100 protein-coding genes, 6 tRNA genes, 1 other RNA gene and 1 pseudogene (2 of these 108 only partly in view) are annotated in these 115,052 nt (G+C 58.4%); 45 read left to right on the top strand and 63 right to left on the bottom strand.

Annotated elements, in window-relative coordinates; translation table 11 throughout:
- On the top strand, positions 1 to 1,518 hold the 3' portion of the coding sequence (locus ACLEXF_RS09255) for a sensor histidine kinase (RefSeq protein ID WP_017899496.1). Its footprint begins 180 nt before the window's first position; only the last 1,518 of its 1,698 coding nucleotides appear in the window; its start codon lies beyond the left edge, outside the window; it ends in the stop codon at positions 1,516 to 1,518.
- Positions 1,519 to 1,529: 11 nt separating this feature from the next.
- Entirely contained in the window at positions 1,530 to 2,267 is a 738-nt protein-coding gene (locus ACLEXF_RS09260) for a LytR/AlgR family response regulator transcription factor (protein WP_004202028.1), read from the top strand.
- A gap of 54 nt (positions 2,268 to 2,321) precedes the next feature.
- Here the strand turns inward: ACLEXF_RS09260 and glk are convergent, their stop codons facing one another.
- Positions 2,322 to 3,287, bottom strand: coding sequence for a glucokinase (gene glk / locus ACLEXF_RS09265; RefSeq protein ID WP_004202027.1), 966 nt, complete (start codon positions 3,285 to 3,287; stop codon positions 2,322 to 2,324).
- A 263-nt stretch (positions 3,288 to 3,550) separates the two neighbouring features.
- Here glk and ACLEXF_RS09270 point away from each other — a divergent pair, with 263 nt between their 5' ends.
- Positions 3,551 to 4,786 carry an ion channel protein gene (locus tag ACLEXF_RS09270; RefSeq protein WP_023318842.1) on the top strand — a complete coding sequence of 412 codons (1,236 nt, stop codon included), beginning with the start codon at positions 3,551 to 3,553 and terminating at the stop codon, positions 4,784 to 4,786.
- Here ACLEXF_RS09270 and ACLEXF_RS09275 read toward each other — a convergent pair.
- Complete coding sequence (locus ACLEXF_RS09275) at positions 4,783 to 6,444, bottom strand: alpha-keto acid decarboxylase family protein (RefSeq protein ID WP_004202025.1); 1,662 nt, start codon at positions 6,442 to 6,444, stop codon at positions 4,783 to 4,785. The two genes, ACLEXF_RS09270 and ACLEXF_RS09275, sit on opposite strands and share 4 nt — an antisense overlap.
- Positions 6,445 to 6,624: 180 nt before the next feature.
- On the opposite strand from ACLEXF_RS09275, the gene ACLEXF_RS09280 reads away from it, so the two are divergent.
- A complete protein-coding gene (locus tag ACLEXF_RS09280) occupies positions 6,625 to 7,617 on the top strand; it encodes an aldo/keto reductase (protein ID WP_004202023.1) in 993 nt (330 codons plus the stop codon).
- Positions 7,618 to 7,747: 130 nt separating this feature from the next.
- Positions 7,748 to 8,107, top strand: a complete 360-nt coding sequence (locus tag ACLEXF_RS09285) for a DUF2502 domain-containing protein (RefSeq protein ID WP_065903341.1) — start codon at positions 7,748 to 7,750, stop codon at positions 8,105 to 8,107.
- 56 nt (positions 8,108 to 8,163) lie between these two features.
- Here ACLEXF_RS09285 and ACLEXF_RS09290 read toward each other — a convergent pair whose 3' ends face one another.
- The gene (locus ACLEXF_RS09290) at positions 8,164 to 9,405 is read right to left on the bottom strand and encodes an Nramp family divalent metal transporter (protein ID WP_423265759.1); all 1,242 of its coding nucleotides are present in this window, start codon (positions 9,403 to 9,405) and stop codon (positions 8,164 to 8,166) included.
- A 345-nt stretch (positions 9,406 to 9,750) separates the two neighbouring features.
- Here ACLEXF_RS09290 and nupC point away from each other — a divergent pair, with 345 nt between their 5' ends.
- Positions 9,751 to 10,953: a nucleoside permease NupC gene (gene nupC, locus ACLEXF_RS09295; RefSeq protein ID WP_012540950.1), complete on the top strand. Its 1,203-nt coding sequence runs from the start codon at positions 9,751 to 9,753 to the stop codon at positions 10,951 to 10,953.
- Positions 10,954 to 11,001: 48 nt separating this feature from the next.
- On the opposite strand, the gene ACLEXF_RS09300 is transcribed toward nupC, so the two are convergent.
- The 3 genes from ACLEXF_RS09300 to ACLEXF_RS09310 form a co-directional block, all read right to left on the bottom strand.
- Positions 11,002 to 13,173 (bottom strand): EAL domain-containing protein, encoded by a 2,172-nt coding sequence (locus ACLEXF_RS09300; protein ID WP_017899489.1) that lies wholly within the window; start codon positions 13,171 to 13,173, stop codon positions 11,002 to 11,004.
- Positions 13,174 to 13,382: 209 nt separating this feature from the next.
- A tRNA-Ala gene (locus tag ACLEXF_RS09305) sits at positions 13,383 to 13,458 on the bottom strand.
- 41 nt (positions 13,459 to 13,499) lie between these two features.
- Positions 13,500 to 13,575, bottom strand: a tRNA-Ala gene (locus tag ACLEXF_RS09310).
- A gap of 219 nt (positions 13,576 to 13,794) precedes the next feature.
- Between ACLEXF_RS09310 and ACLEXF_RS09315 the strand changes: the two genes are divergently transcribed.
- The gene (locus tag ACLEXF_RS09315; RefSeq protein WP_004202017.1) at positions 13,795 to 14,148 is read left to right on the top strand and encodes a YfeC-like transcriptional regulator; all 354 of its coding nucleotides are present in this window, start codon (positions 13,795 to 13,797) and stop codon (positions 14,146 to 14,148) included.
- A gap of 3 nt (positions 14,149 to 14,151) precedes the next feature.
- Complete coding sequence (locus ACLEXF_RS09320; protein WP_004202015.1) at positions 14,152 to 14,544, top strand: MerR family transcriptional regulator; 393 nt, start codon at positions 14,152 to 14,154, stop codon at positions 14,542 to 14,544.
- Positions 14,545 to 14,598: 54 nt separating this feature from the next.
- Here the strand turns inward: ACLEXF_RS09320 and gltX are convergent, their stop codons facing one another.
- Positions 14,599 to 16,017 (bottom strand): glutamate--tRNA ligase, encoded by a 1,419-nt coding sequence (gene gltX, locus ACLEXF_RS09325; protein ID WP_004202014.1) that lies wholly within the window; start codon positions 16,015 to 16,017, stop codon positions 14,599 to 14,601.
- 259 nt (positions 16,018 to 16,276) lie between these two features.
- On the opposite strand from gltX, the gene ACLEXF_RS09330 reads away from it, so the two are divergent.
- The 5 genes from ACLEXF_RS09330 (at position 16,277) to ACLEXF_RS09350 (ending at position 16,833) form a co-directional block, all read left to right on the top strand.
- Positions 16,277 to 16,352: transfer RNA gene (locus tag ACLEXF_RS09330), tRNA-Val, on the top strand.
- Between the two features lie 45 nt (positions 16,353 to 16,397).
- Positions 16,398 to 16,473 (top strand) — tRNA-Val (locus ACLEXF_RS09335).
- 46 nt (positions 16,474 to 16,519) lie between these two features.
- Positions 16,520 to 16,595: transfer RNA gene (locus tag ACLEXF_RS09340), tRNA-Val, on the top strand.
- 4 nt (positions 16,596 to 16,599) lie between these two features.
- A tRNA-Lys gene (locus tag ACLEXF_RS09345) sits at positions 16,600 to 16,675 on the top strand.
- A 22-nt stretch (positions 16,676 to 16,697) separates the two neighbouring features.
- Positions 16,698 to 16,833, top strand: a non-coding RNA gene (locus ACLEXF_RS09350) — RtT sRNA.
- Between the two features lie 86 nt (positions 16,834 to 16,919).
- Here the strand turns inward: ACLEXF_RS09350 and ACLEXF_RS09355 are convergent.
- Positions 16,920 to 17,846, bottom strand: a complete 927-nt coding sequence (locus tag ACLEXF_RS09355) for a LysR family transcriptional regulator (protein WP_004202013.1) — start codon at positions 17,844 to 17,846, stop codon at positions 16,920 to 16,922.
- An 88-nt stretch (positions 17,847 to 17,934) separates the two neighbouring features.
- On the opposite strand from ACLEXF_RS09355, the gene ACLEXF_RS09360 reads away from it, so the two are divergent.
- Entirely contained in the window at positions 17,935 to 18,933 is a 999-nt protein-coding gene (locus ACLEXF_RS09360) for a bile acid:sodium symporter family protein (protein WP_108450920.1), read from the top strand.
- Here ACLEXF_RS09360 and ACLEXF_RS09365 read toward each other — a convergent pair.
- The 3 genes from ACLEXF_RS09365 to zipA all read right to left on the bottom strand — a co-directional run bounded on the left by ACLEXF_RS09365 (position 18,930) and on the right by zipA (position 22,296).
- Positions 18,930 to 19,148, bottom strand: a complete 219-nt coding sequence (locus ACLEXF_RS09365; protein WP_004202007.1) for a DUF3820 family protein — start codon at positions 19,146 to 19,148, stop codon at positions 18,930 to 18,932. The two genes, ACLEXF_RS09360 and ACLEXF_RS09365, sit on opposite strands and share 4 nt — an antisense overlap.
- Position 19,149: 1 nt before the next feature.
- The gene (ligA, locus tag ACLEXF_RS09370) at positions 19,150 to 21,165 is read right to left on the bottom strand and encodes an NAD-dependent DNA ligase LigA (protein ID WP_004202005.1); all 2,016 of its coding nucleotides are present in this window, start codon (positions 21,163 to 21,165) and stop codon (positions 19,150 to 19,152) included.
- 69 nt (positions 21,166 to 21,234) lie between these two features.
- Complete coding sequence (gene zipA / locus ACLEXF_RS09375) at positions 21,235 to 22,296, bottom strand: cell division protein ZipA (protein ID WP_407259645.1); 1,062 nt, start codon at positions 22,294 to 22,296, stop codon at positions 21,235 to 21,237.
- Between the two features lie 230 nt (positions 22,297 to 22,526).
- Between zipA and cysZ the strand changes: the two genes are divergently transcribed.
- From cysZ to crr, 5 genes are all read left to right on the top strand, one after another.
- Positions 22,527 to 23,288: a sulfate transporter CysZ gene (gene cysZ, locus ACLEXF_RS09380; protein WP_407259644.1), complete on the top strand. Its 762-nt coding sequence runs from the start codon at positions 22,527 to 22,529 to the stop codon at positions 23,286 to 23,288.
- A gap of 176 nt (positions 23,289 to 23,464) precedes the next feature.
- Positions 23,465 to 24,436, top strand: coding sequence for a cysteine synthase A (gene cysK, locus ACLEXF_RS09385; RefSeq protein ID WP_004202001.1), 972 nt, complete (start codon positions 23,465 to 23,467; stop codon positions 24,434 to 24,436).
- Between the two features lie 380 nt (positions 24,437 to 24,816).
- Positions 24,817 to 25,074 (top strand): phosphocarrier protein Hpr, encoded by a 258-nt coding sequence (gene ptsH, locus ACLEXF_RS09390; protein ID WP_002913505.1) that lies wholly within the window; start codon positions 24,817 to 24,819, stop codon positions 25,072 to 25,074.
- Between the two features lie 44 nt (positions 25,075 to 25,118).
- A complete protein-coding gene (ptsI, locus tag ACLEXF_RS09395; protein WP_004201998.1) occupies positions 25,119 to 26,846 on the top strand; it encodes a phosphoenolpyruvate-protein phosphotransferase PtsI in 1,728 nt (575 codons plus the stop codon).
- A 42-nt stretch (positions 26,847 to 26,888) separates the two neighbouring features.
- On the top strand, positions 26,889 to 27,398 hold the full coding sequence (gene crr, locus ACLEXF_RS09400) for a PTS glucose transporter subunit IIA (RefSeq protein WP_000522253.1): 510 nt from the start codon (positions 26,889 to 26,891) through the stop codon (positions 27,396 to 27,398).
- A gap of 40 nt (positions 27,399 to 27,438) precedes the next feature.
- Here the strand turns inward: crr and ACLEXF_RS09405 are convergent, their stop codons facing one another.
- Complete coding sequence (locus ACLEXF_RS09405) at positions 27,439 to 27,678, bottom strand: cytoplasmic protein (protein WP_231787020.1); 240 nt, start codon at positions 27,676 to 27,678, stop codon at positions 27,439 to 27,441.
- Positions 27,675 to 28,541, bottom strand: a complete 867-nt coding sequence (gene pdxK / locus ACLEXF_RS09410) for a pyridoxine/pyridoxal/pyridoxamine kinase (RefSeq protein ID WP_004201995.1) — start codon at positions 28,539 to 28,541, stop codon at positions 27,675 to 27,677. The genes ACLEXF_RS09405 and pdxK overlap by 4 nt, the downstream gene beginning before the upstream one ends.
- Before the next feature lie 82 nt (positions 28,542 to 28,623).
- Here pdxK and ptsJ point away from each other — a divergent pair, with 82 nt between their 5' ends.
- Both ptsJ and ACLEXF_RS09420 read left to right on the top strand, forming a co-directional pair.
- On the top strand, positions 28,624 to 29,922 hold the full coding sequence (gene ptsJ, locus ACLEXF_RS09415; RefSeq protein WP_231787021.1) for a transcriptional regulator PtsJ: 1,299 nt from the start codon (positions 28,624 to 28,626) through the stop codon (positions 29,920 to 29,922).
- Between the two features lie 163 nt (positions 29,923 to 30,085).
- A complete protein-coding gene (locus tag ACLEXF_RS09420) occupies positions 30,086 to 30,481 on the top strand; it encodes a YybH family protein (RefSeq protein ID WP_064178311.1) in 396 nt (131 codons plus the stop codon).
- On the opposite strand, the gene cysM is transcribed toward ACLEXF_RS09420, so the two are convergent.
- From cysM to cysP, 5 genes are all read right to left on the bottom strand, one after another.
- Positions 30,478 to 31,389: a cysteine synthase CysM gene (gene cysM / locus ACLEXF_RS09425; protein ID WP_407259643.1), complete on the bottom strand. Its 912-nt coding sequence runs from the start codon at positions 31,387 to 31,389 to the stop codon at positions 30,478 to 30,480. The two genes, ACLEXF_RS09420 and cysM, sit on opposite strands and share 4 nt — an antisense overlap.
- Before the next feature lie 118 nt (positions 31,390 to 31,507).
- Positions 31,508 to 32,602 (bottom strand): sulfate/thiosulfate ABC transporter ATP-binding protein CysA, encoded by a 1,095-nt coding sequence (gene cysA, locus ACLEXF_RS09430; RefSeq protein WP_004201991.1) that lies wholly within the window; start codon positions 32,600 to 32,602, stop codon positions 31,508 to 31,510.
- Complete coding sequence (gene cysW / locus ACLEXF_RS09435; protein ID WP_407259642.1) at positions 32,592 to 33,467, bottom strand: sulfate/thiosulfate ABC transporter permease CysW; 876 nt, start codon at positions 33,465 to 33,467, stop codon at positions 32,592 to 32,594. Before cysW ends, cysA begins: the two co-directional genes overlap by 11 nt.
- Positions 33,467 to 34,300: a sulfate/thiosulfate ABC transporter permease CysT gene (gene cysT / locus ACLEXF_RS09440; RefSeq protein WP_002913626.1), complete on the bottom strand. Its 834-nt coding sequence runs from the start codon at positions 34,298 to 34,300 to the stop codon at positions 33,467 to 33,469. The genes cysW and cysT overlap by 1 nt, the downstream gene beginning before the upstream one ends.
- Positions 34,300 to 35,316 (bottom strand): thiosulfate/sulfate ABC transporter substrate-binding protein CysP, encoded by a 1,017-nt coding sequence (gene cysP, locus ACLEXF_RS09445; RefSeq protein ID WP_017900457.1) that lies wholly within the window; start codon positions 35,314 to 35,316, stop codon positions 34,300 to 34,302. The genes cysT and cysP overlap by 1 nt, the downstream gene beginning before the upstream one ends.
- 200 nt (positions 35,317 to 35,516) lie before the next feature.
- On the opposite strand from cysP, the gene ACLEXF_RS09450 reads away from it, so the two are divergent.
- Positions 35,517 to 35,879, top strand: coding sequence for an endonuclease domain-containing protein (locus ACLEXF_RS09450; protein WP_072071552.1), 363 nt, complete (start codon positions 35,517 to 35,519; stop codon positions 35,877 to 35,879).
- 227 nt (positions 35,880 to 36,106) lie between these two features.
- Here the strand turns inward: ACLEXF_RS09450 and ACLEXF_RS09455 are convergent, their stop codons facing one another.
- From ACLEXF_RS09455 to ACLEXF_RS09470, 4 genes are all read right to left on the bottom strand, one after another.
- On the bottom strand, positions 36,107 to 37,006 hold the full coding sequence (locus tag ACLEXF_RS09455) for a Dyp-type peroxidase (RefSeq protein WP_160124985.1): 900 nt from the start codon (positions 37,004 to 37,006) through the stop codon (positions 36,107 to 36,109).
- A 94-nt stretch (positions 37,007 to 37,100) separates the two neighbouring features.
- Positions 37,101 to 37,676: an RpoE-regulated lipoprotein gene (locus ACLEXF_RS09460; protein ID WP_017900454.1), complete on the bottom strand. Its 576-nt coding sequence runs from the start codon at positions 37,674 to 37,676 to the stop codon at positions 37,101 to 37,103.
- 61 nt (positions 37,677 to 37,737) lie between these two features.
- Positions 37,738 to 38,187, bottom strand: a complete 450-nt coding sequence (locus ACLEXF_RS09465; RefSeq protein ID WP_114506368.1) for a DUF2919 domain-containing protein — start codon at positions 38,185 to 38,187, stop codon at positions 37,738 to 37,740.
- A complete protein-coding gene (locus ACLEXF_RS09470) occupies positions 38,174 to 38,599 on the bottom strand; it encodes a GNAT family acetyltransferase (protein WP_002913637.1) in 426 nt (141 codons plus the stop codon). Before ACLEXF_RS09470 ends, ACLEXF_RS09465 begins: the two co-directional genes overlap by 14 nt.
- Positions 38,600 to 38,810: 211 nt before the next feature.
- Here ACLEXF_RS09470 and amiA point away from each other — a divergent pair, with 211 nt between their 5' ends.
- Entirely contained in the window at positions 38,811 to 39,683 is an 873-nt protein-coding gene (amiA, locus tag ACLEXF_RS09475; protein ID WP_004201984.1) for an N-acetylmuramoyl-L-alanine amidase AmiA, read from the top strand.
- Positions 39,683 to 40,582, top strand: a complete 900-nt coding sequence (gene hemF / locus ACLEXF_RS09480) for an oxygen-dependent coproporphyrinogen oxidase (protein ID WP_023318852.1) — start codon at positions 39,683 to 39,685, stop codon at positions 40,580 to 40,582. The genes amiA and hemF overlap by 1 nt, the downstream gene beginning before the upstream one ends.
- A 53-nt stretch (positions 40,583 to 40,635) precedes the next feature.
- On the opposite strand, the gene maeB is transcribed toward hemF, so the two are convergent.
- The gene (gene maeB, locus ACLEXF_RS09485) at positions 40,636 to 42,915 is read right to left on the bottom strand and encodes an NADP-dependent oxaloacetate-decarboxylating malate dehydrogenase (protein WP_004201966.1); all 2,280 of its coding nucleotides are present in this window, start codon (positions 42,913 to 42,915) and stop codon (positions 40,636 to 40,638) included.
- Positions 42,916 to 43,209: 294 nt separating this feature from the next.
- Between maeB and tal the strand changes: the two genes are divergently transcribed.
- Positions 43,210 to 44,166, top strand: a complete 957-nt coding sequence (gene tal / locus ACLEXF_RS09490; protein ID WP_004201965.1) for a transaldolase — start codon at positions 43,210 to 43,212, stop codon at positions 44,164 to 44,166.
- A gap of 16 nt (positions 44,167 to 44,182) precedes the next feature.
- Positions 44,183 to 46,177 carry a transketolase gene (gene tkt, locus ACLEXF_RS09495; protein WP_407259641.1) on the top strand — a complete coding sequence of 665 codons (1,995 nt, stop codon included), beginning with the start codon at positions 44,183 to 44,185 and terminating at the stop codon, positions 46,175 to 46,177.
- On the opposite strand, the gene ACLEXF_RS09500 is transcribed toward tkt, so the two are convergent.
- The 3 genes from ACLEXF_RS09500 to aegA all read right to left on the bottom strand — a co-directional run bounded on the left by ACLEXF_RS09500 (position 46,167) and on the right by aegA (position 49,914).
- Positions 46,167 to 47,213, bottom strand: coding sequence for a DUF1176 domain-containing protein (locus ACLEXF_RS09500; RefSeq protein WP_108433465.1), 1,047 nt, complete (start codon positions 47,211 to 47,213; stop codon positions 46,167 to 46,169). The two genes, tkt and ACLEXF_RS09500, sit on opposite strands and share 11 nt — an antisense overlap.
- 63 nt (positions 47,214 to 47,276) lie before the next feature.
- Positions 47,277 to 47,873 (bottom strand): GDP-mannose pyrophosphatase NudK, encoded by a 597-nt coding sequence (gene nudK, locus ACLEXF_RS09505; protein ID WP_002913754.1) that lies wholly within the window; start codon positions 47,871 to 47,873, stop codon positions 47,277 to 47,279.
- 58 nt (positions 47,874 to 47,931) lie between these two features.
- Positions 47,932 to 49,914: a formate-dependent uric acid utilization protein AegA gene (gene aegA, locus ACLEXF_RS09510; protein ID WP_407259640.1), complete on the bottom strand. Its 1,983-nt coding sequence runs from the start codon at positions 49,912 to 49,914 to the stop codon at positions 47,932 to 47,934.
- A 376-nt stretch (positions 49,915 to 50,290) separates the two neighbouring features.
- Between aegA and acrD the strand changes: the two genes are divergently transcribed.
- The gene (gene acrD / locus ACLEXF_RS09515; protein ID WP_017900450.1) at positions 50,291 to 53,404 is read left to right on the top strand and encodes a multidrug efflux RND transporter permease AcrD; all 3,114 of its coding nucleotides are present in this window, start codon (positions 50,291 to 50,293) and stop codon (positions 53,402 to 53,404) included.
- Positions 53,405 to 53,531: 127 nt separating this feature from the next.
- Here the strand turns inward: acrD and ypfM are convergent, their stop codons facing one another.
- Positions 53,532 to 53,591, bottom strand: coding sequence for a protein YpfM (gene ypfM / locus ACLEXF_RS09520; RefSeq protein WP_100181659.1), 60 nt, complete (start codon positions 53,589 to 53,591; stop codon positions 53,532 to 53,534).
- Positions 53,592 to 53,957: 366 nt separating this feature from the next.
- Between ypfM and ACLEXF_RS09525 the strand changes: the two genes are divergently transcribed.
- The 3 genes from ACLEXF_RS09525 to ACLEXF_RS09535 are packed head-to-tail and all read left to right on the top strand — an operon-like array spanning position 53,958 to position 55,672.
- Positions 53,958 to 54,311 (top strand): ArsC family reductase, encoded by a 354-nt coding sequence (locus ACLEXF_RS09525; RefSeq protein ID WP_407259639.1) that lies wholly within the window; start codon positions 53,958 to 53,960, stop codon positions 54,309 to 54,311.
- A 3-nt stretch (positions 54,312 to 54,314) separates the two neighbouring features.
- Positions 54,315 to 55,442, top strand: coding sequence for a succinyl-diaminopimelate desuccinylase (gene dapE / locus ACLEXF_RS09530; RefSeq protein WP_004201953.1), 1,128 nt, complete (start codon positions 54,315 to 54,317; stop codon positions 55,440 to 55,442).
- Positions 55,443 to 55,468: 26 nt separating this feature from the next.
- Complete coding sequence (locus ACLEXF_RS09535; RefSeq protein WP_002913768.1) at positions 55,469 to 55,672, top strand: YpfN family protein; 204 nt, start codon at positions 55,469 to 55,471, stop codon at positions 55,670 to 55,672.
- A 48-nt stretch (positions 55,673 to 55,720) separates the two neighbouring features.
- On the opposite strand, the gene ypfH is transcribed toward ACLEXF_RS09535, so the two are convergent.
- The 6 genes from ypfH to dapA all read right to left on the bottom strand — a co-directional run bounded on the left by ypfH (position 55,721) and on the right by dapA (position 62,372).
- Positions 55,721 to 56,416: an esterase gene (ypfH, locus tag ACLEXF_RS09540; RefSeq protein WP_004201952.1), complete on the bottom strand. Its 696-nt coding sequence runs from the start codon at positions 56,414 to 56,416 to the stop codon at positions 55,721 to 55,723.
- Between the two features lie 76 nt (positions 56,417 to 56,492).
- Positions 56,493 to 58,496 (bottom strand): tRNA(Met) cytidine acetyltransferase TmcA, encoded by a 2,004-nt coding sequence (locus ACLEXF_RS09545; protein WP_065802928.1) that lies wholly within the window; start codon positions 58,494 to 58,496, stop codon positions 56,493 to 56,495.
- A gap of 9 nt (positions 58,497 to 58,505) precedes the next feature.
- Entirely contained in the window at positions 58,506 to 59,381 is an 876-nt protein-coding gene (ypfJ, locus tag ACLEXF_RS09550) for a KPN_02809 family neutral zinc metallopeptidase (RefSeq protein ID WP_004201945.1), read from the bottom strand.
- Between the two features lie 119 nt (positions 59,382 to 59,500).
- Positions 59,501 to 60,214: a phosphoribosylaminoimidazolesuccinocarboxamide synthase gene (purC, locus tag ACLEXF_RS09555; RefSeq protein WP_002913801.1), complete on the bottom strand. Its 714-nt coding sequence runs from the start codon at positions 60,212 to 60,214 to the stop codon at positions 59,501 to 59,503.
- A 228-nt stretch (positions 60,215 to 60,442) separates the two neighbouring features.
- Entirely contained in the window at positions 60,443 to 61,477 is a 1,035-nt protein-coding gene (gene bamC / locus ACLEXF_RS09560) for an outer membrane protein assembly factor BamC (RefSeq protein ID WP_004201942.1), read from the bottom strand.
- A gap of 16 nt (positions 61,478 to 61,493) precedes the next feature.
- On the bottom strand, positions 61,494 to 62,372 hold the full coding sequence (dapA, locus tag ACLEXF_RS09565) for a 4-hydroxy-tetrahydrodipicolinate synthase (RefSeq protein WP_017900447.1): 879 nt from the start codon (positions 62,370 to 62,372) through the stop codon (positions 61,494 to 61,496).
- Between the two features lie 153 nt (positions 62,373 to 62,525).
- Here dapA and ACLEXF_RS09570 point away from each other — a divergent pair, with 153 nt between their 5' ends.
- Together ACLEXF_RS09570 and bcp are read left to right on the top strand one after the other, a co-directional pair.
- Complete coding sequence (locus ACLEXF_RS09570) at positions 62,526 to 63,092, top strand: glycine cleavage system transcriptional repressor (protein WP_002913804.1); 567 nt, start codon at positions 62,526 to 62,528, stop codon at positions 63,090 to 63,092.
- 3 nt (positions 63,093 to 63,095) lie between these two features.
- Positions 63,096 to 63,566, top strand: a complete 471-nt coding sequence (gene bcp, locus ACLEXF_RS09575) for a thioredoxin-dependent thiol peroxidase (RefSeq protein ID WP_004201935.1) — start codon at positions 63,096 to 63,098, stop codon at positions 63,564 to 63,566.
- Between the two features lie 60 nt (positions 63,567 to 63,626).
- On the opposite strand, the gene ACLEXF_RS09580 is transcribed toward bcp, so the two are convergent.
- Both ACLEXF_RS09580 and ACLEXF_RS09585 read right to left on the bottom strand, forming a co-directional pair.
- Entirely contained in the window at positions 63,627 to 64,691 is a 1,065-nt protein-coding gene (locus ACLEXF_RS09580; protein WP_004201933.1) for an AI-2E family transporter, read from the bottom strand.
- 54 nt (positions 64,692 to 64,745) lie between these two features.
- Positions 64,746 to 64,862, bottom strand: coding sequence for a hypothetical protein (locus ACLEXF_RS09585; RefSeq protein WP_032425793.1), 117 nt, complete (start codon positions 64,860 to 64,862; stop codon positions 64,746 to 64,748).
- A gap of 51 nt (positions 64,863 to 64,913) precedes the next feature.
- Between ACLEXF_RS09585 and bepA the strand changes: the two genes are divergently transcribed.
- From bepA to ACLEXF_RS09600, 3 genes are all read left to right on the top strand, one after another.
- Positions 64,914 to 66,377, top strand: coding sequence for a beta-barrel assembly-enhancing protease (bepA, locus tag ACLEXF_RS09590; protein ID WP_004201932.1), 1,464 nt, complete (start codon positions 64,914 to 64,916; stop codon positions 66,375 to 66,377).
- A gap of 9 nt (positions 66,378 to 66,386) precedes the next feature.
- Complete coding sequence (gene arsC / locus ACLEXF_RS09595; protein WP_048297992.1) at positions 66,387 to 66,746, top strand: arsenate reductase (glutaredoxin); 360 nt, start codon at positions 66,387 to 66,389, stop codon at positions 66,744 to 66,746.
- A 127-nt stretch (positions 66,747 to 66,873) separates the two neighbouring features.
- Positions 66,874 to 67,785 carry an Rpn family recombination-promoting nuclease/putative transposase gene (locus tag ACLEXF_RS09600; RefSeq protein WP_064178304.1) on the top strand — a complete coding sequence of 304 codons (912 nt, stop codon included), beginning with the start codon at positions 66,874 to 66,876 and terminating at the stop codon, positions 67,783 to 67,785.
- Here ACLEXF_RS09600 and ACLEXF_RS09605 read toward each other — a convergent pair.
- The 5 genes from ACLEXF_RS09605 to bglK form a co-directional block, all read right to left on the bottom strand.
- Positions 67,782 to 68,483, bottom strand: coding sequence for a DnaA inactivator Hda (locus ACLEXF_RS09605; RefSeq protein WP_020947395.1), 702 nt, complete (start codon positions 68,481 to 68,483; stop codon positions 67,782 to 67,784). The genes ACLEXF_RS09600 and ACLEXF_RS09605 overlap by 4 nt on opposite strands.
- Before the next feature lie 98 nt (positions 68,484 to 68,581).
- Entirely contained in the window at positions 68,582 to 69,868 is a 1,287-nt protein-coding gene (gene uraA, locus ACLEXF_RS09610) for a uracil permease (protein ID WP_017900445.1), read from the bottom strand.
- 86 nt (positions 69,869 to 69,954) lie between these two features.
- The gene (upp, locus tag ACLEXF_RS09615) at positions 69,955 to 70,581 is read right to left on the bottom strand and encodes a uracil phosphoribosyltransferase (protein WP_004201927.1); all 627 of its coding nucleotides are present in this window, start codon (positions 70,579 to 70,581) and stop codon (positions 69,955 to 69,957) included.
- 226 nt (positions 70,582 to 70,807) lie between these two features.
- Entirely contained in the window at positions 70,808 to 72,238 is a 1,431-nt protein-coding gene (locus ACLEXF_RS09620; protein WP_064189598.1) for a 6-phospho-beta-glucosidase, read from the bottom strand.
- A 9-nt stretch (positions 72,239 to 72,247) separates the two neighbouring features.
- Positions 72,248 to 73,141, bottom strand: coding sequence for a beta-glucoside kinase BglK (bglK, locus tag ACLEXF_RS09625; protein ID WP_048295279.1), 894 nt, complete (start codon positions 73,139 to 73,141; stop codon positions 72,248 to 72,250).
- A gap of 263 nt (positions 73,142 to 73,404) precedes the next feature.
- Here bglK and purM point away from each other — a divergent pair, with 263 nt between their 5' ends.
- From purM to ppx, 4 genes are all read left to right on the top strand, one after another.
- The gene (purM, locus tag ACLEXF_RS09630; protein ID WP_004201922.1) at positions 73,405 to 74,442 is read left to right on the top strand and encodes a phosphoribosylformylglycinamidine cyclo-ligase; all 1,038 of its coding nucleotides are present in this window, start codon (positions 73,405 to 73,407) and stop codon (positions 74,440 to 74,442) included.
- The gene (gene purN, locus ACLEXF_RS09635; RefSeq protein WP_004201920.1) at positions 74,439 to 75,080 is read left to right on the top strand and encodes a phosphoribosylglycinamide formyltransferase; all 642 of its coding nucleotides are present in this window, start codon (positions 74,439 to 74,441) and stop codon (positions 75,078 to 75,080) included. The genes purM and purN overlap by 4 nt, the downstream gene beginning before the upstream one ends.
- Positions 75,081 to 75,259: 179 nt before the next feature.
- On the top strand, positions 75,260 to 77,320 hold the full coding sequence (ppk1, locus tag ACLEXF_RS09640; protein ID WP_002913838.1) for a polyphosphate kinase 1: 2,061 nt from the start codon (positions 75,260 to 75,262) through the stop codon (positions 77,318 to 77,320).
- A gap of 3 nt (positions 77,321 to 77,323) precedes the next feature.
- On the top strand, positions 77,324 to 78,856 hold the full coding sequence (gene ppx / locus ACLEXF_RS09645; RefSeq protein ID WP_004201914.1) for an exopolyphosphatase: 1,533 nt from the start codon (positions 77,324 to 77,326) through the stop codon (positions 78,854 to 78,856).
- Positions 78,857 to 78,911: 55 nt separating this feature from the next.
- Here ppx and ACLEXF_RS09650 read toward each other — a convergent pair whose 3' ends face one another.
- Positions 78,912 to 81,140 carry a sensor domain-containing phosphodiesterase gene (locus ACLEXF_RS09650; protein ID WP_043520153.1) on the bottom strand — a complete coding sequence of 743 codons (2,229 nt, stop codon included), beginning with the start codon at positions 81,138 to 81,140 and terminating at the stop codon, positions 78,912 to 78,914.
- Between the two features lie 370 nt (positions 81,141 to 81,510).
- Between ACLEXF_RS09650 and ACLEXF_RS09655 the strand changes: the two genes are divergently transcribed.
- Positions 81,511 to 81,684 (top strand): YfgG family protein, encoded by a 174-nt coding sequence (locus ACLEXF_RS09655; RefSeq protein ID WP_017900441.1) that lies wholly within the window; start codon positions 81,511 to 81,513, stop codon positions 81,682 to 81,684.
- 97 nt (positions 81,685 to 81,781) lie between these two features.
- Here the strand turns inward: ACLEXF_RS09655 and ACLEXF_RS09660 are convergent.
- A pseudogene (locus ACLEXF_RS09660) lies at positions 81,782 to 82,694 on the bottom strand (LysR family transcriptional regulator).
- A 73-nt stretch (positions 82,695 to 82,767) separates the two neighbouring features.
- Between ACLEXF_RS09660 and ACLEXF_RS09665 the strand changes: the two are divergent.
- A complete protein-coding gene (locus ACLEXF_RS09665) occupies positions 82,768 to 83,988 on the top strand; it encodes an MFS transporter (protein ID WP_004201907.1) in 1,221 nt (406 codons plus the stop codon).
- A 138-nt stretch (positions 83,989 to 84,126) separates the two neighbouring features.
- Here the strand turns inward: ACLEXF_RS09665 and guaA are convergent, their stop codons facing one another.
- Together guaA and guaB are read right to left on the bottom strand one after the other, a co-directional pair.
- Complete coding sequence (gene guaA / locus ACLEXF_RS09670) at positions 84,127 to 85,704, bottom strand: glutamine-hydrolyzing GMP synthase (RefSeq protein ID WP_004201905.1); 1,578 nt, start codon at positions 85,702 to 85,704, stop codon at positions 84,127 to 84,129.
- A gap of 67 nt (positions 85,705 to 85,771) precedes the next feature.
- Positions 85,772 to 87,238 carry an IMP dehydrogenase gene (gene guaB, locus ACLEXF_RS09675; RefSeq protein ID WP_004151980.1) on the bottom strand — a complete coding sequence of 489 codons (1,467 nt, stop codon included), beginning with the start codon at positions 87,236 to 87,238 and terminating at the stop codon, positions 85,772 to 85,774.
- A 158-nt stretch (positions 87,239 to 87,396) separates the two neighbouring features.
- Here guaB and xseA point away from each other — a divergent pair, with 158 nt between their 5' ends.
- The gene (gene xseA / locus ACLEXF_RS09680; RefSeq protein WP_108433458.1) at positions 87,397 to 88,788 is read left to right on the top strand and encodes an exodeoxyribonuclease VII large subunit; all 1,392 of its coding nucleotides are present in this window, start codon (positions 87,397 to 87,399) and stop codon (positions 88,786 to 88,788) included.
- Here the strand turns inward: xseA and ACLEXF_RS09685 are convergent.
- The 12 genes from ACLEXF_RS09685 to ACLEXF_RS09740 all read right to left on the bottom strand — a co-directional run bounded on the left by ACLEXF_RS09685 (position 88,772) and on the right by ACLEXF_RS09740 (position 106,847).
- The gene (locus ACLEXF_RS09685) at positions 88,772 to 88,990 is read right to left on the bottom strand and encodes a zinc ribbon domain-containing protein (RefSeq protein WP_004201901.1); all 219 of its coding nucleotides are present in this window, start codon (positions 88,988 to 88,990) and stop codon (positions 88,772 to 88,774) included. The genes xseA and ACLEXF_RS09685 overlap by 17 nt on opposite strands.
- Before the next feature lie 49 nt (positions 88,991 to 89,039).
- Positions 89,040 to 90,119, bottom strand: a complete 1,080-nt coding sequence (locus tag ACLEXF_RS09690; RefSeq protein WP_423265760.1) for a Gfo/Idh/MocA family oxidoreductase — start codon at positions 90,117 to 90,119, stop codon at positions 89,040 to 89,042.
- A gap of 117 nt (positions 90,120 to 90,236) precedes the next feature.
- Positions 90,237 to 91,715 carry a ribosome biogenesis GTPase Der gene (gene der / locus ACLEXF_RS09695; RefSeq protein WP_004144309.1) on the bottom strand — a complete coding sequence of 493 codons (1,479 nt, stop codon included), beginning with the start codon at positions 91,713 to 91,715 and terminating at the stop codon, positions 90,237 to 90,239.
- 113 nt (positions 91,716 to 91,828) lie between these two features.
- Positions 91,829 to 93,007, bottom strand: coding sequence for an outer membrane protein assembly factor BamB (bamB, locus tag ACLEXF_RS09700; protein ID WP_004201895.1), 1,179 nt, complete (start codon positions 93,005 to 93,007; stop codon positions 91,829 to 91,831).
- 10 nt (positions 93,008 to 93,017) lie between these two features.
- Complete coding sequence (locus ACLEXF_RS09705) at positions 93,018 to 93,638, bottom strand: YfgM family protein (protein ID WP_004201892.1); 621 nt, start codon at positions 93,636 to 93,638, stop codon at positions 93,018 to 93,020.
- Positions 93,639 to 93,672: 34 nt separating this feature from the next.
- On the bottom strand, positions 93,673 to 94,947 hold the full coding sequence (gene hisS, locus ACLEXF_RS09710) for a histidine--tRNA ligase (RefSeq protein ID WP_004201891.1): 1,275 nt from the start codon (positions 94,945 to 94,947) through the stop codon (positions 93,673 to 93,675).
- Positions 94,948 to 95,038: 91 nt separating this feature from the next.
- A complete protein-coding gene (ispG, locus tag ACLEXF_RS09715; protein WP_004201890.1) occupies positions 95,039 to 96,160 on the bottom strand; it encodes a flavodoxin-dependent (E)-4-hydroxy-3-methylbut-2-enyl-diphosphate synthase in 1,122 nt (373 codons plus the stop codon).
- 26 nt (positions 96,161 to 96,186) lie between these two features.
- Entirely contained in the window at positions 96,187 to 97,179 is a 993-nt protein-coding gene (gene rodZ, locus ACLEXF_RS09720; protein WP_004201889.1) for a cytoskeleton protein RodZ, read from the bottom strand.
- Between the two features lie 276 nt (positions 97,180 to 97,455).
- Positions 97,456 to 98,622 carry a bifunctional tRNA (adenosine(37)-C2)-methyltransferase TrmG/ribosomal RNA large subunit methyltransferase RlmN gene (locus ACLEXF_RS09725; protein WP_002913894.1) on the bottom strand — a complete coding sequence of 389 codons (1,167 nt, stop codon included), beginning with the start codon at positions 98,620 to 98,622 and terminating at the stop codon, positions 97,456 to 97,458.
- A gap of 358 nt (positions 98,623 to 98,980) precedes the next feature.
- Positions 98,981 to 99,412: a nucleoside-diphosphate kinase gene (ndk, locus tag ACLEXF_RS09730; protein WP_004144312.1), complete on the bottom strand. Its 432-nt coding sequence runs from the start codon at positions 99,410 to 99,412 to the stop codon at positions 98,981 to 98,983.
- A 160-nt stretch (positions 99,413 to 99,572) separates the two neighbouring features.
- Complete coding sequence (gene pbpC, locus ACLEXF_RS09735; protein WP_065903375.1) at positions 99,573 to 101,897, bottom strand: peptidoglycan glycosyltransferase PbpC; 2,325 nt, start codon at positions 101,895 to 101,897, stop codon at positions 99,573 to 99,575.
- Entirely contained in the window at positions 101,898 to 106,847 is a 4,950-nt protein-coding gene (locus tag ACLEXF_RS09740) for an alpha-2-macroglobulin family protein (RefSeq protein ID WP_407259638.1), read from the bottom strand. It abuts the gene before it with no gap.
- A 206-nt stretch (positions 106,848 to 107,053) separates the two neighbouring features.
- Between ACLEXF_RS09740 and sseA the strand changes: the two genes are divergently transcribed.
- The 3 genes from sseA (at position 107,054) to ACLEXF_RS09755 (ending at position 109,669) form a co-directional block, all read left to right on the top strand.
- Positions 107,054 to 107,911 (top strand): 3-mercaptopyruvate sulfurtransferase, encoded by an 858-nt coding sequence (gene sseA / locus ACLEXF_RS09745; protein WP_004201882.1) that lies wholly within the window; start codon positions 107,054 to 107,056, stop codon positions 107,909 to 107,911.
- Positions 107,912 to 108,074: 163 nt separating this feature from the next.
- Positions 108,075 to 108,725, top strand: coding sequence for a DUF5066 family protein (locus ACLEXF_RS09750; protein ID WP_043520429.1), 651 nt, complete (start codon positions 108,075 to 108,077; stop codon positions 108,723 to 108,725).
- Between the two features lie 101 nt (positions 108,726 to 108,826).
- On the top strand, positions 108,827 to 109,669 hold the full coding sequence (locus ACLEXF_RS09755; protein ID WP_053810088.1) for a hypothetical protein: 843 nt from the start codon (positions 108,827 to 108,829) through the stop codon (positions 109,667 to 109,669).
- 66 nt (positions 109,670 to 109,735) lie between these two features.
- On the opposite strand, the gene sseB is transcribed toward ACLEXF_RS09755, so the two are convergent.
- The 7 genes from sseB to iscA all read right to left on the bottom strand — a co-directional run.
- On the bottom strand, positions 109,736 to 110,512 hold the full coding sequence (gene sseB, locus ACLEXF_RS09760; RefSeq protein ID WP_004201877.1) for an enhanced serine sensitivity protein SseB: 777 nt from the start codon (positions 110,510 to 110,512) through the stop codon (positions 109,736 to 109,738).
- Positions 110,513 to 110,608: 96 nt separating this feature from the next.
- Positions 110,609 to 111,895, bottom strand: a complete 1,287-nt coding sequence (pepB, locus tag ACLEXF_RS09765) for an aminopeptidase PepB (RefSeq protein WP_004201874.1) — start codon at positions 111,893 to 111,895, stop codon at positions 110,609 to 110,611.
- Between the two features lie 107 nt (positions 111,896 to 112,002).
- The gene (gene iscX, locus ACLEXF_RS09770) at positions 112,003 to 112,203 is read right to left on the bottom strand and encodes a Fe-S cluster assembly protein IscX (protein ID WP_002913954.1); all 201 of its coding nucleotides are present in this window, start codon (positions 112,201 to 112,203) and stop codon (positions 112,003 to 112,005) included.
- A 1-nt stretch (position 112,204) separates the two neighbouring features.
- Complete coding sequence (fdx, locus tag ACLEXF_RS09775; RefSeq protein WP_004201872.1) at positions 112,205 to 112,540, bottom strand: ISC system 2Fe-2S type ferredoxin; 336 nt, start codon at positions 112,538 to 112,540, stop codon at positions 112,205 to 112,207.
- Between the two features lies 1 nt (position 112,541).
- Positions 112,542 to 114,392: a Fe-S protein assembly chaperone HscA gene (gene hscA / locus ACLEXF_RS09780; protein WP_407259637.1), complete on the bottom strand. Its 1,851-nt coding sequence runs from the start codon at positions 114,390 to 114,392 to the stop codon at positions 112,542 to 112,544.
- Positions 114,393 to 114,407: 15 nt separating this feature from the next.
- The gene (gene hscB, locus ACLEXF_RS09785; protein WP_004201868.1) at positions 114,408 to 114,923 is read right to left on the bottom strand and encodes a co-chaperone HscB; all 516 of its coding nucleotides are present in this window, start codon (positions 114,921 to 114,923) and stop codon (positions 114,408 to 114,410) included.
- Between the two features lie 74 nt (positions 114,924 to 114,997).
- Positions 114,998 to 115,052 carry the 3' end of an iron-sulfur cluster assembly protein IscA gene (iscA, locus tag ACLEXF_RS09790; protein WP_002913979.1) on the bottom strand. 269 nt of this gene lie beyond the right edge of the window, so only the last 55 of its 324 coding nucleotides appear in the window; its start codon lies off the right edge, out of view; it ends in the stop codon at positions 114,998 to 115,000.

Raw genomic sequence — 115,052 nt, forward strand, 5'->3', positions numbered from 1 at the left:
TGGTCCGGTGTGCCGGTGGAAGGATCGCTGGTAAACGTGCGCATCATCGCCGTGATGTCCGGCGGGATCCTGTTTGGCCCATGGGTGGGAGCCATTGTCGGGGTGATTGCCGGTGTGCACCGCTATCTGATTGATATTGACGGCGTGACCGCCGTACCCTGCTTTATCACCAGCATCATCGCCGGTCTGCTGTCGGGGTTGATTAACCGCAAGGTGGCCCGCGATCAACGCTGGAAAATCGGCATTCTGGCCGGCATGGTCTGCGAGACCCTGACCATGATCCTGGTGATAGTCTGGGCGCCCTCTCTGAGCCTCGGCCTGGATATCGTCTCGAAAATTGGTATCCCGATGATCCTTGGCAGCGTCTGCATCGGCTTTATCGTGCTGCTGGTGCAGAGCGTGGAAGGGGAAAAGGAGGCCAGCGCCGCGCGGCAGGCGAAACTGGCGCTCGACATTGCCAACAAAACCCTGCCGCTGTTCCGTCAGGTCAACAGCGATTCTCTGCGCCAGGTTTGCGACATCATCCGCCGCGACATTACCGCCGACGCGGTGGCAATCACCAATACGGAACACGTGCTGGCCTACGTGGGCGTCGGTGAAGCCAACTATCAACACCATGACGATGTCATCAGCCCCACTACCCGACAGGCCATTCGTTATGGAAAGATCATTATAAAAAACAATGATGAAGCCCACCGCACACCGGAGATCCACTCCTTGATGGTCATCCCGCTGTGGGAAAAAGGGGTGGTCACCGGCACGCTAAAAATCTATTACTGCCACGCCCATCGCATCACCTCGACGCTGCAGGAGATGGCGATTGGCCTGTCACAAATCATCTCCACCCAGCTGGAGGTTTCCCGCGCCGAACAGCTGCGGGAGATGGCCAACAAAGCGGAGCTGCGCGCTCTGCAAAGCAAGATTAACCCGCACTTTTTATTCAATGCCCTGAACGCGATTTCCTCCTCGATTCGCCTTAATCCGGACACCGCGCGCCAGCTCATTTTTAATCTGTCGCGCTATCTGCGCTATAACATCGAATTAAAAGACGATGAGCAGATCGATATCAAACGAGAGCTGTATCAGATCAAAGATTACATCGCCATTGAACAGGCGCGATTCGGCGACAAACTGACGGTCATCTATGATATTGACGACGACGTCAGCTGCGTGATCCCGAGCCTGCTTATCCAGCCCCTGGTGGAAAATGCCATTGTGCACGGCATTCAGCCGTGTAAAGGGAAAGGGGTGGTGACGATCGGCATCAATGAGTGCGGCAATCGGGTTCGCATCAGCGTTCGCGACACCGGCAACGGCATCGATCCCGCCGTGGTCGCCCGCGTGGAAGCCGATGAAATGCCAGGTAACAAAATCGGCCTGCTCAACGTTCATCATCGGGTGAAACTGCTCTACGGCGAGGGGCTGCATATCCGCACCCTGACGCCAGGAACGGAAATCGCCTTTTATGTCCCCAATCACTCTACGCCGCAGGCGCTGACGGAGTCTCTGTTGTCATGAGCGGAGAAAAGATGAAAGTTATCATTGTGGAGGATGAGTTTCTGGCCCAACAGGAGCTCTCCTGGCTTATCAACACCCACAGCCAGATGGAGATCGTCGGCAGCTTTGACGACGGTCTGGACGTGCTGAAATTTCTCCAGCACAACAAGGTCGACGCCATCTTTCTCGATATCAATATTCCGTCGCTGGACGGCGTTCTGCTGGCGCAAAACATCAGCCAGTTCGCCCATAAGCCTTTTATCGTTTTTATCACCGCGTGGAAAGAACACGCCGTGGAAGCCTTTGAGCTGGAGGCGTTTGACTACATCCTCAAGCCCTACCAGGAGTCGCGCATCATCAATATGCTGCAGAAGCTGACCGCCGCCTGGCAGCAGCAAAATAACGCCGCCTCCGGGCTAGCCAGCGCGGCGCCTCGGGAAAACGACACCATCAATCTGATAAAAGATGAGCGGATCATCGTCACCAGTATCCATGATATCTATTATGCAGAGGCGCACGAGAAGATGACCTTCGTCTACACTCGCCGGGAGTCTTTCGTCATGCCGATGAACATTACCGAATTCTGCAGCAAACTGCCCACCGCACATTTCTTTCGCTGTCACCGCTCGTACTGTGTGAATCTCAGCAAAATTCGTGAAATTGAGCCATGGTTTAACAATACCTACGTGCTACGTCTGCGCGACCTGGAGTTTCAGGTTCCGGTCAGTCGCAGTAAAGTGAAAGAGTTTCGCCAGCTGATGAATCTGTAGACGACGGGGAGCCCCGCCTTGCCGGGCTACGGCGGTAGCCCGGGAGGAATGCGCTTACAGCACCTGACCCAGCGTCTGACGCAGATGCGCGCCGGAGCCCAGCAGGCCTGGGTTGTCATGCACGATCAGGTAAACCGGGATATCCTGGACATAGGCTTTAAATCGGCCTTTGTCCTCAAAACCGCCGCGGAAGCCGGAGGCTTTAAAGAACTCCAGGAAGCGCGGCACGATGCCGCCGGCGATATACACGCCGCCAAACGTCCCCAGGGTCAGCGCCAGGTTTCCACCGAAGCGCCCCATAATGACGCAGAACAGCGACAGCGCCCGGCGACAGTCGGTGCAGCTATCCGCCAGCGCCCGCTCGGTGACCTCACGCGGCTGCAGGTTCTCCGGCAGTCGACCATCCGATTTGACTATCGCGCGATAGAGGTTGACCAGACCAGGCCCCGAGAGCACGCGTTCTGCGGAGACGTGCCCCAGTTCAGCGCGCAGCTCTTCCAGAATAATGCCCTCTTCTTCACTGTTCGGCGCAAAATCGACATGGCCGCCTTCGCCAGGCAGGCTGACCCAGCGCTTATCAACGTGCACCAGATGGGCTACGCCCAGCCCGGTTCCGGCGCCATAAACGGCGATCGGTTTGCCGGCTACCGGCGCGCTGCCGCCGAACTGAATCAGGTGCTCAGCTTTCAGCATCGGGATGGCCATTGAAACGGCGGTGAAATCGTTAATAATCTCCAGGTGCGCAAAGCCAAGGTTGCGCTTCATCTCAGCGATGGAGAAGGCCCAGGTATGGTTGGTCATCGCCACCCAGTCGCCGGTGATCGGGCAAGCGATGGCGATACAGCCTTCGCTGACGGTCACCTGATGCTCCTCGAGATAGACGCGCACCACAGCCTCCAGACTGGGGTAATCGAGCCCGGAATAGGTCTTTGCACGAGAGATCTCTCCGCTCGCCAGATCACACAGCGCCAGGCGGGCGTTGGTCCCCCCGACATCTCCTACTAAAGCAAATTTTGTCATTCCGTTACGGCTCCGCTAAAGTCAAAATAAATCTTTTGGCACACTGTAAATTCATGGCGGCTTAACAACAACGTCCAACTCGCGGACGCCCCTTGTTTAGCGACACAGGTCACATTTAGTTTGTAATCAATGCAAAGTAGCCTATTAACGAGGCCACGGGTATCAGACGCCGCCTTAACTTTATCGTTTCAGCACCATTTGCATCGACGATCCCCGTCGACAAAGGCAAAGTAGTGCTCCTGAACTTTAACAAGGACATTTTCATGCTCCATCCTCGCGCCAGAACAATGCTGATCCTGTCGGTGCCAGCTATCCTGATTGGCATCGCCTCCAGTTTGATCCTGATCGGCGCGATGAAAGTTGCCGCGTTGCTGCAGCGCTTCCTGTGGAGCAATCTGCCTGTGCAGTTTGGGGTGAGCGCCGACAACCCGCTGTGGATCATCGCCATTCTCACGGCGACGGGGATCGCGGTGGGCCTGGTCGTCCGTTACAGCCCGGGGCACGCCGGGCCGGACCCGGCGACCGAGTCGTTAATCGGCGCGCCTATTGCCACCGGCGCGCTGCCCGGGCTGCTGGCGGCGCTGATCCTTGGCCTCGCCGGCGGCGTCAGCCTGGGCCCGGAGCATCCAATTATGGTGGTGAATATTGCGCTGGCCGTCGCCGTCGGCTCCCGACTGTTCCCCCGGGTCAGCTCTCTGGACTGGACCATTCTCGCGGCCTCAGGCACCATCGGCGCCCTCTTCGGCACCCCGGTGGCCGCCGCGCTGATTTTTTCGCAAACCCTGAACAGCAGCAACGAGTCGCCGCTGTGGGATCGTCTGTTTGCCCCGATGCTTGCCGCCGCCGCGGGCGCGCTGACGACCGGGCTGTTTTTCCACCCCCACTTCACGCTGCCGATCGCGCACTATAGCCAGATGCACTTCGTCGATATCGTCAGCGGCATGATCGTCGCCCTGATCGCTATCGCTGTCGGTATGGTCGCCGTCTGGTGTCTGCCGCGCCTGCACACGCTGATGCATCGCCTGAAAAACCCAATCCTGACGCTGGGCCTCGGCGGCTTGCTGTTAGGGATCCTTGGAACCATTGGCGGACATTTAACGCTGTTTAAGGGGCTGGATGAGATGCAGCAGTTGGCCTTCAGCCAGACGCTGACCGCCTCGGATTATCTGCTCATTGCGCTGGTCAAACTGGCTGCGCTGGTTCTCGCCTCGGCCTGCGGCTTTCGCGGCGGGCGGATTTTCCCCGCGGTCTTCGTCGGCGTGGCGCTGGGGCTGATGCTGCATGCCCACGTGGACGCCGTGCCGGCGGCAATTACCGTCTCCTGCGCGATCCTCGGCATGGTGCTGGTCGTCACCCGCGACGGCTGGCTGAGCCTGTTTATGGCCGCTGTGGTGGTTCCGGACACCACGCTGCTGCCGCTGCTGTGCATTGTGATGCTCCCGGCCTGGCTGCTGCTGGCCGGGAGGCCCTTAATGATTGCCAGACACCATACCGACTAAACGCGGCTGTTTCGTTCCTCCAGCGCCTGCGTCACCGCGCGCAGGAAATCGGGGATATCCATTTTCGGCAGCATCACTTCCACCAGGGTGAGAGTATCGGAGGTGATACTCTCCGCCATCGCCTCCCGTAGCTCAGCAGTGTGCGTAACCCGCCAGCAGCGCGAGGCAACGTCCGGGGCGAAGGCTTCCGGCAGGCGCCGCCAGTCCCACAGGGCAATATCATTGTAGCGCTGCTCCGGACCGTGAATCGCCCGTTCTACGGTATACCCTTCGTTATTAAGCAGCAGAATAAGCGGCTTTTGTTTATCGCGCAGCATAGAGCCCATTTCCTGAATCGTCAGCTGGGCGGCGCCATCGCCGACGATCAGCACCACCCGCCGCTCTGCCGCCGCGGTTTGCGCGCCATAGGCGGCCGGGAGGGTAAAACCAATCGATCCCCACAGCGGCTGGACGATCAGCGATGCCTCAGAGGGGAGCTTAAGCGCCGCGATGCCAAATGCCGCCGTCCCCTGATCGGCGAGGATAATATCGCCGGGGCGCAGCGCATCCTGCACTGTCGACCAGAAATTCTTCTGGGTTAACTCGCCTTCGCCCTCCTCTTCCACTTCCGGCGCCACGACCTGAGGCGCCGCCCACTCCGCCGCCAGCGGTGCGGAAAGGGACATCAGCGCAGCCAGGGCTTGATCCATCGGCACGCCGCTGAACCAGTGATCGCCCACCCTGACCGCGAAAGGCTGGATCTCAATGGTCTTCTCCCGCGCCAGATGCTGGGTGAATCCTGCGGTGATAGTGTCGGTGAAGCGCGTCCCAATGCAGATGATGGTGTCGGCGTTTTCGATAGCCTCCCGGGTCTGCGGCGCGCTGGCGATGCCGCTGTAGGTGCCGACAAAACCTCTCTGCTGCTCATCGAACAGCCCCTTGCCCATGAGCATGGTGGCGTGGGCGACGGGGGTTTTCGCTACCCACTCCCGGAGCGTGTTCTGCAGGCCATAGCGTTGCGCGAGGAAGTCCGCCAGCAGGGAAATGCGTCGACTGCCCCGCAGCAGGCGGCTGGCATGTTCGCAGAATCCGGCGAGCTGGTTTTGATCCGCCGGAGCGGCCTCCACCAGCAAGCGCTGCGCTGGGGCAATCGCTGCCGCTCTGGCGACATCGGCCGGCAACATCAGATAGCCAGGTCGATGATGCGTCAGCATATCGCGCAGAACACGGTCGATCTCATGGCAGGCGTTGCCAGCGGTCAGCAGCGCCTGGCTACAGGTGATCTGCTCGCTCATTCGCGCAAAATGGCGGAAATCGCCGTCACCCAGGGTGTGATGCAGCAGTTCGCCGCGCTGCTGAGCGCCAGTGGAGGGCGCACCGACGATATGTAATACCGGAATATGCTCCGCATAGCTTCCCGCCACGCCGTTCAGGGCGCTTAGTTCGCCGACGCCGTAGGTTGTTAGTAACGCGCCGGCCCCCTTAATGCGTGCATAACCGTCAGCAGCATAGGCCGCATTCAGCTCGTTGGCGCAGCCGACCCACCCCAAGGCGCTGTGCGCGATGACGCGATCGAGAAACTGTAAGTTGTAATCTCCTGGTACGCCGAACAAGCGGTCAATACCGCAGTCAACAAGGCGATCCAGCAGATAATCCCCAATAGTGTAGGTCGGTTGCATGTCCATTATCCTCATTTTGGTGCAGGTGTAATTTGAGTATTGAATAAGCGATCCGCCTGTCCAGAAGGGGGACGATAAAGCCGGTGTAAAGCAATAGTTACGCCTAAAAAGCGGTGTACTCCACGCAAAACATTGATTAGTGTAAACGTATACACACCTTGTTTTATCTGTGGAGGAAGAATGGTTTACCAGGCAAGCACCACGCGATATCAAACGATGGCCTATCGTCGCTGCGGGAGCAGCGGCCTTCAGCTCCCGGCTATTTCTCTCGGTCTGTGGCATAACTTTGGCGATGAAACGCGGGTGGAAACCAGCCGGCAGATGCTCCTGCACGCGTTTGACCTCGGCATTACCCATTTCGACCTGGCCAATAATTATGGGCCGCCGCCGGGCTCGGCGGAGAGCAATTTTGGCCGCATCCTTAAAGAGGCCCTCCTGCCCTATCGCGATGAGTTGATCATCTCCACCAAAGCGGGTTACACCATGTGGGACGGCCCTTACGGCGACTGGGGTTCACGCAAATACCTGGTGGCCAGTCTGAACCAGAGCCTGCGGCGCATGGGGCTGGAGTATGTCGATATTTTTTATCATCACCGCCCGGACCCGGAGACACCGCTGACGGAAACGATGCGCGCGCTCGATCATCTTGTCCGCCAGGGTAAAGCGTTGTACGTCGGCCTCTCTAACTATCCGCTCGCCCAGGCGCGAGAAGCGGTGAAAATCCTTAACGACCTCGGCACCCCCTGCGTCATTCACCAGCCTCGCTACTCCATGTTTGAACGCGGTGTGGAAGAGGGATTACTGGATTTTTTGCAGACCGAAGGGGTGGGAAGTATAGCGTTTTCACCGCTGTCCGGCGGCCAGCTAACCGACCGCTATCTTAACGGCATTCCGGCAGACTCACGCGCCGCCAGCAGCAGTCGTTTTCTGCAGCCGGAGCAACTGACCAGCGCCAAATTAGAAAAAATTCGTCAGCTGAATACGCTGGCGGAAGCCCGCGGGCAGAAGCTGTCGCAGATGGCGCTGGCCTGGGTGCTGCGCGAGGAGAAAGTCACCTCCGTGCTGATCGGTGCCAGCAAAACCGCCCAGCTGGATGATGCGGTAGGGATGCTGAAAAACCGTCATTTCAGCGCCGGGGAGTGCGCGGCGATTGATGCCATCCTGGCGCTGTAAAGCAAATGTTACTTTAGCAAAAAGTGCTCTTTTCTGCGCTTTCGGAGTTCGTCCGATGCGATAGGTCTTTACCGGCCCGTAATATCACGTTAACAGGCCGCTTAGGGCCCCGATCGTGAAGGAGAAGAGTATGTTCAGGTCACTGATTCTGGCAGCAGTACTGCTGGCCGCAGCGCCATTAGTCGCTAACGCTGGTGAAATCACCCTGTTGCCATCGATAAAATTACAAATTGGCGATCGTGACAATTACGGTAACTACTGGGACGGTGGCAGCTGGCGCGACCGTGATTACTGGCGTCGTCACTATGAATGGCGTGATAACCGTTGGCATCGTCATGACAACGGCTGGCACAAAGGCTGGTACAAAGGCAGAGATAAAGCCTGGGAGCGCGGCTATCGCGCGGGCTGGAGCGACCGCGACGACCATCGCGGCGGCTGGGGACGAGGTCCCGGCGGACGCGGTCACGGTCATGGACATGGCCATCACTAACAGACGAAAAGGGGAGCCCATCGGCTCCCTTTGCTTTATTCCGCTGCAGGAAGTCATCAATCCACCCCGAGCAGCGATCCCACAATTAACCAGCCGTTCAGGCTCACCACAATGGCGACTATCGCCCAGCCGATGCCTCTCACCCAACGGGTATTCACCAGGTCTCCCATTAGCTTTGCATTGCTGGTAAATATCAGCAGCGGCACCAGGGCAAGCGCAATACCAAAGCTGAGCAACACCTGACTCATCACCAGAATACGCGTTGGATCCAGTCCCAGCAGAATGACGACAAACGACGGCAGCATGGTGACCGCCCGGCGAAACCACAGCGGAATATGAAAGCGGATGAAGCCCTGCATGACCACCTGACCTGCGAGAGTTCCCACCACCGTCGAGGATAAACCTGCAGCGACCAGGCTGAGGCCAAAGATGGTCGCCGCCGCGTGGCTCAGCAGTGGCTCCAGCGTTCTGTAAGCCTGATCGAGATCGGCGACGCCGGTATGGCCGTTGAAGTGGAATGCCGCCGCGGCGGTCGCCATCATCGCCAGGTTAACGAACCCCGCAATGGTCATGGCGATCGCCACATCCCAGCGGGTTGCGTTATAGCGTTCTTTTCGCGTCCCGCCGTGCAGATGCTGGGTAAGCGAGGAGTGTAAGTAGATCACGTGCGGCATAATAGTGGCCCCCAGCACCCCGGCGGCTAAGAATACCGCCTCGCCGTTGGGCAGCGTAGGGATCGCCAGCCCTTTGGTCAGGGGAGCCAGCGCGGGCTGGGAAAAGATCAATTCAACGACATAGGCGACGGCAACAAACAGCAGCAAGCCGCCAATCACCTTCTCCAGCGGTTTTTGCCCGCGCCGCTGCAGCATCAGGATCAGGAAGGTCGCCGCCCCGGTCAGCACCGCCCCTTGCAGAAGCGATACGCCCAGCACCAGCTTAAAGCCAATCGCAGCGCCGATAAATTCGGCCAGATCGGTGGCCATGGCGATGATTTCCGCCTGTACCCAGTAAAACCACACGACCGGGCGCGGGTAATGGTCGCGGATCTGCTCGGCCAGGTTTTTACCGGTGGCAATGCCCAGTTTGGCAGAGAGCACCTGGATCAGCATCGCCATCAGGTTGGCCCATACTACGACCCACAGCAGCTGATAGCCAAAGCTGGCGCCAGCCTGAATATTCGTGGCGAAATTACCCGGATCGATATAGCCAATGGCAGCGACGAAAGCGGGCCCCATTAAGGCGAGCTTCACCTTGCGCGCGGCGCGACTACTGCTATTCTCAACGCGACTGCTAGTCATCTTCTGCCTCTGGAAATATAGCCTTTGCTATGTTTCATCCTATCAAAATGCGAATGATTATCAAGTTCATTTAGAATGGAGATAATAATTGCTGTGATAGGAGGGAACAATTGCTGGCCGGATATGGAAAAGGGCGTCAGAAAACCCGATCGCGCCAAATATTAAGAGTAGTACAAGAATGCAACTTTTAAAACCTTTACGTAACATAACAAAAGTGGATGTTTGATCACTATTTTTGCCATTGGTCACAGTTCCTTGCAATAGTGTGCAATTGATCTCGTTTTCTTTAAAGCCGTTGCATAGAATGTGCACGGAAATTTAACCTGCCTCATATTTGGAGCAACTATGGACCGCGTCTTGCATTTTGTCCTCGCGATCGTTGTGGTGGCTATACTGGCCCTGTTGGTCAGTCATGACCGTAAAAAGATCCGTATTCGTTATGTTGTTCAACTGCTTGTCATTGAAGTCCTGCTGGCCTGGTTCTTCCTCAACTCCGATATTGGTCTGGGTTTTGTGAAAGGCTTCTCCGAGATGTTTGAAAAACTTCTCGGCTTTGCCAACGAAGGGACAAACTTCGTGTTCGGCAGCATGAACGACAAAGGTCTGGCCTTCTTCTTCCTTAAGGTTCTGTGCCCTATCGTCTTCATTTCCGCTTTGATCGGTATTTTGCAGCATATTCGCATCCTGCCGATTGTTATCCGCGCCATCGGTACCGTGCTGTCGAAAATCAACGGCATGGGCAAACTGGAGTCCTTCAACGCCGTCAGCTCGCTGATCCTCGGCCAGTCGGAAAACTTTATTGCCTATAAAGATATTCTCGGCAAAATGTCGCGCAACCGTATGTACACCATGGCGGCGACCGCGATGTCCACCGTATCGATGTCCATCGTCGGCGCGTATATGACCATGCTGCAGCCGAAGTACGTCGTCGCGGCGCTGGTGCTCAACATGTTCAGCACCTTTATCGTGCTGTCGTTGATTAACCCGTACCGCGTGGAAGAGAGTGAAGAAAATCTGCAGATGTCGAATCTGCACGAAGGTCAAAGCTTCTTCGAGATGCTGGGCGAATACATTCTGGCGGGCTTTAAAGTTGCGATTATCGTGGCGGCGATGCTGATCGGCTTCATCGCGCTGATCTCCGCGCTGAACGCCCTGTTCGCTACCGTGACCGGCTGGTTCGGCTACAGCATCTCCTTCCAGGGGATCCTTGGCTATATCTTCTACCCGGTCGCCTGGGTGATGGGTGTGCCGGCAAGCGAAGCGCTGCAGGTGGGTAGTATTATGGCCACCAAGCTGGTCTCCAATGAATTCGTCGCCATGATGGATCTGCAGAAAATCGCCTCGACGCTCTCCCCGCGTGCGGAAGGCATTATCTCTATATTCCTGGTCTCCTTCGCCAACTTCTCGTCTATCGGCATCATCGCCGGGGCGATTAAAGGTCTGAACGAAGAACAGGGCAACGTGGTTTCACGCTTCGGTCTGAAGCTGGTTTACGGCTCCACGCTGGTCAGCGTACTGTCTGCTTCAATTGCGGCTCTGGTTCTGTAACAGGCGCCAGTCCTCTGAGCCGGGCAATGCCCGGCTTTTTTTTACCCGTCATTCGCCCAGCGGCCGGGGCTTGCCCACCAGGTAGCCCTGCAGATAATTCACCCCCAGCTCCAGCAAGCGCGCTTTTTGCGGTTCGCTTTCGACATATTCCGCCACCACGCTCATCTGTTTCGCCCGCGCCATCTCGACAATCGATTTCACCATAATGGCATCCAGCGGGTCAGTGAGGATGTCGCGAACGAAGCAGCCGTCAATCTTGATGATATCGGCCTGCAGATGCTTCAGTCGTTCATAGTTCGCATACCCGGTGCCAAAGTCATCAATGGCGATGGCACAGCCAAACGCGCGCAGCGCTTCAAGATTTTGCTGGCTGATGTCGGCATTGGAAAAGGCCTGCTCTTCAGTGACTTCAATAGTGATAAGGCCTGGTGAGACCGCATAGCGTTGAAACAGCGCGATAATCTGCGCGGCGCTGTCCTTTTGCATTAGAGTTGCAGGCAGCAGATTGACCGAGAATCGCTGGCCAGGGTGCTGATGAAGCACGCTGAACAAGGTCTCCAGCACCAGCATGTCGAAACGTTGGCTGAGGTTAAACTGCACAATCAACGGGATAAACTGATCGGGCATAATGACGCTATCGCCACAGCGCATGCGGGTGAGGATCTCATGATATCCCTCCCCTTCCCTGTTCTGAATCGGCTGCGCATAGAGCATCAGCGCCCGCTCTTTGAGCACCTGCTTGACGCGCATGAGGAGGCGCACCTGCTCGGTGGTTTGATCCACCACCAGCTCCTGCTCCTCATCCAGGGCCAGCACCCGACGTTCGCTACCCGCCTGTTCGGAAAGCCAGCTTAGCTGACCCAGCATCTGGTGAAGTCCCTCGCGCTGACCGTCGTCGCGGCCCCAGGCCGCGCCAAACTCCAGATCCAGCGGCTGATTGTGCCAGCTGAATTTTTTGTGATTGAGAACCGCGACCATATGATGCAAACGGGACGAAGGCTCCGGTCCGTCAAGCACGAGGATTAGTTCGCTGCCCGGCACCTGGAAAACTTTATCCGTCGCCCCCAGCAGCGGTTGCAACGCCCGAATAATCTGCCGTTTACAGTCCACCCCCATCATCAGGCCATAATGCCTGCTGAGAAAGTCGAGATTATGAATACGCAGGCTGCAGATAACCTGCTGCGGACAGCTCTGTAAATGGCTCTCCAGCGCGCGCAGGTTAGGCAAGCCAGTCAGCGGATCTTCTTCCGCCTGACTACGCCAGCGGCGTTTATTGCGGTCGCTACGGGCATAGGTGTCTGCCATATAAAACAAACAGATAGTAAAGGAGATCAGCACTGAGAGCACAAAGGATAATGAATACTCGCTTTGGACGCCCTGGAGAAAGTTTTTGTTATACACCACCAGTAAAAAAGCCGAGACCGACCATGAAATACGCAGCAGCGCATGACCAATTCGGCTAATCCCGATAAAGTAGACGATAAAAATCACCGGAACTAAATAACCGGCAATAAATTCAGACTGATACGGCGCACACAATAGCGTTAATATCACCGCCAGCGCAATAAACCAATATAGCGTAAAGGAACGATATTTTGCTGCCAGCCACGGTAAACATTCCTGCCGCCAGAAACGTCGGGCGTAGCGTGGATTGATAATCATCCGCATTGGATAATATAAAAAAGTGGTAAAAATTAATGCCGCGCTGATTAAACTTTGAATATCTATTACGGTATAAATCAATGGCATACTGCCAAAATAGCTGGTAATAGATAAGGGAAAAGCAAAATATTGCCCGGCAAGGTACATGGTGAGTTTCAGCAGCACCGGCGCGAAGAAGCCGCCCCAGAAGATCCGCGCTCCCATATGTTTTGCCGTCGGGCCACAGCGCCAGCGCTTACCCACCATCAGTCTTAGAATAGCGCAGGAGAAGAACACCGCAAACAGCTGACAAAAGAGTAAGATAAGCGCCTGCGGTAGCGTTAATTTAATAAGAAAGCAATTGGTGATGGCAAATGCGAGGATTAATGGCGCAATCGCATAGCGGCCAAAGATAAAAATAACAGAAAACATCACGCTAATGGGCAGCCAGGCAATATAAATAAGATTGCCATCAATAACCGTTTGCGGTGAAATAAAACGAGCCAGCGGAATAGCGACTAAACAGACGATAAAGGCCAACAGAGTTTTTTTGATATTAATGTTAATTTTATCAACCATTATTGTTAATTAAAACTCCGGCAACCTCATTACGTTTAATGGGGGAAATGTTATGTTGCTTATTTAGGGCAGGCAAGGTGATTTATCAGGAAAAAGTCTGAAATTACTTTCGATTTTAATTGCTGGAGATTAACTGACTTAAGCAGAAAATGCTTTACATGAAAATAGATAAAAACAAAAACCCCCGCCGAAGCGAGGGTTCTGAATTTTGGTGGAGCTAAGCGGGATCGAACCGCTGACCTCTTGCATGCCATGCAAGCGCTCTCCCAGCTGAGCTATAGCCCCACAGGACCTCTTTACGAACCAAATCCGCTGGGTGCAGAATTTGGTGGAGCTAAGCGGGATCGAACCGCTGACCTCTTGCATGCCATGCAAGCGCTCTCCCAGCTGAGCTATAGCCCCGTAACGTAAAGCGTGTCGTGTTGACGGGCGGCATAATATGAATTCCTCGCTCAGGTGTCAACGGCAAAATTATCCTTCTCGATTCAATCGCTGAAAAAGCAGGCAACCTGCTGACATTGCGAGCCTTATCGCAGCCAGAAGTTAAACAGGTCACCTTTTCCAGTAAAAGGATGCTATAACATGGGCAGCTAATTCCCATACATTTACTCAGGAAATAGTATGCTCAAGGAACGAATGACACCTGAAGAAATCGCCCATCTGACCGGCTACAGTCGGCAAACTATCAATAAGTGGGTGCGGAAAGAAGGCTGGCAGACCTCTCCGCGGCCTGGCGTCCAGGGCGGCAAGGCGCGCCTGGTCCATGTCAATGAGCAAGTCAGGGAGTTTATCCGCAGCGCCCAGCGCGTGGCGGAGACGCCCGGCACCTATTCTCCCCACGACAGCGATCTGGAATCGCTGCTGCTGACCCTCTGTAAAGAACTCACCCCCAGCGAGCAGAAGCAGCTTATGTCGCTGTTGCTGCGCGAGGGGATCACCGGGTTACTGCTTCGGTTAGGGATCCGCGATCGGTAAACCATGATGAAACTAAAAGATAAAATGACGCCCGCAGAGCTTGCCGACTGCCTGGGGCTGGCCAGACAAACGATCAATCGCTGGGTTCGGGAGAAGAAATGGCGCACAGAAGCGATACCCGGCGTTAAAGGGGGACGAGCGCGACTGGTGGTCATCGACCAACCGGTGCGTGAGTTTTTGACTAACATTCCCGCCAGACGCCATCTGTTTAGCGACAATCATCTCGCGGAATCGCCAGGCGCTTACCTGGTCAATGAGGCGGACGCGATCTGGCGGCAAATCACAGAAACCCTGCAACTGATGACTCCGGCAGAACAGCTGCAGCTCCGCGACTTGCTGGCCCGGGAAGGGATTAGCGGTTTTCTTGCCCGCCTCGGCATCGCCAGCCCGGCGTAACAGACAAAAAAAACGGCAGGAGTATATCCTGCCGTTATATCATCTACGTCCCCGTCAGGACGCCTGGCCTTCGCGCTCAGCGATAAAAGCCAGCGCTTTATTGATACGCTCTACGCTACGGGACTTGCCGATTGCATGGACGGTTACGTCAAGCGCAGGAGACTGCCCAGCACCGGTAACGGCCACGCGCAGCGGCATACCGACTTTACCCATGCCCACTTCCAGCTCATCAGCGGTCGCCTGAATCGCGTGGTGGACGTTTTCCGCCGTCCAGTCGCTAATCGCCGCCAGCTTGTCGCGGACGACTTCCAGCGGCTGACGCGCTACCGGACGCAGATGTTTCTTCGCCGCGTCGGCGTCGAACTCAGCGAACTCTTCATAGAAGTAGCGGCAGCTCTGGGCAATCTCTTTCAGCGTTTTGCAACGCTCGCCCAGCAGCTTCACCAACTCGGCCAGCTGCGGACCGTTGCGGGTATCGATATTTTCCTGCTCGATATGCCACTGCAGATGGGTCGCCACATACTCCGCCGGCAGAGTATTGATGTAATGATGGTTCAGCCACAGCAGCTTGTCGGTGTTGAACGCACTGGCGGATTTGCTGACCGCCCCCAGCGAGAAGAACTCGATCATCTCTTCGCGGGTGAAGATCTCCTGATCGCCATGGGACCAGCCCAGACGCACCAGATAGTTAAGCAACGCTTCCGGCAGGTAGCCATCGTCGCGATACTGCATCACGCTGACCGCCCCGTGGCGCTTGGAGAGTTTCTTGCCATCGTCGCCGTTAATCATCGATACGTGCGCGTATACCGGCACCGGCGCGTTCAGCGCTTTAAGGATGTTGATCTGGCGCGGCGTGTTATTGATATGATCTTCACCACGGATCACGTGGGTGATCGCCATGTCCCAGTCATCCACGACGACGCAGAAGTTGTAGGTCGGGGAACCATCGGTACGGCGAATGATCAGATCGTCCAGCTCCTGGTTGCTGAACTCGATAGGTCCGCGGATCTGATCGTCAAAAATAACTGACCCTTCCTGCGGGTTGGCGAAACGCACCACGCACGGCTCATCGTCGGCATGATGCTCGTGGCTATGGCGGCAGCGGCCATCGTAACGCGGCTTCTCACCGTTCGCCATCTGCTCTTCGCGCAACGCTTCCAGACGCTCTTTCGAGCAATAGCATTTATAAGCGGTACCGGCTTCCAGCATCTCATCGATCACGTTGTTATAACGATCGAAACGTTTGGTCTGGTAATAGGGACCTTCGTCCCATTGCAGATTCAGCCAGTTCATGCCATCCATGATGGCTTCAATTGCTTCCGGGGTGGAGCGTTCGAGATCGGTGTCTTCAATACGCAGTACAAACTCACCGCCGTGGTTACGGGCAAAAAGCCAGGAATAGAGAGCAGTACGCGCACCGCCAACGTGCAGATAGCCGGTTGGGCTTGGCGCGAAGCGAGTTTTGATTTTCATGAATTGGCCTTACGTTTAATAAAGATGCCGATAGACGGCAATGTCCGGTGGAAATTATGGGTCAATATTCTAACACCGTGGGCTGATTCCTCAATGTTGTTCCCGTCGGAACGTCGCGGTTTACCATTTTTGTTTATAAATCATGCTATGACGCCGGTTTTACGATCGCTTTGTTTAATTTTACGACGAACGAACGAATTCTTTAGAAAAGGCGTTGACTCATTTTCAACTCTCCCTATAATGCGACTCCACACAGCGGGGGTGATTAGCTCAGCTGGGAGAGCACCTCCCTTACAAGGAGGGGGTCGGCGGTTCGATCCCGTCATCACCCACCACTACTTAACGTAGTCTCCGCCGTGTAGAACAGAAAATTGAGAAGTGGGTGATTAGCTCAGCTGGGAGAGCACCTCCCTTACAAGGAGGGGGTCGGCGGTTCGATCCCGTCATCACCCACCAATTTCTCGCCAGCTGGATTTTCTGTCAAAATGTGAAGTACCGAAGTGGGTGATTAGCTCAGCTGGGAGAGCACCTCCCTTACAAGGAGGGGGTCGGCGGTTCGATCCCGTCATCACCCACCACTTCGGGTCGTTAGCTCAGTTGGTAGAGCAGTTGACTTTTAATCAATTGGTCGCAGGTTCGAATCCTGCACGACCCACCAATGTAAAAAGGCGCCCTAAAGGCGCCTTTTTGCTATGCGCCGAACTCAACGATTCGAACCTGCAGCAGGTTCGGGTCGAACGCAGTGAGACAACGGAGCCGCTTGCGGCGACGGCCCGAAGGGCGAGGCGAAGTCGAGTCATCCTGCACGACCCACCAGTGTAAAAAGGCGCCCTAAAGGCGCCTTTTTGCTATGCGTGGAACACAGCCCCGGCCACGAGCTTCCCCGTGGCGATAAACCGCGATCAACGCTGATACAGCGGATCTTCAACCCTGGCGGCGGTGAGATTGCCCCCTTCTTCTCGCACGATTTCCCATAACGCCTGGGCGGCGGTCGACAGCGAGCGGTTTTTCCGGCATGCCAGCATCAGCTGCCGCTCCATTACCGGAGTCAGTCGCTTCACCGCCAGATGGCTTCCCTGCGGTAACGGCAGCGCCAGCGCCGGCAGTACGCTGATGCCAATTCCCGACTCCACCATCGGAAACAACGTTGCCGGATGGCCAATCTCCTGCACAATGTTCGCCCGGACAGCCAGCCTGCTGAGCGCCGCATCAATCAGCGGACGGCTGCCGGAAGCATAGTCCTGCAGGATCAGTCTCTCATTCTGTAGCGCCTGCCACGGCACTTCAGTCAGGCTGGCAAAAGGATGATCCTCCCGGCAGAGCAGCAAAAAAGGTTCCGCCAGGACTACCTCGCACTGCAGATCGGCCGCCGGGCCTGGATCAATCACGATGCCAAAATCCACTTCTCCCTGGCGAATACTCTCCAGGACCCACTGCTGGGGCCGGTCGTGCAGCACAAAATCGATATCAGGATAACGTCGATTACTGTGAGCAATACACTGCGGAATAAGGTGGGCGGAAATCGTCTGACTGGCGGCGACCTTAACGGTGCCACTCAGCTGCTGGCCTACCCGACCGGCATCGCGCAGCGTCACCGCAAGCTCATCGAGCAAACGCTCCAGCCTGCCTGCCAGCTGCTGACCCGCCTCGGTGAGGACCACCTCCCGGGTGGTACGGTCAAGGAGACGGACTCCGGTCTGATGCTCCAGCTCCTTGACGCTGTGGCTGACGGCCGACTGGCTTAAGCCAATCATCTCCCCCGCCCGGCTAAAGCTCCTGGCGCGGGCAACGGTAACGAATACTTTTAACTGACGCAGAGAGTAATTCATCTTTTTAATTCATGAATAGATGCAATAAATCAATTTTATTTCTCAAATCAAAAAAAGCACAATAGCGCATCTCTTTTCAGGAGCGTTTATGAAACTTTTCCGCATTCTCGATCCGTTTACGGCAACCCTGGTCACCGTTGTCCTGTTGGCCTCATTCTTCCCGGCCCGTGGCGCTTTCGTCCCCTTCTTTGAACATCTCACCACCGCCGCCATCGCCCTGCTGTTCTTTATGCATGGCGCCAAACTCTCCCGGGAGGCAATTATCGCCGGCGGCAGCCACTGGCGTTTGCATCTGTGGGTGATGTGCAGCACCTTTATCCTCTTCCCGGTGCTGGGGGTTCTGTTTGCCTGGTGGGCGCCGGTGAAGGTCGATCCAATGCTCTACAGCGGCTTTATTTATTTGTGCATTCTGCCGGCCACCGTGCAATCCGCCATCGCCTTCACCTCGCTGGCCGGAGGCAACGTCGCGGCGGCGGTCTGCTCAGCTTCGGCCTCCAGCCTGTTGGGCATCTTTGTTTCACCACTGCTGGTGGGGGTCCTGATGAACCTTCACGGCGCAGGCGGTAGCCTCGAGCAGGTCGGAAAGATCATGCTGCAGCTGCTGTTGCCTTTCGTGCTCGGCCATTTATCGCGGCCGTGGATCGGCAACTGGGTGGCGAAGCATAAGAAGTGGATTGGTAAGACCGACCAGACCTCGATTCTGCTGGTGGTCTACTCCGCCTTTAGCGAGGCGGTGGTGAACGGGATCTGGCATAAAGTGGGCCTGGGATCGCTGCTGTTTATCGTGGTAATCAGCCTGGTGCTGCTGGCCATCGTCATCGCGGTCAACGTGTTCGTCGCCCGCCGCTGCGGCTTTAACAAAGCTGATGAAATTACCATCGTCTTCTGCGGTTCGAAAAAGAGCCTGGCCAACGGCATCCCGATGGCCAATATTCTCTTCCCGACCTCCATCCTCGGCATCATGGTGCTGCCGCTGATGATCTTCCATCAAATCCAGCTGATGGTCTGCGCGGTGCTGGCGCGGCGCTATAAACGGCAAACCGATGCGCGTCTCGCTCAGGAAAAAACTAACGCCGCCAAAGCCTAACGCGCTTTCTTCAGGGGCTGGACCAGATCGCTCAGCCCCTCGCTTTTAATCAGCAGGGTCAGCGCCATCAGCTCGCCGAGATGGCCGGCAGGGAATTGATCCTTGCGCGCGAACCACAATAAATACTCCTCCGGGACATCGATTAAACGACGCCCCTTGTATTTACCGAACGGCATCTCGGTATTGGCGATCTCGACCAGCTGCGCTTTATCCACGTTATTCTCCCAACAGGCGCATCATTTCGGCTTCGTCAATCACCTCGATGCCGAGCTCCTGCGCTTTCGCCAGCTTAGAACCCGCCGCTTCGCCTGCAATCACCAGATCGGTTTTCTTCGACACGCTGCCCGCCACCTTCGCCCCCAGCGCCACCAGACGCGCTTTGGCATCATCCCGCGACAACTGACTGAGGCTGCCGGTCAGGACGACGGTTTTGCCTGCAAACGGGCTGTCAATCTCTTCCGCCTTCACCACCACCGGCGCCGGCCAGTGAACCCCTTCCGCCAGCAGCTGCGCGATGACATCGCGGTTGCTCTCTTCGGCAAAGAAGTTGAAAGTATGGGTGGCGACGACGATGCCGACATCAGGGACCTTCTGCAGCTCCTCAATGGAAGCCTGCTCCAGGGCTTCGAGGGTGCCAAAATGCGCCGCCAGGCCTGCCGCCGTGGCTTCTCCTACCTCGCGAATGCCCAAGGCGTAGAGGAAACGCGCGAAGGTTGTCTCTTTGGCTTTCTCGAGAGCGTTGACCACGTTTTGCGCGGACTTCGGCCCCATCCGATCCAGCCCGGTCAGTTTCCCTGCGGTCAGCCGGAACAGATCCGCCGGGGTATGGACGTACTCTTTCTCCACCAGCTGGTCGATGATCTTATCGCCCATGCCGTCAACGTCCAGCGCGCGACGGGAGACAAAGTGCTTGAGCGACTCTTTGCGCTGCGCGCCGCAGATCAGGCCGCCGGTACAGCGGGCTACCGCCTCGCCTTCCACTCGCTCAACGTCGGACTGACAAACCGGGCAGTGGGTCGGGAATTCAACATCCCGGGCATCTGCCGGACGTTCGGAAAGCACCACGTTGACCACCTGAGGGATCACGTCGCCTGCCCGGCGAATCACCACCTTGTCGCCGATTTTCAAGCCTAAGCGTTCAATCTCATCGGCGTTATGCAAAGTGGCATTACTCACCAGCACGCCGGCGACATGGACCGGCTCCAGGCGCGCCACCGGCGTAATCGCCCCGGTGCGACCCACCTGGAACTCCACGTCCCGGACGAAAGTCATCTGCTCCTGGGCCGGGAACTTAAAGGCCACGGCCCAGCGCGGCGCGCGGGCGACGAAACCCAGCTGTTCCTGCAGCGCCAGCGAATCGACTTTGATCACCACGCCATCAATGTCAAAGCCCAGATGGGGACGATCTTCCTCGACTTTACGATAGTAAGTGAGCACTTCCTCGGGGGTATGGCAAAGAGTGACGCGATCGCTCACCGGTAATCCCCATGCTTTGAACTGCTGTAAACGGGCCGAGTGGCTGGCCGGCAGCTCACCGCCCTCCAGCACCCCAACGCCGTAGCAGAAGAAAGTAAGCGGTCGCTTCGCGGTGATGCGCGGGTCCAGCTGGCGCAACGAGCCCGCCGCCGCATTGCGCGGGTTAGCAAACACTTTTCCGCCGGTGCGGCGAGCTTCTTCATTGATTTTTTCGAACCCGGCCTGTGGGAGGAACACTTCCCCGCGCACCTCCAGGCGTGCGGGGATATTATCGCCATGCAGCCTGAGCGGGATGGTGCGGATGGTTCGCACGTTAGAGGTAATATCCTCGCCGGTGGTGCCGTCGCCGCGGGTCGCCGCCTGCACCAGCACGCCGTTTTCGTAGAGAATGCTCACCGCGAGACCGTCGAGCTTCAGCTCGCAGCAGTAGATGAGCGGGTCTGTGCTTTTCAGGCGATCCAGCACCCGCTTGTTGAAGGCCAGAAAGCTCTCTTCGTCAAACACGTTGTCCAGCGACAGCATCGGCACTTCATGGCGGATCTGGCTGAAGGCGGTCAGTGGCGCCGCCCCCACGCGCTGAGTCGGCGAATCCGGGGTAATCAGCTCCGGATGCTGGCTCTCCAGCTCGCGCAGCTCGCGCATCAGCCGGTCATACTCCGCATCGGGCACTTCCGGCGCGTCCATAACGTGGTACAGGTATTCATGATGGCGAAGCGTGGTTCGCAGTTCAGTCAGTTGTTGTTCGATCGGTTCCATATCACACCATCAATGATAAAAAACCCCCGACAGGCGGGGGTTGAGAAGGAGTTGAGATAACGCGGGACGTCAGGCGTTCGCGTCTTTCACTTCGCGAATACGATCCTGGTATTCACGCAGTTTTTGCGGCGTCATCATGCGACGCTGATCGTCAAGCACCACGCCGCCCACTTCATCGGCGATATACTGCGCAGACTGCAGCATCAGCTTGAAGTTCTGCAGTTCATCACCGTAGGAAGGGACCTGCATAAAGATAGTCACCCCAGGGGTCATCATATCCGCCATGCTGTCCGGATTGAAGGTCCCCGGCTTCACCATGTTGGCCAGGCTGAATAGCACCGGGCCGCTGCCGTCCGGGCTCAGATGGCGGTGGAAAATATTCATTTCACCAAACTTGAAGCCGGCCTGCTGGATGCTATTGATAAGCACCTCGCCGTTAAGCTGCGCGCCATGGTGCGCGGCGACGTTCATCACGATGACCGTCTCTTTACGCTCTTTCGGCTGCGGCGCTGCAGGCTGCTGCGGCTCTGTCGGCTGCGGTTCAGCCACCGCGGGCTGCGGCGCGGCAACAGGCTGTGGCGCAGGCTGCTGCGGAGCGGCCGGCTGCGGCTGGGCGACGGTCGGGGTCACCGGCTGCGGCGCGGCAGGCTGTTGCACAACAGGCTGCGGCTGGTGTTGCGGTTGCACGGGCGGCTGCGCGGGTTGCGGCTGTTGCCAGCCCGGCTGTGGAGCCGCATGCGGCGCAGACGGTTGTCCCTGCGGTTGTACCGGGGCCTGGCGCGGCGGCGGCGCCTGACGAACCGGTTCCTCAGGACGCACAGGCTGCTGCATCTGGCGCTCGTAAGGCGGCTGGTACTGGTGCTGCGGCGCCTGACGAGGGGCTTCATGCTCCCCATGCGCGCCGTGCGGAGCGTGAGTCACCGGATGAACGCGGACTTCACCTACGCCTTCAACATTATCATCAAAGTCGTCGTTTTCCGACTCATCGTCGCGCGACTTCATACGTTTCAGTGGGCGATCGCGAAACATCGAAGAACGTTCTTTACGGCTGGTCCAGAAACCATGTACCAGTAAAGCGATTATGGCGATCGCGCCAACAATGATTAATATCAGACGCAAATCCTGCATCATTATATTCTCTGTTGTTCTAACACCTTGCCACCACGGCAAACATTTACTCACTAAGAGTATTTGCCGATTACCTCAAGTGCAAGTGCGTCGGTCGCTTTCACCACATAAAGATGAACTAAATCGTGCTTTTTGCTGTTTTTTCGAACATTTCCTAACTGGTTATTGTCTGACGACCCGATAAAATAAGCGAGCATTCACACTGGATGTTAAAAAAGGAGCAATGCCTGGCTATGGTTTCATCATCCGCACCGACCCCGCGTAGCGGCGTACACTATTTTTCGCAGGGCTGGAAACTCATCGGGCTGCCGGGCATACGTCGTTATGTCTTCCTGCCTTTACTGGTTAACGTGCTGCTGATGGGCGGTGCTTTCTGGTGGCTGTTTACCCGTCTCAACAGCTGGATCCCTTCGCTGATGAGCCATGTACCTGACTGGCTGCAGTGGCTGAACTACCTGCTGTGGCCGGTGGTGGTGCTGTCGATCCTGCTGGTGTTTGGCTACTTCTTTTCTACTATTGCCAACTGGATTGCCGCACCGTTCAGCGGCCTGCTGGCGGAACAGCTGGAAGCGCGTCTGACTGGCGCCACCCCGCCGGACGTCGGCGTCTTTGGCATCATGAAGGATATTCCACGCATCATGAAGCGTGAGTGGCAGAAGCTGGCATGGTACCTGCCCCGCGCCATCGTGCTGTTGCTGCTCTACTTTATACCCGGCGTTGGCCAGACGGTGGCTCCGGTACTCTGGTTCCTGTTCAGCGCATGGATGCTGGCGATTCAATACTGCGATTACCCCTTCGATAACCACAAGGTCCCCTTCAGGACCATGCGCGAAGCGCTGCGCAGCCGCAAGGTGATGAATATTCAGTTTGGCGCGCTCACCAGCCTGTTCACCATGATCCCGGTGTTAAACCTGGTGATCCTCCCGGTGGCTATCTGCGGCGCCACCGCCATGTGGGTCGATTGCTATCGCGACAGACACGCCAGCTGGAAGTAGTCGTCACACCTCCCCCCGGGAGCGGCGAGCGCCGCTCCTTATATCTCCGCTTATTCCTTCTTGCACATCATTATTTCCCTTACGCATATAGATATGCTAAATCCTTACTTCCGCATATTCTTTAAGCGGGTATGCTGATGCCGTACCCCCAAATTTCATACAGTTAAGGACGGGCCATGAGTAAGATTTTTGAAGACAACTCCCTGACTATCGGTCATACGCCGCTGGTACGACTGAACCGAATTGGTAACGGTCGTATCCTGGCAAAGGTAGAATCTCGTAACCCGAGCTTTAGCGTAAAATGCCGTATCGGCGCCAATATGATCTGGGATGCTGAAAAGCGCGGCGTGCTGAAACCTGGCGTGGAACTGGTCGAACCGACCAGCGGCAACACCGGTATCGCCCTCGCCTACGTGGCGGCGGCACGCGGCTACAAGCTAACGCTAACCATGCCGGAAACCATGAGCATTGAGCGTCGTAAGCTTCTGAAAGCGCTGGGCGCCAACCTGGTGCTGACCGAAGGTGCCAAAGGCATGAAAGGCGCCATTCAGAAAGCGGAAGAGATTGTCGCCAGCAACCCGGAAAAATTCCTGCTGCTGCAGCAGTTCAGCAACCCGGCTAACCCGGAAATCCACGAAAAGACCACCGGTCCGGAAATCTGGGAAGACACCGACGGTCAGGTGGATGTCTTCATCTCCGGCGTCGGTACCGGCGGTACGCTGACCGGCGTCAGCCGCTACATTAAAAACACCAAGGGCAAAAAAGATCTGATCACCGTCGCGGTTGAACCGACCGATTCGCCGGTCATCTCCCAGGCACTGGCGGGTGAAGAGCTCAAGCCGGGCCCGCACAAAATTCAGGGCATCGGCGCCGGCTTCATTCCTGGCAACCTGGATCTGAAGCTGGTGGACAAAGTAATCGGCATCACCAATGATGAAGCGATCTCCACCGCACGCCGCCTGATGGAAGAAGAAGGCATCCTGGCGGGTATCTCTTCCGGGGCCGCCGTTGCCGCGGCGCTGAAGCTGCAGGAAGATGAGGCCTTTACCAATAAGAATATTGTGGTTATCCTGCCTTCCTCGGGTGAGCGTTATTTAAGCACCGCGCTGTTTGCCGATCTCTTCACCGAGAAAGAACTGCAACAGTAGTGCCAGCTTGTAAATAATGTGTAAAAAAGCACCTTTTCAGGTGCTTTTTTGTGGCATACGTCAAAGTTTTACCCCTCCTGGCATTGATTCACCTCGTAGGGTCTGGTATTTAACCAGCACATTTATTTTGATGCGCGAAATTATTCAGAAGAGGATTTCCGCCAGCTGAATCGATTTTATGATTTGGTTCAAGTCTTCCTTTCGCGGCATAATGTTTAATGACGTGCTAGACGTCAATGGCCCGCAGGTCTTCGCAGCGCCAGGCGCTGCCGACGCCAAGGCCGGAAACGTAACGCCGGCGCTAACAATACAGGCTAAAGTCGAGTCGTTAGACTAGACTTTAGGTCCACAACACTAAACCTATAAGTTGGGGAAATATAATGTTCCAGCAAGAAGTTACCATTACCGCTCCGAACGGTCTGCACACCCGCCCTGCTGCTCAGTTTGTTAAAGAAGCTAAAGGCTTCACTTCTGAGATCACTGTAACCTCCAACGGCAAAAGCGCCAGCGCCAAAAGCCTGTTCAAACTGCAGACTCTGGGCCTGACCCAGGGCACCGTAGTGACCCTCTCCGCGGAAGGCGAAGATGAGCAGAAAGCTGTTGAGCATCTGGTTAAACTGATGGCTGAACTCGAGTAAGTTCACGGGTTCTTTTTCATATCAGTCACAAGTAAGGTAGGGTTATGATTTCAGGCATTTTAGCATCCCCGGGTATCGCCTTCGGCAAAGCACTGCTGCTGAAGGAAGATGAAATTGTCATCGACCGGAAGAAAATTTCTGCCGATAAGGTTGATCAGGAAGTCGAACGTTTCCTGAGCGGCCGCGCCAAGGCCTCCGCCCAGCTGGAGGTCATCAAAACCAAAGCTGGTGAAACTTTCGGTGAAGAAAAAGAAGCCATCTTCGAAGGGCATATTATGCTGCTGGAAGATGAGGAGCTTGAGCAGGAAATCATAGCCCTGATTAAAGATAAGCACATGACTGCCGACGCGGCAGCCAATGAAGTTATCGACGGTCAGGCCACTGCCCTGGAAGAGCTGGACGATGAATACCTGAAAGAACGTGCGGCTGACGTACGTGATATCGGTAAGCGCCTGCTGCGCAACATCCTTGGTCTGGCTATCATCGATCTGAGCGCGATTCAGGATGAAGTCATCCTCGTCGCCGCCGATCTGACCCCGTCTGAAACCGCACAGCTGAACCTGAAAAAAGTGCTGGGTTTCATCACCGACGCGGGCGGCCGTACCTCCCACACCTCCATCATGGCGCGTTCCCTGGAACTGCCGGCCATCGTGGGCACCGGCAGCATCACGGCGCAGGTGAAAAACGGCGACTATCTGATTCTCGACGCGGTGAACAACCAGGTTCTGATCAACCCGTCTAACGAGCAAATTGAAGCGCTGCGTAATCTGCAGGCTCAGGTTGCGGAAGAAAAAGCCGAACTGGCGAAACTGAAAGATCTGCCGGCGATTACTCTCGACGGCCATCAGGTTGAAGTGTGCGCCAACATCGGTACCGTTCGCGACGTCGAAGGTGCTGAGCGCAACGGCGCCGAAGGCGTAGGCCTGTATCGTACTGAATTCCTGTTCATGGATCGCGACGCGCTGCCAACCGAAGAAGAGCAGTTTGCGGCTTATAAAGCGGTGGCTGAAGCCTGTGGCTCTCAGGCCGTTATCGTGCGTACCATGGACATCGGCGGCGACAAAGAGCTGCCGTACATGAACTTCCCGAAAGAAGAGAACCCGTTCCTCGGCTGGCGTGCCGTGCGTATCGCCATGGATCGTAAAGAGATCCTCCGCGATCAGGTTCGCGCCATCCTGCGTGCCTCCGCTTTCGGTAAGCTGCGCATTATGTTCCCGATGATCATCTCTGTTGAAGAAGTGCGTGCGCTGAAGAAAGAGATCGAAATCTACAAACAGGAACTGCGTGACGAAGGTAAAGCATTTGACGAATCCATTGAGATCGGCGTGATGGTGGAAACACCGGCTGCGGCGACCATTGCTCGTCATCTGGCCAAAGAAGTTGATTTCTTTAGTATCGGCACCAATGATTTAACGCAATATACTCTGGCAGTTGACCGTGGTAATGATATGATTTCACATCTTTACCAGCCGATGTCACCGTCTGTACTGAATCTGATTAAGCAAGTTATTGATGCTTCTCACGCTGAAGGTAAATGGACTGGCATGTGCGGTGAGCTTGCGGGCGATGAACGTGCTACACTTCTGTTGCTGGGTATGGGGCTGGACGAATTCTCTATGAGCGCCATTTCCATCCCGCGCATCAAGAAGATTATTCGTAACACGAACTTCGAAGATGCGAAAGTATTAGCAGAGCAGGCTCTTGCTCAACCGACAACGGACGAGTTAATGACGCTGGTTAACAAGTTCATTGAAGAAAAAACAATCTGCTAATCCACGAGATGCGCGGCCCAAATTACTGCTTAGGAGAAGATCATGGGTTTGTTTGATAAATTGAAATCTCTGGTTTCTGATGACAAGAAAGACACCGGAACTATTGAGATTGTTGCTCCCCTCTCCGGTGAGATCGTCAACATTGAAGACGTGCCGGATGTGGTTTTTGCGGAAAAAATTGTGGGCGATGGGATTGCCATCAAACCGACCGGCAACAAAATGGTCGCGCCGGTAGACGGTACCATTGGTAAAATTTTCGAAACCAACCATGCGTTCTCTATTGAATCTGATAGCGGCATCGAGCTGTTCGTTCACTTCGGTATTGATACCGTTGAACTGAAAGGCGAAGGCTTCAAGCGTATCGCTGAAGAAGGCCAGCGCGTGAAAGTCGGCGACCCGGTTATCGAATTCGATCTGCCGCTGCTGGAAGAGAAAGCCAAGTCTACCCTGACTCCGGTGGTTATCTCCAACATGGACGAGATCAAAGAGCTGATCAAACTGTCCGGTAGCGTGACCGTGGGTGAAACCCCGGTAATCCGCATCAAGAAGTAATGATTGCTGCATAGAAATGGCGCCGAAAGGCGCCATTTTTTTATATCGCGTGGGTCACCGGCTGATAGCATTTTTCGCGAGATAAGAGACGCAATCCTTCCGGGGTGCTCTCCAGAATGCGCCGCTCGCCGTCAGAGACCAGCAGTTCGCACTGATATCCACCGGCCAGGCCGAACAGCGACCGCGCCACGCAGGCATCCTCCAGCGCCGACTCCCCTGTGGTATCAAAATGACCAACAATGCGTCCCTGCTGACGGATCACTAACCGATAGCTTTTCATCTCTGTTGCTCCAGCGGCGGCAGGATCAGTTCGTCACACCCCTGCGCGGCAGTCCAGTTCATCACCTCCAGCACGCGCTGGGCGGCTGCTTCCGTCGCTGCCCCCAGCGCCAGGCCCGAAAGCAACCCGCTCACCAGCTCAGCGCAAAACAGATCGCCGGTACCCTTCAAGTCCGTCTCCACCCGCGGGTGAACCACCACCTGCACTGCATCGGCCGTCACCACCAGCACATTGATTGTCGAAGCGGCCTCTCCTGGCGCGCTGGTGATCACCACCCACTTGAGACTGTCCGACAGCAGGCTTCGCGCCGCGGCGACCGCCTCCTGCTGATTGCGACAGCGCCGGCCGCTCAGCGTCTCCAGCTCAAACAGATTAGGGGTGATCCCTTGCGCCAGCGGCAGCAGGTGCTGACGATAGGCGTCCGGGATCTCGGCCTTGACGTAGATGCCGCTGTCGACATCGCCAATCACCGGATCCACCAGAATACAGAGATCGGGATGGCGGTCGCGGACCCGCGTCAGCCACTGCGCCAGGCGTTCAATTTGCACGGCGTTGCCCATATAGCCGGTGGTCACCGCACGCAGTTCGCGCAACGCGTCGCGCTCCTCAAGCGCCTGCAGGTACCCGACAAACCACTCCTCCGGGATAATGCCGCCATAGAACGTCTCATAATGGGGCGTATTGCTGAACAGCACCGTCGGCACCGCCAGCACGCGCAAACCGTGCTGTTTAATCGCCGGTACCGCGATGCTGTTGCCGACGCTGCCGTAAACTACCTGCGACTGCACGGCGACGATATCGACTTCCGACGCCCGGCTTTTGTCGTGAAAGAGCACTGATTGTATGTCATCTTGCTGGCCCATCTTTTCTCCCCCCGCTGGACAGCGGGTCACGCTCTGATTATGATTCGTCCTATGCTAAATTTCATTTTGTCATAGGTCAATAATGTTTGCCGGAAAAACCGCCAGCGATATCTTCGATCATATCCGCCATCTGGTGCAGAGCGGTGGCTTGCAGCCCGGAGAGGTTCTGCCGCCGGTACGCGAGCTCGCCAGCCAGCTGGCGGTGAATCGCAATACCGTCGCCGTCGCCTATAAACGGCTGGTGACATCTGGTCTGGCCGTGAGCCAGGGACGAAACGGCACGGCCATCAAAGCACGGGATCCGCTGCCGGCGCTGGAGGGCGGTGACCCCACGACGCCGCTGAACGATCTCTCCAGCGGCAATCCGGACCCCGCCAGGCTGCCTGATTTAGCACGCTATCTGGGCCAAATTGCCCGCACGCCCCACCTGTATGGCGATGCCCCCATCGAGCCGCGGCTTGGCGAATGGGCTGAGGCATGGTTTTCCGGGGAGATAACCGTTCCCTTTGCCCTGAACCTCGCCAGCGGGGCGATTGACGCGCTGGAGCGTCTGCTGTGCGCCTTGCTGCTCCCCGGCGACGGCGTGGTGGTTGAAGATCCCTGTTTTCTTAGCAGCATCAATATGGTGCGTTACGCTGGCTTTACCCCCTGCCCGGTGGCGGTGGATGCCGAGGGGATGGATCCTGTCGGGCTGGAGGAGGCGTTACGCAACGGCGCGCGGGCGGTGATCTTAACCCCGCGCGCGCACAATCCTACCGGCTGTAGCCTAACGGAAACCCGGGCGCATGCCCTGCGGGAGGTGCTGGTCCGTTATCCGCAGGTGCTGGCGATCGTCGATGACCATTTTGCCCTGCTGTCGGCTACGCCCTGGTTTTCTCCTCTGCCCGCGAGCACCCAGCGCTGGGCGGTGGTGCGTTCGATGTCAAAAACCCTCGGGCCAGACCTGCGGCTGGCCTTTATCGCCAGCGATATCGACACCTCCTCGGCGCTGCGCCTGCGGCTTAACGCCGGCAGCCAGTGGGTCAGTCATCTGCTGCAGTATCTGACGCTGGCCTGTCTCACCGATGAGGCATTTATCGCCTCGATGACGGAGACCCGCCGTCACTATCGCCAGCAGAATGAGAAACTGGCGGCAGCGCTGGCCCGGCACGGCTACAGCCATGCTACGCCTGGCGACGGCCTTAATTTCTGGCTGCCGCTGCCAACGGCGAGCCAGCCCTACGCCTTACGCCTGGCCCGCGCCGGCTGGCTGGTCCGCGAGGGGGAGGTGTTTGGCATTCGTACGCCCTCCCACGGGCTACGCCTGTCGCTGGGCCGCCTGAATGACAATGAGATTGCCCGCCTGGCGGCCGATATAGCCCAGGTCTTAGACGCTCCCTGACGCAGGTAGTGCGTCGAACGCATCGGGGAGTGGTAGCTACTGCCGACAAGTTACTGTAAAAATAAACGAAAACAGGCGTAGTCTTACCTGCATGCCCGGATCGTCGAAACGGATGAAACGCTCACGGTGGCGGACACATCGCTCACAATAAGGAGCACCAGAGATGCATCACATTGACCTGACCCTAAAAGCAGTCATCGAAGCCTGCGATCGCGCTATCTCGCAGGAAGATTACGATACCCTGATGGGCTATTACGCGGAAGACGCCGCGCTGGTCGTCAAACCGGGCATGGTAGTCAGAGGGAAAGAGAATATCCGCAAAGCGTTTATCGCCATTGCCGACTATTTCCAGCACCGGCTGATAGTAACCCAGGGGAAAATGGAGGTCATTGAGGGCGGCGGCAATGCGCTGGTGATTATGGAGACCCGGCTGGATATCCCGACGGCACAGGGAATAACACAGGTTACGCGACGCGCAACCTATGTCTTTCAGAAGCGGGGGGAGCGCTGGTTGTGCACGGTCGATAACTCCTACGGCACCGACCTGCTCGATGATTAAATACCCGCTCCCTGGCTAAAGTGTTCCTCGCCGAACACGCCGGTGGAGAGGTAGCGATCGCCGCGATCGCAGACGATCGCCACCACCACCGCGCCTGGATTTTCGCGGGCGATACGTAACGCCCCGCCTACCGCGCCGCCAGAGCTGACGCCGCAGAAAATGCCTTCCCGCACCGCCAGCTGACGCATGGTGTTCTCGGCATCCTGCTGATGAATATCCAGCACCGCATCCACCAGCGAAGCGTTAAAGATCCCCGGCATATACTCTGCCGGCCAGCGGCGGATCCCGGGAATACTGCTGCCCTCCTCCGGCTGCAGGCCGACGATGGTCACCGGTTTACTCTGTTCGCGCAGAAATCGTGACACGCCGGTAATGGTGCCGGTGGTCCCCATACTGGAGACAAAGTGGGTGATACGCCCTGCGGTCTGCTGCCAGATTTCCGGCCCGGTGGTGGTGTAGTGGGCGTAGGGGTTGTCCGGGTTGTTAAACTGATCGAGCAGTTTGCCCTCCCCGCGCTGAGCCATCTCGAGGGCCAGGTCGCGAGCCCCTTCCATCCCCTGCTCTTTGGTGACCAGGATCAGCTCGGCGCCGTAGGCGCGCATCGCGGCCCGGCGCTCCTGGCTCATGTTGTCGGGCATCAGCAGCTTCATCCGGTAGCCTTTCAGCGCGGCGATCATCGCCAGCGCGATACCGGTGTTGCCGCTGGTCGCTTCGATCAGCACGTCGCCGGGCTGAATTTCGCCGCGCTTTTCCGCTTCGACGATCATCGACAGCGCAGCGCGATCTTTCACCGAACCGGCCGGATTATTGCCTTCGAGTTTGACCCAGATTTCGCTGCCGTTGTCCGGTCCGAGACGCTGAAGTTTGACCAGAGGGGTATTGCCGATGGTGTGTTCGAGTGTATTCACGATGTTTACTCAATAAAAAAGCCGGGCGGCGCTTCGCTTACCCGGCCTACCAGACGCGTGATAATTTCAGACCGGGTAAGCACAGCCTCACCCGGCAAAAGCACATGGATTTAAGCTATCAGGCCGACTGCGCCAGAGCAAGCTCGCCGCGCGGCTCGATACGCTCGGTACCGTTGTACAGGCGCGCATTTTGCAGCCCGACGAACAGCCGTTCGCCGCGGGACGGCGCCTCATCGCCCGTTAACACCACGCTCAGCGGTTCGTCATACCACCCCAGAGGCTGGACGACTAATTGGGTGTAGTGTCCTTTCGGACTGGCCTCCAGGACCTGCACCGGCAGCGGCGAATCCAGGCTGGTTCGGCGGCTGATGTCCACTTCCCACGGACGCAGGAACAGATCCACCGGCCCCTGGTATGCCGGGGTATAGCCTAACGGCCAGCGGTGGGCGCCAACGTGGAACTGTCCGCCGCGGATAACCCCCTGCAGACGATTCACTTCCCCCATGAACTCCAGCACGAAGCGGGTGGACGGCTCACGCCACACGCGTTCAGGCGCATCGGCTTGTTCGATGTTGCCCTGGCTCATCACCACCACCCGGTCGGCAACTTCCATCGCCTCTTCCTGATCGTGGGTGACGAACACGCTGGTAAATTTTAGCTCTTCATGCAGCTGACGCAGCCAGCGGCGCAGCTCTTTACGCACCTGCGCATCCAGCGCGCCGAAAGGTTCATCCAGCAGCAGAATTTGCGGCTCTACCGCCAGGGCGCGCGCCAGCGCCACGCGCTGCTTCTGACCACCGGACAGCTGCGCCGGATAGCGATCCGCCAGGTGAGCCAGCTGCACCATCTCCAGCAGTTTGGTCACTTTGGCTTTAATCGCCGCCGCATTGGGTCGTTCACGGCGCGGCAGCACGGTCAGGCCAAAAGCGATGTTATCGAACACCGTCATATGGCGGAACAGCGCATAGTGCTGGAAGACGAAGCCCACTTTACGGTCGCGGGCGTGCATCCGGCTGACGTCGGTGCCGTGGAAGCGGATATGACCGCTGGTCTGATGCTCCAGCCCGGCGATAATCCGCAGCAGGGTAGTTTTCCCGGAGCCGGAAGGCCCCAGCAGCGCGACCATTTGTCCGGAAGGGATATCCAGCGAGATATCATTCAGCACCTGGGTGCGACCAAACGATTTCTTAATATTGGCAATCTCAATGCTCATAATTTCCCTCCTGTTGCGCGCGTTTTTCCTGGTTGGCCAGACGCCATTGCAACATACTCTTTAAAAACAGGGTCAGAATAGCCATTAACGTCAGCAGGGCCGCGGCGGTAAACGAGCCGACGGTGTTGTAATCCTGCTCCAGTAATTCAATTTGCAGCGGCAGCGACAGCGTTTCTCCGCGGATCGAACCGGAGACCACCGACACCGCGCCGAATTCGCCGATGGCGCGGGCGTTGGTCAACACCACGCCGTACAGCAGCGCCCAGCGAATATTGGGCAACGTCACCCGGCGGAACATCTGCCATCCGGAAGCCCCCAGCAATACCGCCGCCTCATCTTCATGGCTGCCCTGACTCATCATCACCGGCACCAGCTCACGCACCACAAACGGACAGGTGACAAAGATCGTCGCCAGCACCATGCCCGGCCAGGCGAACATGATTTGCAGATTATGTGCATCAAGCCAGCCGCCCAGCGGACCGTTAGAGCCGTAGAACAGCAGATAAACCAGACCCGCGACCACTGGCGAGACGGCGAACGGGATATCCAGCATCGTCAACAGCAGCTGGCGTCCCGGGAACGTAAAGCGTGTGACCAGCCAGGCCAGCAAGGTCCCGAACACCAGATTCACCGGCACGGTAATCAAGGCGATCATCACCGTCAGCCAGATGGCGTGCAGCATGTCCGGGTTCGCCAGGTTTTCCAGCACCGGCATTAACCCTTTGCTGAAGGCCTGAATGAAGATGTAGAGCATCGGCACCACAAGGATGAAGGCGGAAACCAGCATCCCGACGCCAATCAGAAACCATTTGCCCCAGTTGATGCGGGGCGCGTCGTAGCGTTTCAATTGAGTAACTTCCGCCATTAGTGACCTACCACGCGTCGACCAAAGCGACTCTGCAGGGTATTGATGGAAAACAACAGCAGCAGCGAGGCGGCCAGGATCACTGAGGCGATGGCGCTCGCCGCCGGATAGTCAAACTCCTGCAGACGAATAAAGATCATCAGCGACGTCACTTCCGTCTTCCACGCGATGTTGCCGGCGATAAAAATCACCGCGCCGAATTCGCCGAGGCTGCGGGTAAACGACAGAGCGATGCCCGCCAGCAGCGCCGGCGACAGCTCCGGCAGGACCACCTTGCGGAAACTCTGCCAGCGCGTGGCGCCCAGCGTTTCCGCTGCCTCTTCATATTCCGGTCCCAGCTCTTCCAGCACCGGCTGCACGGTACGCACCACGAACGGGATGCTGGTGAAAGCCATCGCCACGGCGATACCGAGCCAGGTATAGGTCACTTTAATATCGAACTTCGCCAGCCATTCCCCGTAAATGCCGTTTACCGAAAACAGCGAGGCCAGGGTCAGGCCGGCTACCGCTGTCGGCAGCGCAAACGGCAGGTCCATTAAGGCATCCAGCAGCGTGCGGCCCGGAAAACGATAGCGGGTAAGGATCCACGCCATCAGCAGACCGAAGACGCCGTTAAAAATCGAGGCCACGAACGCCGACAGCAGGGTCACCTTATAGGCCGCCACCACCTGCGGGTTGGTGATCACATCCCAGTACTGCGCCCAGCTCATCTGCGCCAGCTGCATCACCAGCGCGCTGAGCGGTAATAACAAAATCAGACAGACAAACAGCAGGCTGGTGCCGAGGCTCAGGGTAAAGCCCGGCAGCACGCGCTTGGACGACACAGCAAACATTACTTACGCCCCGCCGCCAGCAGTTTGTCCAGTTCGCCGCCGCTGGCGAAGTGGGTTTTCATCACCTCAGGCCAGGAGCCAAACTTGTCCTCCACGCGGAACAGTTCGGTCTGCGGGAATTTATCCTTCAGCGAATCCATCACTTTCGGGTTGTTTACCCGATAGTAGTAGTCGGTAATGATGGTCTGCGCCTGCGGGCTGTAGAGCCAGTTCAGATAGGCTTTCGCCGCCTTTTCCGTGCCGTTGGCTTTGACGTTTTTATCCACCCAGGCCACCGGGAACTCCGCCAGAATGTTGGTTTTCGGGATCACCACTTCAAATCCCTGCGCCTCATACTGCTTGCGAATATTGTTCACTTCCGACTCGAAACTGATCAGCACATCGCCCAGGCCGCGCTCGGCGAAGGTAGTGGTCGCCCCGCGTCCGCCGGTGTCGAAGACTTCGACGTTCTTCAGGAACTGGGTCATAAACTGTTCGGTTTTGGCTTTATCGCCACCGTCGGCTTTATCCGCCGCGCCCCAGGCCGCCAGGTAGGTGTACCGCGCGTTGCCCGAGGTTTTCGGGTTCGGGAAGATCAGCTTAACGTCAGAGCGGACCAGGTCGTTCCAGTCATGAATGTTTTTCGGGTTGCCTTTGCGCACCAGGAAGCCCATCGTCGAATAGAACGGCGAGCTGTTGTTTGGCAGGCGGCTTTGCCAGTCGGCCGGGATCAGGTTGCCTTTGTCATGCAGGATCTGCACGTCCGTCACCTGGTTGTAGGTCACCACGTCCGCCTTCAGGCCCTGCAGGATCGCCAGCGCCTGCTTGGAAGAACCGGCGTGCGACTGCTTGATGGTCAGCTTGTCTCCACCATTGTCCTTCGCCCACTGCTGCTCAAAAGGCGGGTTAAGGGCGGCAAACAGCTCGCGGGAGACATCATAGGAGCTGTTCAGCAGCTCCGTCGCCTGCGCCTGCGCCACCAGCAGCAGGGAAGCCGCCAGCGCCAGATATCCTTTTTTCAGTGATTTAACGGCCATTGCGCACCCTTATCAAAAATGATCATTTACTGATGATCATCATATTTATAACGGGTACGAAAGGAGTAACGGTTTTATATACCGTTTGGCGATTTGGAAGTCGAAAAGGGAATAAGCACCTGGCAAAGCTTAGCTGAAAGCTGCTCGCAGGTTAGACGTGTCATTGTGACAAACGGCAGCCAGGCGCGCACTGTGTTTATATGAAAAACACACAGATATTTGCTCGTCAGCTCAGACGTAGCTTAACGCCAACAGAACGTCGACTATGGTACTTACTGCGCAACCGCCGTTTTGCTTGCTATAAGTTTCGCCGCCAGCATCCCGTTGGCCCCTATATTCTCGATTTTGCCTGCTGCGCAACACGGCTGGCGATTGAACTTGACGGCGGTCAACACGATCAGAGACGCGTCTACGATGTTCGCCGTACCCGCTGGCTACAGAGTCAGGGATGGCGGGTTTTACGCTTCTGGAATAATGAGTTTGAAGAGTATGAAGAGGCGGTGATGGAGAGGATACTTGAAGCGCTTGAGTCGCCAATGCCCTCACCCCGCCCCTCTCCCTGAGGGAGAGGGAGAAAGAGAGTCCGCACGCAGATTCCATAACCGCACCGAACGGTTCCCTCTCCCTCAACGAGAGGGAGAAAGAGAGTCCACACGCAGATTCCATAACCGCACCGAACCGTCCCCTCTCCCTCAGGGAGAGGGAGAAAGAGAGTCCACACGCAGATTCCATAACCGCACCGTACCGTCCCCTCTCCCCTTTGGGGAGAGGGTTAGGGTGAGGGGACAAATTACAGCGCCTGAATACGCTCCAGGGAGGGCGCGAAGTAATAGCCGCCGGTCACTGGTTTGGTGAAGCGCAGCATCGCGTCGCGTTTGCCGTCGGTATCGCCGAACATGCTCAGCAGCTGCTGCTCGATGTTGTACAGACGCGCGCAGTAAGCGCAAAAATAGAGGCCATGGGTACCGCTGGCGGTGCCATACGGCAGGCTCTGGCGAACAATTTTCAGCCCTTTGCCATCTTCTTTTAAGTCAACGCGGCTCAGGTGCGACGTGACCGGACGTTCGTCGCCATCGATCTCTTCATTGGCTTCCTTGGTGCGGCCGATCATCATCTCCTGATCCGGCACGCTCATGCGGTTCAGCTGTTTGAGATTATGCTCCCAGCGCTGGACGAACACGTAGCTGCCGCCCGCGTCCACGCCGTCTTTGATCACCGCCACTTCACGACGGGTTTCTTCCCCCGCCGGGTTTTCGGTGCCGTCGACGAAGCCGCTGAGGTCACGCTCTTCCACCCAGCGGAAGCCGTGGATCTCTTCTTTCACCTCGATAGCGTCGCTAAAGGCGGCCAGCGCGGCCTGCGCTACCGAGAAGTTCACTTCATGGCGGGCGGATAAAATATGAATCAGCAGGTCATACTGGGTGGACGGCGCCAGCCCTTTGCCGTAGACCGGAAAATCTTTTAACTCTTCCGCCCCTTCGCCGCCGCTCAGCTGACGCCAGACGTTATTGCCGAACGCCACCACGGCACCGAGTTTGGCGTCAGGGAATTTAGCCTGAAAGGTGGCCACTTTATCGACAAAAATTTTGCTCGCTTCGCGCAGGGCGTTAACGTCCCCTTTGACATTGGCTTCAATCCAAATCGCCGCGCGGCAATGTTCCGGCAAAATGCCGCTCTGAACCTGAGACATCGCTCCTCCTGAAATGATGCAACCACAACGCTGTCGCGTTGCTAACGCGCCATTGTAACCGTTTTTCAGGGCCGTCGTGTCTCTTCAGATCAATTTAGCGACGCCAGATAATTTTGCTGACCTTCCAGTTTTTCAGCGTATCATCGGAGGGCATCAGTTCGTCCGGGCCGCTCCAGTGGCCGGTGAAGGCGTAACTGATATGCTGGCTCCCCTCGGCCTGACACTCGACGACCGCCCCGTTGTCATTGCTGCCTTTCTGGCAGTTGCCGAAGGCTTTGCTGTACAGATCGCTGAACGGTGTGCCGATTTTCACGCCGCTGGCGGTTTTGATTTCGGCATCACGCACGTCAATCCGGCTGATGGCGCCGTTGTCGCCATTGATGGTCAGCGCCACACTGTTGTCTTTCAGCGCTTCAAAGTAGTGGACGATATTGCCCTTATCGGTCTTCATTCCGCTGCGCAAACGATAGTCGCCCCCCAGGGCATCGCTAATGGCCTGTTCGTTGAGCGGCGTGGACGCCGTCAGTTTACCCACCCCCTGCTCGGTCACCTCGGTGGAAGAACCAAACCAGTTCCACGGATAGGCCGCCGACCAGTTGACCGCGCTCATCGTTGAGCAGCCGGTGAGCGCCAGCGGAAGCGCGCAGAGCATTACACGTAGCGATTTCATTTCACAATCCTTTCTGAGTCATTCAACGCATGTTGGAGTTCACGATCGGCAAAAAGTGCCATTAAAAGCTAGTCTGGCGAAAACAGGCGCCGAGGCGACGGCTGGTTGCCAGCCACCACAGGGCATAGCCATCCGCGACCAGCAGCGCAATGGTCAGCGATGAGGGCGATTCGCCGCTCAGCCATAGCATCGGCTGCCAGAACAACAGCAGCACTTGCGATAGCACCAGCAGCCAGCGCATCGCCCGCCACAGGCGCGGCAGGCGCTGACGATAGCCGCTAAGCAGAAAGGCCAGCACCGCCGGCACGCCGGGAAGTAAACCGAGCCAGAAGCGGTCGTGATCGGGATAGAACAGATTCAGAATCGCGTCGCCCTGCTGGCGCGACGCGCCGGCCATCAAGAACAGCACCCACGTGCGGGCCTGTAACAACAGTACGCACCAGAAAAGAAAAGGCAGGCGCAGACGGCCATGGGCATCAAAATCGGCGGGGATAAACTCAGTATTCTTCATCTTCAATCAGGCGTTTGCCCAGGGTCAGAACGTCGGCGTACTCATAGCCCAGCCGCTCATACATCCCCTGCACCACGTCGTTGTCCTCGCGGACCATAATATTGATTTTCGGGCAGCCGCGAGCAATCAGCTTTTTCTCCAGACGGTTGAGCAACGCGTTCGCGATACCCCGGCCGCGATATTCCGGATGGACCCCCAGATAGTAGGCCGACCCGCGATGGCCGTCATATCCGCCCATCACCGTACCGACGACTTCGCCGTTCACTTCCGCCACCAGGAACAGGCTGACATCGTGATTCAGCTTGCGCTCAATATCCATCTCCGGATCGTTCCAGGGACGCAGCAGATCGCAACGCTCCCACAGCGTCACAACCTCTTCGAAATCCTGCTGGCGAAAAACGCGAATCTCCATGGTATTCCCCACCATTGACGGTTAAAAACAGTGATTATGGCGCGAATATGACTGATAGCCAATATCAGGCGAAATCAGCGACAAAAAATGGCATAATATGACTTTGTCATGTATTGAAATGAAAAGTAAAACAATTCTTATTTTGAATGGTCGTAACGGCAAACGCGATACGATATAACATTGGACATCACTTGTTTACAATTCAGGCCGAATGAGCACTTTTAAACCCTTAAAAATACTTGCTTCGCGCCGTCAGGTGCTGAAAGCCGGGCTGGCTGCCATGACGCTGAGCGGCGTCACTGCACAGGTCAGCGCAAAAGAGCAGCCACTGAAAACATCAAATGGACACAGCAAACCCGCCGCCAAAAAGGCCGGCGCCCGCCGCATTGTGATGCTCGACCCGGGCCACGGCGGCATCGACACCGGGGCTATCGGCCATAATGGCTCGAAAGAGAAGCATGTGGTGCTGGCGATCGCTAAGAACGTGCGCAGCATCTTGCGCAGCAACGGCATTGACGCCCGCTTGACCCGCACCGGCGATACCTTTATCCCGCTGTATGACCGCGTGGAGATTGCCCATCAGCACGGCGCCGATCTGTTTATGTCGATCCACGCCGACGGCTTCACCAACCCGAGCGCCGCCGGCGCCTCGGTGTTCGCCCTGTCAAACCGCGGGGCGAGTAGCGCCATGGCGAAATACCTCTCCGATCGCGAAAACCGCGCCGACGAGGTCGCCGGTAAGAAAGCGACGGATAAAGACCATCTGCTGCAGCAGGTGCTGTTCGATCTGGTGCAGACCGACACCATTAAAAACAGCCTGACGCTGGGCTCGCATATCCTCAAAAAGATCAAGCCGGTGCATAAGCTACACAGCCGCAATACCGAACAGGCGGCGTTCGTGGTGCTGAAGTCGCCGTCCATACCGTCCGTGCTGGTGGAAACCTCGTTCATTACTAACCCGAACGAGGAGAAACTGCTCGGCACCACCGCCTTCCGGCAGAAAATCGCCACCGCGATTGCCAACGGCATTATCAGCTATTTCCACTGGTTCGATAACCAGAAAGCCCATTCGAAGAGACGTTAATGAAACCCGATGCCGCGCAGGTTAAAACTTTTCTGCTCCAGCTGCAGGACAGCCTCTGTCAGCAGCTGAGCGCCGTAGATGGCGCGCCGTTTATTGAAGACGCCTGGCAGCGGGAAGGCGGCGGCGGCGGACGCAGCCGGGTGCTGCGCGAGGGCAATGTGTTCGAACAGGCCGGGGTCAACTTCTCCCACGTCCATGGCGACGCCATGCCTGCCTCCGCCACGGCCCACCGCCCGGAGCTGGCCGGACGCAGCTTTGAAGCCATGGGCGTCTCGCTGGTGGTTCATCCGCTGAACCCCTATGTGCCCACCAGCCACGCCAACGTGCGGTTCTTTATTGCCGAGAAGCCCGGCGCCGACCCGGTGTGGTGGTTCGGCGGCGGCTTTGATTTAACCCCTTACTATGGCTTTGAAGAGGATGCCGTCCACTGGCATCGTACCGCCCGCGATCTGTGTCTGCCGTTCGGCGAGGAAGTCTATCCGCGCTATAAAAAATGGTGCGATGAGTACTTCTATCTCAAGCACCGCCAGGAGCAGCGCGGCATCGGCGGTCTGTTCTTTGACGACCTGAACACCCCGGATTTTGACCACTGCTTCGCCTTTATGCAGGCGGTCGGGAACGGCTATGCTGACGCCTATTTACCCATCGTCGAACGCCGGAAAGCCACGCCGTACGGCGAGCGCGAGCGCCACTTTCAGCTCTATCGCCGCGGCCGCTACGTCGAGTTCAATCTGGTCTGGGACCGCGGCACCCTGTTCGGTCTGCAGACCGGCGGTAGGACGGAATCGATTCTGATGTCGATGCCGCCGCTGGTACGCTGGGAATATGATTACCAGCCGGAGGCCGGCAGCCCCGAAGCGGCGCTGAGCGAGTTTATTAAAGTGAAAGCTTGGATCTAAACGAAGCCAATTCAGACCAAAAGCCCCGGAGTACCGGGGCTTTTTTATGACGTTTACAGCGGTTCGGTTTGCGCTTCGACAACCGCCAGCGCCACCATATTCACGATGCGACGCACGGAGGCGATCGGCGTCAGAATATGCACCGGCTTCGCGACTCCCATCAGCACCGGCCCGACGGTTACCCCTTCCGAACTGGAGACGCGCAGCAGGTTATAGCTGATCCGGGCGGCTTCCATATTCGGCATCACCAGAATATTGGCCGACCCTTTCAGCGGGCTGTCCGGCATGCGATCGTTGCGGATGCTTTCCACCAGCGCGGCGTCGCCATGCATTTCACCATCGATCATCAGCTCCGGGGCGCGGGCCTTCACCAGCTCCAGGGTTTTACGCATCTTGCTGGCTGACGGGCAGTCGGCAGAGCCAAAGTTGGAGTGCGACAGCAACGCCACCCGCGGCTCAATACCAAAGCGACGCACGCTTTCCGCCGCCATCAGGGTGATCTCTGCCAGCTCTTCCGGCGAGGGATCGTGATTGACATAGGTATCGGCGATAAAAGTGTTACCACTCGGCAGCAGCAGCGCATTCATCGCCCCGGCGGTGCTGACGCCGTCGCGATAGCCGAACAGCGGCTGCACCACGCGGTAGTGGTCATGATATTCGCCGATAGTCCCGCAGATCATCGCATCCGCTTCGCCACGGTGAACCATGATGGCGCCAATCACTGTGGTGTTGCTAATCACCGCCCGCTGCGCCTGCTCCTGGGTAATGCCGCGGCGCTTCATCAGCTGATAGTACTCGCTCCAGTACTCTTTAAACCGCGGGTCGGATTCATTATTGACGATCTCGAAGTCAACGCCGGCCTTGATCTGCAGGCCCAGCTTCTGGATGCGCATTTCAATCACGCTTGGGCGGCCCACCAGAATCGGTTTGGCCAGCCCCAGCGACACCAGCTCCTGGGTGGCGTGCAGCACCCGGGTCTCCTCCCCTTCCGCCAGCACCACACGCTTCGGCTCTTTGCGCGCCTGAGAGAAGATAGGCTTCATAAACAGGTTGGTCTTATAGACGAACTCGCTCAGCTTCTCGATATAGGCGTCAAAATCAGCGATCGGGCGCGTCGCCACGCCGGAGTCCATCGCCGCCTTCGCCACCGCGGGGGCGATCTTGACGATCAGCCGCGGGTCGAACGGTTTCGGAATGATGTAGTCCGGGCCAAAGCTTAAATCCTGATCGCCGTAGGCGGAGGCCACCACTTCGCTCTGCTCAGCGTGGGCCAGCTCGGCAATGGCATGCACCGCCGCCAGCTTCATCTCTTCGTTGATCGCCGTCGCGCCGACGTCCAGCGCGCCGCGGAAGATGAACGGGAAGCAGAGCACGTTGTTGACCTGGTTAGGATAGTCGGAGCGGCCGGTGCAGATGATGGCATCATCGCGGACCTGCTTCGCCAGCGGCGGCAGAATTTCCGGCTCCGGATTGGCCAGGGCGAGGATCAGCGGCGCGCGCGCCATCTTCTTCACCATCTCCGGGGTCAGCACTTTCGGACCGGAGCAGCCGAGGAAAATGTCCGCGCCGTCGATCACGTCATCGAGGGTGCGTTTGCCGTCGTCTTCCACTGCATAGGCCGCTTTGGTTTCCGCCATGTTGGGCTCACGATCCTTATAGATAACGCCTTTCGAATCGCAGACCACGATGTTGTGCTTTTGCATCCCCAGCGCCACCAGCAGGTTCATGCAGGCAATTGCCGCCGCCCCGGCGCCGGAGACCACCATCCGCACGTCGGACAGATTCTTCTCAACGACGCGCAGGCCGTTGAGGATCGCCGCGGTGCTGATGATCGCCGTGCCGTGCTGATCGTCGTGGAAAACCGGAATATTCATCCGCTCGCGCAGCTGCTGCTCAATGTAGAAACACTCAGGCGCTTTAATATCTTCGAGGTTGATACCGCCGAAGGTCGGCTCGAGGGCGGCGACGACGTTAATGAATTTATCCGGGTCCAGCTCATCGACTTCGATATCAAACACATCGATGCCGGCGAATTTCTTAAACAGGACGCCTTTGCCCTCCATCACCGGCTTGCCGGCCAGCGCGCCGATGTTGCCGAGTCCCAGCACCGCGGTGCCGTTGGAGACCACCGCCACCAGGTTGCCGCGGGCGGTATATTTGTAGGCCGCCAGCGGATCTTTTTCAATTTCCAGACAGGGGGCCGCGACGCCCGGCGAGTAGGCCAGCGCCAGATCGCGCTGGGTGGCGAGAGGTTTGGTCGGCGAGACCTGGATTTTTCCGGGAACCGGAAATTCGTGGAAGTCGAGGGCGCTCTGTTTTAACTGCTCATCCATTTTATATTCCTTTCTTTCACGTATCGTTCGTAGGGAAAAAGCGTGATGACCATCCTGTCGTTCACCTTTCAGTGGCAGACAGTATCCCTCCTGGCGGGGCGATAAACTTTGAACACCGCCAAACTCTGGCCATCGCTATGATCTGGTTGTTATCAATTTATAGCGGTTATGTTACCCGGATTCGCCGCCAATAATAGCCCCGTCTGCTATGCTTTTTGGTTATGTACCTCATCAATATTTATACCGCATACCGGCAAGCACTCATGTAACACCTTGTTCCAGGAGGACTTATCTATGAATCAGCTAGACAGTATCAAGCAGTTCACCACCGTGGTCGCCGACAGCGGCGACATTGAATCCATCCGCCACTACCATCCGGAAGATGCCACCACTAACCCCTCCCTGCTGCTGAAGGCCGCCGGCCTGGCGTCCTATAGCGGACTCATTGACGACGCGATCGCCTGGGCGAAAAAGCAAGGAGGCGGCCGTGAAGCGCAGGTGACTCACGCCTGCGATAAGCTGGCGGTCAATTTTGGCGCGGAGATCCTCAAAAGCATTCCGGGCCGGGTTTCCACCGAGGTAGACGCCCGGCTCTCCTTCAACCGGGAGAAGAGCATCGAGAAAGCGCGCCATCTGGTGGCGCTGTATCAGGAGATGGGCATTGATAAGTCACGGATCCTGATCAAGCTGGCCTCCACCTGGGAGGGGATCCGTGCCGCCGAGACCCTGGAAAAAGAGGGGATCCACTGCAACCTGACGCTGCTGTTTTCCTTCGCCCAGGCCCGGGCCTGCGCCGAAGCCGGGGTCTATCTGATCTCCCCTTTCGTCGGACGTATTTATGACTGGTATCAGGCGCGCAAACCGCTGGATCCTTACGTGGTTGAGGAAGATCCGGGGGTGAAATCCGTGCGCAATATCTATGACTACTTCAAACAGCACAAATACAACACCATCGTGATGGGCGCCAGCTTCCGCCGCACCGAGCAGATCCTTGCCCTGGTCGGCTGCGACCGGCTGACCATCGCCCCGCCCCTGTTAAAAGAGCTGCAGGCCAGCGACGCCCCGGTGGTGCGCAAACTGATCCCTGCCAGCCAGATCCTGCCGCGCCCGGTGCCGCTCAGCGAGGCGGAGTTCCGCTGGGAACATAATCAGGATCCGATGGCGGTCGAAAAGCTGGCGGAGGGTATCCGCCTGTTCGCCGTCGATCAACGCAAACTGGAAGATCTGCTTGCCGCCAAACTGTCACTTTAGTCTCACGGAGAAAACTATGTCCCGAAGAGAGCTTGCCAACGCCATCCGCGCCCTGAGCATGGACGCGGTGCAGAAAGCCAATTCCGGCCACCCCGGTGCGCCAATGGGGATGGCAGACATTGCCGAAGTGCTGTGGAACGATTTTCTCAAGCACAATCCGCAGAACCCTGGCTGGGTGGACCGCGACCGTTTTATTCTGTCCAACGGCCACGCGTCGATGCTGCTCTACAGTCTGCTGCACCTGTCCGGCTACGATCTGCCGCTGTCAGAGCTGAAGCAGTTCCGCCAGCTGCACTCTAAAACGCCGGGTCACCCGGAGCATGGCTATACCCCCGGGGTGGAGACCACCACCGGCCCGCTGGGCCAGGGGCTGGCGAACGCCGTCGGTATGGCCATCGCCGAACGCACCCTGGCGGCGCAGTTTAACCGCCCCGGTCATGAGATTATCGACCATCACACCTGGGTTTTCATGGGCGATGGTTGTCTGATGGAGGGGATCTCCCATGAGGCCTGTTCGCTGGCAGGCACGCTCGGACTGGGCAAGCTGATCGGTTTTTACGACCACAACGGCATCTCCATCGACGGCAAAACCTACGGCTGGTTTACCGATGATACGGCAGAACGTTTCCGCGCCTACCACTGGCACGTGATCGGCGACATTGACGGCCACGATCCGCAGGCCATCAAACAGGCCATTACGGAAGCGCAGGCGGTGAAAGATAAGCCGTCGCTGATCATTTGTCGGACCATCATCGGCTTCGGTTCGCCCAACAAAGCCGGCTCAGAGGAGTCGCACGGCGCGGCGCTGGGTGAAAAAGAGGTGGCCCTGGCCCGCCAGCAGCTGGGCTGGAAACATCCCCCCTTTGAGATCCCGAAAGAGATCTATCAGGGCTGGGATGCGCGTCCACGCGGCGAAAAAGCCGAGCACGACTGGAACGAGAAATTCGCCGCCTACCGGCAGCAGTTCCCGGAGCTGGCCGCTGAGCTGACCCGCCGCATGGATGGCGCCCTGCCGGAGGATTTTGCCGCGACCGCCCGCGACTACGTGGCGAAGCTGCAGGCCGAGCCGGCGAAGATCGCCAGCCGGAAAGCCTCGCAGAACGCGCTGAACGCGTATGGCCCGCACCTCCCGGAGCTGCTGGGCGGTTCGGCGGATCTGGCGCCGAGTAACCTGACCATATGGTCTGGCTCGACATCGATTAAAGAGGATGCCGCGGGCAACTATATTCACTACGGCGTGCGCGAATTCGGCATGACCGCGGTGGCCAACGGCATCGCCCTACACGGGGGATTCATCCCCTATACCTCGACCTTCCTGATGTTTGTGGAATACGCCCGCAACGCCGCGCGCATGGCGGCGCTGATGAAGGCCCGGCAGATCATGGTCTATACCCATGACTCCATCGGTCTGGGGGAAGACGGTCCGACCCACCAGGCGGTGGAACAGCTGGCCAGTCTGCGGCTGACGCCCAACTTCAGCACCTGGCGCCCATGCGACCAGGTGGAGACCGCTGTCGCCTGGCAGGCGGCCATCGCGCGTCAGGGCGGACCGACGGCGCTGATCCTGTCGCGACAAAACCTGGCGCAGATGCCGCGCACCCCGCAACAGGTGCAGGATATCGCCCGGGGCGGCTACGTGCTGAAGGATGCCGGAGGCAAACCCGACCTGATCCTCATCGCCACCGGCTCGGAAGTGGAGATCACCGTCCTGGCGGCGGAAAAATTGTTGGCCAACGGGGTGAATGTGCGAGTGGTTTCGCTCCCCTCCACCGATGTGTTTGACGCTCAGGACGAGGCCTGGCGCGAGTCGGTGCTGCCGTCGGACGTCAGCGCCCGGGTGGCGGTCGAGGCCGGGATAGCGGACTACTGGTATAAATATGTCGGCTTAAAAGGCAAGATTGTCGGCATGACCGGCTACGGTGAATCCGCCCCGGCGGAGCAGCTGTTCCCGTTCTTTGGCTTTACGGTCGACCATATCGTCGCCACCGCCGAACAGGTGCTTAACGGGTGATCCACAGCGTGGGCCAGGCGTCTGGCCCCTGCCAGTTGTCGCACGTCGGCTGCTGCGCGTAGCGGGAGAGGCTGAACCGCTGGCCGTCAAAACGCCAGCGGGTCTGGATCCCGCAATCGCCAGACGCGCGCCCCTTGTCCAGGGTCACCAGCTCATGGCGGCGGTCATCATAGCTGGCGTTAATAAGCTCTATCTCCCGCGGCGCCTCGCCCGGCGGCTGAAATGGCAGCGTTAGCCGCACCTGGCGGGCGACATACGGGCGCTGGCGGGAGACCAGCCAGGCCAGCCAGACGGTGTTGTACGCCCCGGATTCGCAGCTGGTCATCAGCAGCACTTTGTCATCCGTCAGGGCAGTGACGCGAATTTCGCGGCGGAACGGATCGAGGGAGCAGTTACTGTTGCTCATCCGCTCATTGCCATAGTCCATCAGATCGTTGAGCTCATCACGCCCCAGCGGCGACTGCGCCATGTCTGCGCTCGCCACCGCGCGCAGCGCCGGCGCCGGCGGTACGCTGAGCGGCGGCTCCTCCCCTTTGCCAACCCAGGCCGTTTCGCTGCCCACCCGCTTTTGCCGGGCGTCGATAAAAAACAGGGCCGCTTTCAGCCCCTGCAGGGAGATAGTCTGCAGGCCGTTGGCCAACGAGAGGTTTTTTCCCTCCTGTACCCGCTGGAGGAACGCATCGATCGTCACGCTGTCGTCAGTTTTAATGAGTTTATCTTCAATGCGCCAGCGCTTGTCGGTCAGGGACAGCGGTTTACCATCCAGCAGCAGGCGCGGCGCTATCGGCGCGAGCGTCGCCACCGGATTGCCGGTGCCGCCCAGTTCGATACGCAGGCTGGCATCAGTAGCCGCCCCGGCGCTGCGGCTGAGGGTCATCACCAGACCATAATGCAGCCCCACGTTGCGGGTGACGCAGAAGTTTTGGTTATTACAGGTGACCTGCCAGTCGTTGAAGCGCTGCTGCGCCGGTGCCGACCATGCCTGTGAGCAAGGCAGCACCGCCAGAAAGAGGAAAAAAATGATGCGAAAAAGCATGAACCGCCCGACCCCAGATAAACCCAACCACGGCGCCTATCCTGGACAACGGCAGCCGCTGACTCAATCGGATTTGTCAGAGTTCCCCGACATCAGGCCAGAGGTTTGCAAATACTGCAGCAGAATGACCGCTTTCCCGTCGCGGATCTCCCCGTCAGCGACCATCTGCAGCGCCTGGCTAAAGGGCAGCTCCAGCACCTCGATGGCTTCGTCATCCACCCCGCCGCCGCTGGTCGTTCGCTGCGCGTCGCTGTACTCAGCGATAAAGAAATGCACCACTTCGGTGACGCCCCCTGGCGACATAAACAGCTCAAACAGCTTTCGCACCTCGCCCACTTCATAGCCGGTCTCTTCCACTGCCTCTTTACGAATGCAGGCCTCCGGCTCGTCGTTGTCCAGCAGCCCGGCGCAGGTTTCAATCAGCATGCCGTCATGATTGCCATTGACCCAGGTGGCGACCCGAAACTGACGCACCAGGACCACCGTCTGCTTATGGCGGTTATAGAGCAGCACGGTGGCGCCATTGCCGCGATCGTAGACCTCGCGCTTGTGGCGCACCACGCTGCCGTCCGCCCGCGTCAGCTCATAGGTCATGTTGCGTAGTACGAACCAGTTCTCAGAGAGGATTTTATCTTTAATGACGTGAATATTGAGTGACATACCGACCCCACAGCGTAAAAGGACGCCCTCATACTACGCTGCGGAGCCGGGTTTGTCGTCAGTGAAGCGGCGTCGTTTTCAGCCCCAGGTAGTCAAGGATCCCCTGCGCCGCGTGACGGCCTTCCGCCATCGCCGTCACCACCAGGTCGGCGCCGCGCACGGCATCGCCGCCGGCAAAAATCTTCTCCTGGCTGGTCTGATAACGGTAACGGCTCTCCACTCCGGCTTTAATACGCCCCTGGCTGTCCAGTGCCACCCCCGCAGCTTCCAGCCAGGGCATGCGGTGCGGGTGGAAGCCAAAGGCCATGATCACCGCATCTGCCGGCATAACAAACTCGCTGCCGGGGATCGGCGTCGGGCGGCGTCTTCCCCCGGCGTCCGGAGCACCCAGCTCGGTGCGCAAAAAGCGAACCCCGTTCACCCGCCCGTTCTCGTCCAGCTCAAGCGTCACCGGCTGGACGTTAAACTCAAAAAGCGCTCCCTCTTCGCGGGCGTTTTTGACCTCTTTTTTCGAGCCCGGCATGTTGGCTTCATCCCGCCGATAGGCGCAGGTCACCTGGCGGGCGCCATGGCGCAGCGCGGTACGCACGCAGTCCATTGCCGTATCGCCGCCCCCCAGCACCACCACGTTCAGCCCGGCGGTGTTGACATAAGGCTCCTGCGCCGATTCCGCCAGCCCCATCACCTGTTTGGTGTTGGCGATAAGAAACGGCAGCGCATCGTAGACCCCGGGGGCCTCTTCATTCGGCAGGCAGGCCTTCATGGAGCGATAGGTTCCGGCGCCGACGAACACCGCGTCATACTCGGCCAGCAGCGTCGCCAGAGGGATATCTTTCCCCACCTCGCAGTTGAGCTCAAAGCGGACGCCCATCTCGCTGAAAATCGCCCGCCGCCGGGTCAGCAGCGACTTATCCAGCTTGAACGCCGGAATGCCGAAGGTCAGCAGACCGCCGATCTCCGGATGACGGTCAAAGACCACCGGCTGCACGCCGTGGCGCACCAGCACATCGGCGCAGGCCAGACCGGCCGGCCCGGCGCCGATAATCGCCACCCGTTTACCGTTCGGCTTAATCTGCGAGAGGTCCGGACGCCAGCCGCTGGCCAGCGCCTGGTCGGATATAAATCGCTCAATATTGCCGATGGTGACCGCACCGCTTTCCTCGCGCAGGGTGCAGGCGCCCTCACACAGCCGGTCCTGGGGGCAGACGCGGCCGGTGATCTCCGGCAGACAGTTGGTCTGATGGGACAGGGCGACCGCGGCGGCGATATCCCCTGCCTTCACCAGCTCGACCCACTGCGGAATAGTGTTATGTAGCGGGCAGGTCCATTCACAGATGCTGTGTTCTCCACATTTCAGGCAGCGGGCGGCCTGCTGCCGGGCCTGGGTCGGGCTGAACGGCTGATAGATCTCCTCAAAGTGGTTCTTGCGCACCTCCGCCGGCAGCTTATCCGGCTCTCCGCGCGGCGGCGTCATCGCCATCTGCCTGACCTTCTCGCCGGCGTCGGGCTGTCTGGCGGGGGCCGCGCCGCGCTGCCACGGCTGCGCCTCCTGGCAGGCCGAACGCAGACGCCGCTGCCTGGCCATCGTGGTCAATGTCTCATCGTCGGCGAAGGTCAGCGCCTGCGCCGGACAGTTTTCCACACAGGCCGGTCCCGCCTCGCGGCCCGCGCACAGATCGCATTTCTGCGCGCCGGCTTTCACCTGGCCTGCGGCCTGCGGCGTCACCACCACCTCCATCACCCCGAACGGGCAGGCCACCATGCAGGATTTACAGCCAATGCATTTCTCCTGACAGACCTGAACGCTGTCGCCAGTCTGGGCGATGGCGCCGTTGGGGCAGCTGCGGAGGCAGGGGGCGTCTTCGCAATGGCGGCAGGTGATGGCGTTACGCTGCCCCTCTGCTTTAATCACGGTGATACGTGGCAAAAAGCGCTGCGGGGTCAGCGCATGTTGCTCCTCGTTATGCGCCATTACGCAGGCCACTTCGCAGGCCTGGCAACCGATACATTTTCGGCTATCGCTCAATATAAAGTGGTTCATGGCTTCCTTTTGTCTTATTGGTGAATAACCCCTTAATGCGCATGCCTATTTATTACCCGACAAGACGAGGCCGGAACAATGTTCATTTGCCCAGGATACCCTTTTTCTGGAAAGAATCCGTTTTGGATCAATTTTTTTGACTTATATGAAATCAGGTTTCACACCGGCAAGGGATAATGCGTCCCCGGGTGCGGCGGGCGAAGCGGTGTGGCCGACCTGGCGGCACGAAAGGTCGATGTTTCTTTACGATACGGCAAAAGCAACATGATAAATTACACTATCTCCTTAATTTCTCCACGATTGCCGGAGGCGCTGGCGCTAAAGTGGCACAGGCTGTGCAATAACAAGAACATGTGCATATGAGGTTTTCATTCTGATGGCGAATTTCTTTATCGATCGCCCCATTTTTGCGTGGGTGCTGGCAATCCTGTTATGCCTGACGGGCACCCTTGCCATTTTGTCGCTGCCAGTTGAACAGTATCCCGATCTGGCCCCGCCGAATGTACGGGTTACAGCCAACTATCCTGGCGCCTCCGCACAAACCCTGGAGAATACCGTCACCCAGGTTATCGAACAGAATATGACCGGCCTCGATAACCTGATGTATATGTCATCCCAGAGCAGCGCCACCGGCCAGGCGACCATCACCCTCAGTTTTACCGCCGGTACCGACCCGGACGAAGCGGTACAGCAGGTGCAAAACCAGCTGCAGTCGGCGATGCGTAAACTGCCGCAGGCGGTGCAAAACCAGGGGGTTACGGTACGCAAGACCGGCGATACCAATATCCTGACCCTCGCCTTCGTCTCCACCGACGGCAGTATGGATAAACAGGATATCGCCGACTACGTCGCCAGTAACATTCAGGACCCGCTCAGTCGCGTCAACGGCGTGGGGGATATCGACGCCTACGGCTCGCAATACTCAATGCGCATCTGGCTCGATCCGGCAAAGCTCAATAGCTTCCAGCTGACCACCAAGGATGTTACCGACGCTATTAGTTCGCAGAACGCCCAGATTGCCGTCGGCCAGCTCGGCGGCACGCCTTCCGTGGATAAGCAGGCGCTGAACGCCACCATCAACGCGCAATCTCTGCTGCAAACCCCCGAACAGTTCCGCAATATCACCCTGCGCGTCAATCAGGATGGCTCAGAGGTGACCCTCGGCGATGTCGCTACCGTGGAGATGGGGGCCGAGAAGTATGACTATCTTAGCCGCTACAATCGCCAGGCCGCCTCTGGCCTGGGAATTAAGCTCGCCTCCGGCGCCAACGAAATGGCCACCGCGGAGCGCGTGATCGCTCGCCTCAATGAGCTCTCGCAGTATTTCCCGCACGGGCTGGAATATAAAGTCGCCTACGAGACCACCTCCTTCGTGAAGGCTTCTATTACCGACGTGGTGAAAACCCTGCTGGAGGCGATCCTGCTGGTTTTCCTCGTGATGTATCTTTTCCTGCAGAACTTCCGCGCCACTCTGATCCCGACCATCGCCGTACCGGTGGTGCTGATGGGCACCTTCGCGGTGCTCTATGCCTGTGGTTACAGCATCAACACCCTGACGATGTTCGCGATGGTGCTGGCGATCGGCCTGCTGGTGGATGACGCCATCGTGGTGGTGGAGAACGTTGAGCGCATCATGAGCGAGGAAGGCCTGTCGCCGCGGGAAGCCACCCGCAAATCTATGGGACAAATTCAGGGCGCGCTGGTGGGGATCGCGATGGTGCTGTCGGCGGTGTTTGTGCCGATGGCCTTCTTCGGCGGCACCACCGGCGCTATCTATCGCCAGTTCTCTATTACGATTGTCGCGGCGATGGTCCTCTCGGTGCTGGTGGCCATGATCCTCACCCCGGCCCTTTGCGCTACCCTGCTCAAGCCGATTAAACCAGGTGAATCCCATGAGCGAAAAGGCTTCTTCGGCTGGTTCAACCGCACCTTTAACCGCAGCGCCAGCCGCTATGAAACTTTCGTCGGCAAGATCCTTCACCGCTCGCTGCGCTGGATGCTGATCTACATCGTCCTGCTCGGCGGGATGGTGTTCTTGTTCCTGCATCTGCCCACTTCGTTCCTGCCGCTGGAGGATCGGGGGATGTTCACCACCTCGGTACAGTTGCCGAGCGGCAGCACCCAACAGCAGACGCTGAAAGTGGTACAGAAAGCGGAAGATTACTTCCTCAATAACGAGAAGCAGAACGTCGAGTCAGTGTTTGCTACCGTTGGCTCCGGCCCCGGCGGCAACGGGCAGAACGTAGCCCGCATGTTTGTGCGCCTCAAAGACTGGGACCAGCGCGATCCGCAAACCGGCTCCTCCTTTGCCATTATTGAACGCGCCACCAAAGCGTTTAATCAGATCAACGAAGCCCGGGTCATCGCCAGCAGCCCGCCGGCAATCAGCGGCCTCGGCAGTTCGGCAGGCTTCGACATGGAGCTGGAAGATCACGCCGGTAAGGGGCACGATGCGCTGATGGCGGCGCGCGATACGCTGCTTGAGCTGGCGGCTAAAAACCCGCTGTTGACCCGCGTCCGGCATAACGGGCTCGACGACAGCCCGCAGCTGCAGGTCGATATCGATCAGCGTAAAGCTCAGGCGCTGGGCGTCTCCATTGATGACATCAACGATACGCTGCAAACCGCCTGGGGGTCGAGCTACGTCAACGACTTTATGGATCGCGGGAGGGTGAAGAAAGTCTACGTCCAGGCGGCGGCGAAATATCGGATGCTGCCTGACGATATCAATCTCTGGTACGTCCGCAACAGCAGCGGCACGATGGTGCCGTTCTCGGCCTTCGCCACCTCGCACTGGGAGACCGGTTCGCCGCGCCTGGAGCGCTACAATGGCTACTCGGCGGTGGAGATCGTCGGTGAAGCGGCGCCGGGCATCAGTACCGGTACCGCGATGGACATGATGGAGAAGCTGGCCGCGCAGCTGCCGACCGGCTTTGGCCTCGAATGGACCGCCATGTCCTATCAGGAGCGCCTCTCCGGCGCTCAGGCGCCGGCCCTGTACGCGATTTCCCTGCTGGTGGTGTTCCTGTGCCTGGCGGCGCTGTACGAGAGCTGGTCGGTGCCGTTCTCGGTGATGCTGGTGGTTCCGCTCGGGGTGATTGGCGCTCTGCTGGCGACCTGGATGCGCGGCCTGGAGAATGACGTTTATTTTCAGGTGGGCCTGTTGACGGTGATCGGCCTGTCGGCGAAAAACGCCATTCTGATCGTCGAGTTCGCCAATGAGCTTAACGAGAAAGGCCAGGATCTGCTCAGCGCCACGCTGTCGGCCTGCCGTCAGCGCCTGCGCCCTATCCTGATGACCTCGCTGGCGTTTATCTTCGGCGTGCTGCCGATGGCCACCAGCACCGGCGCCGGTTCCGGCAGCCAGCATGCGGTCGGCACCGGGGTGATGGGCGGGATGATCTCCGCCACCGTGCTGGCCATCTTTTTCGTACCGCTGTTCTTTGTGCTGGTGCGTCGCCGCTTTCCGCTGAAGGAGCGTCCGCAATAAACCCTCGGACGTGGGCGGCGAGCCGTAATAACAGAAAAGGCGACCTGGATGGTCGCCTTCTTTATGTGTTCAGAACTATGACGCGCTTATTTACGTCGCGTTATTCCCCTGCTCACATTGCGGAAATTTATTTACGAAGCATGCCTTCAATAAAATCTTTCCAGTTCCCCAGTTCATGTTCAATCATAATAGCCTCTCTTATTATTATGGTCGATTCTATATAACTTCATTGCTGATGGGAAGTTGTGCTCCCCTATTGCTCTGATTGTCTTGTGGACCGCTGACAGAGATAAAACCTCTGGTTGCCGCCACTATGCCGTCTCGTATGTAAAAATTATGTGATGCAGAGCACCATCAAGCAACATTTTCGTAATATTGTTAATGCCCTCACATCATGCCCGCGGCTGGGCGAATTTTAATCACCCTAACGCATTGCATGAATTGCCTGGTAAAAAGTTATATTTATTCATCTGAATCACGTATTATTTCAATAAGGCTTATATATTCGGAAATATCTGAGTTAACCGCTTAATTGAATGTTAAAGGTTTATCTATGCTCACCATGTACGGAATTAAAAACTGCGATATCATTAAAAAAGCCCGCCGCTGGCTGGAAGCACATCAGATTGACTATCGCTTCCATGACTACCGCGCCGATGGCCTCGACCGCGCGCAACTGGATACCTTTATTGCCGAACTGGGCTGGCAGGCGCTGCTGAACACCCGCGGCACCACCTGGCGCAAACTGGACGAATCGCTGCGCAACAGCATCGATAATGCCGATGCCGCCGCCGCATTGATGCTGGAAATGCCGGCGATCATCAAACGCCCATTGCTCTGCGCGCCCGGTCGTCCTATGCTGCTGGGTTTTAGTGAAGCAAGTTATCAGCAGTTTAACGAGGTATAGTCTATGTCTTGCCCGGTCATTGAGCTGGCTCAGCAGCTTATTCGCCGCCCTTCCCTTAGCCCCGATGATGCGGGATGCCAGGCGTTAATGATTGAACGCCTGCGTGCGATCGGCTTTACCGTTGAACCGATGGATTTCGGCGATACGCAGAACTTCTGGGCCTGGCGCGGCCACGGCGAGACGCTGGCCTTCGCCGGCCACACCGACGTGGTCCCGGCAGGCGACGCCGACCGCTGGATCAACCCCCCGTTCGAACCCACCATCCGCGACGGGATGCTGTTTGGCCGCGGGGCGGCGGATATGAAAGGCTCGCTGGCGGCGATGGTGGTTGCCGCAGAGCGTTTTGTCGCGCAGTACCCGAACCACCGGGGCCGACTGGCGTTTTTGATCACCTCTGATGAAGAGGCCAGCGCGAAAAACGGCACCGTCAAAGTGGTGGAGACGCTGATGGCGCGTAACGAGCGTCTGGACTACTGTCTGGTCGGCGAACCCTCCAGTACCGAAGTGGTCGGCGATGTGGTGAAAAACGGCCGCCGCGGCTCGCTGACCTGCAACCTGACCATTCACGGCGTACAGGGCCATGTCGCCTATCCGCACCTTGCCGATAACCCCGTCCATCGCGCCGCGCCGATGCTGGCGGAGCTGGTCAATATCGAGTGGGATAAAGGCAATGAATACTTCCCGCCGACCAGCATGCAGATTGCCAACGTGCAGTCCGGTACCGGCAGCAACAACGTGATCCCTGGCGATATGTTCGTCCAGTTCAACTTCCGCTTCAGTACGGAACTGACTGACGAGACGATCAAAGCCCGGGTGGTCGCCCTGCTGGAAAAATACCAGCTGCGTTACAGCGTGGAGTGGTGGCTCTCCGGACAGCCGTTCCTTACCGGACGGGGCAAGCTGGTGGATGCGGTCGTCAATGCCATTGAGCACTATAATGAGATCAAACCGCAGCTGTTAACCAACGGCGGCACCTCAGACGGACGGTTTATCGCGCGCATGGGGGCGCAGGTGGTTGAGCTGGGCCCCGTGAACGCCACAATTCACAAAATTAATGAATGTGTGAACGCCGCCGACCTGCAGCTGCTGGCGCGGATGTATCAACGCGTAATGGAACAGCTGGTCGCCTGACGTACTGACGTAAAGAGGAAGCGCGCATGGAATGGCTTATTAAACACTGGTGGATTCTGGTGCTGGTCTTTTTGGTGGGGGTAATTATCAACGTGATTAAAGATCTAAACCGCGTTGACCACAAAAAATTCCTCAACAACAAACCCGATCTGCCGCCGCACCGTGATTTTAACGATAAATGGGACGATGACGACGACTGGCCGAAGCACGACCAGTCGAAGAAACCGTAAGTTTGCCGTTATCGCGGTAGCGCCCGCCTGTAACCCCGCCCGCCGGGGTTACAGCATTTCGATGATATCGTCCCCTTTCGGCGTACTGCCGCTCAGCGCCTCATCAAAATAGTGCTTCGGCACGGTGTAGCGCAGTCGCTCGATCGCGAACTGCATGCTGCGATCGTCAATGGCATGCCCCAGATCGTCCACAATATCTAAGGTCACGTCGCCCCCCGCCTGCAACAGCGCCTCCTGTGCCGACACCGCCCACGCCAGATCGATAACCCGATCGTCACCACCGTGGATCAGGTGAATGGTGGTGGCCGTCGTTGCGGTAACCGGCAGCGTCGCATAGCGGCCATTAAAGGCGATCACCCGCGAAGCCAGATCCGGCGCTGCTTTGATGCTCTCCAGCGACATGATCGCCCCCTGAGAGAAGCCGATCAGCGCGGTGGCCAGTGGGCTGATGCCGCTCTTTTCCTGCCAGTAGCGCACAATTTCAATAAAGGTCGGCATAATGGCGTCGATACGCTGCTGACGATTTTCTTCCGTCACTCCCTGCACCGAAAACCACTGCCGACCGTCAGGACCGCAAGGCTCCACCCCGCCAATGCTCACGATCAGCGCATCAGGAAACTGCGGCGCGAACCAGCTGCCAATTTGCCCCATGGAGACCGGGTTATCCCCCACGCCATGAAACAGCAGCAACAGCTGTTGCGCAGGCGTCGCAGGGCTTTGAACAATAAAATGATCGTGTTTCATGGCTGTCTCCTTAGTGTATGCGGGCAGTGTACGCCGCTCGCCAGATATGACCATGCCATTTAACTGAATGAGTTAGTTAAAAAAATTGCAGGTTCGCCACCTGCTGATGCAGCGCCTCGGCGCGCGCTGCATCGAGGAAGCGCAAGGCGTCAGCGGCCTCCTGACGCCATCTCGCCAGCAGGGCTTTACGCCCTGTTAGCTGCAGCGCGGCGCAGAGTTCGGCCTCTTCTTCCCCCTGCAGACGCCCGCGCAGGGCCGGCAACGGGATGTCGACCTGCAACAGCAGGCGATTGAGGCAACCCAGCGCCGCGGCCAGCGGGCGATGGGCGAAGGCAAAGCTCGCCGCTTCCAGCCAGTCCTCATCACTAAGCATAGCCCCTGAAACGGCCGGCAGCGGCGCGGACGCTTGCCGCCACGGGCGCAGCCAGTATTCATCACGCTGTAGCCGCTGTGCCTCCCGTTGCGCGAGCTGATGCCCCGCTGCAGTCAGCGGGAACAGAGCCATCGCGGTATAGCACCCGCTGCTGGCCTCGCGATGGGTGCCCAGCCGCACGAGAATAAACCCACAGCGTTGCCAGAAGCGCCACAGCTCAGGGGTATAGCCAAAGCTGACGGAGAGATAATCATAACCTGCGGCATCGGCGGCGATATCGGCAATCATCTGTTGCCCCAGCCCTTCGCGCTGGCGGGCGGGGTGGACGGCGATCCGACTGACCCGCAGCCCGCGCAGCGTCGCCGCCAGGGGACTGCCGCCATGCGCCGCCAGCGACTGGGCGACCAGGTTCCCCCGCGGCCGGCGAAAACCCGCCCACACCGCCCGGCTGAGTTCGGGAGAAAGTCCCCCTTCGGCCACCAGCCACAGGGCGCCCGCCACCGCACCGCCGGCGCGAGCGCAGCGGAAAGCCTGGCCTGGAGCGTCCATCATGCGCCGCAGATCGAGAGGAGAAGTGCGGTAATGCGCCCCGGATAACAGCTGGTACATCGCTTCCGGCAGCGCCGGCTGCGTTTGCCAGCTGGACTGATTGACCGCCTCCAGGACTACCTCCCCCGTCGGCGCGTCGCGAAATGCCTCATCGCTGAAGATCAGCAGCTGGCTGATGGCCGACTCCAGCGGGCAGCCTGCGGCCCAGCGGATCGGCGCGCTCAGGCTGAACAATTGCAGATAGGGCAGGCTGGCGCAAAATTTCAGCAGGAACCCGCGACCGGTGCCCTCATAACCCTGCACCGTCGTGGTAAGTAGCGTGCGGGGAAAACGGCTAACCAGCTGCCGGAGAAGCGGAGCCGGTATAGCCGCGGCCTCATCGACAATCAGCCAGGACGCCTTTTCCTTCGACGACAGCAACGCATCAGGAGCCATAAAGCGAAACGCCTCGCCGGCAAAGCTCGCCAGCACGTCGACGGCGCTGCGGGTCGGGGCGGTAACGATGGCCTCACCCGCGAGCTGGCGCAGCAGCATGCCCGCGAGGGCGGATTTCCCTCGCCCTCGTTCAGCCGTCACTGCTGCGATACCAGGCGGTAGACGCAATAATTGCCCAAGGATCGCCGCCTGTTCGGCCAGCGGGTGACCATCGGCGGGATGCCAGTCAGGGCGCCGGACGGCCAGCGGGAGCCGCGGCGAGTCCGACTGCCGCCAGAGCAGCACCTCGGGGTCGGCGATAAACTGCCGACAGCAGCGGAGAACAAAGTTGGGGGTAGAGATCGGGTCGGGCGTATCGCTCCAGCGCAGGGAGTCCTCATCCACCCGGGACGGCCAGTCGGCGAAAGAGGGCGTCAGCAGCACCAGCCAGCTTCCCGCCCGCAGCGTACCGCTCAGAGCCGCCAGGGCGGCCACATCAAACCCGCGCCGGGCATCGAAAAAGGCGTGCATCACTTCCCGCCCCAGCAGCGTCTTCAGGGCGCCAGGCGCCACGCCGGGCGCAGAAACCGGCTCGGAGCCCACCCACAGGCCATCGCCGCCGAGCCGCTCCCGCAGCGCCTGCGCCTGCTGCAGCGTCCAGGCCTCGTCGCCGCTGAGCACCAGCAGGCGGCGAATCCCCTCCCGCGCCATCTGCGCGGTGAGGTCAAGCAGCGCGTCCATCATCAGGGGCGATTACAGCGCGCTGCCGAAGGTGTTGCACTGCGCCGGGTCGCCGCTGTCGAAACCGCGTTTGAACCAGGTGTAGCGCTGTTTTGACGTTCCGTGGGTAAAGCTGTCCGGTACCACCCGCCCCTGGCTCTGCTGCTGCAGACGGTCGTCGCCGATGGCCTCGGCGGCGTTTAACGCCTCCTGCAGATCGCCGGTTTCCAGAATATCCTGCTGCTGCATATTATGCCCCCAGACGCCGGCGAAGCAGTCTGCCTGTAGCTCCATCTTAACCGACAGCCGGTTGGCTTCGGCCTCGGTGGCATGCTGCTGTTGCTGGCGAACCTTCGGCTCAATGCCCAGCAGTTTTTGTACGTGATGACCCACTTCATGGGCAATGACGTACCCCTGGGCAAAGTCGCCATCGGCGCCCAGTTTATTTTTCATTTCATCGTAGAATGACAGGTCGATATAGACCGTACTGTCGGCAGGACAGTAGAACGGCCCCATCACCGACTGGCCGGTACCGCAGCCGGTACGGGTCGCGCCGCGGTAGAGCACCAGCTTTGGCTGAGGGTACTGGCGGCCCATCTTTTCAAAAATCGGTCCCCAGGTATCTTCGGTGGTGGCCAGAATGACGGAAGTAAACTTCGCCGCTTCATCGTCTTTCGGACTGATGGAGCGCTGCGTGGAGGTCTGCTGCTGCGGCATCGGTTCGCCGGTCAACATGCCGGTCAAATCCACGCCGTAGTAGCCCGCCACCAGCACAATAATCAGCAGTACAATGCCGCCCTTCCCGCTCGGCAGACGGAAGCCGCCGCCCCCGCCGCCGCCAAACGGCGAGCCTGATTGTCCACGTCGATCTTCAACATTGTCGCTTTCGCGACGCCCTTGCCAGCGCATAAGCACCTCATTCCCTGTTATGTATCAATAGCAGAGATCGTAGGCGGTTCAGCGCAGGATTACCACAGGAAACAGCAAGAGACGCCAGAAGATGAGGCCATCTTCTGGCGGCGGGCGGGTTAGTCGAGCTTAACGCCCAGACGGTGAGCCACTTCTTCGTAGGCTTCGATCAGGCCGCCAAGGCTCTGGCGGAAGCGGTCTTTGTCCATTTTATCGAGGGTGTTTTTGTCCCACAGGCGGCTGCCGTCCGGCGAAAACTCATCGCCCAGGACCACTTCGCCTTTGAACAGACCAAACTCCAGCTTAAAGTCCACCAGAATCAGACCGGCGTCATCGAACAGCTTTTTCAGCACGTCGTTGGCTTTGTAGGTCAGCTCGCGCATCCGCGCCAGATTCTCTTTGCTCACCCAGCCGAAGGTTTCGCAATAGGAGTCGTTGACCATCGGATCGTGCATGGCATCGTTTTTCAGGAACAGATCGAACAGCGGCGGATTCAGCTCGATTCCTTCTTCAATGCCTAAACGTTTTACCAGCGAGCCTGCCGCACGGTTACGCACCACGCACTCCACCGGCACCATATCCAGTTTTTTTACCAGGCATTCGGTATCGGAGAGCAGCGCTTCCATCTGGGTAGGGATGCCCGCTTCTGCCAGTTTGCTCATAATGAAGTGGTTGAACTTGTTATTCACCATGCCTTTACGATCGAACTGCTCGATGCGCGCGCCATCACCTGCTGACGTATCGTTACGGAATTCCAGTACCAGCAGGTCCGGATTATCGGTGCTGTATACTGTCTTCGCCTTACCACGATACAACTCAGCTTGCTTTTTCATCTTTCACTACTCCAGTGATATTGAGCCTAAAAATACGTTTCCACCTATACACAAAATCATTCAAAGTGCATCGAGGCGGCAACTGAGCGAATCCCCAGGAGCTTACAAAAGTAAGTGACTGGGGTGAACGAAGGCGGCCAACAAAGAGGCAATTTGAAGGATGATGTGCATACGCACACGTTTGCGTCACTATATATTAAAAGGGCCGGATTGCTCCAGCCCTTTCGTTTACTTGTTAAATGCGGCCTGGAATACGGCTACCAGGGCGTCATTTTGCGACTGCGTCAGGGTGTGGCCTTTCGGGTCGATGAACTGCAGGCTACTGCGGTTATCGAGGTCGCCGACCTGAAGTTTGTAGTCACCGGAGGCCAGCTGCGGGTCGCGTGCGCCCAGCTCCTGCCAGCTGCTGTCAGACAGCGGCTTGTAGGTCAGCGCCATGCTGCCCTGAGAGCGCGTGCTGTCGGTCACTTTCATCCCCACTTTCTCGAGGGCGCCTGGCAGACGCTGCCACACCATGTTAAACGGCGCGCGAACAACGAGCATCGGCAGACCCGTATCGTCGGCAGCGCTCTGCACGTCGAAGGTGGCGCCCGCGCTGCGCTGGGCGGCGTTCTGGGCGCTGGTGGCGTTCATGTCCAAGCCTTCCGAAATGACGTTCAGCATGGCGGTGCTGTAGCGCTGCAGTGACGCCGGATCGGCAACCGGTTTACCCGCCTGCTCCAGATTCACCAGCTTGACCACCACCGCTTGCTGATAGCCCTGCGGTTTGACGGAGATTTGATAACGACCGCGATACTGCTGATCTTCATCAAGACGGTTCCACTCAACCCAGTCGGTGTTCAGCGTCTGGCTCGCATCATCGCGCTTGGCGATAACGTAGTTCTTCGACTGAAGAATGCTGGTAACCTGCGCCCACAGCGAACCGCTGCGGCCGTTCTCGACCATCAGCGTCGCGGTATCGCCGTTGAACTGGGTGCGGGCGCCGCTAACCAATGCCAGCGGCTGCGCCGGCGGGCGAATGTCCAGCGCCTTGCCGACCGCGCCGGTGCTGTTGGCCACCGGAATGTTGTAATCACCCACCTGAATCGGCAGGATCATCCCCGCCGGCGCGTGAAGTTCGCTCAACGGTGACGCCTGTAAATAGGCCTCATCACCGCTCACCTGACGCTTATAGCGCGAGTCGGAACTACAGGCCGCGAGGAGTAGAACCAGCGAAACACCCGCAACCTTCGCCAGGCGCGACTTCTGTACTGAGTAAGCCATCAAATCTCCCTAAACTTTACAGCAAACCGGCATGCTTCAGCGCGGCGGTAACGGCTTCACGACCCTGGTCGGTGATAGGCGTCATCGGCAAGCGCAGCGTATCGGTCGCCACAAGACCCAACGCCTTGCATCCCCATTTCACCGGGATAGGATTGGGTTCGACAAATAATTTTGTATGCAATGGCATCAGACGCTGGTTAATCGCCCGGGCTTCGGCAAATTGACCCGCCAGCGCCAGACGGCACATGTCGGCCATTTCGCGCGCCGCCACGTTGGCGGTGACGGAAATCACGCCCACGCCGCCGAGCTGCATGAAGTCCATACCGGTCGCATCGTCACCGCTCAGCAGAATAAAGTCGTCTGAAACCAGCTCTTTGATCTGGTGAACGCGACTTAAGTTCCCTGTAGCTTCCTTAATACCGACAATATTTTTAATTTCCGCCAGACGGCCAACGGTTTCCGGCAGCATATCGCAACCGGTACGGGACGGCACATTATACAGAATTTGCGGCAGGTCAGTATGTTCGGCGATAGCTTTAAAGTGCTGGAACAGGCCTTCCTGGGTAGGACGGTTATAATAAGGAGTGACCGTCAGGCAGCCGACAACGCCGCTGTCGTTAAAACGCTTGGTCAGGCTAATCGCCTCTGCGGTTGCATTGGCTCCCGTTCCAGCGATCACCGGGATACGCCCGTCAGCCAGTTCCAGCGTCATCATCACCACGTCGCCGTGCTCTTCATGGCTCAGCGTTGCGGATTCACCGGTAGTCCCTACCGAAACGATCGCCGAGGTTCCGTTGGCGACATGGTAATCAATCAGTTTTTTCAGGCTTGTCCGGCAGACATTACCGTTTTCATCCATCGGCGTGACAAGCGCTACAATACTTCCCGTGAACATGGGCCATCCTCAGAGCAGAAGTGCGACAAGATTCTCAATGTTACGTTTGGAGCTGCAATAAAAGCAAGAGACCCGACGCCATCAGGGATGTTGTATGGCGGTTTTTTTTATGCTTTCCTAATGTTACCTCACCTTTTTAAAGGAAGAACAGGTTTGACAGCCTCATTACAACACTATCTGGTTATTACCGCCCTGGGGGCTGACCGTCCCGGCATCGTGAATACGATCACTCGCCACGTCAGCAGCTGCGGTTGTAATATCGAAGACAGCCGGCTGGCCATGCTCGGTGATGAGTTTACGTTTATCATGCTGCTTTCCGGGTCGTGGAATGCGATTAACCTGATCGAATCAACCCTGCCGCTGAAAGGCGCGGAGCTGGAGCTGTTGATCGTGATGAAACGCACCACCGCGCGCCCCCCGCAGGCCATGCCAAACACCGTCTGGGTCCAGGTTGAGGTGCCGGACTCACCGCATATCATCGAGCGCTTCACTGCCCTGTGCGATACATGGAATATGAATATCGCGGAACTGGTTTCCCGCACGCAGCCGGGAGACGGTGATTCCGCGCAGCTTTTTATTCAGATAACTGCCCACAGTCCTGCGACGCAAAATGCAGCAAATATCGAACAAGCGTTCAAAGCCCTATGTACAGAACTCAACGCACAAGGCAGTATTAACATCGTTAATTATTCACAGCATGATGAACAGGATGGAGTTTAACCCATGACCCCACTGAAAGCCGGTGATCTTGCACCGAAATTTAGCTTACCGGACCAGGACGGCGAGGAAGTAAATTTAACCGACTTCCAGGGACAGCGTGTCCTGGTTTATTTTTACCCGAAGGCCATGACCCCGGGCTGCACCGTCCAGGCGTGCGGCTTGCGCGACAACATGGACGACCTGAAGAAAGCCGGTGTGGAAGTGCTGGGCATCAGCACCGATAAACCGGAAAAGCTCTCCCGCTTCGCCGAAAAAGAGCTGCTGAACTTTACGCTGCTGTCTGATGAAAACCATCAGGTTTGCGAGCAGTTTGGCGTCTGGGGCGAAAAATCCTTTATGGGGAAAACCTACGACGGGATCCACCGTATCAGCTTCCTCGTCGATGCCGATGGCAAAATCGAACACGTCTTTGATGACTTCAAAACCAGCAATCACCACGACGTGGTGCTGAACTGGCTGAAAGAAAACGCCTGATGCAAAGCAAGACGCCGGGTGAGAGAACCTCGCCCGGCGTCTTTTTTTATCCTCAATGCCTTAGTCGTCGTCGACCACCAGGCCATCCGGCCAGGCATGCACCACCGCTTTAATCAACGTGGCCAGCGGAATGGCGAAGAAGACGCCCCAGAACCCCCACAAACCGCCAAAGATCACCACCGACAGGATAATCACCAGCGGGTGCAGATTCACCGCTTCCGAGAACAGCACCGGGACCAGCAGATTGCCGTCAAGCCCCTGAATAATCAGATAGACCGCGAACAGACTCCAGAACTCGGTGCCCGCGCCAAACTGAAACAGCGCCACCCCCACCACCGGAATGGTCACCACAAATGCACCAATATAGGGGATCAGCACCGAGAAGCCCACCAGCACCGCCAACAGCAGCGAGTAGTTGAGGCCGAAAAGGATGAAGCCTATCCAGGTGGCGACGCTGACGACAATCATCTCCAGCACCTTACCGCGAATGTAGTTGGTGATTTGCTGGTTCATCTCCTTCCATACCTGCCCGGCCAGGCCGCGGTTGCGCGGCAGCACGCGGCGTACCGCGTTGAGCATCTGCTCTTTATCCTTCAGCAGGAAGAAGACCATCAGCGGCACCAGCACCAGATACACCGCCAGCGTAAGCAGCCCCACCAGCGAGGCGAGAGAATACTTGACCACTGAGTCGCCCACCGTCAGCATCCGGGTGCGCATATTTTCCGCCATCGCATCGATGATGCCGGCATCCATTAACGCCGGATAGCGCCGCGGCAGCGTGGCGGCAAAATCAGAGAGCTTGTTGAGCATGCCCGGCATATCGCGGATAAGGTAGATCCCCTGCTGCCAGGCCACCGGCAGCACCACGAAAGCCAGCAACAGCAGGATGCCCACGAAGAGGATCAGCACCAGCGAGGTCGCCCAGGTGCGCGACAGACCGATGCGCTCCAGGCGCACGGTCGGCCACTCCAGCAAATAGGCCAGCACGATAGCCACCAGTAACGGGGCCAGCAGGCCGCTGAAAAAGAACATGATGCCGAAACCGGCAAGCAAAATAACCAGCAGCGCTATCGCCTCAGGGTCGCTGAATCGACGGCGGTACCACTGCATTAACATCTCGAGCATAAAACCTTCCCTGAAGCGCAAAGCGGCGACAAACGGAGGAATTGTATCGAAATGTCACAAAAAAGACTTCGCTTTTTGATGCGCAGCAGACAAACCCGTCTCCGCCGTGAAGAACCTATTTTCAATGTGTCTAACGCCAGCTAAACTCGCTGGGATGCGGCCAGGGAACATTGCGTCGCACAATCGGTCAAACTGGCACACCCACATTACAGGACAGAGGTTATGTTCAGGCAGTTGAAGAAAACGCTGGTGGCGACCGTGATCGCGTCGCTGACGCTGGGTTCGTTAGGCCCTGCTTTTGCTGACTCCGCAGATACCCTGCCGGACATGGGGACCTCCGCAGGAAGCACGCTGTCGATTGGTCAGGAAATGCAGATGGGGGATTACTACGTCCGCCAGCTGCGCGGCAGCGCGCCGCTGATCAACGACCCTCTGCTGGTGCAATACATCAACGGGCTGGGCATGCGTCTGGTCTCGCATGCGAATTCGGTGCGCACCCCGTTCCACTTCTATTTGATTAATAACGACCAAATCAACGCCTTCGCCTTCTTCGGCGGCAATGTGGTCCTCCACTCGGCCCTGTTCCGCTATTCCGATAATGAGAGCGAACTGGCCTCTGTCATGGCGCACGAAATTTCCCACGTTACGCAGCGGCATCTTGCCCGCGCAATGGAAGATCAGAAGCGCAATGCGCCGCTGACCTGGGTCGGCGCGCTGGGTTCAATTCTGCTGGCGATGGCCAGCCCGCAGGCCGGGATGGCGGCGCTGACCGGGACGCTGGCCGGCACCCAACAGGGCATGATCAGCTTCACCCGTCAGAACGAAGAAGAGGCCGACCGGATCGGTATTCAGGTTCTGCAACGCTCAGGATTCGACCCGCAGGCCATGCCGATGTTTATGGGTAAACTGCTTGATGAGTCGCGTTACTCAACGCGGCCGCCGGAAATGCTGCTCACCCACCCCCTGCCGGAAAGCCGGCTTGCCGATGCTCGTAACCGCGCCAACCAGATGCGCCCGGTTGTCGTGCAGTCCTCAGCGGACTTCTATCTGGCGAAGGCGCGTACCCTCGGAATGTACACCAACGGCGACAATAAGCTGGGCACCGATCTGCTCAACGCCTGGGATAAAGGCAATATCCGCCAGCAGCATGCCGCGCAGTATGGCCGCGCCCTGCTGGCGATGGAAAGCAACAACTTTGACCAGGCGCGCAAAACGCTGCAGCCGCTGCTCAGCGCCGATCCGCAAAATCCCTGGTATCTCGATCTGGCTACCGATATCGACCTCGGGCAGAAGAAAACCGGCGACGCCATCAACCGCCTTAAAAACGCCCGCGAGCTGCGCACCAATCCGGTGCTGCAGTTGAACCTGGCCAACGCCCTGCTGCAGGGTGGCCAGCCCGGGGAAGCGGCGACCATCCTGAATCGTTATACCTTTACCTATAAAGAGGATGGCAACGGCTGGGACCTGCTGGCTCAGGCGGAAGGCGCCCTGGGCAATCGCGACCAGGAGCTGGCGGCGCGGGCAGAAAGCATGGCGCTGGTCGGCCAGCTGGAACAGGCGATTTCCCTGCTCAGCAGCGCCAGCTCGCAAGTGAAACTCGGTAGTCTGCAGCAGGCCCGCTACGATGCCCGCATCGACCAGCTACGTGAGCTACAGGCCCGCTTCCGCCCCTACCAAAAAATGTAAGGAGACCCCATGACCGACGCGGTAAAAATTTACCATAACCCACGCTGCTCGAAGAGCCGCGAAACGCTGAGCCTGTTGAAGAGCCACGGCATCGATCCTGAGGTGGTGCTTTATCTTGAGACGCCACCGGATGCCGGGACGCTGCGTCAACTGCTGCAGCTGCTGGGTATGGAGAGCCCCCGCGAGCTCATGCGCCAGAAAGAGGATCTGTATAAATCGCTTAATCTTGCCGACCCGGCGCTCAGCGACGCGGCGTTGATACAGGCGATGGTCGACAATCCTAAGCTTATCGAACGCCCCATTGTCGTTAGCCGCGGCCAGGCGCGTATTGGCCGACCGCCGGAGCAGGTCCTCGAGATCGTAAGCTAACCCGCCCGCGCCGCGCTATCGCGGCGCTTTTTTTACGTAGCCGATTCCAGATCTTCCACGCCAATCCCTCCCGCCCGCCTTGCAGTGCTACTGTTCATCTATCGCTCAATCCACTGGACGGATGAACATGAAAAAACCAACCTCAACGCCTCATGATGCTGTATTTAAGAGCTATCTCTCCCATCCTGATACCGCCCGCGATTTTCTGCGGCTGTACCTGCCCGAGACGCTGCTTAAGGTGTGCGATCTGCGTACGCTGCATCTCGAGTCCGGGCATTTTGTCGAAGACGATCTGCGTCCCTTTTACGCCGACATTCTGTATTCCCTGAAAACCACGGCGGGAGACGGCTATATTTATGCGCTTATCGAACACCAGAGCACGCCCGATCGGCATATGGCCTTTCGTCTGATGCGCTACGCCATCGCCGCCATGCAGCGCCACCTTGATGCCGGCCACGATCGGCTGCCGCTGGTGATCCCTGTTCTCTTCTACCACGGTCTGGTGAGCCCCTACCCGTTCTCGCTGCGCTGGCTCGATGAATTCGTCGCTCCGGAGCTGGCCGGCCACCTTTATCACGGGGCGTTTCCGCTGGCGGACATTACCGTCATTCCGGATGACGACATTGCCACCCATCAGCGCATGGCGACGCTGGAGTTACTGCAAAAACATATTCGACAACGCGATCTGGCGCAGCTCCTCGACAAGCTGAGCGAATTATTATTGACTGGTCTGGCGACGGAATCGCAGGTACAAGCCCTGATGCACTATCTGGTGCAGGCAGGCAACGCGCGAGAGCCGATCAAGTTCATTCGCGAGCTGGCGTTACGTACGCCGCAGCACAAGGAGACGTTGATGACAATTGCGGAATATCTGGAACAACAAGGCCTGGAGCGGGGCCTGGCGCAGGGCCGTCAGGAAGGCCGGAAGGAAGAGGCGCAGCGTATAGCCGCCGCTATGCTACACAGTGGCCTGGCGCGCGATCTGGTCGCCCGGTTGACCGGGCTGACGGAGGAGGAACTGACTCCGCAGGCGGACTAGAGTTTAAGGATCTCTTTCACGAAGGGGATCGTCAGCTTGCGCTGAGCGGTAATCGAGGCATGATCCAGCTGATCGAGGGTCATAAACAGCGAGCGCATTTCGCGATCCAGCCGCTTCAGCAGGAAGCGGCATACGTCCTCCGGCATCTCGAAGCCGCGCAGTCTGGCACGCAGCTGCAGGGCCTGCAGCTTGTCTTCATCCGACAGCGGCTGCAGCTTATAGATCTGCCCCCAGTCAAGCCGCGAGGCGAGATCCGGCAGACCAAGATTCAGTTGCCGCGGCGGCCGGTCCCCGGTGATCAGCAGACGGGTTTTACCTGATTCCAGGATCCGGTTGTAGAGATTAAAGATGGCCATTTCCCAGGGCTCATCCCCGGCGACGCACTCGATGTTATCGATGCAGACCAGCGCCAGCTGTTCCATCCCCTCCAGCACCTCCGGCACAAACCAGGTGCGTTTATCCAGCGGCACGTAGCCCACGGCATCCCCGCGCTGGGAAAGCTCGGCGCAGGCGGCGTGTAACAGGTGGCTGCGACCCGCCCCTTCACGTGACCAGATATAAATATACCCGCTGTGTTCCTGGCGCAGTACGTTCTGGAGGGCAGCAAGTAGGGAAGGATTATCACCCGGCCAGAAACTCGCGAAGGTTTCGTCGTCAGGAAGATACAGTGGCAAAGAGAGCTGTGCCGGTGCGTTCAGATGGACCTCAACATAGGCTTACAGAAAAACGCGAAGAGTTTATCACAGATTTAGGTCCGGAGAGAACCGGGCGGGATCGCCGCCCGGTCAGACGATCGTTATTTAACCTCTTCGCTATCCGCGGCGTCGAGAACCACCTCTTCCGGACGCAGGACGCTGATAAGCTTGAAAATCAGGCTGAGCGCGATACCGACGATGGTGGCCAGCGCCATCCCTTTCAGCTCAGCGGCGCCGATGTGCACTTTGGCACCGCTGACGCCGATGATCAGGATCACGGAGGTGAGAATCAGATTCTGCGCCTTGCTGTAATCCACCTTCGATTCAATCAGTACGCGGATCCCTGAGGCGCCGATTACCCCGTACAACAGCAGCGACACGCCGCCCATCACCGGCACCGGGATGATCTGGATCGCCGCCGCCAGTTTGCCGACGCAGGAGAGCAGAATCGCAATGATCGCCGCGCCGCCGATAACCCAGGTACTGTAGACGCGGGTAATCGCCATCACGCCGATATTTTCCCCGTAGGTGGTGTTAGGCGTCGAGCCGAAGAAGCCGGAAACGATCGTCGACAGGCCATTGGCAAACATCGAACGATGCAGGCCCGGGTCGCGGATCAGATCGCGTTTGACGATATTAGCCGTTACTACCAGGTGACCGACGTGCTCGGCAATCACCACCAGCGCAGCGGGCAGAATGGTGAAGATGGCGAACCATTCAAAACGCGGCGTGTAGAAGGTTGGCAGCGCGAACCAGTGCGCTTCGGCGATCGGGGTGGTATCGACCACGCCCATCACAAACGACAGCGCATAGCCCACCAGAACGCCAATCAGGATCGGGATAATCGCCAGGAAGCCGCGGAACAAGACCGAACCAAACACCGTCACCGCCAGGGTCACCATCGAGATAATAATGGTTTTACTGTCCGGCGACTGGCCGTCGGCCGGCAGCAGCCCGGCCATGTTGGCCGCCACGCCCGCCAGCTCCAGACCGATAACCGCCACGATGGCCCCCATCGCCGCCGGGGGGAACATCACATCCAGCCAGCCGGTACCGGCTTTTTTGACAATAAAGGAGACGAGGCAGAACAGCACGCCGCACATAATGAAACCGCCCAGCGCCACTTCATAGCCCAGCGGCAGCAGGAGCAGCACCGGAGAGATAAAGGCGAAACTCGATCCCAGATACGCCGGGATTTTGCCTTTACAGATAAAGAGGTACAGCAGCGTACCAATACCGTTGAACAGCAGCACGGTGGCCGGGTTGATGTGGAACAGGATTGGCACCAGCACCGTTGCGCCAAACATGGCAAACAGGTGCTGCAAACTAAGCGGGATAGTCTGTAAAAGCGGCGGTCTTTCACTCACCCCGATAGCACGGCGCGTCATAGTGTTTTCCTCTGAGATGGTTAGTTATGTGTGTTTTATTCAAAAAAAAGCCGACTCTCAAAGTCGGCTTATTTATCGTTATGCGATTATTTCGTACCAAAGATCTTGTCGCCGGCATCGCCGAGACCGGGAATGATGTACCCGTGCTCGTTCAGTCCCTTATCGACAGAGGCGGTGTACAGCTCAACGTCCGGGTGCGCTTTCTCCAGCGCGGCAATTCCTTCCGGCGCCGCCACCAGTACCAGCACCTTGATGCTGGTGCAGCCGGCGTTTTTCAGCAGATCGATAGTGGCGATCATCGACCCACCGGTGGCCAGCATCGGGTCAACCACCAGCGCCATACGCTCATCGATGTTGGACACCAGCTTCTGGAAGTAAGGTACCGGCTCGAGGGTCTCTTCATTGCGATAAATACCCACCACGCTGATACGCGCGCTCGGCACGTGCTCAAGTACCCCTTCCATCATGCCGAGGCCTGCGCGCAGGATTGGCACGACGGTAATTTTCTTGCCCTTGATCTGCTCAACTTCCACCGGGCCGTTCCAGCCTTCGATGGTCACTTTCTCGGTCGCCAGATCGGCGGTGGCTTCATAAGTCAGTAAGCTGCCCACTTCAGAGGCGAGTTCACGGAAGCGTTTGGTGCTGATGTCGTGCTCGCGCATCAGGCCCAGCTTGTGTTTGACGAGTGGGTGTTTGACTTCCACAATCTTCATTCTCTTTCTCCTCTGAGGGGCAGCCACAAAAAAAATCGCGGGATTATACCGCTTTTTTCGGATTAGGCCATACCCATCTTGCTTGACGTATATCAAGCAAAGTGATTTAGAGACAAAAAAACCGGAGGCGAGGCTCCGGTTTTAGCGCGGGGTTCTGCCGGGCGGCGCTAACGCTTACCCGGACCGCAAACCCCGCAGGCCCGATAAGCGCAGCGCCACGGGGGAATTATAGCTGCTCCCCGTTGCTGGCAATCACCTTCTTATACCAGTCGAACGACTTCTTCTTACTGCGCTCCAGCGTGCCGTTGCCTTGATTATCTTTATCCACGTAGATAAAGCCGTAGCGTTTTTTCATTTCCCCCGTTCCGGCGGAAACCAGATCGATACAGCCCCACGGGGTATAACCCATCAGATCGACGCCATCCTCGACCACCGCCTTTTTCATCTCCGCGATATGCGCGGAGAGATAATCGATACGGTACTGGTCATCCACGCTGCCGTCCGCTTCACGAACATCGATCGCGCCAAAACCGTTTTCGACAATAAACAGCGGTAGCTGATAGTGATCCCAGAACCAGTTCAGCGAATAGCGCAGGCCGACCGGGTCAATCTGCCAGCCCCAGTCCGACTTTTTCACGTACGGGTTGGAGACCAGGCTGGTGGTTTCATCATAATCGAGCAAGGGGTTGTCTTCGGTGGCCTTGGTGGCGAAGGACATATAGTAGCTAAAGCCGATGTAGTCGACACAGCCTTCGGTTAACGCCTGACGATCGGCTTCGGTGATGTCCAGGCTAAAGCCGCGGCGGGCAAAATAGTTGAGCAGATGCTGCGGATAGCGGCCGCGCACGTGGACGTCGGTGAACCAGTACCGACGGTGCATGGCGTTCATCGCCATCATCATATCGTCCGGCGCGCAGGTCAGCGGATAGATAGGGCACATGGCGATCATGCAGCCTATCTGCAGAGCAGGGTTGATCTCGCGCGCCGCTTTCACCGCCAGGGCGCTGGCCACCAGCTCATAATGTGCGGCCTGGTACATTACCGGTTCCCGATCTTCACCCGGTAAATACTTCAGACCGGAGTTGGTGAAAGGGGCAAAGTCCTCATGGTAGTTAGCCTGGTTGTTGATCTCGTTGAAGGTCATCCAGTACTTCACTTTATGCTGATAGCGGGTGAAGACGACCCTGGCGAAGCGCACGAAAAAGTCGATCAGCTTGCGGTTACGCCAGCCGCCGTACTCGGTGACCAGGTGATAGGGCATTTCAAAATGCGACAGCGTAATGACCGGTTCAATACCGTGTTTCAGACATTCGTCGAACAGATCGTCATAAAACTGCAGGCCAGCCTCGTTCGGCTCCTGTTCATCGCCCTGCGGGAAAATACGCGTCCAGGCAATCGAGGTGCGGAAACATTTGAAGCCCATTTCGGCAAACAGCGCCAGGTCCTGCGGGTAGCGATGATAAAAATCGATCGCCTCATGGTTCGGGTAGTTTTTTCCCGCCACCACGCCGTCGGTGATTTCCCGCGGCACGCCGTGGGCGCCGGCGGTCATCACATCCGCCACGCTGACCCCCTTGCCCCCCTCCTGCCAGCCGCCCTCTAACTGATGCGCCGCCACCGCGCCGCCCCACAGAAAACCTTCTTTAAATCCGGACATAGTCTCTCCCTAAGGTCGATCGTCGCCAGGCGAACGATAGTGCTGATTGAAATGGTAAACCGCGCCAATCAGGCCGGCATCGTTGCCGTGACTGACGGTATCGAGATAGTCGGCAATGCCGAACCAGGCCAGATGCTGGCGCAGCAGCGTCAGAAATCCAGGGCGTTCCACAACGCCGCCGCCGATAAAAATGGTCTGCGGATCGAAGATATTGACGAGGTTATAAAGGCCATGACCCAGGCCATTGAAGAACTCGGCGACCAGACGCTGGCAAACCGGGTCGCCGGCGTCATAGCGGTCAAAAATCATTTCGCCAGTGACGCTATCCAGCGGCGCGCCAATATGTTCTGCATAGCGATGGCGCAGCACCCGCAGGGTGCAGTTTTCATTCATCGAGTAGCGACGGGGATCGCGTCCGCCGGGACGATCGGTAAGCATATAGCCGAACTCGCCGGCGCGAAAACGCGCCCCGTGGATCAGCTGATGTTGGCAAAAAATCGCTCCACCGATGCCAGTGCCGATAGTGAGCACCAGAAAATTGGCCATCTCCGCCGCTTTACCCTGCCAGCGCTCGGCCAGCAGCACGCAGTTGGCGTCGTTTTCCACCGAGACCGGCAGCCCGGTTCGCGTCTCGAGCCATGATTTCATGGCGAAGTTATCAAATCGACGGATAGCGCCGCCCATGGTGATAAATCCACTGTGCGGATCGACATAGCCCGGCGCGCTGATGGCAATGCCTTCGCATGACGGGTGGGCCGCCAGCCACGACAGCATGGTCTGTAAGATATGATCGCCATCGCTGTCATTGATTGACTGCTTCGCGGTTTCCAGCAGCCTGCCGTCGCGGGTCATGACGCCCATCTTTAACGCGGTGCCACCGATATCAAATGCCGCAATCTTCATTCATCCCTCCCCTGTCGAGCATAAATCACCGGTAATCCATACGGCGATCAATCACAGAAACCGGTTTCATTAATATGATGGGGATTACCTGACACTGAGGCAAGCACAAGGCTGTACCCGGTTTCATTTTCGTGAGCAGTATCAAATTTGACCATCCGCCAACGGTTTTACGCCGACTGTAAAGCAGGCTCGCAAACGTTTGCTTTCCCTGTTAGAATTGCGCCGATTTTTCTTGCTTACCGCAAACGCGTGGAGACTTCGCAGTGACCGACAAAACCTCTCTCAGCTATAAAGATGCCGGCGTGGATATTGATGCAGGCAACGCTCTCGTCGACCGTATTAAGGGCGTGGTGAAGAAAACCCGTCGCCCGGAAGTGATGGGTGGACTGGGCGGATTCGGCGCGCTGTGCGCACTGCCGCAGAAATACCGCGAGCCGGTACTGGTCTCCGGCACCGACGGCGTCGGTACCAAGCTGCGTCTGGCAATGGATCTGAAGCGTCACGACACCATCGGCATCGACCTGGTCGCCATGTGCGTGAACGACCTGGTGGTTCAGGGTGCTGAACCGCTGTTTTTCCTTGATTACTACGCCACCGGTAAACTGGACGTCGATACCGCAGCCAGCGTCATTAACGGCATCGCCGAAGGCTGCCTGCAGTCCGGTTGCGCGCTGGTGGGCGGTGAGACCGCAGAGATGCCGGGGATGTACCACGGCGAAGATTACGACGTGGCGGGTTTTTGCGTCGGGGTGGTGGAAAAATCAGAAATCATCGACGGCAGCAAAGTCGCTGACGGCGATGTGCTGGTGGCGCTGGCCTCCAGCGGCCCGCACTCTAACGGCTATTCGCTGGTGCGTAAGATTATTGAAGTTAGCGGCGTTGACCCACAGACCACCGACCTTGACGGCAAACCGCTGGCCGACCATTTGCTGGCGCCGACCCGCATCTATGTGAAATCGGTTCTCGACCTTATTGCCAGCGTTGACGTCCACGCCATCGCCCATCTGACCGGCGGCGGCTTCTGGGAAAACATCCCGCGCGTACTGCCGGACAACACCCAGGCGGTGATTGATGAGTCTTCCTGGCAGTGGCCGTCCGTTTTCAACTGGCTGCAAACCGCCGGTAACGTCAGCCAGCATGAGATGTACCGCACCTTTAACTGCGGCGTGGGGATGGTTATCGCCCTGCCGGCAGCAGAAGCAGACAAGGCCATTGCCCTGCTGAACGAGAAAGGTGAAAACGCGTGGAAAATCGGGTATATCAAAGCCTCCGATTCCGAACAGCGTGTGGTCATTGCATGAAAAACATTGTGGTGCTGATTTCCGGTAGCGGCAGTAATTTGCAGGCGATCATCGACGCCTGTGGCCGGAAACAGATAAACGGCACCCTGCGTGCGGTATTCAGTAACAAGGCCGATGCGTTCGGCCTTGAGCGCGCGCGCGCGGCCGGGATCCCGGCCCACGCGCTGGCGCAAAGTCAGTTTGCCGACCGGGAAGCGTTCGATCGTCAGCTGATGCATGAAATTGACGCCTACGCCCCGGATCTAGTGGTGCTGGCGGGCTATATGCGTATCCTTAGCCCGGCCTTTGTCAGCCACTATCAGGGACGACTGCTGAACATCCACCCTTCGTTACTGCCGAAGTATCCTGGCCTGCATACCCATCGCCAGGTGCTGGAAAACGGTGACGAGGAGCATGGGACCTCGGTGCACTTCGTCACCGATGAGCTGGATGGCGGTCCGGTTATCCTGCAGGCCAAAGTGCCGGTCTTTGCTGGCGACAGCGAGGAAGAGGTTACGGCGCGGGTACAGACCCAGGAACATGCCATTTATCCGCTGGTGATAAGCTGGTTCGTCGAGGGGCGTCTGCGCATGGTGGGCAACCACGCCTGGCTGGATGAACGACAGCTTCCCCCCCAGGGCTATGCCGCTGAAGAATGAACAACAGCCCCGCCTTTCTCCATCGCGGGGCTTTTTTTTAATTAAAATTGTTTATTAATCAAACATCTCACAGAAATAATTCTTCTTACTGTCATATAGTTGTGACACAGTAAATCGCTATGCAGAAAAATTCGTCATAATAGTCTACGTCCTGTGAGTAAAACGGAGTGTGAGCGGTAATGGGCCAGGAAAAGCTATACATCGAAAAAGAACTCAGCTGGTTATCTTTTAACGAACGCGTGCTGCAGGAAGCGGCGGACAAAAGTAACCCGCTGATTGAGCGCATGCGCTTCTTAGGGATCTACTCCAACAACCTTGATGAGTTTTACAAAGTGCGCTTCGCTGAGCTTAAGCGCCGGATTATTATCAGTGAAGAACAAGGCAGTACCGCCCATTCTCGCCACCTGTTAGGCAAAATCCAGGCCCGCGTTCTGAAGGCCGATCAGGAATTCGATAGTCTGTATAACGAACTGCTGCTGGAGATGGCGCGCAACCAGATCTTCCTGATCAACGAGCGCCAGCTGTCCGTCAATCAGCAGGCCTGGCTGCGCAACTACTTTAAACAGTATTTGCGGCAGCATATCTCGCCGATCCTGATTAACCGCGAAACGGACCTCGTGCAGTTCCTGAAAGATGATTACACCTATCTGGCGGTGGAGATTATCCGCGGGGAGAACATCAACTATGCCCTGCTGGAAATTCCGTCGGATAAGGTCCCGCGCTTCGTAAACCTGCCGCCGGAAGCGCCTCGCCGCCGTAAACCAATGATCCTGCTGGATAACATTCTGCGCTATTGCCTGGACGACATCTTTAAAGGCTTCTTTGATTACGATGCGCTGAACGCCTACTCGATGAAAATGACCCGTGACGCCGAGTACGATCTGGTGCATGAGATGGAGTCGAGCCTGATGGAGCTGATGTCCTCCAGCCTGAAACAGCGCCTGACCGCCGAGCCGGTTCGCTTCGTCTACCAGCGCGATATGCCGGACGCGATGGTCGAAATGCTGCGCGATAAGCTCTCCATCTCCAACTATGACTCAATGCTGCCGGGCGGCCGCTATCACAACTTCAAAGACTTTATCGGCTTCCCGAACGTGGGTAAGGCCAATCTGGTCAATAAACCTATGCCGCGCCTGCGTCATCTGTGGTTTGATAAATTCCGCAACGGCTTCGACGCCATTCGCGAACGCGATGTGCTGCTCTACTACCCCTATCATACTTTTGAGCATGTGCTGGAGCTGCTGCGTCAGGCCTCGTTCGACCCCAGCGTACTGGCGATCAAAATCAACATCTACCGCGTGGCCAAGGATTCGCGCATCATCGACGCGATGATCCACGCCGCCCACAACGGTAAAAAAGTCACCGTAGTGGTGGAGCTGCAGGCGCGTTTTGACGAAGAGGCCAACATTCACTGGGCGAAACGCCTGACGGAAGCGGGCGTCCACGTTATCTTCTCCGCGCCGGGCCTGAAAATCCACGCCAAGCTGTTCCTGATCTCGCGTAAAGAAGGCGATGAGGTCGTGCGCTACGCCCACATCGGCACCGGTAACTTCAACGAGAAGACCGCGCGGATCTATACCGACTATTCGCTGTTAACCGCCGATGCGCGCATTACCAATGAAGTTCGCCGGGTGTTTAACTTTATTGAAAACCCCTACCGCCCGGTCAGCTTCGATTACCTGCTGGTGTCGCCGCAGAACTCGCGTCGTCTGCTGTATGAGATGATCGACCGCGAGATCGCCAATGCGCAGAACGGGCAACCGTCCGGTATTACCCTGAAGCTGAACAACCTGGTGGATAAAGGACTGGTAGACAGACTGTATGCCGCCTCCAGCTCCGGCGTGCCGGTCAACCTGTTAATCCGCGGCATGTGCTCGCTGATCCCCGGTCTGGAAGGCATCAGCGAAAATATTCGCGTCATCAGCATTGTGGACCGCTTCCTCGAGCATGACCGGGTCTATTGTTTTGAAAACGGTGGCGATAAGCAGGTCTGGCTCTCCTCTGCCGACTGGATGACGCGTAATATCGATTATCGCATCGAAGTTGCCGCCCCGCTGCTCGACCCGCGCCTGAAACAGCGGGTGCTGGATATTTTTGATATCTTGTTCAACGATACGGTAAAAGCGCGCTATCTTGATAAAGAACTGAGTAATCGCTATGTGCCGCGCGGCAATCGCCGTAAAGTGCGCGCTCAGATGGCGATTTACGATTATCTCAAATCACTCGAACAACCCGACTAACCTATGCCAATAAACGAAAAAACCCCTCGGCCGCAGGAGTTCGCTGCGGTTGACCTTGGTTCGAACAGTTTTCATATGGTGATCGCCCGTGTCGTCGACGGCGCCATGCAGATCATCGGACGCCTGAAACAGCGCGTACATCTGGCCGATGGCCTCGATGAAAACTCGGTGTTGAGCGAAGAAGCCATGACCCGCGGGCTGAACTGCCTGTCGCTGTTTGCCGAACGCCTGCAGGGGTTCTCCCCTTCCAGCGTCTGCATCGTCGGGACGCATACGCTGCGCCAGGCGACCAATGCGGCAGAGTTTCTTAAACGCGCGGAAAAAGTGATCCCCTACCCGATCGAGATCATCTCCGGTAATGAAGAAGCGCGCCTGATTTTTATGGGCGTGGAGCACACGCAGCCGGAGCGCGGCCGTAAGCTGGTGATTGATATCGGCGGCGGTTCGACCGAGCTGGTCATCGGTGAAGATTTTGAGCCCCGGCTGGTGGAAAGCCGTCGCATGGGCTGCGTGAGTTTCTCCCAGGCCTACTTCCCCGGCGGGACCATCAATAAAGAAAATTTCCAGCGCGCTCGCCTGGCGGCGGTGCAAAAACTGGAAACCCTGGCCTGGCAGTTCCGTATTCAGGGCTGGACCGTGGCGCTGGGCGCCTCCGGTACCATTAAGGCCGCCCAGGAAGTGCTGGTGGCTATGGGCGAGAAGGACGGGTTTATTACGCCGGAGCGCCTCGAAATGCTGGTCAGTGAACTGCTGAAGCATAAAAACTTCGACGCGCTCAGCCTGCCCGGCCTCTCGGAAGATCGTAAAGCGGTCTTTGCCCCGGGGCTGGCCATTCTGTGCGGCGTATTTGACGCGCTAGCCATTAAAGAGCTTCGTCTGTCTGATGGCGCGCTGCGTGAAGGCGTGCTGTACGAAATGGAAGGCCGCTTCCGCCACCAGGATATTCGTAGCCGTACGGCGCAGAGTCTGGCGAATCAGTACAACATCGATCGCGAACAGGCGCGCCGGGTGCTGGAAACCACCACCCTTATGCTGGAGCAGTGGCAGGAGCAGAATCCCAAGCTGGCCAATCCGCACCTGGCGGCGCTGTTGAAGTGGGCGGTGATGCTCCATGAGGTGGGCCTGAATATTAACCACAGCGGCATGCACCGCCACTCGGCCTATATTCTGCAGAACAGCGACCTGCCGGGCTTCAACCAGGAGCAGCAGATGCTGATGGCCACCCTGGTGCGCTATCATCGCAAAGCGATAAAACTCGACGATCTGCCGCGCTTTACGCTGTTCAGGAAAAAGCAGTTTCTGCCGCTGATCCAGCTGCTGCGCCTCGGCGTGCTGCTGAACAACCAGCGTCAGGCCACCACCACGCCGCCGACGCTACGGCTGCAGACGGAAGCTCACCACTGGACGCTGACCTTCCCGCACAACTGGTTTAGCCAGAATGCGCTGGTGCTGCTGGATCTGGAAAAAGAGCAGCAGTACTGGGAAGGTGTGCCGGAGTGGCTGCTGAAAATTGCGGAAGAAGAGCCAGACGCCTGATCGCCTCTATGGATATCATGCGAGCCGGGCCATCGCGCCCGGCTTTTTTACGGCTTCAGGCGCTCATCCCCTCCGCCAGCTGCGTCAGAGGCACCGGGACGCCAATATCATAGCCCTGCATATAATCGATCCCCAGCGCGATGACCGCCTGGCGTATCTCCGGCGATTCAACATATTCGGCCACCACCTGCATGTTCTTCATCCGCGCCAGACGACAGATTGAATCCACCACCTGGTAATCAAGACTGCTGGCGAGCAGATTGCGAATAAAGCTGCCGTCTATTTTAAGAATATCGACGTTCATCGTTTTTAACCGCGCATAGCTGGCGTAGCCGGTACCAAAATCATCGATAGCTACCCGGCAGCCCAGTGCCCGCAGGTGCTCTAATGTCTGGCAAACTAGCTCGGGGTTGCTGAGCGCATAGTTTTCGGTCAGCTCGAAAATAATCTGCCATGGCTCAATGTTGTAGGCCTGCAGCAGGTTTTCGACCTCCTCGGGAAACTGACTGCGGCTCAACGAGACCGGAGAGAGGTTGATCGCCAGCCGCAGACCGGGCAGCGCCCGCCGGTTGGCATCCATAAAGGCCAGGGTATGCTCAATGACCCACTGATCCACGCGCGTGGACAGCCCAAACTCGTGCGCCACCGGCAGGAACTCGTTGGGCCCCGTCAGTTCGCCCGACTCGCCTTTCATCCTCAACAACACTTCATGGTAATTGTCGCCGCGAATGCCCTGGATAGGCTGCGCCATCAGGACAAAATAGTCTTGCTCCAGCGCCTTGAGGATGCGGTTCATCATCGCCACTTTGTCTTTCAGATCCTGCTGGACATGCCCGGCGCCGCGGCGCTGCAAATTCTCCGGATGGCCACTGGCCAGCGACATGTCGGCAATCGTGTTCAGCTCGCCAAGCAGCAAATACAGATGCTTCACCGGCGAGCGGACGTTGCAATAGCTCATGCCGATCCGCGGCTGCAGGGGGACCCCGTCCCAGTGAAAACGGAACTGTCGCAAGGAGCGCTCAATTAAGTGAATGCGCGCCTGGTGCCCTTCGCTGTTGAGACGAAACACTAAATCGTGACCGGCAAGATGATATACCGCTTCGTTCGGCTCCAGCAGCGCACGCAGGTGATTCGCCAGCATTTGCTTATACTGAATACGCAACAGCACCCCGTAGTGGCGGCCCAGCAGTTCAAGCTCAGGAATACGCAAAAAACAGAGCGTCGACCAGCTCGCGCCGTTCAGCGCCCGGCTCAGCGCCCGCAGATTCGGCATATGTACTACCGGGTCGAGGAAGGCCATCTGTCGGACGCGGGCGTAGATCAGCCGCTGCTGTGTCGCCAGCATCGCCGTATAGGCGACAATAAACGAGAACACCAGGTAGCTTGACGAGGTGATCGCCAGCTGAGTGTTATAACTTGGATAAATAGGTAAATAACGGTAATGAAAATGGATCACGGCGATCAGTACCGGCGTCCATATCAGCGAGATAAAGCGATAGCCAAAACGCATCGCCCCCCACAGCATCACCGGCATCAATAAGGATAATGTATAATTTGTACTAAATATGGTGCTGGTATCATTAAGCGGCATCAATAATAGCCCCAGCAACAGGGTTAATATCGCCGCCCAACTGATGATTTCAATTTTCTTTATTTTTGGATCAATTTGTAAGCGAACCTGAGAAATATACCCGCGCAAATAAAAAGGGTTACGAATTACCCGCAGTAGTAAATAACATAACGGTACGCCGGTCAGGCACCCCACCATCAGCGCCTGAAAGGTGATTAACGACCGTAAACTAAACGGCGAGACGCCGGTCATATCCGTTGTGCGCGGATGTAGCCCCAGATACTCGGCGATCTGCGACAAAATCAGAAAAATGACCGAAGGGAGCAGCATTTGCCAGAACAGACGATGCGGCATCAGCCTGACGTTACCGTGCGATACCTGCTGCCGTTGGGGAACAAAGATGCGATATCCGCCCCAGCAAAGCACGCAGGGGATCAGGAAATGGAACAGTACGCCAACGGCCTGCTCCGGCGTCATGCCCCGGGCCAGCGTTAGCAGCAGACCAACGATAATTCCGGGGATCGCCGCCCAGCCGAAAAACATCATCAGGCTGAGCACCAGCGCCAGGGGAAGATAATAAAGATAAACCATATGCCCATTCAGCATGGTATATGTATTCATCCCTCTGGCAAGGGGTAATAATAACACAGGCAGGAGAAGCGGTAAGGCCCACCATTTGTCGCGATATTGTTGATAGTATTTTAATAAATTCATAGGTGCTCTACAGAGAGCCTCTGCTCCTGCGAGGCATATTCAGGCAGGCATCCAACCACCCCATGCTGACCGCATAAGTAATAACGATACGGTAACGTCCGCTGATTTTAGTGGTGAAGAGAATGAGGCTGTTGATGTAAATCAACAAATGCTGACACCAACATTAATAAAACTTATTTTTTCAGCTTTTCGCGGCTAATAAAGAGAGCATGTAAATACGAGGATTATCTTATATAACATTAATTAATGTTTTCACTGCCGCACTTTTACATCTGCATCAATTGACCCCACCTCGTTCCTGTGCCTTAATACCCCCATCGCCCATCTTCGGGTATACTTCAAGGAACCTTTTGTGAGTCAGGCACCCAGTATGCGTAAACGACATCGATTTAACCGTCGCATGACCCGTATCGTACTGCTTATCAGCTTTCTCTTCTTCTTTGGACGCTTTGTCTACTCCTCCATCGGCGCCTGGTATCATCACCAGGATAAAAAAGCGTCGCAGGAGTCAACGCTCACCGTCGAGCCCTCCGCCCGCGAGTAACCCATTGTTCCTGATGCCGGATACGCCTCTATCCGCAGGCAGAGACGCCCGTTTCCAAGGCACTATCCCTGACGAGGCATGTTTTGCCGCTGACGATTTATAAGCGCACGGCCTGCAGCAGACGCAGCATTTCCGCCATTCCTTTGGTAATCACTTTATCCTGACGCATGACAACCGCCAGCTGACGGTACAGCGACGGGGCCAGAGAATGTACCGTTAAGCCATAGCGATCCTCCGCCTGCTCTACCGCCATGCGGGGCACAATACTGTAGCCCAGCCCGGCCCGCACCATGCGTTTGATCGCCTCGATGCTCCCCAGCTGCATCACCGGCGTGACCGCCAGGCCCGCCGAACGGAACCAGCGGTCAATCAGATCCCGCGTGCCGCTGCCCGCCTCGAAGGCAATGAGCGGCAGCGCCTGCAGCTCCTCAGGGGTACACACCGCCGGGATCCCCGCCTCGTGGCTGGGATGGATGACCACGAACTCCTCGTCCACCACGGCGGTCACCGCCAGACTGCGTCCCTGAACGGGCAGCGTGACCAGCCCAAGATCGAGCCGGTTTTCCTCCACCGCCCGGACGATATCCAGCGTGTTGCCGGTGGTCACCCCCACCGTCAGCAGTGGGTGCTGCTGACGAAGATGCTGCAGCAGCGGCGGAAGAAGATGAATGCAGGCCGTCGCGCCGGTCCCCAGAGTCAGTGAGCCATTAACTTCCTGACTAAATGCACTGACCGACTGCACCGCGCTATTCACCGCCCGATCGATCTGCTCGCTGTGGGCCAGCAGCGCCATTCCCGCCGCCGTCGCCTTGATCCCGCGCCCGGTGCGCTCCAGCAGTCGGGTCTGTAAAAATTGCTCCAGCTGACGCACCTGCAGGCTGACGGCAGGCTGGGAGATCCCCAGCGCGTCGGCGGCGGCTGAGAAGCTGCCGCGCTGTACGACCAGCCGGAAGGTCGCCAGGTTTCCCAGGTTCAGTGTTGTCATGCAAAGTTTCTCTTATACCGCGCATAAGGTGGCCGCTCTGCCAGAACAATAGCCTGCCGGGTATGCTCAGGACAACTCTCTTAACGGAATGAAAAACCATGGGAACACCGGCTATTCCCCGACGCCTAGCCTTCACCGCGGGCGCTCAGCAACTGATCAACTGGGGTATCTCTTTTTATATGCCCGGCACCTTTGCCGGAGCTATCGCCGCCGACAAGGGATGGAGCTCGCCGCAGATCTATCTTGGCCTGACGCTTGCGATGCTGATCATGGCGGCGGTCTCCCCGCTGGTCGCCAGGCTGCTGGCTCGCTTTGGCGGACGACTGGTGGTCACCAGCGGAACCTTACTGATAGCCGCCAGTTGCGCGATGATGGCCTGGAGCCCTTCGCTGGTCGGCTGGTACGGCGCCTGGCTGCTGACCGGCGTCGGCATGCGGCTGTCGTTGTATGATGCCCTGTTCGCCGCGGTAGTGAACCTTTACGGCCAGCAGGCGCGGAAAACCATCTCTCAAATCACCCTCGCCGGCGGTCTGGCCTCTGCCCTCTTCTGGCCGCTGGGGGAGGCTTTACTCACCGTGATGTCCTGGCAGGATGCCCTGCGGGTCTATGCGCTGTTTGGCCTGCTGAGCGCATGGCTGAGTTATCAGCTGCCTCGTCAGCGGCTCGGCTCATCGACGAAAGCGAAAGCCCCAACAGCGGATGGCGATCGGCGTAACGGCATACGTTATGCGCTCTTTATTGCGCTGATCACCTTCATCTCCACCGGCACCTCCACCCATCTGCCGGAGTTTATCAGCCACTTTGGCCTGCCGGTTGCCATCGGAATGCTGTGGGGATTTGGCCAGACCGGCGCCCGGCTGGGGGAAGTGCTGGCCGGTCGACGCATCACCCCGCTCGCGCTGACGCGTTTTACCGCGCTCGCCATGCCGCTCTGTTTTCTCCTTGGTGTCAGCAGCACGGCGTATGCCGGGTGCGCAGCCGGGTTTGTGCTCGGCTATGGCGCGATAAATGGGCTGGTGACGATTGTGAAAGCGACGCTGCCGCTGGCGCTGTTTAGCGCAGAAAGCTACGCCAGCCGCACGGGTCTCCTGCTGATCCCCGGGCAACTGATGGCGGCGGCCGCCCCCTTTACCTATGCATGGCTGAACCATCGGCTGGGTATCGTGGGTGGAATGTGGATTTCCACCGGGTTAACGCTGATCGTTGCCGGACTGGCGCTGGCGATGGCGCGATCGGTGGGTAAAACAGAGCCGGACAAGCGTCCAGCCCTCTGCCCGGGGGCAAAACGTGGGCCGGCTGAACATCTGCCGGAACCATAAACGGGTACATTCACCGGGGACACAGGAAACCACCCAGTGATGGATAGCGGTGAGGGATGACGGGATTGAGGCTGGGCATAAATTAAAAAACCCTCTGTAACAACAGAGGGTTTCATTTTATTCAACTAACGCCGGGGATTATTCCCACTCGATCGTTGCTGGCGGCTTACCGCTGATGTCATACACCACGCGGGAGATACCGTTCACTTCATTGATAATGCGGTTAGAGACGCGGCCGAGGAAATCATACGGCAGGTGCGCCCAGTGCGCGGTCATGAAGTCGATGGTTTCCACCGCACGCAGGGAAACCACCCAGTCGTATTTACGGCCATCGCCCATCACGCCGACGGAGCGAACCGGCAGGAATACAGTGAACGCCTGGCTCACTTTGTTGTACAGGTCAGCTTTGTGCAGCTCTTCGATGAAGATAGCGTCCGCGCGACGCAGCAGGTCGCAGTACTCTTTCTTCACTTCGCCCAGCACGCGCACGCCGAGGCCCGGGCCCGGGAACGGATGACGGTAGAGCATATCGTACGGCAGACCCAGCTCCAGACCGATCTTGCGCACTTCGTCTTTGAACAGCTCACGCAGCGGCTCAACCAGCCCCATCTTCATCTCTTTCGGCAGGCCGCCCACGTTGTGGTGAGATTTGATGACGTGCGCTTTACCGGTGGCGGAAGCGGCAGATTCGATAACGTCAGGATAGATGGTGCCCTGCGCCAGCCATTTGACGTCGTCCAGCTTCAGCGCTTCTTCGTCGAACACTTCCACGAAGACGCGGCCGATGATCTTACGTTTCGCTTCCGGATCGCTTTCACCTGCCAGCGCGTCGAGGAAGCGCTGCTCGCCTTCCACGTGAACGATGTTCAGGCCAAAGTGGTCGCCAAACATCTCCATCACCTGCTGGGCTTCGTTCAGACGCAGGAGACCGTTATCCACGAATACGCAGGTCAGGTTTTTGCCGATGGCGCGGTGCAGCAGCATCGCGGTCACCGAAGAGTCCACGCCGCCGGAGAGGCCGAGGATTACTTTGTCATCGCCAACCTGCTGGCGAATACGCTCAACGGCGTCGTCGATGATTTTCGCCGGGGTCCACAGCGCTTCGCACTGGCAGATGTCGCGCACGAAGCGCTCCAGCATACGCATACCCTGACGGGTGTGGGTCACTTCCGGGTGGAACTGCACGCCATAGAAGCGTTTTTCTTCGTTGGCCATAATGGCGAACGGGCAGTTGTCGGTGCTGGCGACGGTGACGAAGTCAGACGGGATGGCGGTGACTTTGTCGCCATGGCTCATCCACACGTCCAGCAACGGTTTGCCGTCCGCGGTCAGGGAGTCTTCGATACCGCGCACCAGCGCGCTGTCGTTAACCACTTCAACCTGCGCGTAGCCAAACTCACGCTCGTTAGAGCCTTCTACATGGCCGCCCAACTGCATCGCCATGGTCTGCATACCGTAGCAGACGCCAAATACCGGCACGCCGGCTTCGAACACATACTGCGGCGCGCGCGGGCTGTTCTCTTCGGTGGTGCTTTCCGGGCCGCCGGAAAGAATGATGCCGCTTGGATTAAATTCGCGGATCTGTGCTTCCGTGACATCCCATGCCCACAGCTCACAGTAGACGCCCAGTTCACGCACGCGACGCGCCACCAGCTGAGTATACTGTGACCCGAAGTCGAGAATGAGAATGCGATGTTTATGAATGTTTTCCGTCATTGACGCTAATTCCGAGGCAAGTGAAACAGAGTAAATAAATCGCCCGACGCAAGGTCGGGCGAAGAAATCAGGAGCCCAGGCGGTAGTTCGGGGACTCTTTGGTGATGGTCACGTCGTGAACGTGGCTTTCCTGGATGCCCGCACCGCTGATGCGTACGAATTCAGCTTTGGTACGCAGCAGGTCAATGGTACCACAGCCGGTCAGCCCCATACAGGAGCGCAGGCCGCCCATCTGCTGGTGAATGATCTCTTTCAGGCGGCCTTTATAGGCCACGCGGCCTTCGATACCTTCCGGCACCAGTTTGTCAGCGGCGTTATCGCTCTGGAAGTAGCGGTCAGAGGAACCTTTCGACATCGCGCCGAGGGAACCCATCCCGCGATAGGATTTGTAAGAGCGCCCCTGATAGAGTTCGATTTCACCCGGGGATTCTTCGGTACCGGCCAGCATGGAGCCGACCATCACTGCCGCCGCACCGGCCGCGATCGCTTTGGCGATGTCGCCGGAGAAACGGATACCGCCGTCGGCGATAACCGGAATTCCGGTGCCTTCCAGCGCTTCCACCGCGTCGGAAACGGCGGTGATCTGCGGTACGCCTACGCCGGTCACGATACGGGTAGTACAGATGGAGCCCGGGCCGATGCCTACTTTCACCGCACTGCAGCCGGCTTCCGCCAGCGCGCGCGCGCCTGCGCCAGTGGCGACGTTGCCGCCGATGATCTGCAGGTCTGGGTATTTCGCACGTGTTTCACGAATACGTTGCAGAACGCCTTCGGAGTGGCCGTGAGAGGAGTCAATCAGCAGAACGTCAACGCCCGCTGCCACCAGCGCGTCAACGCGCTCTTCGTTGCCCGCGCCGGCGCCAACCGCAGCGCCTACGCGCAGACGGCCCTGCTCATCTTTACAGGCGTTCGGTTTACGTTCCGCTTTCTGGAAGTCTTTTACGGTGATCATCCCGCGCAGGTGGAAGCTCTCATCCACAACCAGCGCTTTCTCAACGCGTTTTTCGTGCATCTTAGCGAAGACCACTTCACGGCTTTCGCCTTCACGCACGGTGACCAGGCGCTCTTTCGGGGTCATATAGACGCTGACCGGCTGGTTCAGATCGGTAACGAAACGCACGTCGCGGCCGGTGATGATGCCGACCAGCTCGTTCTCTTCGGTAACCACCGGGTAGCCGGCGAAGCCGTTACGCTCGGTCAGCTCTTTCACTTCACGCAGGGTGGTGGTCGGCAGAACGGTCTGCGGGTCGGTGACCACGCCGGACTCATGTTTCTTCACGCGGCGAACTTCTTCCGCCTGGCGCTCGATGGACATGTTTTTGTGAATAAAGCCGATGCCGCCTTCCTGTGCCAGGGCAATAGCCAGACGCGCTTCCGTTACGGTATCCATGGCTGCGGAGAGCATAGGAATATTCAGACGAATGGTTTTCGTCAGCTGAGTGCTGAGATCGGCTGTATTCGGCAGAACGGTAGAATGAGCGGGAACGAGGAGGACGTCGTCAAACGTCAGGGCTTCTTTAGCGATACGTAGCATGGGCAATATCTCGACCAGGGTGGATAAATATTGCCGTGGCATTATACAGAGCGTAACCGATTGCATCTACCCTTTTTTGCAAATAATACTTGCCATCCCCTCTGAGCGCGTTACTATCGACTGAATAACCTGCTGATTTAAAGTTTGATCTTGCTCACATGTTACCCTCTCAATCCCCCGCAATTTTTACCGTAAGCCGCCTCAATCAGACGGTGCGTCTGCTGCTTGAGCGCGAAATGGGCCAGGTTTGGATCAGCGGCGAGATCTCTAACTTCAGCCAGCCTTCTTCCGGCCACTGGTACTTCACCTTAAAAGACGATAACGCCCAGGTGCGCTGCGCGATGTTCCGCAACAGCAACCGCCGGGTCACGTTCCGCCCGCAGCACGGGCAGCAGGTGCTGGTTCGCGCCAACATCACCCTGTATGAGCCGCGCGGCGACTACCAGATTATCGTCGAAAGCATGCAGCCCGCCGGCGAAGGGTTATTACAGCAGAAGTATGAGCAGCTCAAAGCGCAGTTAACGGCGGAAGGACTGTTCGATCAAAAACATAAGCAGGCGCTCCCCTCACCCGCCCGCTGCGTCGGCGTCATCACCTCGAAAACCGGTGCGGCGCTGCACGATATTCTCCATGTTCTCAGGCGCCGCGATCCCGGGCTGCCGGTGATCGTCTACCCGACCGCGGTCCAGGGTGACGATGCCCCAGGGCAGATTGTGCGCGCCATCGCGCTGGCCAACGCGCGCCAGGAGTGTGACGTGCTGATTGTCGGGCGCGGCGGCGGTTCGCTGGAGGATCTGTGGAGTTTTAACGATGAGCGGGTGGCGCGAGCTATCTTCGCCAGCCAGATCCCTATCGTCAGCGCCGTTGGCCATGAAACCGACGTCACTATCGCTGATTTTGTTGCCGACCTGCGCGCGCCGACCCCTTCTGCCGCCGCAGAGATCGTCAGCCGCAATCAGCAGGAGCTGCTGCGCCAGCTGCAGGCCGGGCAGCAGCGGCTGGAGATGGCGATGGACTATTTCCTCGCCAGTCGCCAGCGCCGTTTTACCCAGTTGTTCCATCGTCTGCAGCAGCAGCACCCGCAGCTGCGGCTGGCCCGCCAGCAGACCGCTCTGGAACGCCTGCGCCAGCGGATGCGCATCGCCGTGGAATCGCAGTTGAAACGCGCCGATCAGCGGCAAAAGCGTACTGTTCAGCGCCTGAATCACTACAACCCGCAGCCGCGCATCCACCGGGCGCAATCGCGCCTCCAGCAGCTGGAATACCGGCTGGCGGAAACGATGCGTGGCCGCCTCAGCGAGCGACGTGAACGGTTTGGTCACGCGGTGACCCATCTGGAGGCGGTGAGTCCCTTAGCCACCCTGGCGCGCGGCTATAGCGTCACTTCGGTGAGCGACGGCACGGTACTGAAGCAGACAAAACAGGTCAAAACCGGCGATCTGCTCACCACCCGCCTGAAAGACGGCTGGGTCGAAAGCGAAGTGAGGCAGATTGCGCCGGTGAAAAAAACGCGGGCCAGAAAGCCATCGCCGCCTAAACCAGCGGAATAAATTCCACCCGTTTTTTCGAGATCAGGCCGTGCCCGTGCTGGCAAAAGTAATCCACCGCGCCGCACGCTTTCAGCACCTCCAGCGGCTGGTGGCATTCCGGGCAGCGCGCTTCAAGGGCAAATACCCTTTCGCACTGAGCGCAATGCGCGCTGCTGCCTTTGACATCTAACGGCGCGTGGCACAGAGGGCAATCAAGTTCCATAACCATTCCTTTCAACGTTTATCTGCATCTATTTTACCATGTTCCGGGTTTAATGAGGGCCGCGTAATTGCTGCTGCAACCTGAGCAGCCACTCCACTTCCTCAAGCCGACGCCGCGTCAGCCCGGCCACGCTTTCGGTCGCCCGGGTAAACACATTCTCCGCGCCAAGGATCTGCTCATCGAGACAGTGCGCATAGATCGCTCCGGGCCGGGTCCAGCGCTGGATCCGCTCACCGTCCTGTAGCGTCGCCACCTCGCCATCAGGGGCGCGATCGAGGGCGAGCATTCGCCCATCCCGCAGCCCTATCCGCATTCCCTTTTGCCCGCCCGCGGGACCAGCATATTTGTTAAGCCAGATATTCAGCGGGATATCGCCCAGACGTCCCTGCAGATGCGCCTCTCCCTCGGCGGTGACCATATCCCCATGAGCAATGTCCCGGCCGAGACGGTCTTTCACCGCCCGGACGGCGAGCTCCAGCGTCACATCGCCTCCGCAGCCGAGCAGGGTTTCACGCAGCATCGCCAGGACATGGGTACCGATATCGAGGATCACGCCGTCGGGATGACGCAGCTGCCGGGTATCCAGCTCGCCGGTGGCAAAGTTGAGCGCGACCGGTTCTCTGGCAGCGTTAAAGCCGCTTGGCTCCAGCAAATAGCCTTCGATCCAGACGATATCCTGCGCTGAAAGGTGCGGCGGCGGCAGGCCGCTGGCCTCCTCTTCCGCCTGCCACGGCGGAGCAAGAGCGTTCAGCGCTAACCCACGCGCCATCCAGTGGTCGAGGGCCAGCACGCGACCGGCCTCCCTGGCCGGCGCCAGCAGCGCCCGCAGCCGGGCGGCCTGCTCAAGGTTGGCCACAATCGGTTTCTCCACCACGATGCGGGGAATGGCGCTGGCTAACGCCCTCTCCAGCACGGGCAGGTGCTGGAGAGATGAGGTGGTAATGAAGAGCGTATCCAGGGGTTCGGCCAGCAGCGCCGACAGCGAATTGCGGCGCTGGATCCCCGGCAGCGCTCTGCTGCAGTCCAGGTCATAGCCCTGGCAGCTATCAATACGGTATCCCAGGCGGCGCAGCGCCGGTAAATAGGCAGTTTCTACCACCGCGCCAAGGCCGATAAAACCAATCTGCATAATAAGTCCACTTTTGAGCCGGTCTGTTCCCGGCGAAGTATCGCGGGATTATGGCGGAAAGTTTTGACTTTTACCGGCGCGGCGGCCACAAAAAACCCGCCGAAGCGGGTTTAATGATTATTTGCTTTTCTTGATGTGCTTGATCAGGCGCTTACGTTTACGCATCTGGTTCGGCGTCAGGGTGTTGCGCTTGTTGGCGAACGGGTTTTCCCCTTCCTTGAACTGGATACGGATTGGCGTGCCCATCACGTCCAGGGATTTACGGAAATAGTTCATCAGGTAGCGCTTGTAGGAATCCGGCAGATCCTTCACCTGGTTACCGTGGATCACCACGATAGGTGGGTTGTAGCCCCCGGCGTGAGCATATTTCAGCTTCACGCGTCGGCCGCGAACCAGCGGTGGCTGATGATCTTCCGCCGCCATGTTCATGATCCGGGTCAGCATCGCGGTGCTTACGCGGCGGGTAGCGCTATCGTAGGCTTCACGTACCGATTCAAACAGGTTGCCGACGCCGCTGCCGTGCAGGGCGGAGATGAAGTGCACCCGGGCAAAGTCGATAAAGCCCAGACGATAGTCGAGGGTCTCTTTCACCTGCTCCTTCACTTCCTGGCTCAGACCGTCCCATTTGTTGACGACGATCACCAGGGAGCGACCGCTGTTGAGGATAAAGCCCAGCAGCGACAGATCCTGATCGGAGATGCCTTCACGGGCATCAATCACCAGCAGCACGACGTTGGCGTCTTCAATCGCCTGCAGGGTCTTGATGACCGAGAATTTCTCCACCACGTCAGTAATTTTGCCGCGCTTGCGCACCCCGGCGGTATCGATGAGCACGTATTCGCGCTCGTCACGCTGCATCGGGATGTAAATGCTGTCGCGGGTAGTGCCCGGCATATCGTAAACTACCACGCGATCTTCGCCGAGGATGCGGTTGGTGAGCGTCGATTTACCGACGTTGGGACGTCCGACAATCGCCAGTTTGATCGGCAGATCCTGCGGATTGAAGTCATCTTCAGGCTCTTCTTCCGCTTCACCGTTCTGCTCAGCTTCGAATTTTGCCCAGTATTCGGCGTCTTCATCCACCTCCTCCTGCGGATTAACCTCATCTACCCATGGCAGCAGGGCCTGCTCCAGCAGGCTGGTCACGCCGCGGCCGTGCGAAGCGGCAATAGGATAGATATCGCCCAGGCCAAGCGACCAGAAGTCCGCCATCGCCTGGTCGACGTCGATGCCGTCGGTTTTGTTAGCCACCAGGAAGGTGGGCTTTTCACGAGAGCGCAGGTGTTTAGCGATCGCGATGTCCGCCGGCATCAGGCCCGCGCGCGCATCGACCATAAACAGCACCACATCGGCCTCTTCGATTGCCAGCAGCGACTGCTCCGCCATCCGGGTTTCCACGCCCTCTTCCGTACCATCAATACCACCGGTATCGATACAGATGAATTCGCGGCCTTCGACTTCGGCCCGACCGTACTTACGGTCACGAGTCAGCCCCGGGAAATCCGCAACCAGCGCATCACGAGTGCGCGTCAGGCGGTTAAAGAGCGTGGATTTTCCAACGTTAGGGCGCCCGACAAGCGCGACCACAGGTATCATGTTAAATGCCTCATACAATCACTAAGCAACATCGTCATAACGACGTTTTTAAAAAAGTCAAAACGGCCCCTGTCTGCCAGGGGCCGTTTCTTAATCACTCACGACAGCGGTAATTAACGCGTAATCGCGTACAGCGTACCGTCTTTCGCCTGGATCAGCAGTCGACCATCGGCCACAACCGGGTCGGTCAGGAAGCCGGAGCTGTCCACTTTCTGCTGCGCCACAAAATGGCCATCTTCCGGGTTCACCCAGTGCATATAGCCTTCGCTATCGCCGACCACCAGATTGCCATTATACAACACCGGCGCGGTCAGCAAACGGTGCAGCAGATCGCTTTGTGTCCACAGGGTCACGCCGCCATCGGTAGTCAGCGCCAGCAGGCGGTCATTCTGGTCAACCAGATAGATACGGTTGCCATCGACGATGAAATCATTCACCGAACCCAGCTCGCGTTTCCACATAATCTGGCCGCTACGCAGATCCAGCGCGGTCAGGTTACCGTTGTAAGCCAGCGCATAGACAACGCCGTTGACGATAATCGGCGTGGTGTCGACGTCGCTCAGACGGTCGATTTCCGTCGGCCCGGTGGCCGTGGAAATACGCTGCTGCCAAATCATCTGCCCCTGCTGCATCAATACCGCGCTGACGCGGCCATTGTCGCCGCCCACGATCGCCGCGCCGTAGGCGGTGGCCGGAGCGGATTCGCCGCGCAGGGAGAGCGCAGGCATATCCAGATTCACCGTCCATTTCACGGCGCCATCGGTCTCATTCAGCGCCTGCAGCTGGCCGTTACTGGTGTGGACCAGCACCATGCCATCGCTCACCACCGGGCGCGACAGCGCTTCGCCGGCGACGCGGGTTTGCCAGGCCACGGTACCATCGCTGGTATTCAGCGCATACAGCTGCGCTTTTTCACTGCCGATATAAACATGGCCGCCCGAGACGGTCACACCGCCGGAAAGCAGCGCTGGGGTACGCGAGAACCAGCCATCTTTCTCCGCCAGATTCACCGACCATACCTCTTTACCGTCATCGGCGTTCAGCGCTTTGACGGTGCCTTTACGGTCAGCGGCATAAACAACGCCGTCGGCGAAGGCCGGATGAAGGTTAGAGTAAAATTCGCCGATACCATCGCCAACCGAGGTGCTCCAGGACGTGGACGGCGTAAACTGGTTTTCTACCGTCGGCAGCGGTGACATTTTCACCACATCTTCTTCGCTATTAAACAGCGAACACCCGCTCAGCAAGGTAACGGAAAGCAGCCCTGGCAACAGTAATTTACGCAATTGCATCGAGTCCCTCTCAGATGGACAAATTATTCATTTTCATACGCATCATTTCGCTGAGCGCAGGAGAAGCATCGCTTTTCACGCCAGCTTCCCACGCCGCACGGGCCCCTTGCTTATCGCCTTTGCTCAACAGAATTTCGCCGCGCAAATCAGCCACAATAGCGGTCCAGCCTTCACCTTTAATGCTGTCGAGGGTTTTCAGCGCCGCATCAGCCTGCTTCATCTGCAGTTGAACGCGGGCAAGACGCATACTGATAACCGATTTCAGATTATCATCAGACGCGGCAGCCAGCCCCTGCTGAAGCTGCTTTTCGGCGTTCGGCAGATCGTTCTGTTCAACAAAATGCTGTGCCAGCTCGAGAGAAGCGAAGGCGCCGTAGGTATTTTTATTGTCAGCCGCGAACTTCTCCGCCCCTGACAGCACTTCTGGCGTATTTGATTTCAGCGCGGAAGTCGCCTGTTCGTAAGCCAGCGACGCGTCTCTGGCGGTATCCTGCTGATGGGAGGTCCAGTAGCGCCAGCCAACCAGCGCGCCAATCCCTAAAATCACCCCGACCGCCAGCGCTTTGCCGTTTTCGGCAAAGAAGCGCTTCAGCGCATCGACCTGATCGTTCTCGTTGTTAAAAGTTTCCACGCAGTCCTTCTCCTGACTAATAATTCCCGGGAGATTAACCCAGAAGTGTGCGCAAATGCGCGGCAACGCTCTCCTGCGTTACGGTAGTTTGCTCACCTGAGCGTAAATCCTTCACTACCACGTTTCCGTCAGCGATCTCTGACTCACCCAGCACCAGCGCGACGCGTGCGCCCCACTTATCAGCGCGGGCGAACTGCTTCTTAAAGTTGCCGCCGCCGTGGTTGGTCATCAGTTTCACGCCCGGTAGCGCATCGCGAACCTGCTCAGCCAGACGCATGGCGGCGGACTGAGTATCGGTTCCGGAGGCTACCAGGTATATATCGACAACAGGATCGGCTTTAAATTCCGGATTCACTGCCTGGACCAGTAAAACAAGACGTTCCAGACCCATGGCGAAGCCCACGCCCGGGGTGGCACGACCGCCAAGCTGCTCAACCAGACCGTCGTAACGGCCGCCGGCGCAGACGGTGCCCTGGGAACCGAGACTGGTGGTCACCCACTCAAACACAGTGCGGTTATAGTAGTCGAGACCGCGCACCAGGCGCTGGTTGACGGTATAGCGGATCCCGGCATCGTCAAGCAACGCGCACAGGCCGGCAAAGTGGGCTTTCGACTCTTCGTCGAGATAATCGCCGAGCGCCGGCGCGTCGTTCAGCAGCGCCTGCACGTCCGGGTTTTTGGAGTCCAGCACCCGCAGCGGGTTGGTATACATCCGGCGTTTGCTGTCTTCATCAAGCTTATCGGTAAACTGCTCGAGATAAGCCACCAGCGCGTCGCGGTAGTTGGCGCGGGCTTCCAGCGAACCGATGGAGTTCAGCTCAAGGCTGACGTGATCGGAGATGCCCAGCTCACGCCACCAGCGCGCGGTCAGCATGATCAGCTCCGCATCGATGTCCGGCCCCTGCAGGCCGAAAACTTCGGCGCCGATCTGATGGAACTGGCGGTAACGGCCTTTCTGCGGACGCTCGTGGCGGAACATCGGCCCGACGTACCACAGGCGCTGTTCTTGATTGTACAGCAGACCATGTTCGATGCCGGCTCGTACGCAGCCCGCTGTCCCTTCCGGACGCAGCGTCAGGCTGTCGCCGTTGCGGTCCTCAAAGGTGTACATCTCTTTTTCAACCACGTCGGTCACTTCGCCGATCGCGCGTTTGAATAACGGGGTCTGCTCTACAATCGGCAAACGGATTTCGCTGTAACCGTAGCTACCGAGCACCTGCTTCAGTGAGCCTTCAATGCGCTGCCAGAGAGCGGTTTCGCCCGGCAGATAATCGTTCATGCCACGGATGGCTTGAATGTTCTTTGCCACGTTTATTCTCTTTATATATACAAAAATGAACCCCGGCGCCTCGCGCCCGCAGGTTCAATCATACACGGGAAGCGTATCGCTTCCCAACACGTTATTTTGCTTCAAGCTGTTGAACGTCAATCCGACGGGCTTCATCGAGCATCGAGGCTTTGGCGCGGATCCGCGCTTCAAGCTGGTCGATCATGTCGTTGTTGTCCAGGCGATCTTTACGCACGCCGTCTTCATACAGGCCGCTTTTCTTGTTGCCGCCGGTCACCCCGAGGGTGGAAACCAGCGCTTCGCCCGGGCCGTTCACCACGCAGCCGATGATCGAAACATCCATCGGGGTGATGATATCTTCCAGACGTTGCTCCAGGGCGTTCACCGTACCGATAACGTCAAACTCCTGACGCGAACAGGTCGGGCAGGCGATGAAGTTAATACCGCGGGAACGGATACGCAGCGATTTGAGGATATCGAAGCCAACCTTGATCTCCTCCACTGGATCCGCCGCCAGCGAGACGCGCAGCGTATCGCCGATCCCTTCGGACAACAGCAGCCCAAGACCGATCGCCGATTTCACCGCGCCGCTGCGCGCACCGCCCGCTTCGGTGATCCCGAGGTGCAGCGGCTGATCGATCTGTTTCGCCAGCAGGCGATAAGACTCTACCGCCAGGAAGACGTCAGAGGCTTTAACGCTGACTTTAAACTGATCGAAGTTAAGGCGATCGAGATGATCAACGTGGCGCATGGCAGATTCGAGCAGCGCCTGCGGCGTCGGCTCGCCATATTTTTCCTGCAGATCTTTTTCCAGCGAGCCGGCGTTGACGCCAATGCGGATCGGGATGTTTTTATCCCGTGCGCAATCTACGACCATGCGGATGCGCTCTTCGTTGCCGATGTTGCCTGGGTTGATACGCAGGCAGTCGACGCCATATTCTGCGACTTTCAGCGCAATACGGTAGTCAAAGTGGATATCGGCGACCAGCGGGACGTTGACCTGCTGTTTGATCAATTTGAACGCCTCAGCGGCGTCCATCGTCGGAACAGAGACGCGGACAATATCCGCGCCTACGCGCTCTAACGCTTTGATTTGATTTACGGTCGCAGCCACATCAGTGGTGCGCGTATTGGTCATTGACTGAACGGCGATGGGGGCCCCATCGCCAATTGGCACATTACCAACGTAAATACGTTTAGATTTTCTACGTTGAATCGGAGCCTGGTTATGCATGAAAAATCTCCCGCGTTACCCGTCTGTTACTGCGCCGGTGATGATTCGGCATTAAGGGTCAGACGCGCAACCTGGTTAGTTCTGATAAAACGACTTAAATCGACAGGCTTGCCCAGATACTGGATCTCTACCGCAGCCGGGGCGCCAATTTTCAGCTTATACGGCGCCTGACCGCTCAGGTTCAGGTTTCCGCCTTTACGCTGCAGGCCGCTGAACAATTTTTTGCCGGTGGCATCGCTCACTTCCAGCCAGCAGTCGGCGGAAAAGTTCATCACCAGATCCTGCGCCGATGCCGCCGGGTTCGTCACGTTCGCCTGATCGGTCGGCAATGGCGTGGCCGGGGTAGCCGGCGCCGTCGGGGCTGCGCCTGCGGTATCGACATTGGCCTGGGAAGGCGCGACAACGGCGTTATTGTCCGCTGGCGTCTGAGCCGGTGCGCTGGTGGTCGGGGCGCTGGCGGTATCGGTTGGCGCGCTGTTCGCAGCGCTATCGGCGGTCGGGGCTGCCGGGGCGCTGGTATCCAGCGGCACGCTCTGGCTACTGGTGTCGCCGCTGTTCAGCTCAGCGGAAGACTGATCGGCCATGGTGGAGATCTCTTCCTGCTGCGCCTTATGGTCTTGCCACCACCAGGCGCCGCTCAGGCCGATAACCACAAACAGCACCAGCCAGGTGAAGCTCATCAGCCAGCCGTCGCGTTTTTTGCGACGTTTACCTAAAGAGAAGCTCTGCATTGGCGCGACTTTCGCCGCACGGATGGGCGCTTGCTTGGCCATCATCGGCAGCAGCTCGTCTTCTGGAATATGTACGAGGCGAGCATAGGAGCGGATGTACCCGCGCAGGAAGGTGGAAGCGAGGTCGGCAGGCGCCTTATCGTCTTCAATATCACGAACCGTGGACACCTTCAGGCATAAGCGTTCTGCCACCGCTTGCTGGCTAAGTCCGAGTTGTTCGCGGGCGTGACGCAGACGCGCGCCCGTGGTGTTTGCTTCTTGATGATCTTGAGTGGCTTCAGTATTCATTCGCTACAACTACTGGTACGTGAAATTTAAAGTTCAGCGCGGGAAAAAGCCGGCGCCGCGAGACATCTGTGGTACGTCAGCCTCACAGTATAGGACTGTCAGCCGCGCGATCACAGAGACGAATCAAAATTGAATGCTAAGCGGTTGTTGTGCCGCTACATACTGCCTCAAAGTCGACAAAAACGCACCGTAATTATTAACCGAATCAGCGTATTTCGCCTGGCTATAGGTCATAAATATGGCCCGTGCCGCCTGCGCTGCACGGGCCATCATTTGTCAGACCGCTTTTACGTCAATCGCTTCGCCCTGCATCCGCTTACGCAGCGTGCGCTTGGTACGGTCGATAACATCGCCCGCCAGCTGACCGCAGGCGGCGTCGATATCGTCGCCGCGCGTTTTACGCACGATGGTCGTAAAGCCATACTCCATCAGGACTTTGGAGAAACGGTCGATGCGGCTGTTGGAGCTGCGGCCATACGGCGCGCCCGGGAACGGGTTCCATGGGATCAGGTTGATCTTACACGGCGTATCTTTCAGCAACGCCGCCAGTTCGTGGGCGTGCTCGGTGCCGTCGTTGACATGATCCAGCATCACGTACTCGATGGTCACCCGGCCCTGGTTGGCGTTGGACTTCGAAATATAGCCGCGCACCGAGTTGAGGAAGGTCTCGATGTTGTACTTTTTGTTGATCGGGACGATTTCGTCACGAATGGTATCGTTCGGCGCGTGCAGGGAGATCGCCAGCGCGACGTCGATCATATCGCCGAGTTTATCCAGCGCCGGCACCACGCCGGAAGTCGACAGGGTGACGCGACGTTTGGAGAGGCCAAAGCCGAAATCGTCGAGCATGATTTCCATCGCCGGAACGACGTTGTTGAGGTTTAGCAGCGGCTCGCCCATGCCCATCATCACCACGTTGGTGATCGGACGTACGCCGGTGGTCTTCACCGCGCCGACGATTTTCGCCGCGCGCCAGACCTGGCCGATAATTTCGGAAACCCGCAGGTTGCGGTTAAAGCCCTGCTGGGCGGTGGAGCAGAATTTACATTCCAGCGCGCAGCCTACCTGGGAGGAGACGCACAGGGTGGCGCGGTCTTCTTCCGGGATATAGACGGTCTCGACGCGCTGATCGCCAACGGCAATCGCCCATTTGATGGTCCCGTCGGTTGAGCGTTGTTCTTCAACTACTTCCGGGGCGCGGATCTCCGCCACTTCTTTCAGTTTACTGCGCAGGACTTTGTTGATGTCAGTCATCTCATCAAAGTCATCGCAGCAGTAGTGATACATCCATTTCATCACCTGATCGGCGCGGAAAGGCTTCTCGCCCATGTTTTTGAAAAACTCGCGCATCTGCTGACGGTTTAAATCCAGCAGGTTGATTTTGGCATCTTTGTTCGGCACCGTCAGAGCGGCGGTATCAGGCGTGACAATTTGTTCAGACATAATGTTTTCCGGCCTCGTTATTACACGTTATGGCCCCAGGTGGGTTGAAAAAGAAACGCCCCGGAGAGCGACAGCTCGTCCAGGGGCGCTATATTCTACAAATTCTGGCGCATCATTGCCACGTTTGCACAAAGCAATGATAAAAAATCTGTAACTGACTGCTCAATCCTCTAAGGCTTTTCGATTGTCGCAAGGCGGCAAGCAAGTGACAAATTCGTCGGGAACGAATTTGACCAGCCGTAGGCTGGCCTCCGGTGAGAGGCAGGAGCCTCTCATTAATCCCCGGGAGCATAGATAACTATGTGACCGGGGTGAACGCGCGCAGCCAACGCCGCGACGGTCGAAAAGACGACGAGGATTAGCGAGTGCGCGGGCAAACCTCGCCTTCAGCAAAGAAGAACGCGATTTCGCGAGCAGCGGATTCTACAGAGTCGGAACCGTGGGTGCCGTTCTCGGTGAAGCTGTCAGCGTAGTCAGCGCGCAGGGTACCCGCCAGCGCGTTTGCCGGGTTGGTCGCGCCCAGCAGATCACGGTGACGCTGAACCGCGTTTTCGCCTTCCAGGACGGAAACCACGATCGGGCCGGAGGTCATGAACTCAACCAGACCGTCGAAGAACGGGCGACCTTCGTGCTCAGCATAGAAACCACGAGCCTGCTCAACGGTCAGGTGCAGCATTTTGGTGCCGACGATTTTGAACCCTGCAGCTTCAAAGCGGGAAAAGATGCTGCCAATAACGTTTTTTGCCACCGCGTTTGGTTTGATGATGGAAAAAGTACGTTCAATAGCCATGATTACCTCTAATTAAATGTTCTGTTGTTGCACATACGATCGTATGGCCTGGCGCGCATTATAATGAGCATCCCCGCCCCTGCCTACGGATGAAGGTAACATTTTGTTAAAATAAGATGAGTATTGAAAACACAAACCGCCAACAACAAATTTACCCTGGTTATTGCAGGGTGAAACGCGCGGCCGCCGTTTGCCCTGCCTCATCCATCACCACCAGCTGCCACTCGCCGGGCTTATCCAGGGTTAGCGTGGTTCTCGCGCCGGCGGCATCTATCGGCTGGCCGTTGATAAACCACCAGCGCCGCCCTTCCCCGCCGCTGGTTTGCAGGGGCAACATCACCCGCGCCTCGCCCGGCAGACGTTTAATCACCGCCCCCTCGCGGACCCCGGAGAGCACCAGCGGTGCGACATCCTGAGTTTGCAGCGGCGGACATGCCCTTGATGCCGGCCCCAGACGCGCGGCGCGACGCTCACCCGGCGGTAGCCAGGGTTCCAGCGGCAGCGGCCAAACCTCAACCACCGTTTCGCGCGCCCCGGGACAATCCGCCGCCACCCGTTCGCCGTGTTCATTACGCCACACCGGGAAGCGGATCCCGCGCGCGCCCTCCTGCCCCGGCAGCAGCAGGGTCGGCGGCTGGCTGTCTTCCAGCAGCCAGCTGGCCAGGCGACGACGGCAGTTGCTGTCGCCCGCCGGCAGCGCCTGGCCGCCGGGCCAGCAGAGCGTCCCGCGGCTGACCGTTGCCGGGCGCGGATCGACCGGCAGGCCGCCGCGGCTCATCGCCGGGCGGGCGAGCAGCAGATTATTGACCTGATTGAGCAACGGCACCGCGCTGGCGAAACCAAACTGCCCCACCACCGGCGTACCGTCCGGACGCCCGGTCCAGATGCCTATCAGATAACGCGCATTGAGACCCACCGCCCATGCATCGCGATACCCGTAGCTGGTGCCGGTCTTCCAGGCCAGCGGCGCCACTTGCGGGAGTGAGGCATCGGGAACCGGTTGCGCTTCGCCGGCCAGGATGCGCCGGACGATCCACGCCGCCCCCGGGGATAGCAGCGCCCTTTCCACCAGCGGGTCTCCGGGCTTCATGCGCAGCCGCGCCGCCTTCCCGTGGCGGGCAAAGGCGCTGTATGCCGCGACGATATCTTCCAGCCTCGCCCCGGCGCCGCCAAGGATCAACGACAGATTTGGCTCGGCGCCGGCGGGCAGCATCAGGGGCAACCCGGCATTGCGCAAATTCGCCGCGAAACGTTTGGGCCCGTAGGCTTCAAGTACCTGGACCGCCGGCAGATTCAGGGAGCGCACCAGCGCCTCGCTGGCGCTCACCGGGCCGTGAAAGCCGCTGTCAAAGTTACCGGGGCGATAATCGCTAAAGCGCCGCGGCACATCCTGCAATAACGACGACGGATGAATCAGCCCCTCATCCATCGCCAGCGCATAAATGAAGGGTTTCAACACCGACCCCGGCGAACGGACCGCCGACGCCATATCAATGTGGCCAAAGCGGCTGTCGTCCGTAATATCCGCCGAACCCACCCAGCCGCGGACTTTCATATCCGTGTGATCGACCACGACCATCGCCAGCGAACTGCGCGGCGGCAGGCGCGATTTCCAGTTCAGCGCCAGATCCTCAAGCTGCCGCTGGAGTCCGGCATCGAGGGTCGTCACCACCTTTTCATCGCCACTGCTCGCCAGCGCCCGACGGGCGAAGAGCGGCGCCAGCTGCGGCATCTGGCGCGGAAACAGCCACACCGGCTCCTCCATCGCCTCCTTTACCGCCTGCTCCGGCCAAACGCCCTGACTGACCATACGCGCTAGCACTTTATCGCGCGCCGCCTGGGCCCGCTGCGGCCAGCGGTCCGGACGTAAACGGCTGGGCGCCTGGGGCAGCACCGCCAGCAGCGCCGCCTCGCCGTAGCTAAGCCGGGCAGGCGGCTTCCCGAGATAGGCCCAGCTGGCCGCGCCGATACCCTGCAGGGTGCCGCCAAATGGCGCGCGGTTCAAATAGAGGGTCAGAATGTCGCTTTTTGACAGATGCCACTCCAGCTGCAGCGCACGCCACAGCTGGCGCAGCTTGCCGCCGAAAGTGCGGGGGTGGGGATCGAGCAGGCGCGCCACCTGCATGGTAAGCGTGCTGCCGCCGGAAATGACCCGCCCGGAGGTGAGATCCTGCCAGGCGGCGCGCACTACAGCGAAGGGATTGACCCCCGGATGGCGCCAGAACCAGCGGTCTTCATACTGGATGAGCGCCTGAAGATAACGCGGCGACACGTCGGCGAGAGTGACCGGATAACGCCAGACGCCCTGCGCGTCGGCAAACCGCCACAGCGGCGTCCCGTCTTCCGCCACCACCACGCGGGCGGGCGTAACGTCCCGTAGCGGCAGCGGCCACAGGCGATCGGCCGCCAGCACCGCCAGCCACAGCAGAAAAATAAACGCCGCCAGCCCGCGCCAGCAGCGTTTTACCCGAGGCAATACGCGCATTTACGGCGTCACGGTGAGCGGGCCGCTGGCCGCTCCGGTCGCCCGCCACTGCGGCACATACATCGATTCCACCTGCGGCTGCGGGACCTGATAAGTGCCCGGCGTCACCGCTCGCGCCAGATAGACCAGCGTCACCGGCTGACCTTCATTGACCGCGACTGCGGCGACGAAGCGGTCATCGCGGAACTCGATATGCTGAATATCCGCCTGCTGCATCTGGTTAAGCAGGTTTTGCACCGCTTCGCCATTCTCCTGCAGGCTGGCGCTGCTGTTGGCCAAATTCTGGTTTTCCAGCTCCAGACCGGCTGGCAACAGATCAACCACCAGCGCGTCAGGCACGTTGCGTTTGGCGGTCACCTCCAGCTTGACGAGTACCAGTTCGCCGCTGCGCAGTGATGACAGCGATTTCTGCTGCCCCTGGGTATCGAAAATAGTTCGTTCAATCCCCAGGACGTTACCGCCCGGCTGCGGCGCGCTTTGCGGATAGCCGCTGCTGTCGAGGCGCAGCCACAGCGGCTGGCTGCCGGTGTTGCTCACCTGCAGTGCCGCCAGCCGATCGCCGTCGAGGTTGCGGGTTTGCGCTTTGTCGCCGGTCAGCGGCTCCGCCTGCAGCGAGGTTTGCGCCTGCCAGCTGCCCGGCAGGTCGGCCAGCGTCCGTCCGGCAAGGAACAGGGCGTTGGTTTCCTGGGTCGACAGCCAGCGCTGGCCATAGGCCTCTTCCGACAGCGTGCTCAAAAGCTGATTTTGCACCTCCGGCAGCAGCTTATTCTCTTCCAGCAGCGCCAGCTTCAGGGCGTCATCGCGAAGCGGGCTACCGTAATCGCCCAGCCAGCGTTTCTCATCCTGACGCGGGGTGGCAACCGCCAGCTTCAGCGCGGCGTCGCCGCGCGGCGCATCACCCATGGTTTTCAGCGCGATGCCGAGCTGCAACAGCGGCAAGCCGGATCGCGCCTGGTCGTGACGGCTCCAGATTTCACGCAAGGCGCCGAGGGGGGCTTTTTGCTGACGCGCCAGCACCAGCGCGGCATAGGCCTGAGCGGCAAAGCGGCTGGCCTGGGCGTCGTCGCTGTAGCGTACGGTCATCAGCCCCGGCTCCTGCAGGTAGCGCAGCAGGCGTTCATTGCCTTTATTGATAGCGTTGACCGGCACGCTGTAACCCTGCTCGCCGGCGCGAACGAGGAAATCCATGGCGTAAGCGGTCAGCCAGTACTCTTCCGGCCCCTCTTTATCCCATAGCGCAAAGCCGCCGTTTTCCAGCTGCATCTGCAGCAGGCGCGAGATGCCGACATCGATTGCCGCGCGGCGTTTTTCGTCGCTATCGCCGCTGATGCCCAGCGCCTTTAGCTGCGCCGCGCTGGTATACAGGGACGGGAACAGACCGCTGGCGGTCTGCTCAAGGCAGCCGTAAGGATAGGCTTTCAGATCGCGGATATAACGCGCGAGATTCAGCGGCGGCTTGCCGCTGAGCAGCAGCTGGCCCTGCAGCGTCTGCGGGGCGAAACCTGCCGATTGTGCCGCTGGCGCCTGCCAGCTTTCGCCGGGCTGCAGCACGGCGCCGCTGTTGACGGTCTGCGCCGGGAACGCCGGACGAACGCCGATTTTCCACTGTTTCTGCAGCGGGGCGAAGGTTTCCCCCGGCAGGCTCAGGCCGCTGATCGTGGCGTTCACCTGGCCATCGCCGAAGCCCGCCAGCGCGCTCACCGGCACAAACAGCGTGCTGCGTGCCCCCGGCGCCAGCTGCACCGGCGGCAGTTGACCCTCGGTCAAGGACACCAGCCCGCTGGCGGCAAGATGCACCTGCAGGGTTTGCGGTTTATCGGTCAGGTTGCTGAGATCCAGCGCCAGACGCGTAGTGTCGCCGCTGGCGAGGAAGCGCGGAGTGTTCAGCTCGGCGATGACCGGGGCGGCCACCACCACTTTATCTTCGCTGCTGCCAAAGTCATTCGCCGTCCAGGCCTGAGCCATCACCCGCAGTTCGCCGTTAAAATCACCGATCGGCAGCGTCACCGTCCCTTCGCCCTGATCGTTCAGCACCACCGGCTGCGCTTGTTGGGCGATGATGGTCACATGGTTAACCGGCGGTTTACCGCCACGTTTTAACTCGTCGCCATCGCCGCCGAAGCGCAGGCTGGCCACACGTCCCTGTCCTTCAATGACCTGGCCGTAAATATCATAGATATCCGCCCCATAACGTTTCTGGCCAAAGAAGGCGTTCCACGGATCCGGGGTGGCGTAATCGGTAATATTCAGCACCCCGCTATCGACCGCCGAGAGCAGAACGTTCACCTGTTTCGGCGCCTCGCCCTCTTTGACGCTGGCTTTCACTTTCACCGTCAGCGGCTGGTTGGGGCGCATTTTATCCGGGGCCTCCAGCGCCAGCGTCAGGCGACGGTTTTCATCGCCCAGCGGCAGATGCAGCAGGCCCACCGCGCGTTTCGGCGTCGCCGAGCGGGATTTATCGCCAGGACGAACCACCAGCGTGCTGAGGTAGAGGTCGTGGCGATTCCAGGCTTTATCCACCGGGATCGACAGGTCCATCCCCTCGGCAGGTACGTCAACCTCCTGCCACCACAGCGGCCCTTCGCTGGATTCCACCATCGCGTAGCCTTTACCCGCCGCCGGGGCAGCAATGTGCAGCCTGATGGTGTCACCCGGCTTATAGCTCGGTTTATCCAGCTTCATGGTGACCCGGTCCGGACGCGCTGCGCCGGTGCCTTCGCTGTTATCCTGCCAGCTGTAGCCCGCCCAGAAGCGCACGCTGCTGACGACATCGTCCGGTCCTTTCACCTCCAGGCGATAGGAGCCCCACTCTACCGGAAAGCTCACTTTACCGATCTGGCCGGCCTGCAAATCCAGCGACTCCTCGCCCTCCTGCAGATCTTTTTGATCGAACTGCGACTGCCAGCCTTCGCTGTCGGACCAGTTCCAGTAATAATCGCGGCGCTCGCGGATCAGCCGTACCTGCAGGCCGGAAACGGCTTTTTTCTCGCCTTTGGCGTCGGCATAGACGATATCAAACGCGGCGTTGCTGTTTTCATCCACCACCGGCTGCTTCACCGTGGTGTCAGTGCGGTAGTCGTAAACGTCCTGCAGGGTAAATTGCGGGCGGATCCCCGGCAGCGCCTCGGCAGGCCAGATCGGCTGCATAACCGTACGGGTGACCGGACGCCCGCCGGACTCCAGCAGGCTCGCCTGCAACACCACCTGCAGCGGCGAATGGCTATCCTGCCACTGGCTTGAGGTCGTCACTTCACCATGGCCGTTTTCATCCAGCGTCAGCTGGACTTCATCAAGGCTGCGGGAGAGATTTTCTTCCGCGATATCGCCGAACTGGAAGCCCGGCAGAGCGGCGACGGCGTCGCGCAGCGGGCGCAGGAACAGTTTGCCCTGCAGCTGGTTGCCGCTGGCCGGCGCGCCGTAGAGATAAGCGCCGCTGACGCCAAAGGCGACATCGGCATTCGGCGCGACAGGCGCCGCCTGCGGCGTCAGCTTCAGCGCCATGCGTTCCGGCATGAAGTCTTCGACGTGGAAATCCCATTCGCGGGGCTGATTGTCGCCAGTGCTGGCGCGAATGTGCCACATGCCGGTGGCCGCGCCGCTGTCGAGCGGATAAGTAAACTGGTACAGGCCGTTAACCGGCTTGCTCATCACCGAGCGGATCACCTGGCCATCCGGCTGGACCACCTCCAGCTTCACCGGCTGTTCCGCCAGCGGCTTGCCGTCGCTATCGCGCAACAGCGCATTGAGGATCACCGTTTCGCCCGGACGATAGAGATCCCGTGGGCCAAACATAAAGAACTGTTTACTGAAGCCAGGCGCGCCGGCAATGGAGAACTCCGCCAGATCCAACGCCGGCAGTTTGAGGTCAAGGAGCGTGGTCTGCCCCTCTTTGCGCGCCAGCAGCAGCGCGGCTTCTTTATCGGTTTGCAGGGTGACGTGACCCTGGCTATCGCTTTTCGCCTGCGCCAGGGTCTGCCCTTTGGCGTTGAGCAGCTGGACGTCGATACCAGACTGGGCGGCGCCGTTTTCCAGGCTCTGGGTAAAGACGTCCAGCCGGTTATGGTAACGATGCGCCGACACGCCGATGTCACTAAGGGTAAACAGCGTCGCCGCGTTGCTGTAGCTATAATGACCCGCCGGGTTCATGACCGCCACGTAGACGCCAGGCTGCTGGAGCGGCTTGATGTCGCTCAGCGGCAGCAGCAGCTTTTCGCGGGTATTGCGCGCCGGATTGAGGTCAAAGCGGCCGCTGTATACCAGATCGGCCATCTTCAGCAGCTCGTCGGATTCCCAGTTGCTTAATGAATTGCGGTATTCCCACTGACTGACGAAGGCCGAGAGCGATTCCGGCTTAATGCGGAAGAAGTTCACGTCGACGTTATCGACGTTCAGCGCCATCACCGGCAGCCCGGCGATCACGTTGCCCGGCAGCAGCGAGCCGCGGCTGGCAAACCCAACGCTTGGCGCGATATCACGGGTGGTCAGAGTCTTCTCGAATGGTTTATCGAGCGTCGCCTTGTTCAGGGCGACCAGCGTCGGGTCGACCGAGACAATCAGCTCGCGCTTTGGCTCCAGGTGACGCAGACGCAGCTCTTTGAGGTTCGGCGCCAGCTCCCAGGCGCCATCTACCTTACCGCTCTTCTTATCCACCAGGTGTACGCTGCGGGAGAAATCCTGGTCCGGCTGCAGCGGCACGGAAAAGGTCAGCACCAGGGTCGCGGCGCCATCCAGCTGCACCTCCGAGGCGTCGAGCAGCGTCAGCGCTTTGCCCTGACTTTTTTCCGCCAGCGCCGCCAGCTGGGCGCTGTCCGGTTTTGCCGCCGCGCCAGGGCCGCTATCGGCGGCCGGCGTCGGGGCCGTAGCCTGCGGTGCACCGCTGTCATCACACCCGGTTAATGAAAATGCGGTAAGGAGCGCCAGTGACAGCGCCGCTAAACGAAATGGTTTCATCCTTCTAACCCCTCGGCCGGTGGGCCTGATGCAAATTATCACTTTTTATTATGCGTTAAGGCGGCGCTTCTCAACAGTGATGACGCGGGTTTCTGCCGATTAATCAGAAAAGTGCCGTGACGTCGTCCCCACTCTGGCGTCCTTAACTTGTCAGCACCCGATAAAACGCCGACAATTCAGTCATGAATAGTAAAACGGAGGCACCTATGTCCACCTCGTTTTTTGTCGCCGCCGACTGGCTGGCGGAACATATTGATGACCCGGAGATCCAGATTATCGACGCCCGCATGGCGCCCGCCGGACAGGAGGCCCTGCGCGATATGGCCGCGGAGTACCGCGCCGGCCATGTGCCGAACGCGCTGTTTTTCGATATCGAGGCGCTGTCCGATCACACCAGCCCGCTGCCGCATATGATGCCGCGCGCCGAGGCGTTTGCCGTCGCCATGCGCGAACTGGGCGTCTGCAGCGATAAGCACCTCGTGGTTTATGACGAAGGCAATCTGTTTTCCGCGCCTCGCGCCTGGTGGATGCTGCGCGCCTTTGGCGTGGAGAAGGTGTCGATTCTGGCCGGTGGACTGGAGGGCTGGCGCCGCGACGAACTGCCGCTGGAACAAGGGGTGCCGGAGGTGGCCGAAGGGGAATTCGACGTACGCTTCGATCCTCAGCAAATTAAGCGCCTGACCGACGTGCTGCTGGTCAGCCATGAAGGGTCGGCACAGATTGTCGATGCGCGTCCGGCGGCCCGGTTTAACGGCCAGGCTGACGAACCGCGCCCGGGCCTGCGGCGCGGGCATATCCCCGGCGCGCTTAACGTGCCGTGGACGGATCTGGTGATTAACGGCGAGCTGAAGACCGTCGACGAGCTGAACGACATCTTTTTGCGTCAGGGCGTCGATTTTGACCGGCCCATTATCGCCAGCTGCGGCTCCGGCGTGACGGCGGCGGTGGTGGTGCTGGCGCTCACCACGCTTGGCGTGAACGGCGTCTGCCTGTACGACGGCTCATGGAGCGAATGGGGGGCGCGCAGCGATCTGCCGATTGAACCGGCTCCTGCCGCTCAGTAAACGCCGTATGGCCGCGGGCCCCCGTTCCGCGGCCACTAAATAATTTCTGATTTTCCCCGCCTCTTTCTCCTGCCAGCCGCTAAACCGGTTACTCTGTGCTGCCGCAGGGCTTGCGCCTGCCGTGTTCGCTTTACTGCCACCCACTATATAAGGAAATTGAATGATGGCTTTTTCATTACCGGATCTCATGGATGTCGTACACAAGCACAACCGCAATCCCACCCCAAAACCGATGCCCGTAGAGGAAGTGGATCGCCTGCGAGTACGGAAATACCGCGATCCGCAAAATAGCGAAACCGTGGCGCTTCCGGAAAGTTTGAAAGCGCTGCTGGCTTACGATTGCCAGCTGACAAGCCCCCACGGTCAACGGGTGCTGGAATCGGTTCTGGACGCCATTGATGAACATGGCGTCCTGCTTTCCGACTCGCTGGATGAAGATGCTTATTATATGAATGGCCTTGATATGATCGGGCTGGATATTGAAGAGCTGATGCCCGTCTGGAACGACGATCCGCGTCTTCCTGCCCTGATTCGCCTCTGCCATCCCGGAGATCAGCAGGTATTTATCTATGTCACCGAGCGTGATGAACAGGGTGAATATCCTGTCGTCCGCTTCGAGGGTAAAGAGAATGACCTTTGGCTGGCAGAATCGTCACTGATTGAATATCTGCAGGAGATTTTTGCCGGTGGAGAGGAGAGCCACGACGAATGGCAGCATCAGCAAGCCCTCAACCAGGCACGCGATGGCGCCTTGCTGGAGCTGGAATATCTTCATGAGGATCTTTACGCCAGGCTCGAAGGTTGCCCTGACTAATTCACCATCTCCCGCCGAAAGCGCGCTTAACGGGCGCCGTCGGGGCCAGCTCCAGGAGGGAGCGCTTAATCCCTAACCTGATGTCACCACAAGGAGTGAAAATGGCATTAGTCTCCAACCCACATTCTGCTTATTCCCCGCGCCTTCCCTGGCTGGGAGGCATCGCTGGCCTGCTGGTCGGCGGCGCGATCCTCTATTTTTGGCCGCAATGGAACCGAACATGGTTAAGCCTGGTTCCTGCGCCCGTTTCCGTCTATACCCGCTTTATCGGCGTCACTTTGGCAGACGTCCCGCTGATCACCTATGGTCATCAGGCGCTGCTGGGTTTTCTGATGGTGCTGCTCGCGCCCGGTTATGGTAAATCGACGCTTGCCGCATGGATGATGCACAACCCGGCGTCAAGCCGCCGCTGGCCCGGCGAGGTACTCCGTGCCTGGGTGACGAAATTTGGCCTGCTGGTCATGGTCTTTTGCAATCTGTTCTTTTTGTCCCGGGTCGGATCCGGGACCCTGGCGTTATATATTTTTATTCTCCAGCACATCAGCGTTGCCGCGGCGGTGACGTCAGGAGGGCTGCTGCTGCGTGACGCCCGACGTCTGGCCCGCACATTCGATGCTCAGCTGGCGGATCTGCGCCTTCTGATGCTCCTCACCCTCGGATTCCAGACGATTTTGCCGGCGCAGATCGCGCTGATGAGCGCCCGGGGCGTGAATACGCCGCTGGGCTGGTATATTGTCAGCGCGCAGATGGTGGGGGTGTTACTGGCGTTTATGCTGGTCGCCGGGCTGGTAGCAGCGCTACGCTATCTGTTGGGAGAGGAAAGGTGCAGTGCCTGGCGCGGGGATATGGCGCTCTTCAACGGCATCGTCACGCTGTGCGTGGCGGGATTTCTGCTCTATCACATGGTGTCAGCCTATCCGCGAATCGTTGCCGCCCTGCATTAATCTTTACCAACCCGCTTTGGCATCGAGCTGAAAGTATAGCGAAACCGGGGGCTGCCGCCCCCGCTGTCAGATAATGCGGTTTTGTTTGAAATCGCGCAGGAAGCTGCCCCAGCGCTTTTCATAGAACGGCGTGATATGGGCAATCATAAAGTGGCTGATGCCCTTCTCGCCGTCTACCACCTGGCAAATATCGATCGGCTCATCGCCGGGCAGGGTATCGGTGGCCACGCTGCCGGTGGTCTGAATAATGGACTCGATATCCCCTTCCGCTTCAATGCCGATAAGCAGATTAGCAGGCGCGTCGGCGTGCTCTTTGATCGAGCACAGGAACGCCCGCTTGACGGTTTTCAGCGTTTTGAACAGCGTGGTCAGCGAATCCACCATCTGCGCCGGCGGCTCGGCGACTTCAGACAGCAGCAGCGCTTCGCCCCCCTCCAGCACCGTCTGGGTGCTGAGCGGGCTGCCCTCTTCCCCGAGCAGATGGCTGATTTCCCGCGGGGTGAATTCTTTACCGCTCGGCAGCTTCGGGTTGAGGAACAGCGATTCGCCGAGAGTCATCGCCATCAGCGTGCGGGCCGGCATCATCACGAAAGCCTGTTCGTCTTCCACCGCCTGCTGCAGGGCCTCCAGCGAAGTGAAGAACGGAATGACCGACGTGCCGTCATCTTTTTCCCAGTGCTGCAGATCCAGCGCGCTATCTTCAACAATCTGCTCGCCATCGGCTGCGCTGCCCGGTACCCAGACGGTGGCCTCAAGCAGCGCGCTGAAAAATGCCGGACGATGAGCGGGCTCAGTAGCCGCTTTTTCCAGCAGGGTTTCTAATTCGTTTTTGGTTTCGGACATAGTTTGGCTACTTCAAAAATCGCCCGGCGGCGCGACGTCCGCACGGGCCTGCGGATTTTCCAGGCCGGGTAAGCGTAGCGCTACCCGGCAAGGCCATTACTCAGCCGTCAGCAGATTGGCGATAGTACGTACGCCAAGCCCCGTCGCGCCCGCCGACCACTGCTCAACGGCCGATTTGCGGTAGGTTGCCGAACAGTCGATATGCAGCCAGCCCTGGTGGTAGTTTTCCACGAAGTGGGACAGGAAGCCCGCCGCGGTGCTGGCGCCGGCCGGATAGGCTGCGCTGCCGGTATTGTTCAGTTCCGCGAAGTTAGACGGCAGCTGATTACGGTGGAATTCGGCCAGCGGCAGACGCCAGAACGCTTCATTTTCCGCCTGGGCGCTCGCCAGCAGGCGATTCGCCAGCGCATCGTCAAAGCTGAACAGCGCGTGGTAGTCGTTGCCGAGGGCGGTTTTCGCCGCGCCGGTCAGGGTGGCGGCATCGACGATCAGCTCAGGCTTCTGCGCCGAAGCGTCAATCAGGCCATCCGCCAGCACCAGACGACCTTCGGCGTCGGTGTTCATCACTTCGACGGTTTTGCCGTTGCGATAATGAATAATATCGCCCAGTTTGAAAGCGTTGCCGCTGATCAGGTTGTCGGCGCAGCACAGATAGAGCTTCACGCGCTTATTCAGCCCGCGGGTAATGGCGAAAGCCAGAGCGCCGGTGACAGTCGCCGCGCCGCCCATATCAGACTTCATTGAATCCATAAAGGCGCTCTGTTTGATGCTGTAGCCGCCGGAATCAAAGGTGATGCCTTTACCTACCAGACAGGCGTATACCGGGGCTTCTTTATCGCCGGTCGGGTTATAGTCCAGCGCCAGCAGAACCGGCGGACGCTCGGAGCCGCGGCCGACGGTGTGCAGGCCGAGATAGCCCTGCTCACGCAGATCTTCGCCTTTGGTGATGCGATAGCTCATCTTTTCGCCCGCCACGCTGCACAGCAGGTCGACGGCGCGCTGCGCCAGCTGTTCCGGGCCCAGCTCTTCCGCCGGCGCATTGATGGTGTCGCGCACCCAGTCAATAATGGTCAGACGGTTATCCAGCTCGCTTTTCTGCACATCGTCCAGGGTCGGCCATTCAACTTTTCGGGTGCCTTTCGGGCCTTTATAGCCCGCCCAGAACGCCCACGCGCGGTCGGTGTTCCAGCCTTCGCCGCTTAACGCGACATGCTTGATGCCCATGCCGTCAATTTTACGCGCCGCGCGCTGAATCAAGCCCAGGTCGTCTTTACCGTTGAGATGCAGGGCAATGCCATCATTATTAATGCTGTAAGACGCCTTCTCTCCCCAGCGCGCATCGGCTGGCTGAGTGGAAAGCGTAATCTTCATGGCTTCGGTCATTATCATTATCCTTCTTAGCAAACGGGCCACCGTATGGCAGCCCGTAACGTTCTCTCGCTCGATGATTCATCCGACTTTATACCGCCGCATAAATCATGACGCGAAAATTATTCGGCTTCGTCTAACCAGACTAACAGAATCGCCTCGAGAATTTTTTCATTGGATGCGTTCGGATCATCATCAAACTCTTCCAGATCGCAAATCCACTGATGCATGTCGGTAAAGCGAACGGTTTTTGGGTCGAGGTCAGGGTAAGCGTCATACAGCGCTTCGCCGATTTCACGACTGTCGGTCCATTTCAGTGCCATATTAGTGCTCGCGTGCGTGGTTGATGGTGTAACGCGGGATCTCAACGACCAGATCTTCGTCGGTGACGCGCGCCTGGCAGCTCAGGCGGCTGTCAGGCTCCAGTCCCCAGGCTTTATCCAGCATATCGTCTTCATCTTCGGTACTTTCCGCCAGCGAGTCAAAGCCTTCACGCACGATGCAGTGGCAGGTGGTGCAGGCACAGGATTTTTCGCAAGCGTGTTCAATCTCGATGCCGCTACGCAGCGCCGCATCCAGAATAGTCTCACCGGTCTCAGCTTCCACAACGATGCCATCCGGACACAGGTCCTGGTGGGGCAGAAATACAATTTTTGGCATTTTAAACCTCGTCCACGGATTGGCCTTTCAGCGCGATACGGACCGACTGATCCATACGGCGGGCGGCGAATTCCTGGGTTTGTGTGTCGATATTTTTAATCGCTTCTTTAATGGCGTCGGCGTCGTCGCCTGCCGCGGCGGCGCGTACCTGCTCCGCAGCAGCATCGATAGCCTGACGCTCCGCGGCGCTTAACAGCGCGGCGTCGGCGGCCAGCGCGCTTGTCAGGCTTTCCAGGACGCGTGCGGCTTCTACTTTCTGTTCAGCCAGCATGCGCGCCTGAATATCCTGTTCGGCGTAGCTCATCGAATCTTTAATCATGGTGGCGATTTCGCCATCGGTCAGACCGTAAGACGGTTTCACCTGAATAGAGGCTTCCACGCCGGTCGATTTTTCCATCGCCGTGACGCTCAGCAGGCCATCGGCATCCACCTGGAAGGTGACGCGAATATGCGCCCCGCCCGCCGGCAGCGCCGGGATACCGCGCAGCGCAAAGCGCGCCAGCGAACGGCAATCCTGCACCAGCTCACGCTCGCCCTGCATCACATGAATGGACATCGCCGTCTGGCCATCTTTGAAGGTGGTGAACTCCTGGGCGCGGGCCACCGGAATGGTGGTATTACGCGGGATCACTTTCTCCACCAGACCGCCCATGGTTTCCAGCCCTAACGACAGCGGGATAACGTCGAGCAGCAGCAGTTCGCTGTCCGGCTTGTTGCCGACCAGAATATCGGCCTGGATCGCCGCGCCAATGGCGACGACTTTGTCCGGGTCAATGGCGGTCAGCGGGATGCGGCCGAAGAATTCGCCTACGCGCTCACGCACCAGCGGCACGCGGGTCGAACCGCCGACCATCACCACTTCCAGCACCTCTTGCGCCTCAACGCCAGCGTCTTTCAACGCCCGGCGGCAGGCCATTAACGTGCGTTTTACCAGCGGGGCGATCAGATCGTTAAACTGGCTGCGGGTAATATCGCCCTGCCAGCCGCCGACCTCAACGTGCGCCACCTCGGCATCGCTAAGGGCAATTTTCGCCGCGATGGCGGCATCCAGCAGCTCACGCTGCAGGCGGTTGTCGCTACGGTCGCTGAAGCCCGCCTGCTCGCGCAGGTAGTCCGCCAGCAGATGATCGAAATCATCCCCGCCGAGGGCCGAGTCGCCGCCGGTAGCCAGCACTTCAAACACCCCGCGGCTTAAGCGCAGAATAGAGATATCGAAGGTGCCGCCGCCGAGATCGTAGACCGCAATCACCCCTTCCTGGCCGGAATCAAGGCCATAGGCGATAGCCGCCGCGGTCGGTTCATTAAGCAGGCGCAGCACGTGCAGACCCGCCAGACGCGCCGCGTCTTTGGTCCCCTGACGCTGGGCGTCATCAAAATAAGCGGGGACGGTGATCACCACGCCGTCGAGCTCGCCGGCCAGCGCTTCAGTGGCCCGGGCAGCCAGCGCTTTCAGAATATCGGCGGAGACGCGAATCGGGTTCAGCAGGCCGCCGGCGGTCTGGATCATCGGCAGGCCGTTTTCACTGGCCTGCAGCTGATACGGCAGATGCGGATAGCGATGTTGGATATCGGCGAGGGAGCGCCCCATCATCCGTTTCACGGAACTGATGGTGTTGGCGGGATCCTGGGCGGCGTTCAGCCGGGCGTCATAGCCGACGGTCAGCCCCGATGCGTGGTAGTTCACCACCGACGGCAGCAGATAGCGGCCTTGATGATCGGGCAGAGTCTCGGCCTGGCCGCTACGCACGGTAGCCACCAGAGAATTGGTGGTGCCCAGGTCGATACCGGCCGCCAGACGACGCTGGTGCGGCGCGGCGCTCAGGCCGGGCTCACTAATTTGTAATAAGGCCATAATTGCTTCCGAAAATTAAAAATCGAGCAGTTTTTCTTCGAGTTCTTCAGCACTGCTGCGCAGTTTATCGAGGAAACGGAGCTTACGCACCGTGTCCGCCGCCGCCTCCCAGCTCTCATTATGCAATTGGTCAACCATCAGCTGATGGCGGGTATCAAACAGCGCTTTCACTCGTTTGATAAAGCTTTCCAGCCGCGCTTCGTCTTTCGCCTGGCCGATCTCATCCAACTCTTCGCGCAGTTCCAGCTGTTCCATCAGGAACGCGGTATCGCGAACGGTATGCTGCTCGCTGGCCAGATCGAAGCCATGCAGCGAGAGGAGGTATTCTGCGCGGGTCAGGGGATGGCGCAGCGTCTGCCAGGCCTGGTTAATGGTGGCGGAATACTGAACCGCCGCAAGCTGCTCCGCAGCGGGCGCGCTGGCAAATTTATCCGGATGGTACTGGCGCTGCAGATCCTGATACCGGACAGCCAGTTGTTCAAGCGAGAGGGTATAGCTGGCTGGTAACCCGAAGAGGGTGAAATAGTCCATAGTAACCTCAGGGTCATGCATCTAAACGAAAACCCCACGCGCGGCGTGACCGCGGTGGGGTTGGGGTGTACCGATTATACGTTAAAGCTTTCGCCGCAGCCGCACTCATCTTTGACGTTCGGGTTGGTG

The sequence above is a fragment of the Klebsiella pneumoniae complex sp. WS1778 genome (genome assembly GCF_049472055.1).
GTDB classification, from domain to species: Bacteria; Pseudomonadota; Gammaproteobacteria; order Enterobacterales; family Enterobacteriaceae; genus Klebsiella; species Klebsiella quasipneumoniae.

Bases quoted from the DNA above. Each gene is read 5' to 3' on its own strand.
- ACLEXF_RS09260 (WP_004202028.1), top strand. From the start codon at position 1,530: ATGAAAGTTATCATTGTGGAGGATGAGTTTCTGGCCCAACAGGAGCTC.
- glk (WP_004202027.1), bottom strand. From the start codon at position 3,287: ATGACAAAATTTGCTTTAGTAGGAGATGTCGGGGGGACCAACGCCCGC.
- ACLEXF_RS09270 (WP_023318842.1), top strand. From the start codon at position 3,551: ATGCTCCATCCTCGCGCCAGAACAATGCTGATCCTGTCGGTGCCAGCT.
- ACLEXF_RS09275 (WP_004202025.1), bottom strand. From the start codon at position 6,444: ATGCAACCGACCTACACTATTGGGGATTATCTGCTGGATCGCCTTGTT.
- ACLEXF_RS09280 (WP_004202023.1), top strand. From the start codon at position 6,625: ATGGTTTACCAGGCAAGCACCACGCGATATCAAACGATGGCCTATCGT.
- ACLEXF_RS09285 (WP_065903341.1), top strand. From the start codon at position 7,748: ATGTTCAGGTCACTGATTCTGGCAGCAGTACTGCTGGCCGCAGCGCCA.
- ACLEXF_RS09290 (WP_423265759.1), bottom strand. From the start codon at position 9,405: ATGACTAGCAGTCGCGTTGAGAATAGCAGTAGTCGCGCCGCGCGCAAG.
- nupC (WP_012540950.1), top strand. From the start codon at position 9,751: ATGGACCGCGTCTTGCATTTTGTCCTCGCGATCGTTGTGGTGGCTATA.
- ACLEXF_RS09300 (WP_017899489.1), bottom strand. From the start codon at position 13,173: ATGGTTGATAAAATTAACATTAATATCAAAAAAACTCTGTTGGCCTTT.
- ACLEXF_RS09315 (WP_004202017.1), top strand. From the start codon at position 13,795: ATGCTCAAGGAACGAATGACACCTGAAGAAATCGCCCATCTGACCGGC.
- ACLEXF_RS09320 (WP_004202015.1), top strand. From the start codon at position 14,152: ATGATGAAACTAAAAGATAAAATGACGCCCGCAGAGCTTGCCGACTGC.
- gltX (WP_004202014.1), bottom strand. From the start codon at position 16,017: ATGAAAATCAAAACTCGCTTCGCGCCAAGCCCAACCGGCTATCTGCAC.
- ACLEXF_RS09355 (WP_004202013.1), bottom strand. From the start codon at position 17,846: ATGAATTACTCTCTGCGTCAGTTAAAAGTATTCGTTACCGTTGCCCGC.
- ACLEXF_RS09360 (WP_108450920.1), top strand. From the start codon at position 17,935: ATGAAACTTTTCCGCATTCTCGATCCGTTTACGGCAACCCTGGTCACC.
- ligA (WP_004202005.1), bottom strand. From the start codon at position 21,165: ATGGAACCGATCGAACAACAACTGACTGAACTGCGAACCACGCTTCGC.
- zipA (WP_407259645.1), bottom strand. From the start codon at position 22,296: ATGATGCAGGATTTGCGTCTGATATTAATCATTGTTGGCGCGATCGCC.
- cysZ (WP_407259644.1), top strand. From the start codon at position 22,527: ATGGTTTCATCATCCGCACCGACCCCGCGTAGCGGCGTACACTATTTT.
- cysK (WP_004202001.1), top strand. From the start codon at position 23,465: ATGAGTAAGATTTTTGAAGACAACTCCCTGACTATCGGTCATACGCCG.
- ptsH (WP_002913505.1), top strand. From the start codon at position 24,817: ATGTTCCAGCAAGAAGTTACCATTACCGCTCCGAACGGTCTGCACACC.
- ptsI (WP_004201998.1), top strand. From the start codon at position 25,119: ATGATTTCAGGCATTTTAGCATCCCCGGGTATCGCCTTCGGCAAAGCA.
- crr (WP_000522253.1), top strand. From the start codon at position 26,889: ATGGGTTTGTTTGATAAATTGAAATCTCTGGTTTCTGATGACAAGAAA.
- ACLEXF_RS09405 (WP_231787020.1), bottom strand. From the start codon at position 27,678: ATGAAAAGCTATCGGTTAGTGATCCGTCAGCAGGGACGCATTGTTGGT.
- pdxK (WP_004201995.1), bottom strand. From the start codon at position 28,541: ATGGGCCAGCAAGATGACATACAATCAGTGCTCTTTCACGACAAAAGC.
- ptsJ (WP_231787021.1), top strand. From the start codon at position 28,624: ATGTTTGCCGGAAAAACCGCCAGCGATATCTTCGATCATATCCGCCAT.
- ACLEXF_RS09420 (WP_064178311.1), top strand. From the start codon at position 30,086: ATGCATCACATTGACCTGACCCTAAAAGCAGTCATCGAAGCCTGCGAT.
- cysA (WP_004201991.1), bottom strand. From the start codon at position 32,602: ATGAGCATTGAGATTGCCAATATTAAGAAATCGTTTGGTCGCACCCAG.
- cysW (WP_407259642.1), bottom strand. From the start codon at position 33,467: ATGGCGGAAGTTACTCAATTGAAACGCTACGACGCGCCCCGCATCAAC.
- cysT (WP_002913626.1), bottom strand. From the start codon at position 34,300: ATGTTTGCTGTGTCGTCCAAGCGCGTGCTGCCGGGCTTTACCCTGAGC.
- cysP (WP_017900457.1), bottom strand. From the start codon at position 35,316: ATGGCCGTTAAATCACTGAAAAAAGGATATCTGGCGCTGGCGGCTTCC.
- ACLEXF_RS09450 (WP_072071552.1), top strand. From the start codon at position 35,517: ATGAAAAACACACAGATATTTGCTCGTCAGCTCAGACGTAGCTTAACG.
- ACLEXF_RS09455 (WP_160124985.1), bottom strand. From the start codon at position 37,006: ATGTCTCAGGTTCAGAGCGGCATTTTGCCGGAACATTGCCGCGCGGCG.
- ACLEXF_RS09460 (WP_017900454.1), bottom strand. From the start codon at position 37,676: ATGAAATCGCTACGTGTAATGCTCTGCGCGCTTCCGCTGGCGCTCACC.
- ACLEXF_RS09465 (WP_114506368.1), bottom strand. From the start codon at position 38,187: ATGAAGAATACTGAGTTTATCCCCGCCGATTTTGATGCCCATGGCCGT.
- ACLEXF_RS09470 (WP_002913637.1), bottom strand. From the start codon at position 38,599: ATGGAGATTCGCGTTTTTCGCCAGCAGGATTTCGAAGAGGTTGTGACG.
- amiA (WP_004201984.1), top strand. From the start codon at position 38,811: ATGAGCACTTTTAAACCCTTAAAAATACTTGCTTCGCGCCGTCAGGTG.
- hemF (WP_023318852.1), top strand. From the start codon at position 39,683: ATGAAACCCGATGCCGCGCAGGTTAAAACTTTTCTGCTCCAGCTGCAG.
- maeB (WP_004201966.1), bottom strand. From the start codon at position 42,915: ATGGATGAGCAGTTAAAACAGAGCGCCCTCGACTTCCACGAATTTCCG.
- tal (WP_004201965.1), top strand. From the start codon at position 43,210: ATGAATCAGCTAGACAGTATCAAGCAGTTCACCACCGTGGTCGCCGAC.
- tkt (WP_407259641.1), top strand. From the start codon at position 44,183: ATGTCCCGAAGAGAGCTTGCCAACGCCATCCGCGCCCTGAGCATGGAC.
- ACLEXF_RS09500 (WP_108433465.1), bottom strand. From the start codon at position 47,213: ATGCTTTTTCGCATCATTTTTTTCCTCTTTCTGGCGGTGCTGCCTTGC.
- nudK (WP_002913754.1), bottom strand. From the start codon at position 47,873: ATGTCACTCAATATTCACGTCATTAAAGATAAAATCCTCTCTGAGAAC.
- aegA (WP_407259640.1), bottom strand. From the start codon at position 49,914: ATGAACCACTTTATATTGAGCGATAGCCGAAAATGTATCGGTTGCCAG.
- acrD (WP_017900450.1), top strand. From the start codon at position 50,291: ATGGCGAATTTCTTTATCGATCGCCCCATTTTTGCGTGGGTGCTGGCA.
- ACLEXF_RS09525 (WP_407259639.1), top strand. From the start codon at position 53,958: ATGCTCACCATGTACGGAATTAAAAACTGCGATATCATTAAAAAAGCC.
- dapE (WP_004201953.1), top strand. From the start codon at position 54,315: ATGTCTTGCCCGGTCATTGAGCTGGCTCAGCAGCTTATTCGCCGCCCT.
- ACLEXF_RS09535 (WP_002913768.1), top strand. From the start codon at position 55,469: ATGGAATGGCTTATTAAACACTGGTGGATTCTGGTGCTGGTCTTTTTG.
- ypfH (WP_004201952.1), bottom strand. From the start codon at position 56,416: ATGAAACACGATCATTTTATTGTTCAAAGCCCTGCGACGCCTGCGCAA.
- ACLEXF_RS09545 (WP_065802928.1), bottom strand. From the start codon at position 58,496: ATGATGGACGCGCTGCTTGACCTCACCGCGCAGATGGCGCGGGAGGGG.
- ypfJ (WP_004201945.1), bottom strand. From the start codon at position 59,381: ATGCGCTGGCAAGGGCGTCGCGAAAGCGACAATGTTGAAGATCGACGT.
- purC (WP_002913801.1), bottom strand. From the start codon at position 60,214: ATGAAAAAGCAAGCTGAGTTGTATCGTGGTAAGGCGAAGACAGTATAC.
- bamC (WP_004201942.1), bottom strand. From the start codon at position 61,477: ATGGCTTACTCAGTACAGAAGTCGCGCCTGGCGAAGGTTGCGGGTGTT.
- dapA (WP_017900447.1), bottom strand. From the start codon at position 62,372: ATGTTCACGGGAAGTATTGTAGCGCTTGTCACGCCGATGGATGAAAAC.
- bcp (WP_004201935.1), top strand. From the start codon at position 63,096: ATGACCCCACTGAAAGCCGGTGATCTTGCACCGAAATTTAGCTTACCG.
- ACLEXF_RS09580 (WP_004201933.1), bottom strand. From the start codon at position 64,691: ATGCTCGAGATGTTAATGCAGTGGTACCGCCGTCGATTCAGCGACCCT.
- ACLEXF_RS09585 (WP_032425793.1), bottom strand. From the start codon at position 64,862: ATGTTCCCTGGCCGCATCCCAGCGAGTTTAGCTGGCGTTAGACACATT.
- bepA (WP_004201932.1), top strand. From the start codon at position 64,914: ATGTTCAGGCAGTTGAAGAAAACGCTGGTGGCGACCGTGATCGCGTCG.
- arsC (WP_048297992.1), top strand. From the start codon at position 66,387: ATGACCGACGCGGTAAAAATTTACCATAACCCACGCTGCTCGAAGAGC.
- ACLEXF_RS09600 (WP_064178304.1), top strand. From the start codon at position 66,874: ATGAAAAAACCAACCTCAACGCCTCATGATGCTGTATTTAAGAGCTAT.
- uraA (WP_017900445.1), bottom strand. From the start codon at position 69,868: ATGACGCGCCGTGCTATCGGGGTGAGTGAAAGACCGCCGCTTTTACAG.
- upp (WP_004201927.1), bottom strand. From the start codon at position 70,581: ATGAAGATTGTGGAAGTCAAACACCCACTCGTCAAACACAAGCTGGGC.
- ACLEXF_RS09620 (WP_064189598.1), bottom strand. From the start codon at position 72,238: ATGTCCGGATTTAAAGAAGGTTTTCTGTGGGGCGGCGCGGTGGCGGCG.
- bglK (WP_048295279.1), bottom strand. From the start codon at position 73,141: ATGAAGATTGCGGCATTTGATATCGGTGGCACCGCGTTAAAGATGGGC.
- purN (WP_004201920.1), top strand. From the start codon at position 74,439: ATGAAAAACATTGTGGTGCTGATTTCCGGTAGCGGCAGTAATTTGCAG.
- ppk1 (WP_002913838.1), top strand. From the start codon at position 75,260: ATGGGCCAGGAAAAGCTATACATCGAAAAAGAACTCAGCTGGTTATCT.
- ppx (WP_004201914.1), top strand. From the start codon at position 77,324: ATGCCAATAAACGAAAAAACCCCTCGGCCGCAGGAGTTCGCTGCGGTT.
- ACLEXF_RS09650 (WP_043520153.1), bottom strand. From the start codon at position 81,140: ATGAATTTATTAAAATACTATCAACAATATCGCGACAAATGGTGGGCC.
- ACLEXF_RS09655 (WP_017900441.1), top strand. From the start codon at position 81,511: ATGCGTAAACGACATCGATTTAACCGTCGCATGACCCGTATCGTACTG.
- ACLEXF_RS09665 (WP_004201907.1), top strand. From the start codon at position 82,768: ATGGGAACACCGGCTATTCCCCGACGCCTAGCCTTCACCGCGGGCGCT.
- guaA (WP_004201905.1), bottom strand. From the start codon at position 85,704: ATGACGGAAAACATTCATAAACATCGCATTCTCATTCTCGACTTCGGG.
- guaB (WP_004151980.1), bottom strand. From the start codon at position 87,238: ATGCTACGTATCGCTAAAGAAGCCCTGACGTTTGACGACGTCCTCCTC.
- xseA (WP_108433458.1), top strand. From the start codon at position 87,397: ATGTTACCCTCTCAATCCCCCGCAATTTTTACCGTAAGCCGCCTCAAT.
- ACLEXF_RS09685 (WP_004201901.1), bottom strand. From the start codon at position 88,990: ATGGAACTTGATTGCCCTCTGTGCCACGCGCCGTTAGATGTCAAAGGC.
- ACLEXF_RS09690 (WP_423265760.1), bottom strand. From the start codon at position 90,119: ATGCAGATTGGTTTTATCGGCCTTGGCGCGGTGGTAGAAACTGCCTAT.
- der (WP_004144309.1), bottom strand. From the start codon at position 91,715: ATGATACCTGTGGTCGCGCTTGTCGGGCGCCCTAACGTTGGAAAATCC.
- bamB (WP_004201895.1), bottom strand. From the start codon at position 93,007: ATGCAATTGCGTAAATTACTGTTGCCAGGGCTGCTTTCCGTTACCTTG.
- ispG (WP_004201890.1), bottom strand. From the start codon at position 96,160: ATGCATAACCAGGCTCCGATTCAACGTAGAAAATCTAAACGTATTTAC.
- rodZ (WP_004201889.1), bottom strand. From the start codon at position 97,179: ATGAATACTGAAGCCACTCAAGATCATCAAGAAGCAAACACCACGGGC.
- ACLEXF_RS09725 (WP_002913894.1), bottom strand. From the start codon at position 98,622: ATGTCTGAACAAATTGTCACGCCTGATACCGCCGCTCTGACGGTGCCG.
- ndk (WP_004144312.1), bottom strand. From the start codon at position 99,412: ATGGCTATTGAACGTACTTTTTCCATCATCAAACCAAACGCGGTGGCA.
- pbpC (WP_065903375.1), bottom strand. From the start codon at position 101,897: ATGCGCGTATTGCCTCGGGTAAAACGCTGCTGGCGCGGGCTGGCGGCG.
- ACLEXF_RS09740 (WP_407259638.1), bottom strand. From the start codon at position 106,847: ATGAAACCATTTCGTTTAGCGGCGCTGTCACTGGCGCTCCTTACCGCA.
- sseA (WP_004201882.1), top strand. From the start codon at position 107,054: ATGTCCACCTCGTTTTTTGTCGCCGCCGACTGGCTGGCGGAACATATT.
- ACLEXF_RS09750 (WP_043520429.1), top strand. From the start codon at position 108,075: ATGGCTTTTTCATTACCGGATCTCATGGATGTCGTACACAAGCACAAC.
- ACLEXF_RS09755 (WP_053810088.1), top strand. From the start codon at position 108,827: ATGGCATTAGTCTCCAACCCACATTCTGCTTATTCCCCGCGCCTTCCC.
- sseB (WP_004201877.1), bottom strand. From the start codon at position 110,512: ATGTCCGAAACCAAAAACGAATTAGAAACCCTGCTGGAAAAAGCGGCT.
- pepB (WP_004201874.1), bottom strand. From the start codon at position 111,895: ATGACCGAAGCCATGAAGATTACGCTTTCCACTCAGCCAGCCGATGCG.
- iscX (WP_002913954.1), bottom strand. From the start codon at position 112,203: ATGGCACTGAAATGGACCGACAGTCGTGAAATCGGCGAAGCGCTGTAT.
- fdx (WP_004201872.1), bottom strand. From the start codon at position 112,540: ATGCCAAAAATTGTATTTCTGCCCCACCAGGACCTGTGTCCGGATGGC.
- hscA (WP_407259637.1), bottom strand. From the start codon at position 114,392: ATGGCCTTATTACAAATTAGTGAGCCCGGCCTGAGCGCCGCGCCGCAC.
- hscB (WP_004201868.1), bottom strand. From the start codon at position 114,923: ATGGACTATTTCACCCTCTTCGGGTTACCAGCCAGCTATACCCTCTCG.